Here is a 110,691-nt window from a genome sequence, read left to right on the forward strand (position 1 = left end):
CCGCGAAAGGGTCTGCGCTCCAACGCGCGACGTCGCCGGCGGGCACCACATCGGTGTGGCCGGCGAAGACCAAATGCGGGGCGCCGGCGCCTATTTTTGCGAAGAGATTATCGACGTCCGGCGTGCCGGGCTCGGTGAAGCGCAGCCGATGCGTCTCGAAACCGGCCGTTTTCAATTCGCGCGCCACTATATCGAGCGCGCCGGCGTCGGCGGGCGTGACCGAAGGGCAGCGGATGAGATCGCGGGAGAGGGAAACGGCGCGAGAGAGGGGCATATCAGAAAGCCTTCGGCAGATGTTTCAACTCGAACAGCTCGCCTGGGGGCGTCATTTCCCGGGGGCTGGAGGCCCGACCGGGAAGCCAGAGCCGCGATGGCGCTGATGTTGCTCTGGATTCCCGATCGCTCGCTTCGCGAGCGTCGGGAATGACAAAGTCGTTCGGCGCGCCATCAGCCGCAGGCGAGCGCGAGGCGCGTTTCGGCGCGAAATGTCAGCGCAAGGTCGCCGGAAAAGCCCTCGTTCAGGCCGAGCAGACCCGGCAAAATGACCCGCACGTCGTCGATCATAGCCTGCCAGGTTTCCGCCTCGACGACGAGGCCCGGCGCATCGTCGCTTGTCGCGATCCAGACGCGCGCCTCGTCGTCCCATTCCGCGTCGATTTGGACAGGATTCGGCATGGACAAAAAGGTCGGCCTCTCCCTGCCGGTTGTCAAGAAAGCTCACGCTGCGCGCGCTTCCTTGAACCCCAGCTCATACACGGACCAGGCGATCACCCCAATGAGCACGGCGTCAACGCCCCAGACCCAATAGATCGGCATCACCTCCGCGACGCGCGGCTGCAGCCAACGGGTCGCGCCGTCGATCAGCGCGACGAGCGGCGCGAGGCCCGCGAGCGCGACCGGCGCGGGAAGGCCGAGGTCGCGGAAGCGCTTGGCGGAGAGGTTCACATAGCAGACCGCGACGAGCAGGATCGCAAAGGCGTAGACGATGACAAAGCTGTAAGCCACAGCGGTCATCGGCACGAAGAACGGGTCCTTGGCGAGATCGTGCTCCGTATAGGGCGAGAGCGCGAGCCAGATGAGGAAGAAAGGCGCAATCACCGCCGCCAGCGCGCCCGCGCCCTTGAGCCATGTGGCGCGGTCGAGGCGCCCCTGCTCGGTGCGGTAGAGGAAGCGGATGCGCTCGGCGTCGATGGCCATCAGTCCCTCAGAAGCTCGTTGATGCCGGTCTTGGAGCGCGTCTGGGCGTCGACCGTCTTGACGATGACGGCGCAATAGAGCGAGGGGCCGGGCTCGCCATTCGGCAGCGGCTTGCCGGGCAGGCTCCCCGAAACGACGACCGAGTAAGGCGGCACATAGCCCGTATAGATCTTGCCCGTGGCGCGATCGATGATCTTGGTCGAGGCGCCGATGAAGACGCCCATCGACAAAACCGAGCCCTTCCCGACGACGACGCCCTCGACGACCTCCGAGCGCGCGCCGATGAAGCAGTCGTCCTCGATGATAGTCGGATTTGCCTGCAGCGGCTCCAGCACGCCGCCGATGCCGACGCCGCCGGAGAGATGGACGTTCTTGCCGATCTGCGCGCAGGAGCCGACCGTCACCCAGGTGTCGACCATCGTCCCGGCGTCGACATAGGCGCCGAGATTCACGAAGGACGGCATCAGGATCGCCCCCGGCGCGACATAGGCCGAATGGCGCACGATCGCGCCCGGCACGGAGCGGAAGCCCGCCGCGCTATGCTCGCCCGCGCCCCAGCCGACGAATTTGGAAGGCACCTTGTCCCACCAGGTGGCGCCGCCGGGCCCGCCCGCGATCACCGCCATGTCGTTGAGACGGAAGGAGAGCAACACGGCCTTCTTGAGCCATTGATTGACCTGCCAGGAGTCCGGCCCCTCCTTGCCCTCGATCTTCTCCGCGACGCGCAGCTTGCCGGCGTCGAGCAGGCGCAGCGCGCTGTCGACGGCGCGGCGGATATCGCCCTGGGTCTCGGCGGTGATATTGGCGCGATCCTCGAAGGCGGCGGTGATGAGGGTTTCTAATCCGGTGTGCGGCATGAAGGTCTCATGGGTGGAGAAAGCTGGGCCGGGTTGTAGGCGCATGGCGGGGGGAGTCAACTCTCGCGCCAGTCGCAAAGCCGCGCCTTGCTCTTGACGCGGACGCCGGCGCGCCTTGCAAAGAGGAGGCAGCGAAAAGGCGATTTTGATTCACGAGAAAGGCAAGCCGATGATCGACCCATCCTTTGCGCGAACGATGGCGCGCTACAATCAATGGCAGAACCAAAACCTCTATTCCGCCGCTGACGCCCTATCCGACGAAGAGCGGCGCAAGGACCGGGGCGCTTTCTTCAAATCGATCCATGCGACGCTCAATCATTTGCTCTGGGGGGATCATATGTGGCTCAGCCGCTTCGCGGGGGGGCCGCAGCCGGAGTGTAGCCTGGATGACTCGAACGCGTTTCGCGCCGAATGGGCGGCGTTGAAGGCCGACCGCGAACAAACCGACTTGCGGCTGATCGACTGGGCGGACAGCCTCGACGCTGCGGCGCTCGAGGGAGAGCTCGCCTGGTATTCGGGCCTGCTTCAGCGCACGATCACCAAGCCCAAGCAACTTGCCGTGGTTCACATCTTCAATCACCAGACCCACCATCGCGGGCAGGTTCACGCGATGCTCACCGCCGCAGGCGCGCGCCCGCACGGGACGGATCTGGCGATGATGAACTTCTCCTAGTTTTCTCTGAATCGAGTGGCGTTGACGCCCCTCGCGCTTCGAGACGCCTGCTCCGCAGGCTCCTCAGCATGAGGGGCTTTTTTATTTTACGCCAGACACTTAGGCCTCACCCTGAGGAGGGCGCGAAGCGCCCGTCTCGAAGGGCGCGGCCGCCTCGGAAATAGCCCCATAGACGCAGGCCTATGGGGTTTCTTCAACCTTACTGGCAGCTCGTCAGCGGGTCTTTGCAGAAGGGCACATTCTGCCAGCTGAAGAGATTGGCCGAGCGGGGATCGATCGTCAGCTTCAGCCATTCCGCCGGCGCGACGGTCGAACCCTGCACGGTGACGCGGGTCAGATTCGGCACGGGAATGGTCTTGTGGATCTGGCCCGTGGCGCTCGTCGGATCGGCGAGAGGCTTGTCGACCGTGAAGATATGCGAGTCGCCGTTGAGCAGCAGCACCGGCTTGCCGAAGGCGACGCTGAGGCGCGCCAGCTCATTCACGAAGCCCGTATAGCCGTCGAGTCCGTCGCCGCCGGGCGCCGCCGCGAAGTGGTCCCACATATCGGCCTGAATGCCGATCACGACGCCCCTCATGTGATAGCGCATGGCGAATTGGAAGGCCGTATTGAGCCAGCGAATCGCCGCGGCCGTGCGGTCGGCGATTTCCTGCTGATGCGCGGGGCCTTCGAAACCATTCGTCCAGGCGTTCTTGTCGTTATTCGAGCCTGGCATGTTCAGGGTGAGGAACATCACGCGCGCGTCCGACCACAGCACGTTCTCGACATATTGCGCGTCCTTGGGGAAGTTCGGGTCGAACTTCTCGGCCTGGGTGTAGACGGTCTTGTCGGTGAGCCCGAGCGTGTGGCCGGGACGTGAGAAAAACAGGGTGCGGATCGAGGCGATTTCATTGAGCGGCGCGCTCGTGGCCTCCTTGGTGCGATGGCAGTCGGTCCACTCATTGTCGCCCGGCGTATAGACGACCGGCGACTTGAACTGCTGGAAGAAAGAGAAAATCTTCTGATTGTAGCCCGGATCGGACGCCGGAACCGGCGGCAGGATGCCGGCGCTGGTGCAGGGCATGCTGCCAGAGTGAATGTCGCCGAGATGCATGACGAGGCTGACGTCCTGGTCCTTATTGACCGACTCGATCAGCAGCTTCGCGTTGTCGATCAGCAGCTTGTTGTAAGGCCAGTCGCCGAAGACGGCGATCGTCTTGCGGGCGGAATCTTCGTGCTCGTCGCGCTCTTCGGCGAGCGCGGGCGCCTGCGCGGCGCATAGGGCCGCAAGCAAGGCGGCGGAAAAGAATTTTTTCATTGTGGGCTCTCCATCCATCGGCCCGTACGATCGACGCAGCCGGCGGCTGGAGGCCTAAGCAATGGCCAAGACAGAGCAGTGTCGCCCGGATGACGGTTAAGTGTCAGCGACGAGCGCTTCGAGAAAGCCCACGAGGTCGTCGGTGACGAAATCGACATGAGGCTCGTCGCCGCGCGCGACCTCCCAGGCCTCGCGCTCGACCGCCTCCCCCGCGCCCGGAAGAACAAGCACCGTCGTCATCCCGCGCCTGTGCGGCACGAGGAGATTGCGCGGAATATCCTCGAAAAACACCGCGCGTCTTGGCTCGACCTTCAGCCGCTCGAAGAAACGCTCATAGGCGGCCTCCTCCGGCTTGGCGATGAAATCGGCAGCGATGATGTCGAAAATATCTTCGAAGAGATGGTCGATCCCCAACTGTTTGGCGGTCGCGATCGCATGATGGCGCGAGCCATTCGTCAGGATGAGCTTGCGGCCTGGCAAAGCGGCGACGGCTTCCGCCAGCGAATGATTATGTTCGAGCGACGAACGATCGATGTCGTGGACGAATTCGAGATAGGTTTCGGCCTCGACTTCGTGCTCGATCATCAGGCCGCGCAGCGTCGTGCCGTAGCGCAGATAGTAATGTTTTTGCAAAGCGCGCAGCGAGATGGCGTCGAGGCCGAAGAGGCGCATCATGAATAGCGTGATGCGCGCATCGATCTTGGGCCAGAGGTCGGCCGTCTGCGGATAGAGAGTGTTGTCGAGATCGAACACCCATGTGTCGATGTGGGAGAAGCGATCGCGTAGCCCCCTCTCCCCGCTAGCGGGGAGAGGGTTGGGGTGAGGGGCCGGGGGTTTCGTCACGGGCGCACTCAATTCCCTCACACCGCGATCAGCATCTCAGCTAATCGCCTCGCCCCTCACCTAACCTCTCCCCGCGAGCGGGGAGAGGGACATAACCTCATGGGCCCCTAGCGCGTGATCAGCGTGCCGGCGCCGTGGTCGGTCAGCAGTTCGATCAGCACCGCATGCGGCAGCTTGCCGTCGAGGATCACCACGCCCTCGACGCCGCGCTCGATCGCATACATGCAGGTCTCGACCTTGGGGATCATGCCCCCGGTGATCGTGCCCTCGGCGATGAGGCCTGGGATGTCGGCGACCTTCAGCTCGCGGATGAGCTCCTTGTTTTTATCCAGCACGCCGGGAACGTCGGTCAGGAACAGCAGGCGCTTGGCGCCGAGCGCGCCGGCGATGGCGCCCGCGAATGTATCGGCATTGACATTGAAGCTCGCGCCGCCCGGCCCCTGCGCGACAGGCGCCAGCACGGGGATGAGCTCGCGGCCGAGCACCTGGTCGAGAACCGTGGTGTCGACCTTGTCGGGCTCGCCGACATAGCCGAGATCGACGCCGTCCGAGCGTTCGAGCTTCTTCGCCGTGAGCATGCGGCCGTCCTTGCCGGTCAGGCCGATGGCGCGGCCGCCTTCGGAATTGATGTAGCCGACGATCTGCTTGTTGATCGACCCCGCGAGTACCATTTCGACGATGCCCATCGTCTCGCCGTCGGTGATGCGCAGGCCGTCGGCGAATCGCGATTCGACGCCGAGCCTATTCAGCATGGAGCCGATCTGCGGTCCGCCGCCGTGCACGACGACGGGATTCACGCCGGACTGCTCGAGCAGCACCATGTCGCGGGAGAAATTGCGCGCGACCTCGTCGTCGCCCATGGCGTGGCCGCCATATTTCACGACAACAATTGCCTCGTCGTAGCGCAACATATGCGGCAACGCCTGCATGAGGATGCGGGCCTGTTCGAGCGCGCTTTCAGTGGTCGCGGTCATGGGAATTTCCCCGGTCGTTTGCGCTGTTCCGTCCCTCCCAGTCCCTCCCGTTTCGGAAAGGGGACGCTCACGACCGGCCATCCTGAATTGCCGATGAGGCCCCGAATCTGCTCCCTCTCCCGCAATGCGGGGGAGGGCTGGGGAGGGGGCGCTGCGACCTAGCCCGTTCGATCCTTCATATTCAAGCCCCCCGCTCAGCCAGAAGCTGGGCGACGGCGCCGCGCAGCGCCGGAATCCCCTCCCCCGTTTGCGAGGAGGTGAAGATGATCTCCGGATAGGCCGCCGGGCGCTTGGACAGCGCCTCGGTGGTCGCGGCGACGACGGCGGCGCGCTCCGAGACCTTCAGCTCGTCGTGCTTGGTGAGAACGACCTGATAGGAGACAGCAGATTTATCGAGGAGATCGAACATCTCCTCGTCCACGGGCTTGACGCCGCGCCGCCCGTCGACGAGCACGAAGACGCGCGCGAGCGAGGCGCGGCCTCTCAGATAATCGCGCATCAGCGCGCCCCAGCTCGCAACTTTTTCCTTGCTCACGGCCGCATAGCCATAGCCGGGCATGTCCACGAGCCGCAGCCGCTCGGCGCCGGGCTGCCCGCCAAGCGCAAAGAAATTGAGCTGTTGGGTGCGCCCTGGCGTATGCGAGACGCGCGCGAGCGTCTTGCGATTGGTCAGCGCATTGAGCAGCGAGGATTTGCCGACATTGGAGCGGCCGGCGAAGGCGATCTCGGGCGGCCCAAGCGGCGGCAGATCGCCCGCCTTGGCGCTGGCGAAGATGAAGTCGCAAGGGCCAGCGAACAGAAGGCGGCCGTCTTCGAGAAAGTCAGTCATGGCGTTCGGCGGCCGGCCAGAAGCGATCGGAAGAATTTCCGACCTCTCGAGCCCCCATCTCTCCTTTACGGCACATCGCCGACCTCGTCATGGCCGGGCTTGTCCCGGCCATCCACGCCGGGCGGATGACGGCGAAAGCTGGGCCAGTGTTGGAACACGGCGCGAGGGAAGCCAAGCCTGCGGGCGCTTAACCCTTAGCGATACCCATCCAGCTAGGCCGAGCCCCTCGGCGTGGATGGCCGGGACAAGCCCGGCCATGACGGTCTAGCCTTCAAAAGCCACCGGGAGGGCGCCGAGCGGACCGCGCGCCTTCAGGCTCGCCTCAATGCGCGCCCGACGGCGCGCGGTCCATCCGGTTTAAGCCTGCCCGAAGGTCTTGCGCAGATTGTCCCACAGTTCGAACTTCACGCCGGCGCGCTTCATGATCACGCCCTGCTGAGTGATCGACAGCAGATTGTTCCACGACCAATAGATGACCAGGCCCGAGGCGAAGCCGCCCATGGTGAAGGTGAACATCACCGGCATCCAGGCGAACATGGTCTTCTGGATTTCGTCGGTCGGCTCCGGGTTCATCTTCATCTGCAGCCACATGGTCACGCCCATGACCAGCGGCCAGACGCCGAGCGCCAGATAGGGCCCGAAGAAGGCGATGTGGGTCGGATCGAAGGGCAGCAGGCCGAAGAGATTGAAGATATTGGTCGGGTCCGGCGCCGAGAGGTCCCTGATCCAGCCGAAGAAGGGCGCGTGACGCATCTCGATCGTCACGACGAGCACCTTATAGAGCGAGAAGAACACCGGGATCTGCAGCAGTACGGGCAGACAGCCACTCGCGGGATTGACCTTCTCCCGCTTGTAGAGCTCCATCTGCGCCATGTTGAAGGCGTGCTTGTCGTCGCCGAACTTCTCTTTCAGCTCTTTGATCTTCGGCTGAATTTCCTTCATCTTGGCGATCGACTGATAGCTCTTGTTGGCGAGCGGCAGGAAGGCGAGCTTCACGATGACCGTCACCGCCAGGATCGCGACGCCAAAATTGCCGAACAGCTTGTAGAGGAAGTCGATCAGGCGGAACATTGGTCGCGTGATGAAGTAGAACCAGCCCCAGTCGATCAGCAGATCGAAGCGCTTCAGGCCCGGATTGGCCTTATAGGCGTCGAGCGTGTCGATTTCCTTGGCGCCGGCGAAGACATAGGTCGTCGTCTCGGCGCTGGCGCCGGGCTCGATCGTCTTCGGCTCGCTGACTGTGTCAGCCTGATAGGTCTTGTTGGCGCCGCCCATGGCCATATAGCGGGCCTCGAAAGCGGTGTTCTGGTCCGGCGCGACAACCGCACCCCAATATTTGTCGGTGAAGCCGACCCAGCCGCCGACGCCCTTGAAGGTCTTGGTGTAATTGGGCTCTTTCTCGATCTTGTCGTAGTTGAGCTCTTCCGCCTGATCGCCGATCACCCCGACATAGCCTTCATGCAGGGCGGCGTAGCCGGCGGACGGCGGGCGGCCGACGCGGATGACGCGCGAGAAGGTGTAGAGCGGCGCCGGCTTGGCGGACTTGTTCTCGACGCTGTCCTTGATCGTGAAGAGATACTCGTCGTCGACCGAAATGACGCGCTTGAAGACAAGGCCCTGGCCATTGTCCCAGGTGAGCGTCACCGGCTTGGCGGAGGTGAGCTTATCCGTGTCGGCCGTCCAGACCGTCTCGGTCGTCGGCAGCGCCGGCGCGTTTTCGGTTTCGCCGGTCAGATAGCCGAGCTCGGCGTAATAGGCGCCCGGCGCGTTTTCCGGCGAGAGCAGCGTGATGATCGGGCTCGTCGGATCGACGGTCTGACGATAGTTCTTGAGAGACACGTCGTCGATGCGGCCGCCCTTGAGGGCGATCGAGCCGGAGATCGTGCGCGTGTCGACGGCGATGCGCGGGCTTTCGGCGAGCGCCTCGTCGCGGGTGCGGGCCAGCTTGATCGGCGCAGCGGCGCCGGCCTTATCGGGGGCGCCGAGCTTCGGGATCTTGGCCATCCGCTGCTGCTCGACCTGCGCCTGGCGTTGCCGCTCCATCTCCGGAAAGGCGTAGAAATAGTCCCACAGGCCGATGAAGATCATCGAGAGCGCCGCGGCCACGAGCATGTTTTTGGTGTTTTCCGTCATGACGCGGCAGGCCTGTCTTTCTGTTTAGGCCGGGCCTTCGCGGCGCTGCGCTCATCGAGCCGCGCGAAGCCTTGGGCCATCTGACTGACGATTTCGACGAATGGCGCGTCTAGCGCCCCTCGCCGGGCGACGAACACGTAATCGCGGCCGGGCCGCGCGCCAAGGTCTCCGCTGATCCGGAGCGCCTCCTTGAGACGGCGGCGGATTCGATTGCGCCCGACGGCTCCTGCGACCTTCTTGGTGACAGTGAAGCCGAAACGAGCCTCCGCTGGAGAGACCGTCTCTTCCGGCCCGCCCTGCCCCGCCATCTGAAGCGTGAACAAGCGCGCCGAAAAGCGCGCGCCGGTCTTCGACGCACGCACGAAATCCTGGCGCCGGCGCAGACGCGCCAGCTTTTTCTCGGGCTTTTGCGATTCGACGGGGGCGTCGGTCGTCATTTCAGCCGTCCGCCTGTTCCGTCGATCGCGAGAAGCCCTATCAGGCCGAGAGGCGCTTGCGGCCGCGGGCGCGGCGGGCAGCGATGACGGCGCGGCCGCCAACGGTGGCCATGCGGGCGCGGAAGCCGTGACGGCGCTTGCGCACGATTTTGCTGGGTTGATAGGTTCTTTTCACCGAATATCTCCGCTTGCGAACCGCGGCCCCTCCGGCCTTGGCCCGCCTTCCGATACGCCCTGCCCGCTTTTCCTTCCCGCCGCGCTCGAAAAGCGCAGGGGACCGCCGATCACGGGACGGCAAAACAGATTTGACGCCGCCCCTCTCGGAGCGGCGCCGCGGGTCGCATATAGGAGAAAGGCTCAGCGCAAGTCAATGACGCCGCCGTCCGTTTTCGGACAAATCCAGAGGCGTCACAGGACCGCGAGCCAAGCTTGCTCAGGCCGCTGACAAAGCGGCGCCGGCGCCCCTCGCCCTTCGAGACGCCTGCTGCGCAGGCTCCTCGGCATGAGGGGCTTTTGCATCTGCGCCAAACACTTAGACCCCATCATGAGGAGCGAGCGGCGCTCGCGTCTCGAAGGACGAGGCCGCCTCGGAGGTTTGCCGAGAGACCGCGAGAACATTCAGGCTTGCATTCTTGCTGCGCGCCGAAGGCGCGCAGCCCGGCCATTTGACATTGTAGACGACCGGTCTAATAATCATCACCATGTCAGATCGCAAGAATACCGACGAAACCCGCAAGCGCCTGCTCGACCATGGCGTCGCGCTGATGCTGATGAACGGCTATCGCGGCGCCGGCCTCGCCGACATCCTCAAGGCCGCGCAAGTGCCGAAGGGCTCCTTCTATTATTATTTCGAGAGCAAGGAGGCGTTCGGCACCGAGGCGATCGCGCATTATCTCGCGCCCTTCCTGCGCCGTGTGGGCGAGCGCCTGCGCGAGCCGGGGAAGAACGGGCTCGACGCCCTCGCCGCCTATTTTCGGGAGCTCGCCGGCGAGCTGGAAGCCAATGGCTTCAAGGGCGGCTGTCTGCTCGGCAATCTCATGGGGGAAATCGCAGACGCGAGCCCCGCTTCGCGCGCGGCGTTGAAGCAGGGCGTCGATCACTATCGCGATCTTCTCGCCGAGGGGTTGGCGCGTGCGCAGACAGAGGGGGTCGCGCGCAAGGACCGATCGACCCGCGCCATGGCCGATCTGCTGATCGACGGCTGGCAGGGGGCCATGTTGCGCATGAAGATCGAACAATCCGCTGCGCCGCTCCACGCCTTCATCGAGGAAACGCTCCTCGGTTATTGCGGGGCCTGACCTAGTTTCACAAGGAGGCAGCCACCCGATCTTTTCGTCAACACAAGATAGACGACCGGTCTAATACCAAAGGGAGAGAAACAAATGAAAAGAACAGCCGCCTTTTTCTGCGCGCTGACAGCCTTCGCCGCCGCGCCCGCGCAATCGGAGATCCTGGCTGCGCTCAATTATGAGACGAAACCCGGCGTCTCGCCCCGAAGCGAAGGCGTGGCGATCATCGACATCGACCCCGCGTCGCCGAATTTCAACAAGATCGTCAAGGACGCGCCGCTGCCGCCCGACTTCGTCGCCCATCACATCTATTTCAACAGAGACCGCACCAAAGTTTATGCGACCTCGCTCGGACGCTCGGCGATCGCGGTTTACGACATCAATAAATTTCCGGCTGACCCGGAAATGTTTCCCGTCCCCGACTGCAAGGTCGGCGAAGACATGGTCTTCACCTCGGATCGCAAGCGCTGGTTCTTGAGCTGCATGGGCTCAAGCAATGTCATCATGGGCGACGCGCAAACCAACCGGACGCTCGCCGTCATCGGCGCGCCCAAGCCCGCCGCCGGCGAGCCCCCGCGCCCCTTCATCGAACATCCTCACGGGCTGACGCTGAACGAGAGCCTCGATCTCCTCGTCGTGACGAGCACGGTCGACCCGGCGGACTTCTCTAAAGCGGGCGAAACCATCACGCTCGTGCAGGCGTCGAGCGGAAAGCTCCTCGCCACTCAGAAAGTCTCTCAAAAGCCCTCGCCCGCCGCCGAGGCGCCGGTCGAGACCGCCTTCGCGCCCAAGCGGGCTCCGCAGACGGCCTTTGTCACCAATATGCTCGGCGGGACGCTGTGGAGCGCCGCCTGGAAAGAGGCGGACAAGTCTTTCGACCTCGCCAAGGCCTACGACTTTTCGGCGATCGGCCAGGGCGTGCCGCTCGAAATGGAGTTCAACGAGACGGGCGACCGGCTCTATGTGACGACCGCCAAACCCGGCGCGCTCAATATCTTCGACATTGCCGAGCCCACGCAGCCGAAGCTCCTCGCCTCGATCCCGGCCGCGGCGGGCGCGCATCATTTCGTCTTCTCGCCGGACCGCCGCTACGCCTTCGTCCAGAACAGCCTGCTCAACCTGCCGGACATGAACGACGGCTCGGTGACCGTGATCGATCTCCAGGCCGACAAAGTGGCGGGCAAGATCGACGTCCTGCAGAAGGCGGGCTTCAATCCCAACTGCATCATCCTCATGCCGCAGTGGGACACGGATAACGATTGAGGCGGCGACCCACTTCCAGGCAGGCCAAGGGCCTGACCGGGAAACCGGAGTCAAACTAGCCGCCCTTCGTCATTGCGAGGAGGCGAAGCCGACGAAGCAATCCGGGGCAGCCATTGCGGCCCTGGATTGCTTCGCTTTGTTCGCAATGACGGCGCTGGTGTTGCCCTGGATTGTCGACTTCGCCGCACTGCGAAAAACAGCGCCTCTCCCGACAACGCCGCTCTTCCCCAAGCGGCGCCGGGACAAAAACGCGGGTGTCGTCGAAGCTGGAGCCGGGCGCGACGTTTCGTCGCCGCTCGGGCGCCGCGCAAATCCCATCCAATGCAAACTTTTACCTTTGCGCGCCCGACTCACGGCGGCGTATAGATTGGGAGAGGCGAGTGATTCGCTTCTGTCTCAAAGCCTTCTCTCCAGTTGCGTGGCGCGTTCCCCGTTCAGTGCCCGGATTAAGATTTCGGGCCGCATTGCGGGCGCAAGTGAAGGTTTATTAACCAATTCCGCTTACCGTCAGAACCTAGACGGGAAGAGTCGCAGGACCAGGGGGCTGGTCCGTGACCGACGTGCGCCCATGGGCGCACGCGATCAATTCGATGGAGCTCGGTGGGGAACCAACATGCGCGTTTTATTAATCGAAGACGACAGCGCGACGGCTCAAAGCATCGAGCTCATGCTCAAATCCGAGAATTTCAACGTCTACACGACGGATCTCGGCGAAGAAGGCATCGACCTCGGCAAGCTCTACGATTACGACATCATCCTTCTCGATCTGAACCTCCCCGACATGTCGGGTTATGAGGTCCTGCGCCATCTGCGCGTCGCGAAGGTGAAGACCCCCATCCTCATTCTCTCCGGCCTCGCCGGCATCGAAGACAAGGTAAAGGGTCTCGGCTTCGGCGCCGACGACTATCTGACCAAGCCCTTCCACAAGGACGAGCTCGTCGCCCGCATTCACGCCATCGTCCGCCGCTCCAAGGGCCATGCGCAGTCGGTCATCACCACGGGCGATCTCATCGTCAATCTCGACCAGAAGACCGTCGAAGTGGGCGGCGCTCGCGTGCATCTGACCGGCAAGGAATATCAGATGCTCGAGCTCCTTTCGCTGCGCAAGGGCACAACGCTGACCAAAGAGATGTTCCTCAATCATCTCTACGGCGGCATGGACGAGCCGGAGCTCAAGATCATCGACGTCTTCATCTGCAAGTTGCGCAAGAAGCTCGCCAACGCCAGCGACGGCCGCAATTACATCGAAACGGTCTGGGGCCGCGGCTATGTGCTGCGCGAGCCGAGCGAAGCCGACGAGCGCATCACCGCCTGACGATCATCGAAGCGGCTAAGAAAAAGGCCATGTCCCGGCGGACGTGGCCTTTTCTTTTTGCGCGGCGGCCAGAGCAAAACCGCCCCGTCATTGCGAGCGAAGCGAAGCAATCCAGAGCCACATCGAGGCCCTGGATTGCTTCGTCGCTGCGCTCCTCGCAATGACGACGGTGGCTTATCCTGGATTCCGTGTCAGTCTATCAGACCGCCGCTAATAACAAAGCCCCATCGCAAACCCTTCTCAAGCCAGGCGCAACTGCGGCTGCGCCCGACGGCGCGTTTGCCAAATGCCATCGGGCGTTGTCTGCGAGAAAAAGGCGTTAGCCTCGGCGGCCGTCTCCGAGGCGCCGAGGAACAGGTACCCGCTCTCGTTCAACGCGCCGGCAAGGCGCGCGAGCACGGCGCGCTTCGTTTCCGGCTCGAAATACATCAAAACATTGCGGCAGAAGATGACATCGAAGGCGCCGAGCGCCGCATAATCGGAAAGCAAGCTGAAATCGCGAAAGTCGATGCGCGCGCGTAGATGTTCGTTCACGCGCCAGCTTGCGCCGGCGCGGTGGAAGTGACGCAATAGAAGGTTCGTCGAAAGGCCCCGCTGCACTTCGAATTGGCTGTAGCGTCCATTGCGCGCCGTCTCGACGGCGCGCGTCGAGAGATCGGTGGCGAGAATATCGAGCCTCCAGCCGCGCAGCGCCGCCGCCTCGTTTTCCAGTAGCATCGCGAGCGAATAGGCTTCCTGACCGGTCGAGCAGGCGGCGCACCAGAAACGCAGCCGACGCTCTTTCGCGCGCGAGACAAGCAGGCTCGGAAGAAGCTGCGTCCTGAAATTCTCGAACGGCGTTCGATCGCGGTAAAAGAAGGTTTCATTGGTGGTCAGCGCGTCGATGACGTCGCGCATCAGCGGGTCATTATCACCGCGCTCGAAAGCGTCAACGAGATCGGCGAAGTCGGCAAGGCCATGCGCCCGCATGACAGGCGCCAAGCGGCTTTCGACGAGATACTGCTTGTCCGCGCCGAAAGCGATGCCGGTGGCAAGAGCGATCTGACGGCGAAAGCGCGCAAAGGCGAGACTCATGCGCACGCCCTCCTCGCGAAGGCGGGCAGCAAAACTCCATGGCGCCCACCGCCGTCATTGCGAGGAGCGTAGCGACGAAGCAATCCAGCCCCCCGCGACGGCCCTGGATTGCTTCGCTTCGCTCGCAATGACAGCGTTCTGGATTCGCGATCGCTCGCTTCGCGAGCGCCCAAACAATCAAGCGGATTTCGTGAAGACACAAAAAAATGACGCATCTAACGAACGCCTTTGCACGAGAAACGCCAACACAAGCGCCTACCCAAACCCGTAACTCAGACGAGGCCGATTTCCTCGAATTTAGAACGCACGATATTCTGGTCGAAGGGCTTCATGATATATTCGTCGGCGCCCGCATGCATGGCGCGGGCGATATGTCCCACTTCGTTTTCCGTGGTGCAGAAGACGACCTTCGGCGCCGCGCCGCCCGGCATTTTGCGCAGCGCGCAGAGAAATTCGAAGCCGTCCATCTCCGGCATGTTCCAGTCGAGCAGAATGGCGTCCGGCATGGACTTCTCGCATTCCGCAAGCGCGGTCTTGCCGTCCGGCGCCTCGCTGGTGCGGAAATGCAATCCTTCGAGAATGCGACGCGCGACCTTGCGGATCACGGCGGAGTCGTCCACGACGAGAACTTGTTTCATCTCAGCTTGCTCCTGCATTTGACTTATTGGAATTGCCTTGTCTTCCATCGCGCCGACGCGGCGTCTCGCTCAATTTTGCGACACGCCGCAGCAAAGCTTCGACGTCGAGGACAGACAGAAAGCCGTCGTTCAAGCGATAGCAGCCTGCCACCATCTCCGCGAGACGCGGATCGATATGCGCCGGGCAGGCGATAAGATCGGTTTCACTCGTCGCGACGACGTCTTCCGTCGCCTCGACGAGCAGCGCATATTCCTCGCCATCATGCTCGATCCCGACAGCGAGGCCGTTGGAGCGGTCAATTGCTTCGTCGAGCCACAGACAGCGATCGAGATAAAGGGCCGTCACGATACGGCCGCGCAAATTCGTCAGCCCGGCGACCTCGCGCGGCGCAAGCGGCACAGGCGTGAGATTATCGATGTAGAAAACCGTCTTTACGTGTTCGACCGGGAGGCCCACGGTCTGGCCGCGCACCCTGATCACGAAATGACGGCTTTGCGCCACGGCGGGCGTGGCGCGCTCGCGGCTGTAGCTGAAGTCCGCGACGTCGAAGGTCATGCCGCCGCCTCCGCCATGATGCGCCGCTCGATATGTTCGCCCGAAGCGGCGACGCCGTCGAGCAGCGCCCCGAGCGTTTCGACCAGCGCCCGCCTGTCGAATTTACCGACGAGGGCGCGCACGCCACAGAGAGCCGCGGCCTCCAGGCATTTCGCCGTCTTTTGCGGGGCGAGCGCGACGACGGGCAAATCCACGCGCCCCGGCGCCTGCAACAAGGCGCGCGCCAGCGCATAACCGTCCATGTCGGGCATATCGATGTCGGTCACGGCCGCGTCGATGCGCAGCCCGCCTTCGACGAGGTCGAGCGCCTCATGGCCGGAGGCCGCCGTCGTCACGTCATAGCCGGCCGCGAGCAGGACAGGCGCCAGCATGTCGCGGAAGAATTGCTTGTCATCGACAAGCAGGATTCGCGGCCGCTTATTGATCCCGCGCGTCAGTATGCCCGGATCGGCGGTCTCGATGAAATGCGCGACGTCGAGCACCTCGACGATCTGGCCGTTTATGCTCACCGTGCCGATGATTCTCGGATCGGCGCTTTTCTTCTGGAAGGATAATTCTTCCTCGAGCACGTCGATAACTTCCTCGACGAAGAGCCCGATCGCCTGCCCGGCCCCCGCAAGAACGAGGATGGGATAAGCGCGCGAAGCGTCGAGCTGCATGCCACCCGCCGCCGGAAAGATCGGCAATAGCCGTTTTTCGTAGAGCATCGCGTAGCCATCGCCTGAAGCGACAAAGCAGTCGGCGGTCACTTCCTCGATGCGCATGACGAGCGACAGCGGCAAGGCCTTCAAGGGTCCGCCGCCTGCGCGCAGCAGAATGATCCGTGTCTTCTCGCGCTCGGGCGCGGGTGGCGCGACGAGCGCCGGGCGCGCCGGCGCGGCAAGGTTGTCGAGGCCCACGGTTTCCATGATCGCCGCAGGATCGAGGATCAGCGCGACGCCGCCGTCGCCGAGAATCGTCTGGCCGGAGAAGACCCCGATGCGCGCGAGCGGTCCGGCGAGCGGCTCGATGACGATCTCCTGAACATCCGCGATGGTTTCGACCAGAAGGCCGAACCGCACTCCGCCCACGCGGAGGATGACGGCGTAGCCGTCGCGCCGCGACGCATTGTCCGGCGCATGGAGGTCGAGAACTTCCGCGAGATCGACCAGGGGCAGCGCGTCGCCGCGCAGGCGCAAGACGGGCGCGTTGTGGATCAGTTGAATTTGGTGGTCGAAGCCTTCGCCGACGCCGACAACCTCGATCACCGCCATTTGCAGGACGGCGAAGCGGGAACGGCCGCAAGATAGGATCAGCGCCGGCGCGATGGCGAGCGTCAGCGGAATGCGCAAAATGACGGTCGAGCCCTTGCCCGCCGCCGAATTGATGAAAACCGCGCCGCCGATCGACTGGATATTGGCGCGCACGACATCCATGCCGACGCCGCGGCCCGAGATTTTCGTAATGCTCGGCGCCGTCGAAAAGCCGGGCAGCATCACGAATTCGAAAATGTCGGCGTCGTTCATCCGTGCGAGCGACTCTTTCGTGGCGAGCCCCAGCGCGCTCGCCTTCGCCTTGATGGCGTCGCGATCGAGGCCGCGGCCGTCATCCTTGATTTCGATAGTGATCTGTCCTGCGTCGTAAGTCGCGCTGACGCGAATTCGGCCGGCTTCCGGCTTGCCGAGCGCCAGACGCTCTGCGCCTGTCTCGATCCCATGATCCGCCGCGTTGCGGATGATATGCGTGAGCGGCGCGCGGATGAGCTCGATGACCTGGCGATCCAGCTCCGTGTCGCCGCCGAGCGTGACGAGTTCGATCTTCTTACCGAGCTCGAGGGACAGGTCGCGCACGAGGCGCGGCAGCGTCGCGAAAAGCCGCTCGACCGGCTGCATGCGCACCTGCATCACCGCGTCCTGCAGGTCGCCGGTGACACTCGACAGGCTCTGCACGGCGGCCTTTATGATTTCGTCGTCGCCGGCGCTCGAGAGTTCGAGAAGCTGGTTGCGGGTCAACACCAGCTCCGAGACGATCCCCACCAATCGGTCGAGCACGCCGACCGACACGCGCACCGTATCGCTCAGCCGGGCGACGCCGAGGCCGGAAATATTTTCCGCCGGGCTCGTCCCCTGCGGCGGCGTGGCGGGCAGCTTGGCGTCGTGCGACGCAAGCGTCTCTTTTGGTCGAAGGCTTGCGGCGCCCTGCTCCAGCTGCACCAACAACGCCCTGTCGTCCCCTTCGGGCTCGACCTCGTTGCGGGCGATTTCGAGAAGCAACATCGACAGGCGGTCGACCGCAGCAAGAATCAGCGACACATGAGCGGAGGTCGCCGTCGCGCCGTCGCGAAGCCGCCCGATCAACGTCTCCGTGGCGTGGGTCAGCCGCGCAACGCGCGGCAGGCTCAGAAAGCCGCTCGACCCCTTGATGGTGTGGATGTGGCGGAAAAGGCTGGCGACGAGGGCCGGGTCTGTCTGATCCTTCTCGAAACGCAGCAGCTCCACCGACGTCGCGTCGATGTGCTCTGTCGCCTCCTGAAGAAAATCCTTGAGCAGATCGTCCATGCCGCGCCCCTCGCCGACCATTGCGGCGAATGGGCGCAGTATCGGCAAGAGGGGTTAAAAGAAGCGAAATCCCATCTCGAACCTTGCAGCGCGCTGTTACGCGACCGCGCTCTGCGGCTCCTGCGACGCGGCGCTGACGGCTGCGGGCTTGGCTTCGATCGTCACGAGCTCCGGCTCGGCTGCCACGGTCACATCCAGCCCGCAGGCCTTGGCGACGAGACCCGCGTAATAGGGCTGGATCGCGCGCGCATCGAGCGACCCTTCTTCCGTCTCGCCCGCGAGCAAGGCGGGGATCGTGGCGGCAAGACGGGCGTTCGTCCCCTTGGCCTCGATCTTGAAGGAAACGTTTTCCTCGTCGCCGGACGAGGAAACCGAGATCACGCCGCCGCGCGGGATGGTCGCGTCCGCCATCAAGCATAGATTGAGCAGCAGCTTGACCTTGTTTTTCGACATCAGCGCGCGCGGGACGCTCCAGTTGAGCTGGGTGCGCTCGTCGGCGAGAAGCTGGCGGGTGACAAGCTCGGCGTCGCCCGTATCGATCGACGCGCCCTTGGAGCCGGCGGCGCCGAAGGCGAGGCGGCAGAACTGCAGCCGCGCAGAAGCCTCGCCGGCGCTGGATTTGATGAGCGCCAGCGCATGACTGCGCATCTCGGCGTCCATATCCTTGTCTTCCATCACTTCGAGCCCGTTGACGATCGCGCCGACGGGAGAGATCACGTCATGGCAGACCCGCGAGGACAGCAGGGCCGCGAGATCGAGGGCGTCGAGCGAGAACTGGGTCATTGGGCTATCCCGTTGGCGCGCGGGCGCGCGATGGTTGCGTGATGCGCTGCAGAAGTCCTTTGCCGCGAGTCAGCAAAGAAAAAGCGAACGAATCACCGCATTCAATTTTCTCGAAAGGTAACCGCGGCGGCGCAGATTGCAAATTGCAAGCGTCCGGGTCGTAAACAAAAACTAAAGGATAGTCTTATGACCGATCACTGGACGACGCCGACTTTCTCGCCGACTGACCGCGCTGGACTTGCGCGGCTTTTCGGCGATCTCGTCGTGGGCGCCGGCGCGCTGGCGATGGAGGTGCTGGCGCGCCCCAATGTCGAGTCTCGCCTCAAGGACGACAAATCTCCTGTGACTGAAGCGGACGAGCGGGTCGAGGACTATCTGCTGGCCGCGCTCGCCCGCGATCTTCCCGGCGTGCCGATCATCGCCGAGGAAGCTGCGGCGCGCGGCGAGACCGCGCCGCACGGCGAGGCCTTCCTGCTCATCGACCCAATCGACGGCACGCGCGAGTTCCTTGCGCGCAGCCCGGAATTCACCGTCAATCTCGCGCTCGTCGTCGACGGCGCGCCCGTGGCCGGGGCCATCTCCGCGCCAGCCGGGTCGAAAGTGTGGTTCGGCGGCGTCGACAGCTTTATGGCCGACGCCGCGCCCGGCGGCGCCCTGCCGGCGTCGCAGGATTGGCGGCGCCTGCATACGCGCAAGGCTCCAGCGCAGGGAATGACCGCGCTCGTCTCAAAGTCCCATCTCGATCCGGAAACGGAAGCCTTTGTCGCCCGCCTTCCAGTTGCAGAGCGCATGTCTGTCGGCTCGTCCTTGAAGTTCTGCGCAGTGGCGGAGGGAAGAGCGGATGTCTATCCCCGCTTCGGGCCGACCATGGAATGGGACACGGCCGCCGGCGACGCCATTTTACGCGCCGCCGGCGGCGTGGTGCTCGATCCCTCGGGTACCCCGCTGCGATACAACAAGTCGCGCGAAAAATATCGCAACGGCCCCTTCATCGTCTGGGGCGACCCCGCATCCGCAACGCTTTCTTAACGACGTCGCGCGACTTTTACGCAAGCTGGCGACGCCGCCGCTGGGCTGACGCATTCGCGCCGCGCGACGGCCGCACTCGACGCCGAGGCGTCGAGCATCGGTTATGCGCGTTTTGGAGTCCAAGTAACATGAGCGTTTCGTCTTCCTCCCGCCGCGACCTCATCCGTCTCGCCGCCGCCGCTGCGGCCAGCGCCGCGCTTCCCTCCCTCGCGCGCGCCGTGCAGCGGCCCGAAAGCTATACGAGCGGCGAGATCGTCGAGAACGGCCATCACTTTTTCGGCTCCATCTCGCGCGGCCTCGCCGAAGGGCTGGAGCGCGCCAACAAGCAATGGGGCAAGCCCAACGCCTATATTCTCGGCCAGGAGGCCGGCGGCGCCTTCGTCGGCGGGGTGCGTTACGGCGAAGGCACGATGTTCACGCGCAATGCCGGGCAGAAGCGCGTCTATTGGCAGGGTCCGTCGATCGGCTTCGACGCCGGCGCCGACGGCGACCGCACCATGATGCTGGTCTATAACCTGCCCGACGTCGAGGCGATCTACCGCCGCTACGCGGGCGTCAATGGCTCGGCCTATCTCGTCGGCGGATTAGGCTTCACCGCGCTAAATAACGAGGACGTCGTCGTGATGCCGGTGCGCTCGGGCGTCGGCGCGCGTCTCGGCGTCGCGCTCGGCTATCTGAAGTTCACGCCGGATTCGACCTGGAACCCCTTCTGAGGGCCCCTTGCCCTTCGACGCGTCGGACAAACTTCCCGCGAAAACCGGCGCCCGCTCGCGTCGGGCAAGCCTCGCCGCCGACCGCATCGTCGCGCTTGGCCTCAGGCATAGTTTCTGGCTCGACCTGCATCACCGCGCCGTCACGGCGCGCTGGCCGACCTTTTTCGCGGCCGCGGCGGCTGTCTTCGTTCTCTTCAACCTTGCCTTCACGGGCCTTTACTTGCTGGGCGACGACCCCATCGCCAACGCCCGGCCCGGCAGTTTCATCGACTACTTCTTCTTCAGCGTGGAGACCTTCGCCACCGTCGGCTATGGCGACATGCATCCGCGCACCTATTATGGCCACGCCCTCGCGGCGGCCGGCGCCTTCATCGGCGTCTGCGCGCTGGCGGTGACGACGGGGCTGGTCTTCACCCGCTTCGCCCGGCCCCGCGCGCGCATCCTTTTCGCCCGCACGCCGGTCCTCGCAAATTTCAACGGCGCGCCCACGCTGATGATCCGCTTCGCCAATCAGCGCCATAATATGATCCTCGACGCGAATGCCGAGCTTTGGCTCCTGCGGCTCGAAAGCTCGGCGGAGGGGGCGCTCTATCGCCGCTTCCATCGCCTCGCGCTGACGCGCGACGAGAGCCCAATTTTCTCGCTGAGCTGGACAATCATGCATGTCGTCGACGCGGCAAGTCCGCTACACGGGCTGTCATCGGACGACCTTGCTGAGAGCGAAGCCAGCCTCATCCTGATCTTTGAGGGCCAGGACGAGACATCGAGCCAGACGTTGCGCGCGCGCATGACTTATCCGCTCTGTGAGGTGGCGGTCGGGAAGGAATATGTCGACATCCTCGGCGCCGACGAAAGCGGAGCGGCAATCATCGACTACGCGCTCTTCCATGAGACGCGCGCCAGCGGGCCGGTTTGAGCGAAGCCGGCGATGCTTTGATTTCACACGCGGGACGTGGCACTCTCCCGGTTATCCCGCCCGAAGGTCCCATGGGGGCGCGAGGTTGACGTCTTGATCGAACAGGCGATGTATTTCGCGCTCGGCTTTCTCGTCGCCGGGCTCATTACCCTTCTCTTCCTGCCGGCCTTCTGGCGGCGCGCCATGCGCCTTTCCATGCGTCGGCTGCAAATGCTCGCCCCCATGTCCATGGAGGAGGTCATCGCCGAGCGCGACCTGCTGCGCGCCGATTTCGCCCTGCGCGAGCGCCGGCTGGAGCAGGAGATGGAGGCGGTGAAAGCCTCGAAAGCTGACGACCTCGCCGCCGTCGGCCGCCACGCCGCGCGCGTCGTCGAGGCGGAAACGGCGCGCAAGAAAGCCGAGGCGGATAATCGCGACATGGAATTGCGGCTGCGCGAGTCGCAGAAGATCCTGGCCGAGCGCACCGACCTTTTGCGCTCCACCGAGCTTGCGCTGCATGAGATGACCGAGCGCGCCGATCGTTGGGTCGAGCGCCTGCGGCTGCTCGAATCCGACAAGGAAGAGCTTGGCCGCGAGAAGGAGGCGCAATATAGCCGCGTCGTCGCGCATGAAGCCAAGATCGGCGCGCTGCACGAACAGAACACGCAGCTTCAGCGTGAATTTGACGCGATGAAGGAGGAATTCGCCGGCGTATCCGTCGAGGCTGACCGCGTCCCGGGCCTCGCCGAGGATTTGGAGAAGACGCAGAAAGAACTCGAAGAGACGCGCGCCGAGCGACAGACGCTGCTCCAGGAGCGCGACAAGGCGCGCGCCGAAGGCGCCGCCGAGAAGGAGCGCCGCGAGAACGAGGTCGAGCGCCTTGAAAACGCCCTGCGCGCCGCGCGGGCGGAAGCGCGCGAGGGCGCCGACAAGCTGGAGATCGCGCGCGCCGACAACGCCATGCTGCAGGGCGCCAATGAGGCGCTGCGCGCCGAGCGCGCCCAACAACGCCTCGCCGGCGCCCAGCCCTCCCAGGCCGACATCGCTGCCCTACGAGAAGCACTCGCCGGCTTCGGCAATCGCGTGGTGGATCTTGTCGAGCCCGTCCACGAGCGCGCCGGCTGACGGCGGTCGCTTGAACAGATCGCTTTGGAGTGGCGCCCCGACGCTTTGCTTGATCCAATGCAAAAGGCCCGGCGCAAACCGGGCCTTTCCGCCGCCAAAAAGGCAAGGCCGCAGTCGCATCGGATTAGAACCTGGCGACGACCGGCATGGATCTCCAGTCGAAGTGATAGTTGACGCCGACGCAGGCGATTACGCCCAGATAGTTGAACGTCGTCGTTGCGCCATTGACGATCGCGATCGAATTCGGCGCAGCAGGGTTGATCAGGAGATGGCGTCGCCAGATAGCCGACACGGCCTCTGACCGTGCCAATCCACCCGATGCCCGTAGAAGCGTTCACAACACCGCTTTGCAGATGCAGGAAGTTCTCCGCGGGGTTTGCCGTATTGCCGGAGGCTCCCGCCAAGCCGTACGACGTTCCGCCGCCCGAGATGCTGGTCCCTTGAAAATCCGTCTCGAAGCCGAGCACGACGTGCGGGCTGACCTGATAGTTGTAACCAATCTGCCCACCGCCGACGACACCGGCCTGCCCGACGCTGGCGTTCCCTGCCCGATAGCCGGACGTCCAGCCGAACGGTAGATTATACGCACCTGCCGCCCAGTCGTAGACGGAATAGCCAGTGGTCGTAACAGTTGTGGACGTGCTGACTCCGCCACCCAGGTTCACGCCGGCATAAAATCCTGTCCACATTGGCGGGGGCGGGGGCGGCGGAAGGACCGGCGGCCCCTTATGCCAGGGAAGGTCGGCTGCAAGAGCGGAGCTGGCGATCAGCGCCAGAGTCGTGACCGAAATAGCAATCTTTTCATTATCGGGGTCTCCAGGAATTGGCGATCGCTACGTGCGCTCGACGACTCCTGAGTAGCGGCGTCAAATTGCTCGCGATTTTCAGCAACGTTGCCGCTTTGCAAATGCTAAGACTGTTGGAAAAGCCTGCCTCGCTATCCGCAGCTTGACCGCCCCCGCGCCCTTTGGTTTGAAGGGCGACGTTCAAACTTTCACCGAGGCCCGCCCTTGCTCTTCGTCGCCCTTTGCTTCGACAAGCCCGGTCACGTCGACCTGCGCATGTCCACCCGCGCCGCCCATCTCACCTTTCTCGACGCGCATGCGGCGCAAGTGAAGCTCGGCGGGCCCTTTGTCGAGAACGACAAGCCGGTCGGCTCCATGCTCATCCTCGACTGTCCCGATGAAGCCTCGGCCCGCGCCTTGCTTGCGCAAGATCCTTACGCGCATGCCGGCCTTTTCGAGCGCGTCGAACTGAAGGCCTGGAAGCGCGTCGTGGGCGCGGAGCTATAGATGGCGCATTGGCTTTTGAAAAGCGAACCCTCGAAATGGTCCTGGGACCAGCAGGTCGAGGCGGGAGCGAAAGGCACGTTCTGGAACGGCGTGCGCAACCATCTCGCCAAGAAACATCTGATGGCGATGAAGAAGGGCGAACGCGGCTTCTTCTACCACTCCAACGAAGAGCGGGCGATCGTCGGGATCATCGAGATCATCAAGGAATATTACCCCGATCACACCGACGAGACCGGCAAATTCGGCATGGTCGACGTGAAGGCGGTGAAGCCTTTGAAGAAGCCCGTCACGCTGGCGCAAATCAAGTCCGAGCCGCGGCTCGCCGAGATGGTGCTCGTCAATAATTCGCGGCTCTCTGTCCAGCCGGTGACGGATGAGGAATGGGCGGTCGTGATGGAGCTGGCGGGCTAATGCCGCGCGTCGCTCAGAACCGCTTAACGGACCTCAATTATCCCCCGTTCTTCGTCGTCTCTCCCGCCACCGCCGGCTGATCCTTTAGCCCATTCTTGATCTTGTCCAGGATCTTCGGCAGGTCGTCCGGATCGGGGCTCAGATCGCGGGCATGGTTCCATTGGAACTGCGCCTCGAGCTTGCGGCCCACGCGCCAATAGGCGTCGCCCAGATGGTCGTTGATCACCGGATCAGAGGGCTTCAGGTCGATCGCCTTCTCCAGCTCGCGCACGGCGTCGTCCCACCGGCCGAGGCGGTAATAGGCCCATCCCAGGCTGTCGACAATATAGCCGTCGCGCTGGCGCAGATCGACGGCGCGGCGCAGCATCCGGAACGCCTCGTCGAGATTGATCCCCTGATCCACCCAGCTATAGCCGAGGTAGTTCAGCACCAGCGGCTGATCGGGGTTCAGCTCCAGCGCCTTCTTGAGGTCGGACTCGGCGCCCTTCCAATCCTTGCGGCGCTCATTGGCGATGCCGCGATAGTAGTAGAGCAGCCACTGGCCCTTGTCGGGCTTGGGCTGCAAAGCGATGACGCGCGAATAAGTCGCCGCCGCGTCGGCGAAGAGCTTGCGCGAGCGCTGGAGATTGCCCAGCGCCGTCAGCGCCTCCTGATTTTTCGGATTGGCGCCCACCACCTGGGCGAGATGCTCGCTCGCCTCCTTCGACTTGCCGAGCGTCTCGAGCAGCAGCGCCGCCTGCACGTCGGCGTTGACCCGAAGCGCGCTGTCCTTGGGCACGCTGTCATAGAGGTCGATCGCCGTCTCTTCCTGCTTCATGCGCTCATAGACGTCGCCGAGCGTGATGATGGCGAGGGCGTTCTCGGGCGCGAGATGGAGCGCCAGGCGCAGATAGATGAGCGAGGCCAGCTCGTCGCCCGAGCGGCCGCCGACGGCGCCGAGCCCATAGAGCGCTTCGCCGGCGCCCTCCTCGGGCGTGCGCACGAAAGGCGGCAGCGGCTTACCCTCGTCGAGCGCCGTAAGGCCGGCCGTGATGATCGGATGGCCGGGCGCCACCTCGTCGAAACCTTGATACAGCTTCTTGGCTTCGTCGCGCTGGCCGCGGCTCGCGAGGAAGCGGGCGTAGGCGTCGACGAGACGCAGCGTGTTCCGCTCGGCGCCATAGGCCGATTTGAAGCGCTTCTCGGCCTCCGCCTTGTTGCCGCCCATGTCGGCGATCAGCGCCGCGTGATAGTCGCGGAAAACGATGAAAGCCTCGTCGTTCAGCGAGTCGAGCGTCGCGAGCGCCTTGCGCGTGTCCTTGGCGCCGGCATAGGTCCAGGCGGTCAGCAGCGTCGAGGTGATGTCGTGGCGCCGGTCGCCGCCGCTCTTGGCCAGCTCGGCCCGCGCCGCCGCGTAACGGCGGTTCTTGATGAGATCGACGCCCTTGGTCAGATGCGCGAGGCCATTGGCCTTGTCATGGGCCACGACGCGCGGCGCGAGCGCCACCGCATCGGCCATATTGCCATTGGCGAGCGCCGCGACGAAAGAGCGGTCGACCAAATCCTGATTGTTGGGATCGTCGCGCAGCGCCTCACGGAAGAAGGTCGAGGCGGCGAGCGTGTCGCGCTCGGCGCCGGCGACGATCGCTGCGAGATAATTGCCGGAAATGCTCGACCCGACCTCGAAAGGCCGCGCGACCGAAAGGTTTCCCTCGCGGGCCAGCGCGAAGCTCGCCGTCGGGAAAGCGCACCAGGCGGCGGAAAGGGCGACGAGCGCCACGCCGCCGCGCAGCAACAGGCTCCTGGCGCCGCGGGACGCGGCAGCGAGCGGATCAGCGAAACGAGGCACGGGCGCTTTCCTAGGAAAAGGGCGGCGCGTCCTTGCAGCAAGACATGGCGCATCCGCCCGGACGAGTGGCCGGAGTGGTCAGGTTCGGCCCCAAAGATGGCGGTTTTGCGCCCGCGAAGCAAGGCGGAACGATGCGCCCTCGTGGCAATCCGATTATAGCGACCTGGCCATTGATCCCCATACCTCCCCTTCACGGGAAGGTCGGCGGCCGTAGGCCGCCGGGTGGGGCCGCGCCGCAACAGCAGTGGTGGGGCTTTACCCCACCCGACCCCGCTCACGCGGGGCCACCCTCCCCGTAAAGGGGAGGGATGGGCTCACGCCCAGCATCCACCGCAAAAAGAAAAAGCCCCTCGTCCCTGGAAGGACGAGGGGCCAAACCAGTAAGTCGACGTCAGCTCAGCTGATCGCCTTCACAATCTTCTGCGCGGCGTCATCGAGATCGTCGGCCGGGATCACATTCAGCCCCGACTCGCTGATGATCTTCTTGCCCAGATCGACATTGGTGCCTTCGAGGCGCACGACCAGCGGCACCTTGAGCCCCACTTCCTTCACCGCCGCGATCACGCCTTCCGCGATGGTGTCGCAGCGCATGATGCCGCCGAAGATATTGACCAGAATGCCCTTCACATTCGGGTCGGCGGTGATGATCTTGAAGGCCGCCGTCACCTTCTCGGTCGTGGCCCCGCCGCCGACGTCGAGGAAGTTCGCCGGGAAGGCGCCATAGAGCTTGATGATGTCCATGGTCGCCATCGCGAGGCCGGCGCCATTGACCATGCAGCCGATATTGCCGTCGAGCGAGATATAGGCGAGGTCGTGCTTCGAGGCCTCGATCTCCTTCTCGTCCTCTTCCGAGAGATCGCGCAGCTCGGCCAGCTCCGGATGGCGGTAAAGCGCGTTGTTCTCGAAGCTCACCTTGGCGTCGAGGCAGCGCAGCTTGCCGTCCTTGGTGGTGATCAGCGGATTGATCTCGAGAAGCTCCATGTCCTTGGCGACAAAGGCCGCATAGAGCTTCGCGACGAGATCGCCCGCCTGCTTGGCGAGATCGCCCTTGAGGCCGAGCGCGTCGGCGACGCGGCGGCCGTGGTGCGGCATCAGGCCGGTGGCCGGATCGACCGAGAAGGTGATGATCTTCTCAGGCGTGTCGTGCGCGACCTTCTCGATGTCCATGCCGCCTTCCGTCGAGACGACGAAGGCGATGCGCGAGGTCGCGCGGTCGATCAGCATGGAGAGATAGAATTCCTTCTCGATCGCGGCGCCGTCCTCGATGTAGAGGCGGTTGACCTGCTTGCCGGGCTCGCCGGTCTGGATCGTGACGAGCGTATTGCCGAGCATCTGCCGGGCGAAGGCTTCCGCCTCTTGAATCGACTTGGCGATGCGCACGCCGCCCTGCGGGCCGGCGGCGTCTTCCTTGAACTTGCCCTTGCCGCGGCCGCCGGCATGGATCTGCGCCTTCACCACATAGACCGGGCCGGGAAGCTTTTTGGCGGCCTCGGCGGCCTCATCGGCCTTCAGGACCGGAAAGCCAGCGGCGACGGGCGCGCCGAACTCGCGCAAAATGGCTTTGGCCTGGTATTCGTGGATATTCATGCCGGAGTCTCTCCTCGAAGCAAAAACGGCGCGCCTTTTGGCCTGGCGCTTAATGGCCATGGCGGGGCGGAGTCGTCAAGCGGGTGAGCGGGCGAGCGAGAGAATGCTGGGCGGGAGCAAATCCCTCCCCGTTGCATAGGAGGGCGGCGCCGAAAGCGGCGTCGGGCAGAGTAAGGCCACAATTGGTAGCCGGCTCAGCACCATGTTCAATTCGGGGAAGGAGCAAACTACCTCCTACCAAAGCCTCGGCTTATGTGAGGCAGGAGCAACTCCACATGAATTCTAGAGACGTCGAAAAATGCCCGCAATGCGATGGCACTGGTGTTGATCCACAGCAACGGCCCAAACCAACTCCTGAGGGACAAGTAAGCGCCGACAAGTGCGTCCAGTGCGGCGGAACAGGTCGAGTTCCAACCGCGCGCAAAAAGCGATCGAATTAAATGCGCAGCCTCAGTAAGGGTTGCAGTGAGCTGATTTTTGAGGTTTGCGCGGCGTTGTCCGCGCTCACGGCGGCCGTCTACTGGTTCCGATCAGCATGGGGCGATCTACCGCAGATGGGAAGTTACTGGGTAGCGTCCCAAAAGATGACCCATTTTTCCAAGCGATGCTGTCCGCAGCAGAAATGAATCAGAAAGGAGCGTGTTTCAGTGGGGTTTCTGCTGTATTTTGGTGCTTAAGAATTTTGGTAAACAGGTTTTGGCCAGAGTCATACCTCCCCTGGGTTAAAGGATGGCGTTTAAGACGAACTCAAAGGAAAGAGTAGGTCTTGGTCTTCATCTAAAATCCTCTCGAATTTACCCTCCGTCCCCCTTCTTATTCCGGCGCGCCGCCAACAGCGGCAAGGCATCGAAATCAGCTCTCATGAACGCCTCTTTCTTGGCGCGGCTCCAGCCCTTGATCCGTCGCTCGGTTGCTATAGCATCCGTCAACTGCTCGAAATGCGCGGACCAAAGCAGCTTCACGGGCCGCCGCCGCGATGTGTATTCGGCGTTGATCCCGGCATTGTGCTCGCCGACGCGAGTTTCGACCTCCTTGCGCGTCAAGCCTGTGTAATAGCTGCCGTCGGCGCAATGGAGGATGTAGACACTCGCGCCTTCGATCCCCATCGCAGTCCTCGTGCTTCAAGACAGCGGCTTCGCCGCTTCCTCAGCATGAGAACTGCTTTGCGTGTCCGCAAGCGCTTTAGAGGCCCCCGAACGGGCGTCACCTTCGATTAAGAGGCGCGGACGCCCCTCGTGCTTCGAGACGCCTGCTGCGCAGGCTCCTCAGCATGAGGGGCTTCTGCATCTACGCCAAACACTTAGGCCTCATCCTGAGGAGCGAGCGAAGCTCGCGTCTCGAAGGACGAGGCCGCCTCGGAGGTTTGTTGACAAACCAGAGAGCGCGAAGCCCTAAATTTATTTTGTCGCCCTCTCCCCGCGCACGCGCGGGGAGAGGGGGCAGAGCGCGGCCCTCCATAGAAAAATTCGCTCCCGAGTTTATCCCCACCCTCCAAAACCGCCTTATCCTTCCCCCGCCTCGCCAACTTGCAGGGGCGTCGTCAGGGTCGGCGGCGCCGGCGGGGTCGGTTAAGCGCGGGACGCGACCCTCGTTCCGCGCGGGAATCCGGCGCCGCCCGCCGGGTCTCTCCTTCGTGGGGAGATTGCGTGGCGCTTGTCACGCAAAGGCTGGGCATAATTTCCGCGCCCGCAACACGCGGCCCGAGTACCGAAAGGGAAAGCGCCGGCGGGCCGGAGGCGGCGCATGTCGAGGCCCTTGCGACGCGCTCGGGTGGCCAGAAACCATCCGGGAAAGAAGCAGTCGCCGTCTGGCGGCTGTGCCCGAAGGGCCAAGGTCACAGGATGACCCCACCCCGGACGGAAAGGTGCGCGCGAATAAAGACCGCAGCCGGACGCCCTGGTTCCGATGCGTTTGCTTCCTTCACGCGACCGGCCGAACGGGGCCGGGGCGTCCCAGCTTCCTGCCATCGCCTTGCGTCGGAAACGGCGGCGGGGGATTCGGCGCTGGGCGGCTCCTGTGGCGACACTCGTGGAGCTGCATCGCCCCCATCCCTGCCCCTCCTGGCCTTCGGCTTAAGCTTTGCCAAATCCCGAGTTTCGAAAAGACTTTCTTGGTCGGGTTGTTGCTTACGTGCAACAGACGCTCGACACTGCAGACAGCTATAAGGGCTCAAGCTGCTCTTGAAAGCTTGGCAACTGAAGGATTAATCCATTGCCATTCATTCTGTCTCAAGTCATTGACGCATGCCGGTGGGTCGGAGCTCTGCTCGTTCTGGCCGTTCACGCGACTAACATGTTTGTGAACCTCGCCGACATCATGAGTGCGCCGCATTCATCTTTCGTCTACGCATGGTGGTTTGTCGTCAGCTTCGAGCTTGGCCATCAGGCGGTCGTTGGCTTCTTTGTAATATCAGGCTATCTCGTCGGCGGCGCCGTCCTGGCTTACCTGAGAAAGCAGCAAGACTTTCTTCGTGAATATCTCATCCACCGGTTCGCGCGGATCTATATTGTCCTTATCCCCGCCCTTCTCCTTACGGTGGTGCTAGACGGCGCCGGGCGCGTTCTGTTTTTGGCGAGCGGCGTTTATGACTTGCCCGTATTCCAGGGCCACTTCGCTCCGCGCCTCTTTGTGACCAACCTTCTGAACCTGCAAAGCATCCTTTCAGAATTTTTCGGCACCAACGGCCCTCTTTGGTCGCTTGCGTGTGAATTTTGGTACTATATCACCTTCCCGCTGTTGTTGCTGCCGCTGGCGCGAAACTATTCGCTCGGCCTTAGGCTTGCCGGCTTTCTCTTCGGCGTGGCCCTGTGCTGGGTGTTCGCGACATCCTCCCACTGGTTCAGGTGGGGTTATTTACTTTGGGCGATGGGAGCGCTCGCGACGCTGGCGCAGCGGCCTCCGATCACATCGCGGTGGCTGGCGCTTGCTCTCTACGCTGGCGTCGTCATCCCCGTTCGCCTGCTCGTGCGCGGGCCGTTACTTGCCGCGTACCCCTGGCTGCAAGACGCCGCCGATCTCATGACAGCCGTGTTCTTGGTGAATTTCGTGCTCGCCCTGCGGTTCAGCCCGGAAGAAGGGTGGGCGCTTTTTCGTCCCAAGCTGCACAAGAAACTCGCCGATTTTTCATTCTCGCTCTACAGCATCCACCTCCCGGTGCTGGTCTTTTTCCGCGCAGCTGTCGCGCAGGCTATGGGAGCGTCCTGGCCGCAACAGCCCGCAACGCCTGCCCATTGGATGACGCTGGCCGCAGCGATGAGCCTCGCCGTTGGCGCGGGCTATCTGTTCTCGCGTTACACAGAGGCGCACACCGGCGCGGCTCGACGTTACCTGCGGCAGATGCTCGCGCGTTTCGAACGCATTGCGCCAAGCCAGTCTGCGCCCGCGCCCTAAAAGAGGTTTCATGTCTGGCTGAGGGCGTCCATGGAACTGCGTCGCCCCCCTACCCCTCCCCGCCACTTCGTGGGGGGAGGGAGAAGAGCGGCACCGTTAGCGCGCTTTCCGCTCGCATGGAATCATGCGAGCGATAAGAAAGCGCGCAGAGTCAAAAAGCTGGAGCGCATTCTTATCGCAAAAGTCTATCAACTTTTGCGGAATGCGCTCTAGCGATCAACGAGACACAATGGCGAATTTGGGCCTGAGCCGCCTCCCTCCCCCGCGAAATCCCTACGCCACCCCCTTCACATCTGGTGGCGTCGCCTCATCGGCCAACTGCCCCAGCGCCTCGTCGATACCGAGCTGCGTCTGCTGCTGCGAGCCGAGGCGGCGGATGGAGATCGTGCGTTCGGCCGCCTCCTTCTTGCCGGCGACGAGAAGCACGGGAACCTTGGCGAGCGAATGTTCGCGTACCTTGTAGGTGATCTTCTCGTTGCGCGCGTCAACATCGACATTGAGACCGAGCTTGCGCGCCGCCGCCGCCACCTCATAAGCGTAGTCGTCGGCCTCCTGCGTGATCGTACAAATGACGATCTGCAACGGCGAGAGCCACAGCGGCAGATGGCCGGCGTAATGCTCGATCAAAATGCCGGTGAAGCGTTCGAGCGAGCCGAACATGGCGCGGTGGATCATCACCGGGACCTTCTTCTCGCTGTCGGCGCCGATGTAGAAAGCGCCGAAGCGCACGGGCAGGTTGAAGTCGACCTGCGTCGTGCCGCATTGCCATTCTCGGCCGATGGCGTCGCGCAGCGTATATTCGAGCTTGGGTCCATAGAAAGCGCCTTCGCCCTCCTGAACGCCGGTCTTCAGCCCGCGCTTGGCGAGTTCATCCAGCACGCGCCACAACGCCGCTTCCGCCTTGTCCCAGGCTTCGTCGGAGCCCACGCGCTTCTGGGGGCGGGTCGACAGCTTCACCACCACATCATCGAAGCCGAAGTCGCGATAGATGGTGAGGATGAGGTCGTTGATCTTCAGCGCCTCGTCCATGATCTGGTCTTCGGAGCAGAAGATATGCGCGTCGTCCTGCGTGAAGGCGCGCACGCGCATCATGCCATGCAGCGCGCCCGAGGGCTCGTAGCGATGCACGACGCCGAACTCGGCGATCTTCACCGGCAGGTCGCGATAGGACTTCAAGCCGTTCTTGAAGATCTGCACATGGCCAGGGCAGTTCATCGGCTTGATCGCGAAGACGCGTTCGTCCTCCGTCTTGGTGACGAACATGTTCTCGCGATAGGTCTGCCAATGGCCGGAGGTTTCCCACAAGGCGCGGTCGAGCACCTGCGGCGTGTTGACCTCGGTGTATCCGGCGGCCTTCTGCTTGCGGCGCATGTAGGAGACGAGCGACTGGAAGAGCGTCCAGCCCTTCGGATGCCAGAAGATCGCGCCCGGTCCCTCCTCCTGGAAATGGAAGAGATCCATCTCGCGGCCCAGGCGCCGATGGTCGCGGCGCTCGGCCTCCTCCAGGCGATGCAGATAGGCGTCCAACTCCTCCTGCGTCGTCCAGGCGGTGCCATAGATGCGCGAGAGCATGGGCTTGGTCGAGTCGCCGCGCCAATAGGCGCCCGCGACCTTCATCAGCTTGAAGGCGTTGCCGATCTTGCCGACCGAGGGCAGATGCGGGCCGCGGCAGAGATCGAGCCAGTGCCCCTGCTTGTAGACCGAGAGCGGCTCGTCCGACTTGATGCTGTCGATCAGCTCGCCCTTGAAGGTCTCGCCCTTGGCGATGAACCATGTCTTGGCGTGATCGCGGTCCCATTCCTCGCGCAAGATCGGCGCGTCGCGGGCGATAATCTCGCGCATCTTCTTCTCGATGACCGGCAGGTCCTCGGGGGTGAAGGGCTCGGCGCGGTGGAAGTCGTAATAGAAGCCGTTCTCGATGACCGGGCCGATCGTCACCTGCGTGCCGGGGTAAAGCTCCTGCACGGCCTCGGCCAGCACATGGGCGGCGTCGTGGCGAATGAGCTCCAGCGCGCGGGGATCGTCGCGCGAGACGAATTCGATCCTGGCGTCCTTCTGGACGGGCTTCATCAGATCGACGAGCGCGCCGTCGAGCGTCATGGCGACGCTGCGCTTGGCCAGAGAGGGGGAGATGCTTTTGGCGATGTCGAAGCCGGTGACGCCGGGCTCGAACTGACGGGACGCCCCGTCGGGGAAAGTAACCGCAACCATATGACGCTCCTGTCGCGCTCATTCGCCGACACGGATCGGCGTGAGTCGCTTAGCGATTTGTGAAGGAGCGCGTTGTAACGCCGCGGGCGCGGCGGCGCAATCGAGGCCGCAGCCAGTCAGCCTCCGCCGCCGGCCTCTGTGTAAAAAAGAATGCCTCCAACACGCGCAATAATGGCTTTCAAAGCAGCCCGCCGACCCCCCTCTGGTCGACGGTCTTGGAGGGGGGAAGCTACTCTTCCTCCCCCTCCTCCCTGTGCGCTTCGGAAACGGCCGAAGCGACGTCGGCGACGGAAAGGAACTCGTCCTTGTCCACGTCCTTGAGAATGTCGCCCAGACTTTCGGAGCTGTCCTTAGTCCAGTTGACCTCCTCCTTGCCGTGTTGGCGGATGAGATCCTCCTTGGAGATCGGGAAGCTTGCGCCATGGAGCGCCTGCGTCACCGATGCGACGCCGAAGGCGAAGCCCTTTGCAGGTCCCTTGTGGCCGCTGCCGCGACCCTCGCCCGTGTTTCCGGTCGTTCGAGGCATCATGTCCTCCTGGTCCGGCTTGCGCTAGTGCTTCTTGCCGCCCTTCGCGGGGCCGCCGCCTTCCGAGCGCTTGCCTTCCTCGATGAGCTCCTTCACGCGCTGCCCACCCTTGTGGCCGAGCTCGGAGTAGCCCTCGGGCCCAAGCTCTTCCTTGCGGATTTCGCCGCCCATCTTGCCGGCTTCCTTGACCGTCATCGGCTTGGCTGGCGATTTCCCGCCGCCCTGCGTTCCACTCTGTTTCTGCGGCATCTTCTGTTCCTTTCGCCGTTACGGCGAAACCCAAGGATCAGGCTTCGCCGTCCTCTTCATCGTCTTGCTCGGTAGTCTTGATCTCTTCGCCGCCTTCCTCACGCTCCAGGCGCTTGCCTTCCTCGACAAGCTGCTTCACGCGCTGGCCGCCCTTGTGGCCGCCGAGGCGTCCTGCCTCTTCGACCGTCATCTGCCCAGGTCGAACCGGCGGCTTCTGGGGCTCTGTGTGCTTCTGCGGCATATTGGCCTCCTTCTCCTTTGGTGGCCACTCAGTGGCGCGGCTTGGTCTCGCCGCCCTTGCCCTTCGTCTGTTCCTTCTCCTTGCCTTCCTCGATCAGCTCCTTCACGCGCTGACCGCCCTTATGGCCGCCCTTCTCGCCGCCGAGGTGGCCGGCTTCCTGGACGGTCATCTTTCCCTTGCCGGTCTTCCCCGGCTCCTGGCCAGACTGTCGCTGCGCCATCTTCCTTCTCCTTCAGGCGTCGAGGTTAGTGACGCGGTTTGCCGCGACGGCTCGCCTCATCTTCCTGCTCGTTCATCTCGCCGCCCTCGCCTTCGGCGCGCTTACCTTCCTCGATCAGCTGCTTGACGCGCTGCCCGCCCTTGTGGCCGAGCTCAGAGTAGCCCTCAGGACCCAGCTGCTCCTTGCGCGCTTCGCCGCCCATCTTGCCGAGCTCGGAATAGCCTTCCGGGCCGAGCTGCTCCTTGCGCGCCTCGCCGCCCTTCTTGCCCATTTCCGAGTAACCCTCGTGGCCGAGCTGCTCCTTGCGGACTTCGCCGCCCATCTTGCCGATCTCGGAATAGCCTTCCGGGCCGAGCTCTTCCTTGCGGATTTCGCCGCCCATCTTGCCGGCTTCCTGAACCGTCATCGTGCCCTTGGACTTCTCTGTGCCTTTTCCGTGTTCCGTGCCGTGACTGCGTGGCATTGTGACCTCCCGTTCAACTGCTGCGCTGGAAGTTCGAGGGCTTTTTTCATCCCCCTGCCGTAGCCGGCCAGCGCATCCTTCCAGCCGAGCAGCCCCTCGTCCGGTTGCCAGAGCGCCGGCGCTTCAGGGACTGAAACGCCGGTCGCTATCGCCAGACGATCGAAGCGATCAGCGCTAGATCGTTTGCGCGTGGAGCATGGGAAGTAAGTACGAATACGTATTCGAACGTTCACGCCGGGAAAGCATCCGCCACGCTCGGGCCGAACAGCGTTTTTTCTTATTTGCCAGCATGTTTGAGCGGCGCGCGAGCGCGACCTTTTTGCCTTGCGACGCGTTGAAGGGAGCATGAATTCGACAGACGAGCGACTTCGCGCCGGCGCCAAACGCACGGTCTACGAACGCGCCTTCTCTTATTTTTCACCCGACCGGCCCTGGATCGCGACGCTGGTCGTCCTCATCGGCGTTTCCGTGGGCGTTGGATTGCTGGAAGCCTGGCCGCTTGCAGTGCTCGTCGACTCGGTGCTGACAACGGAGCCTAAGGGCGGCTGGCTGCACGGTTATTTTCTGGCCGTTTTGCCGAAGGACAAGCCGGGACAAATTCTCGGCCTCGTCCTCATCGGCCTTGTTCTGCAAATCATCGGCTATTCGGCCTGGATGGCCCGCATGATGATCAATTATTACCTGAACTATTGGGGCACCACGCGCGTGCGCGCGGATCTCTTCGGCAAGCTGCAACGGCTCGATCTGGCTTATCACCAATCGCGGCCGCTGGGCGACTCCATCTACCGCCTGACCACCGACGCCTTCGGCCCCTGGGGCGTCGTCGATATCATGATCGGCACCTCCGTCGCGGCTGTAACTCTTGTCGTCATGACGGCGATCCTGCTGTCGCGCAGCGCCCCGCTAACTTTCGCCGCCTATGCAGTGGCGCCGCTGATTTTGTGGAGCAACTGGCGCTTCGGCATGCGGATACATCAGCGTGCGCTGGAGTCGAAGCAGATCGACGCCGATCTCACCGCACATATTCAGCAAGCAATGTCGCGCGTGCCACTGTCGCAGGCCTTCCGACGCGAGCCCTTCGAGTTCCGCCGCTTCGAGGAAGCCGTCGCGCGCAGCGTGAAGGCGCTGCTGCAATTGAACTGGCAGGAGCAGCTCTATCCGCTCGCGCGCGACATTATCCTCTCCCTCGGCGGCGCGATTATACTCGGCTATGGCGGCTGGCTCGTCTATCGGGACCAGTTCCTTTCGCCGGCGCCGGGCGGCATGACGGTGGGGGCTCTGATCATTTTCATGGATTATCTGCGCAAGCTTTGGGACCCTCTCAAATGGCTCGCCGAGTTTTTCTCTAAGATTCGAACCTTTGAAGCCGCCACGCGGCGCGTGTTTTTCATTCTCGACGAGCCTGAGACGATCAAGGACAAGCCGGATGCACAGGCGCTGCCGCCGCGCCCGCGGCTTTTGTCTCTCGACCACATTTCCTTCGCCTACCAACCCGAGCGGCCTGTGCTGTCGAATGTCTCGGCGACAATCGCGCCGGGGGAAATGGTCGCTTTTGTCGGCCCGAGCGGGGTCGGCAAAAGCTCACTCCTGAAGCTGATGCTGCGGTTTCACGATCCCTCGCGCGGCGCTTTGCGGCTCGACGGGATCGACGTCCGTCGTGCGCGTCTTGTCGACCTGCGCGCGCATTTTGCTTTCGTGACGCAGGACAATCTCGTGCTTCCGACAAGCGTCGCGGAGAACATTGCCTATGGCCGCCCGTCGGCGAGCCGCGAGGACATAGAAGATGCGGCGGCGCTCGCGGGCGCGGCGGAGTTCATCGACGCTCTCCCGGATGGCTATGACACGGCGCTCAACGAAGGCGGCGCCAATCTTTCCGGCGGCCAACGCCAGCGCCTCGCCATTGCAAGAGCGCTTCTGAGCGACGCGCCCTTCCTGGTCCTCGACGAACCAACGAGCGCGCTCGATCCGGAAAACGAGCAGCGGCTGATCGAAACCCTCCACCGCCTCAAAAGGCGCCGGACAATCCTGCTCGTCACCCACCGGCTCAATTCCGTGATCGACTGCGACCGTGTTTTCATGATGGACGCGGGGCGCATTATCGAACGCGGGACACATGTGCAGCTTCTCGCGCGCGGCGGCGCCTATGCGCGGCTATGGCGACGGCAAACTCAAGAAACGGCTGCGAGCCCGTCAAAGGCCGGCACGACTGCTGGGCGCAAGGGCCTGGGCGCCCGGGCGGCGACAGAACCAGAAGGAGTCTCACTTAAAATCTATAGAACTAGTTGACTAAAAGCCGAATGGGCGGTAGCACTTGGAGAACATCGCTTTCAGAACGCGGTTTGCGTGCTGGCCAGAAGGGGCGCGCCCAATATGACGCTTCAGGATCTCACCCATTTGCCGAAGCAACAGAGAACAGCCAGAAGCTCGACGTCGAGACCGCATGCCGACGTCATCCAGGCGCTTATCCCCAAGGCCGAAGAGGCCGAGCAGTTTTTGAAGGCGATCGCCAATGCGCATCGCCTCATGGTTCTATGCGAGCTGCATAAGGGCGAAATTTGCGTCACCGATTTGCAGAACGCAGTTGGGCTGAGCCAATCCGCGCTCTCGCAGCATCTCGCGAGACTGCGGCAGGACGGCCTGGTGAAGACGAGGCGTGACTCCCGCACGATCTATTATTCGCTCGCCGACGAGCGCGTACAGCGCGTGATCTCGCTGCTGCACGAGGTCTTTTGCGGGAGGTGACGCGCGGCGACAAAACGCGCCGCCGCAGCTTATTATTCCTTCTGCATCTCGCAGGGCCTTGTCGTTCCCGGTCAGGCCAAAGGCCTGACCGGGAATCCAGAGCCAAGGAACCAATCAATCGGATTTCGTATCAGTGGAGAACAGGCGCTTTCAGCGCTTCTAATTGCGCGAGCGACAACCGGAAGAGTCCACGCGCGCCGCAGCGCGCCTGGAACTTGTCTCCCGCGCGGGCGCAAAGCCGCTTGAACCATTCGTCCTTATCCATGAAGTCGGGGCATTCGGCGATTTCCCAAACATTGCCGTCGGGCCGGAAGCGCACATGGATCAGCACGGTCGCGTCTTGAAGAGCGACGCCACTCGAAAAAGCGTTGGGTTGCTCTTCGGCCGGGGCGGCGCCGGGAAGCGTTTGCGTGGACTTCAAGGCGCGTTGTTCAACCAGATCGGTCATGGATGCGTTCCGTCATCAAGGTTGCGCGCCGATGGTTTGGAGAGCAGCGTCCGATCTTCTCTCCCGGCCCATGCATTTGAGGCCGCCCGCCAGCGCTATATAGACACGACACATAGTGACGCATGTCCTAGATTTAGCCAAGCGGGCGGAGCGCTCAAATATTGAGCTTTTTATAATAGTTCCAAGAAGAAGCCGCGCCGATCAATTGTGCAACCCGGGCGCTTCGTAGCCTGCGCGCGCAACATATTCCGTATAGCCGCCGTCATATTTATGAACGCCCTCCGGCGTCAGCTCGAGAACGCGATTTGAGAGCGCCCCCAGGAAGCGGCGATCATGCGATACGAAGAGCATCGCGCCCTCATATTCGGCGAGCGCGGCGATGAGCATTTCTTTCGTCGCCAAATCGAGATGGTTGGTCGGCTCGTCGAGCACGAGGAAATTCGGCGGATCATAGAGCATCTTGGCCATTACGAGCCGCGCTTTCTCCCCGCCGGAAAGAAAACTGCACTTCTTCTCCGCGTCGTCGCCGGAAAAGCCGAAGCAACCCGCCAGCGTGCGCAGCGACCCCTGCCCCGCCTGCGGAAAAGTGTATTCCAGCTCCTCGAAAACCGTCCGATCGCCGTCGAGAAGCTCCATGGCGTGCTGGGCGAAATAGCCCATCTTGACGCTCGCGCCGATGGTCACCGAGCCGTCGTCCGGCTGCGCCGCGCCTGCGATGAGCTTCAACAGCGTCGACTTTCCGGCCCCATTGACGCCCATCACGCACCAGCGCTCCTTGCGACGCACCGCGAAATCGAGCCCTTCATAGATGCGCCGGCTTCCGTAGCTCTTGTGGACGTTCTTGAGCGCCGCGACGTCCTCGCCCGAGCGTGGCGCGGGCCTGAATTCGAAAAGAATGGTCTGGCGGCGCTTCGGCGGCTCAACTTTCTCGATCTTTTCGAGCTTTTTTACACGGCTCTGCACCTGCGAGGCATGCGAGGCGCGCGCCTTGAAGCGCTCGATGAACTTTATCTCCTTGGCGAGCATCGCCTGCTGGCGTTCGAATTGCGCCTGCTGCTGCTTTTCGTTGAGCGCGCGTTGCTGCTCATAGAACTCGTAATCGCCGGAATAGGCGTTCAGCGCGCCGCCGTCGATTTCGATGACCTTGGAGACGATGCGATTCATGAATTCGCGATCGTGCGAGGTCATGAGCAGCGCGCCCTCGTAGCCTTTCAGAAACGCCTCGAGCCAGATGAGGCTTTCGATGTCGAGATGGTTGCTCGGCTCGTCGAGCAGCATGGCGTCCGGGCGCATGAGCAGGATGCGGGCGAGCGCAACGCGCATCTTCCATCCGCCCGACAGCGCGCCGACGTCGCCGTCCATCATCTCCTGGCTGAAATTGAGGCCGGCGAGAACCTCGCGCGCGCGCCCGTCCAACGCATAGCCGTCGAGTTCCTCGAAGCGGCCCTGCACTTCGCCGTAGCGTTCGATGATCGCGTCCATATCGTCGGCGTGGTCGGGGTCGGCCATGGCGGCCTCGAGCTCCCGCAGCTCCGCGGCCACGGCGCTGACGGGCCCCGCCCCGTCCATGACCTCGGCCACGGCGCTGCGGCCCGACATTTCGCCGACATCCTGGTTGAAATAGCCGATGGTGACCCCGCGATCGACCGAGACCTGGCCTTCGTCTGGGAGCTCCTGCCCCGAGATCATCCGAAAGAGCGTCGTCTTGCCGGCGCCGTTGGGGCCGACAAGGCCGGCTTTCTCCCCTTTCAGGAGCGTCGCCGAGGTCTCGACAAAGAGAATCTGGGAGCCGTTCTGCTTGCTGATATTTTCCAGGCGAATCATAGGGGCCCTTGTTACGGAGGGAGCTGTGTGACTTACGACGCCACAGCCTTTCCGAATGAAAGTGGGCCCGTCAGAAGCTCGGAGCGCGGTTTTAGCTTAAAACCGCCGCCCCGGCGGCGCGGGATGGCAGGTCAGCACGGCGATCTCGTCGCCGTTATCGTATTTCATTTCGCCGCGAGCGACGTCAAGTGTGTTGCGCAAATGCTGCTCGCGGCATTTCTTGGCGCCGTCCTCCATGCAGAGCCGGTCCGTGCCGAAAGTGACGAGGCTCTTGTCGAGGCCCATCACATAGACGACCTTTTCCTTGCGCCCATATTTGTCCGGCCCCGAAATATAGGAGTCGCCCTGCTTATATTCCTCGGCGACGCCCTCACCCCACATGATCTGCAAGAATTGTCGATCGGTGTCGATGTCGACCATTGCTGTCTGGTTCGACCGCGCGCAATCGAGATGAATTTCGGCGGCTCCAGCCGCTGCCGGAAGCAGCGCAAGGCAAATGACCCATGCCAGCGTTCTGCCCATCGCGATCTCCCCTCGCCGACCTATTTGCCTTCCAGATTTTGCTTCTGCTCCAGGCAGGCGTCGAGCTGCGCGCGGCTCAGCTCCCAATAGGAGGCGCCGCACAAGGCCTGATAGCGGCTGCTGTTGAAGAAGGACCAGATATTATAGGCCCCGAGAAGCAGCGCGAGAACGGCCGCGACTCTCCAAATCATGTTGAAGCGCGTGATCGGGTCGGCTTCTGGCTTCGTCATGGCTGCCTCCATCGGTTCAATGTTATGCCGCGGCGGCCATCCGTCAATCCAGCGTCTGGCGGAAGCGCATCACCGCAATGCTCATTGCGACAAGCGCGAAGAGCGCCAGCGCGCCGGCGTCCGCCGCGAGGTCGGCGAATCCTGAGCCTTTCAGCATCACCGCGCGCACGATGCGCAGATAATGGGTGAGCGGCAACGCCTCGCCGATATATTGCGCCCAGACCGGCATGCCATAGAACGGAAAGAGAAAGCCCGAGAGCAACATGCTCGGCAGAAAGAAAAAGAAGGTCATCTGGATCGCCTGGAGCTGGTTCTCGGCGATGGTCGAAAGCGTATAGCCCATCGACAGATTGGCGACGATGAAAAGCAGCGTCAGCGGCACGAGCACGAAGAGCGAGCCGACGATTGGGACTTGAAAGAGAAAGCGCGCGACGGTCAGGATCGTCGCCATTTGCACGGCGCCGACCAGGACATAGGGCGTGATCTTGCCGAGCATGATCTCGACGGGCTTTACCGGCATGGCGAGGAGCGCTTCCATCGTGCCGCGCTCCGTCTCACGCGTGACCGACAGCGCCGTATAAATCAGCATCGTCATGGTGAGGATGGTGCCGATGAGCCCCGGCACGATGTTGCGACGCGCCTCGCCTGCCGGATTGTAGCGGCGCTGCACCTGCAAATCGAAGGGCGGCGCGTTCTGGGCGAGCGACGCGAGCGGTCCGGTGAGCTCGCGATCGAGCGCTTGATTAGCCGCGCCGAGCGCAGCCGCGACGGCGCCGGCGGTTGCCGTAGGGTCCGTCGCGTCAGCGATGAGGAGCAGCCCAGGACGCTCGCCGCGCACCAGCCGGCGCGAGAAATCCGGCGGGATTTGGATGACGAACTGGACCCGGTTGGAAAGGATCAACGCATCGGCGTCCGCCTCTCCCTTCGCGACATATTTGACATCAAAATAGTCCGTTGCGCTTAACGCGCCGAGCAGCGCACGCGCAATGGGACTGTCGTCGCTCACCAAAACAGCCGTAGGCAAATGCTTGGGATCGGTGTTGATGGCGTAACCGAAGAGCAGCAATTGCATCAGGGGAATGCCGACGATCATGGCGAGGGTCGGCCGGTCGCGCCGGAGCTGGATGAACTCCTTCACGAACATGGCGACAAGCCGCTGCCAGGATTGCGCGAGGCGGCCCCGCCGCGCCGGCTGCGCGTCCATGTGTCTCGGCGCCTGCGTCATTGGCCGTTCCGATGGTTGCGCGTCATCAGATCGATGAAAACATCCTCCAGCGTCGCCACGTCATGCGTCCAGCGATGCGTGGCGTTGGCGTAGCGCGCCGCGATCGCCTCCATAGCGCGCGCGTCGCGTCCGCCGACATGCAGGGCCGCACCGAAACGCGCCACCATGTCGACGCCCGGCGCATGTTTCAGTTCGGCCGCGAGCGCGTCGAGCCCCTCGCCGCTCACGACGTAAGTCGTCAACCCGGCGTTGCGAAGGATTTCCTCGATCGAGCCCGAGACCAGCAGCTTGCCATCGAGAATATAAGCAATCTCGTGACAGCGCTCGGCCTCGTCCATGTAATGCGTCGAGACGAGCACGGTGAGGCCTTCATTGGCGAGATGATGGATTTCGTCCCAGAAATCGCGGCGCGCTTTTGGATCGACGCCGGCAGTCGGCTCGTCCAGCAAAAGCAGCGAAGGCCCCGGCAAAATGCAGGCTCCGAGCGCAAGCCGCTGCTTCCAGCCGCCGGAGAGCTCGCCCGCGAGCTGGCCCGCGCGCGCCGTCAATCCGAGCCGCTCCAGCGCCGCCTGCGCCATGTCCTCCGGCGCCTCGAGACCATAGATGCGCGCGACGAATTCCAGGTTTTCGCGGATCGTGAGATCACGATAGAGCGAGAAGCCCTGGGTCATATAGCCGACCTGGCGCTTGATCTCGTCCTGCTGTGTGCGAATGTCGAGGCCGAGGCACCGACCCTCGCCGCTGTCGGGGGTCAACAGGCCGCAGAGCATACGGATCGTCGTCGTTTTGCCGCTGCCGTTGGGTCCGAGGAATCCCTGTATATGGCCGCGTCGGACACGCAGCGTGAAATTATCGACGACCTTCTTCTCCCCAAAGATTTTGGTGAGGCCCGAGACGTCGATCGCAATGTCGGGCGACGCTGTTTCTGTCATTGCCCGCCCGCCTGTCAGCCGTCATGGCCGGGCTTGTCCCGGCCATCCACGCCTCGAAGCTGCGAAGACCTTGATGACATGGCGACCGCGCCGCGGCTCCCCTGCGTGGATGCCCGGCACAAGGCCGGGCATGACGCCGAGAGGTTTCCGGCAATAAACAAAGACAGTTGCAGCTTTCTCACTTCCCCGCCTCCGTCGCTTCCATCAGCGGCGTCACTGAAACCGGCATCCCCAAAGGCAGTTCCCGCGCCTTCCCTTCGAGCCGCGCCTCCACCTTGAAAACGAGTTTCGCCCGCTCGACATCGCTGAAAATCACTGGCGGGGTATATTCCTGCCGGCTCGCGACGAAGGAAATGCGGCCGTAGAGATCGGCCGGACATCCGTCGCATTGCACCCGCGCGCGCGCGCCGAGCCTGACGCCGGCGAGACGCGGCTCCGGCACGTAGAACCGCACCTTGCGGTTTTCCGGCGGCAGCAGCGCCACCACGGGCTGGCCGGCGTTCACCACTTCGCCGGGGCGGAAAAACACGTCCTGCACCACCCCGCCGGCCGGCGCGACGACATTCTGGCGGCCGATACGTATGTCGATCGCCTGCAATTGCGCATGCGCCTGATTGAGCGACGCCTGCGCCGCCTCGATTTCCTGCGAGCGGCCCGGAATGCGCGCCGCCTCCACCTGCCGCCGCGCCTCCTTCACGCTGGCGTCGTCGCGCCTCAGCGCCATTTCGGCGCGGTCGAGCGTCGACTTCGAAATGTCGCCGGTGGCGAAGAGCTTGCGCTGGCGGTCGTAGTCGTTGCGCGACAAGGTGAGCGACGCCTCGGCGCGCTCCAGCGCGGCTTGCAGCACCGCGATCTGCTGCGGACGGTTGATGGCCGCCTGCAGGTTCTGCACCTGCGCCTCGAGCTGGCCGATGCGCGCGACAGCCTCCGCCCGGCTACGATCGAGAAGCGTCGTCGACATGTTGAAAAGCCGATCGCCGGGTTTCACGACGGAGCCGGCCGCAACGAAGAGCTGCGCCAGCCGCTCGCCTTCATTCGGACCGATATAGAGAGTTTCGCCCTCGACATAGCCGAGGAAGGCGGTCGGCTGCGACGAATTGTTGCGCGTGAGGCCCCACCAAACGGCGGCTAGGACGAGAATGACGAAAATTAGGCCGAGAAGCCGCTTCATGCCCCCGCCCTTTCGAGCGGATCCAGCAGCCAGATAGCCTCCGGCGGATTGTGCAATGCAGTGGCTGCGATAAACAACCAAACTGCGACAGGCCAGGAGAGGCTGGAAAACATCGATTGATGGCTCCGAGCCGCCCAATCCGGCGGCTCCGGGCGTAGTTTTGGCGCGCCGCGAAGAAAAAGGCTAGAGTGCCGCCGACGCTGCGCGAAAGGGACGCGAAAAGGGATCGGAAATGTCTGAAGAGATTACGGAATTGCCCGAGCGCGAGGGCATGGACTACGATGTGGCGATCGTCGGCGCCGGACCGGCCGGCCTCGCCGCCGCGATTCGGCTCAAGCAGGTCGCGCCCGATCTCTCCGTCGTCGTCATCGAAAAGGGCTCCGAGCCCGGCGCGCATATTCTCTCGGGCGCCGTCATCGATCCCATCGGCCTCGATCGCCTCCTCCCCTCCTGGCGGTCGCATGACGAAGCGCCGTTGAAGACGCAGGTGCATGACGATCAATTCCTGCTGCTTTCCGAGAAGGGCGGCTTCCGCATCCCCAATATTCTGATGCCGAAGCTGATGAACAACCACGGCAATTTCATCGGCTCGCTCGGCAATGTCGTGCGCTTCCTGGCCTCCGAGGCCGAGGCGCTGGGCGTGGAGATCTATCCCGGCTTCGCCGGCGCCGAGATTCTCTACGGCGATAACGGCGAGGTGCTCGGCGTCGCCACCGGCGACATGGGCGTCGACCGCGACGGAACGCCGAAAGACAGTTTCACCCGCGGCATGGAGCTGCGCGCCAAATATACGCTCTTCGCGGAAGGCGCGCGCGGCTCGCTGTCGAAGCAAGTGCTCGCCAAATACGATCTCTGCAAGAACAGCGACGTGCAGAAATTCGGCATCGGCTTCAAGGAGCTGTGGCGCATCCCGAAAGAGAAGCACCACCCCGGCCGCGTGCAGCACTCCTTCGGCTGGCCGCTGCAGGCCGACACGGGCGGCGGCTCCTTCCTCTATCATTTCGAGGATGGGCTGGTGTCCGTTGGCTTTGTTGTCCACCTGAACTATTCGAACCCGACGCTTTCGCCCTTCGATGAATTCCAGCGCTTCAAGTGCCATCCGATGGTCGCGCCGACGCTGGAAGGCGGCGAGCGTCTCGCCTATGGCGCGCGCGCGCTCACCGAAGGCGGCTGGCAGAGCGTGCCCAAGCTCGTTTTCCCCGGCGGCGCGCTTATCGGCTGCGCGGCAGGCTTCATGAATGTGCCGCGCATCAAGGGCTCTCACAACGCCATTCTTTCAGGGATGCTTGCGGCTGAGCATGTGGCGGCGGCGATCGCGGAAGGCCGCGCGCATGACGAAGTGACGGCTTACGACGCCGCCTGGCGCGCGTCCGACATCGGCCGCGACCTGAAGCCGGTGCGCAACGTCAAGCCAATCTGGTCCAAGCTCGGCACCTATCTCGGCGCGCCGCTCTTTGGCCTCGACATGTGGACGAATGAGCTCTTCGGCTTTTCGTTTTTTGGCACGTTGAAGCACGGCAAGCCGGACTACGCCTGCCTGAAGCCGCTCTCGGAGGTAACGCCGATCGTCTATCAGAAGCTCACGCAAAAGCCGGCTTTCGACAAGCTCTCCTCGGTCTTCGTCTCGAACACCAATCACGAGGAAGACCAGCCGGTGCATCTCAAGCTGGCCGACCCCTCGATTCCGATCGAGCAAAATCTGCCGATCTATGGCGAGCCGGCGCGGCTCTATTGCCCGGCGGGCGTCTATGAAGTCGTCTATGGCGATGAGGAGGCGAAGGCCGATCCGCGCTTCGTGATCAACGCCCAAAACTGCGTGCACTGCAAAACCTGCGACATCAAGGACCCGGCGCAGAACATCACCTGGGTGCCGCCGGAAGGCGGCGGCGGGCCAAACTATCCGAATATGTAAGGCCCGTTTGAAAGCGTTGGGCTTGTCATTCCCGGCGGGCTGAAAGCCCGACCGGGAATCCAGAACCACAAGAATTGTTGTTGCGCTCTGGATTCTCGATCGTTCGCGTCGCGAGCGTTGGGACTGACAAAGAACCAATCGAGCGGAATCCAAATGAGACCTTCCGCTCTCTTGCTGAGGAGGCGCCGTAGGGCGTCATCTCGACGCAAGAGGGCGGGGTGATCCGAACTGCATGGCTTCCTCTCCCTACTAGGCGCCAACCTGGCGGCTGCCTCAGGGAGAGGAGAATCTATCTTGCCTATTGGGACCTCATGTTCTTCATCTTTTCCAAGATTTTCGAAGTTCTCGCCGCACCGACGCATTTGGCGCTCTTCATCGGCGCCTTAGGCGTCGCGCTTTCTTTCACCCGGCATAAAAGAACCGGCTGCGCGCTCTCCGGCGGCGCGATCGCGCTTCTGCTCGTCATGGGCTTTTCGCCGCTCCCCGGTCTCGTCGCGATCCCACTCGAAGCCCGTTTTCCGCCGCCGCCGGACGATATGCCGGCGCCCGATGGCGTTATCGTGCTCGGCGGCTCGGTCGACGAGAATTTGAGTGGGGTGCGCAACCGCGTCACCTTCGCCGAAGCGGCCGAGCGCCTGACCGCGCCGATTGCCTTGAAGCGGAAATATCCGACGGCGCGCGTCGTCTTCACCGGCGGCACGTCAGCCTTGCGGGGGTCGGCCTATACGGAAGCTGGGACCGTGCAGCGTTTCTGGCGAGAGGTCGGCCTCGACCAGGGTGACGTGCTTTATGAAGACAAGTCACGCAACACGTTCGAGAACGCCGTCTTTACGCGCGACCTCGTGCAGCCAAAGCCCGGCGAGCGCTGGCTGCTCGTTACTTCGGCCATGCATATGCCCCGCTCTATCGGCATATTTCGCAAGGCCGGCTTTCCGGTGATCGCCTATCCGGTCGATTACCGCACGGCCGGCGAGATGGGTGGCTGGAGCGTGCCGCGCCACGCATCGCGAAGCTTCGCCCTCCTCGAATTTGCGATGCACGAATGGGTCGGCCTCGCCGCCTATCGGCTGACGGGAAAGACCGACGCGCTCTTTCCGGCGCCTTAGCGCGCCTTCCGCTCAGACGAAATCATGCGGCAGGCGCGCCTATTCGGCGCGACGCCGCCCGCGCGTGGTTGTCGTCGGCTCCATGCTGCGTCCGCCGGAGCCGCCCGGCCAGCTGCCGTGCTTCATTTCGAGAAACAAGGCGATCGCCTGAGCGCGGTTGCGCACATCGAGCTTCTCGAAAAGATTGCGCAAATGGAATTTGATCGTGTTGATCGAGACGCCGAAATCCTTGGCCAGCTGGCTATTGGTGTGGCCCGACCCCAAAGCCGACAACAGGCTTCTCTCGCGCAGCGTCAGATTCTCGAGAGGATCGCTGCGCATCTTGCGGATATCAACGAAGGGAAACACCATATCCCCCGCCGCCACCGCCGCCAGCACGTCGAGAAGACGCTCCGGCGGGGCGCGTTTGGAGACGAAGCCCGCGCCCCCGAGCTGCAAGGTCTCCGCAGGCGCCGCGGGATCGTTGGTGCCGCTATAGACGACGATTTTGGGCGCTGAGACCTGGCGGGAGAGGGCGCGCAAAACGTCGCGCGCATGCAGCGTGGGCAATTGCCAGCCGATGACCGCGATGGCGAATTTCTGCTGCCGGGCGGCCTCCAGAAACTCTTCGCCATCCGTCACTTTCAGCACGAGATTGAAACGCTTGTCGTCGGAGAGAAGCTTGTCGAGCCCCGCTAGAATCAGCGGGCTCTTGTCGGCGATGGCGACGTCGATGCTGCCCGCCTGTTGCGATGGCGCGCCGTCGTCATTTTCTGGGCGCGGGGCCGCCCTGGCAAGGTCCGTATTGTCCCCGCTCGCCCGGATACTGTCCATCCGCTCCTCCAGCCCTAATCGAAGAGGTAGGCGCCATCGTCTCGTCCCGCTTCGCATGGCGGCGCCACGAGAGCGGAAATAACGCCTCACATGCGTCGCGACAGTACTTGCTGTTTGGCGGACTGTCCTCGAAGCGACGCTAGACCCATACCTGCCCACTCGAGTTGGGAGGCGGGGCAAGAATACTCAGGATGCGGGAAGACGCAAGCATTCTCCTTGGGCGCAACGCGCAAAAGAAAATCACCAAAAAATTAAGGCGCGGCGCATCGGCGAATGCCGACGCGCCGCGCCTTGATATAGGCGTGCTGGAAGCGCTGAATTAGTCCGTGAAGACCCAGCGCGCAGCGAAATAGGCAGCCGCGCCGATCACGATGATCGCGATCATGCCGACCGGGGTCGACGCATAGCTGGTGAGTTCGAGAATAGCGCCCATTATCTCCTCCTTCTGTCACACTTAACTGTCGGTTCTAACCATTAGCCGACATGCTGTCATCTGATCCGGCGTCGCCGCCGGAGTTGTCAGATACCAAGTTTTAGGATCGCATCGCGGACATGTTCCCATCGCGCGTTTAACGCGAACCTCGAAAGGGCGGGCGCATATCTGTTCTGCCCTGTCCGCGCTCGGTGAGCGATTGCTTCCACAGCTCATCGACCGGTTCCGAAATGCGGTGCTCAAACGAACTATTGCAGTCGCTGATCCTTGTCAAGCGACCTCATCGCCCGCGTCCAGTGTGCTCACACGACCAATCTTATCCAGCCCGCGCAGCGGAGATTGCGCTTGCCCCCGTATACGGCCGACGACTAATGTCTGAACCGTGAACCAAGCGAGCAGACATGGCTAACAGCCCTTTGAAATTAATCGTCATCCTTGTCGCGCTGGCCGCCGCCGGCTTCTCGTTTTTCTACGCCCGCCGCACGGCGCCGGCATGCGCGGAAGACGGGAAATACATGTCCTCTATGAGCGATTGTCAGGCCTGGGGGTTCACCTCCGCGCTCTGCAAGCAAGCGGTCGACAAAGCCCAGGCCGTCGCGGCGCACGCAGCGCCGAAAACCGAGACCATGTTCCAGTGCGAGCTGCGTTTCTCCGACTGTTTCGAAAACCCCGCTGGCGGCTTTACGCCTCGCCCGGCGTTCTGCCTGCGCACGGACGGCGAGCCGAAAGAAATCCGCTATCTCGAATATGAGTCCGATCGCCGCAACCGCAAAAAGACTAAGGAAGTGCGCATCGATTAACGCCAGATGCGGCGTTACCCGAAACCGCACGACCAAGCTCTCGCTTTTTACCGGGACCGGTCGGCCTGCCGCGACGCGATCTGGAATTCCGAAGCGTCGATCACGAGCTGGCCCGCGCCGGTGCGAATATCGATATGGATCGGCACGACGACATGCGCATCCGGCATGGGCGCGAGCCACACGTTCATATCCCGGTTTTCAGCCATGTAGCGCGTCGACTTGCTATCAGGACGATGCCCGGCAATCGGCGTGTAGCGCGCCGAACAAACCGCGACGGGGCCTGAATAGCCGTGCGCCTGCGCGGTGTGTGCGCCAGAATAAGAGAGCTGGACGTCGAAGCGGGTGACGCCGTCGAACACAGAGATTGTGCGATTGCAGGCGGCGGGCCCGACGAGCTCCTGGCCCTGGGGAACGCTCATGATCAGCGCGCTGACTGGATCGACGATGCGCCTCTTGGCGCCCTCATTGAGGGGGATGCGCATCTCCGCGTCCCAGGGCTCCGGCTTCACCTCGACCGCACGCACGGCGTTGCTCGCGAGCGACATTCGGACAGTGCGCGTCTCGTCGTTGTTGGATGTGGTGTTGGCGTAGGCCGAAGGCGACGGGCCGGCGGCGGTCAGGCCGCCGCTCGCCGTCGCGGCCCCCTTGGTGCTGTTCACGAGATTGGCGAGCCCCGTCGTGCGCATGGAAACATCGACGCGGTAGCTTTCCGGCTCCACCACGCCGGAGGCGGAAGCGCTGCCAATGGAGAGCCCCATGAGGCTCAACACATAATGCGCCCTGATCGTCTCGGCGGCCGCCGGCGCGGCTCCGATGCAGGCGAGCGCCACCATCGGTAATACTGCGGAAGGCAGGTGAAACTTCAAAATCCGGCTCATTTTGGCTCGATGCTCGAGAAGTCCGCGCGCAGGGAACGAAGCCTCACGCCGACTCCTGCCAATGACCGTCCGCGTAAATACGCCAGGCGCGCAGCCCCGCTTTGGCGACGACAATCCTGCCGGCTTTCGCCTCCGAGACGAGATGTCTGAATATGAGAGGATTGCGCCAGGAAAAGGGCTTCTCCGGGTCGCAGACCGCATGGTACTCGTCGCTGTCCGGATCGTCCATGAGGAGCGTCCCGACCCTGTCTGGCCGCATGGTCGCGGGCAGACCGCGGTCCTCTTTCCATTGGCAGTGATAGTCACGACAGACATCGGGGCGCGTGGCGTAAACGCCGCAGCCTCCCGCGCCCACGCAATGTTCGCAGAGCTTGCCCGCGGTCTTCTTCATCTCCTCGATTTCGAGGACCTTACAGCAGAAATGGCAGGGGCCGCAGACCTTGCCGGGGATGTCGAGCATGATAACCGCGCCAGGGAGACAGTGAGAATCGAATCGGCTTATTGTCCCCCGGACGGCGCTGGATGCAAGCAGCGCCGGCGCCGATGGGGCGGCGAGGATGACCGAAGGGCGAACCAGAATCGTGTCGATATGTGGGAGTCTGCGCGCGGGCTCAATCAATGGGGCGGTGCTTGCGGCCGCAGCGAGTGCCTCGGGGCCGGACGTCGAGATGACGCCCTTTCACGGGCTCGCGGAATTGCCGCATTTCAATCCTGATCACGACCACGACGCGCCGCCTCCCGCCGTGCAGGAAATGAGAGACAAGCTTGCGCGCGCGGGCGCCATATTGTTTTCGACGCCAGAATATGCGGGCTCATTGCCCGGAAGCTTCAAGAACCTGCTCGATTGGACGATCGGCGCAAGCAGCCTCTACCGCCGACCCGTCGGATGGATCAATCCATCCGCCCACGGCGGCGCAGGCGACGCATTTCATGCGCTTCGGCTTGTGCTTGACAAGGCGGGCGCGAATGTCGTCGAAGCCGCCTGCGCGAACATCCCAGTCGGCCGCAACGATCTCGACGCCGAGGGGCGGATTCAGGACGAAGCGCTTCTGCGAAAAATCGCCGCCGTCACAAGCGCGCTGGCCGTCGCCGCGCGTGAAGGCCACTGAAGAGGGAATAAACACGATATGGCGCCTGTCACCGACCCCTCGACGCTTTTCGTTTCGACGCAATGGCTCGCGGAGAATCTCACCTCGCCTGACGTCGTCGTTTTCGACGCCTCCTGGCATATGCCGGCGGCGAACCGCGACCCGCGGGCGGAGTATTTGGCCGGCCGTATTCCTGGAGCCGTCTTCTTCGACATAGAAGCGATCGCCGACCACGCGACCGACCTGCCGCATATGCTCCCTTCGCCCGAGGTCTTTGCGGCTGAGATGGGCCGATTGGGCTTCGGCGACGGCATGCGCGCCATCATCTACGACAGCGTCGGCCTCTTCTCCGCCCCCCGCCTCTGGTGGACGATGAAAGTCTTCGGAGTCGAGAAGGTCTCGATCCTTTCCGGGGGATTGCCCAGGTGGAAGGCTGAGGGCCGGCTGCTCGAGACCGGCGATTTCGCCCGCGAGCCGCGCAATTTCACGGCCAGGTTCAACCCGCAGCTCGTCGCAGACTGGGAGAAGGTGAATGCTGCGCTTTCGAGCGGCGGCGCGCAGGTCGTCGACGCGCGCTCGTCGGAGCGTTTCATGGGCCGCGCCCCCGAGCCGCGCCCGGGGCTGCGCTCCGGCCATATGCCCGGCGCTTATAATCTGCCTTTCCCCGAAGTGATCGAGAGCGGGCGCATGAAGGACAAGGCCGGTCTCGAAGCCGCCTTCGCCGCGGCGGGCCTCGATCCCGCCAAGCCGACAATCGCCAGCTGCGGATCGGGCATGACCGCCTGCATCCTCAGCCTCGCCTTCGCCGCCGCGGAGCGGCCGATTGCGACCGTCTACGACGGCTCTTGGTCGGAATGGGGCGCCCGCGCTGATCTACCGGTCGTTTCCTACTCGGATTAACGCCCATGAATTGAACAACATCAGCACAGAAATTAATCAAATAGCCTAAATATGATGCATTTTTGCGGGATCGGGCGCCGACCGATTGGCCATGGCGCGGAAATCGCTCAGATGGTAGAAGCTCGGCGGCGTCGGCAAAGGCGAAGCGCGGGTGCGGGCGGGAGCTTCAGGCGCAGCGGGGATAAGCGATGAAAAAAGTCGAGGCGATCATTAAGCCTTTCAAGCTCGATGAAGTGAAAGAGGCGCTGCAGGCTGCGGGTCTGCAAGGCATCACCGTCACCGAGGCGAAGGGTTTCGGCCGCCAGAAGGGGCACACCGAGCTTTATCGGGGAGCCGAATATGTCGTTGACTTCCTGCCGAAAGTAAAAATCGAGATCGTTCTTGCGGACGAGGCCGTCGATCGCGCCGTCGAGGCCATTCGCACGGCCGCCCAGACGGGTCGCATCGGCGATGGCAAGATTTTTGTTTCGAATATCGAAGGCGCGATCAGAATCCGCACGGGGGAAACCGGCGTGGACGCGATTTAAGCTTCGAGCCTGTCAGTGAGCTTCCTCGAAAAACTGTTTCGCCGCTCCGCTGCGCCGCAAACGCAAGCAACTAAACCCAAGGAAGAGGCAAGGATCGACATGACAACTGCCAAAGACGTAATCAAGCAGATCAAGGACAACGACGTTAAATACGTCGACTTCCGCTTCACCGATCCGCGCGGCAAGTGGCAGCACGTGACCTTCGACGTGTCGATCGTCGATGAAGAGGCGCTGAACGAAGGCATCATGTTCGACGGCTCCTCGATCGCCGGCTGGAAGGCGATCAACGAGTCGGACATGACGCTCCTGCCCGACCTCTCGACCGTCACCATGGACCCCTTCTTCGCAGCCTCGACCATGTCGATCGTCTGCGACGTCGTGGAGCCCGCGACCGGCCAGCCCTACAACCGCGACCCGCGCTCGATCGCCAAGAAGGCGATGGCGCATGTGAAGTCGATCGGCGTCGGCGACACCGCCTTCTTCGGCCCCGAGGCCGAATTCTTCGTCTTCGACGACGTCCGTTTCTCGGCCGACCCTTACAACACGGGCTTCCAGCTCGATTCGGTCGAGCTGCCGACGAACTCCGACACCGCCTATGAGGGCGGCAACCTCGGCCACCGCGTCCGCACCAAGGGCGGCTACTTCCCGGTTCCGCCGGTCGACTCGGCCCAGGACATGCGCTCCGAGATGCTCGCCGCCATGGCGGCGATGGGCGTCAAGGTCGAGAAGCACCACCACGAAGTCGCCTCCGCCCAGCACGAGCTCGGCCTGAAGTTCGAGACGCTCGTCACCGTCGCCGACCACCTGCAGATCTATAAGTATGCGATCCATCAGGTGGCGCATTCCTACGGCAAATCGGCGACCTTCATGCCGAAGCCGGTCTATGGCGACAATGGCTCGGGCATGCACGTCCACCAGTCGATCTGGAAGGAAGGCAAGCCGGTGTTCGCTGGCGACAAATACGCCGGCCTCTCCCAGGAGTGCCTGTGGTACATCGGCGGCATCATCAAGCACGCCAAGTCGCTGAACGCCTTCACCAACCCCTCGACCAATTCCTATAAGCGTCTGGTCCCGGGCTTCGAGGCGCCGGTGCTGCTCGCCTATTCCTCGCGCAACCGTTCGGCCTCCTGCCGCATCCCCTTCGGCTCCAACCCGAAGGCCAAGCGCATCGAGGTTCGCTTCCCCGATCCGACGGCGAACCCCTATCTCGCCTTCGCGGCCATGCTGATGGCGGGCCTCGACGGCATCGCCAACAAGATCGACCCGGGCGCGCCGTCGGACAAGGACCTCTACGACCTGCCGCCGGAAGAGCTGAAGGCGATCCCGACGGTTTGCGGCTCGCTGCGTGAAGCGCTCGACAGCCTCAAAGCCGACTACGCCTATCTGACGGCCGGCGGCGTGTTCAACGAGGACTTCATCAACGCCTACATCGATCTCAAGATGCAGGACGTCTATCGTTTCGAAATGACGCCCCATCCGGTCGAGTTCGACATGTACTACAGCTACTGATCAAGGAGCTGATCTCGCCGAGAGATCGGTGGAATCAGAAACTTGAAGCGAGCTTTCTGTGGGTCGCCCTCCGGGCGACCCATTTCTTTTGCGGCAGGTTCGCGCGGTGACAACGAACATCAGCGAAGGTGAAGATCGGTGAGATTGCTATCCTTTCGCGAGATCGTCCACGAGCTTATCAACCAGCGCTTTCGTGACGTGATCCATCGCATAGATATGCGCATAGGCGCGCTTCTCTCCGTCGACATTCAAATTCATCACTGCCAGGCTATAGCGTTTCACGATCGCGTCGCTCGGCGCACGGAAGCGAACGGCAAGTGATAAAGGCGTCCGCTCGACCCATAATGCGCCCTGCATCCGCTGATCCAACGCGGAGAGTTTCTCGAATGCGTAACCCGCGACGTCTTCGCAGCTGATCGCCTTGCGCATCAAGTCTTCGTGCGAGGCCTGGGCGAGACACAGCCAAAGGATAGCGGGCGCCAGCGCGCTGCGTGAGCCGGCCAGAGTCGTGTCATGTGCGCCAATGTATTCCGGGTCGTCTGGCGGGAGAAGCTGATCTTTGCGCCACATCATATAGACGCCGCAAGGCGTCGGAGCGCCGAGCCACTTGTGACCGCTCATGACAATCGAATGGACGTGAGGGAGCGCGAAATCGAAATCGGGCCCCGCGTCGCTGATCAATCCTTTTGCCTGCGCCATTTTCAAAAACGGCATGTAGGCGCCCCCGAGCGCCGCATCGACATGAATCCAGTAGCCTCTGCGAAGATCGCAATGTCCCGACTCGTATTCCACCGGCCGTTCGATGAGCCCGAACCGTTCCAGGATCGGCTCCAGCGCTTTCCCGACCGCCGCGACGTCATCATAGGCGCCCTTGAAAGTTGACCCATAATTCAGCACGACGATGATCGGGTGGCCCTTCTCCGCAAAGAAGGCGACCAAAGCCGCAAGCTTTTCGATATCGATTGCGCCGGGTCCACGGTCGCCCCCTTGAGAGGGCGCGGACAATGGCCAGCGCCCGCCATTGAATGGGCACTGCCCCGGATAACGGGACTCGCCGAGTTCGTGAAAGCTGTCGATGGCCAGCGTGTGCAGCGCCTTCACGACCGAATAATGCGTATCTTCGGAAAAAAAGGCGACCGGTCGGTAGGCATTCGGTTGCGCCTCCGGCGCGTGCGCCGCTTTGCAGGCAATCCGTCCGTCCGACTCTCTGAACAAGCGGCGTCCCGCCAGATAATCGCGCGCCGCGCACAGCCCGAAGAGATTCCCCTCGGTGCTTCCCATACTCAAGACATAGCCCCAATAAGGCGGAAGCGCGCCAGCATCGCTGGCGGATGCCTGCGGCATACGCCATAGCGCCGCGAAGTAATCCAACACCGCGCGCTCCATCGCTTTCGTGTTGAGCGCCATGTTGGAATTTTCGAAAGGATCTCCGATGTTGTTGGCGTGCATATCGAGCAAAAACGAAAGGTCGTGCGCATAGGACAGGGATTGATTGGCCTGGTAACCAAGAAAGTCCGCCTTTTGTCGCGCTAGATAGGCCTGCATCGCCTGGAGAGCGTCACGACGCTGCGCCTCGGCGAGGCGCTCGCCCTGCAACGCAAAGAGCCGGCAATCGAAGGCGCCGATTTTAGGATAAAGGTCACAGGCGCTGGATGATGGCGGCGCGCCAGGCGCCGGCGACGACGCCCCCTCTTGGAAAGCTAGAGAGGAAAGACCCATTGCAGAAGCGAGCCGAAGAATTTGCCGCCTCGAAAAGGCGCTCAACATCGTCATGTCGCCCCCTTTGATGCTTGTCAGAAAATTGATTGACCCTTCGGCATGCGCTACTGGCGCATAGCTTGCCAACGCAGCTCCGCCGTCTTGCAACGTAATTCCGCAAGCCTGGCTGTATTTAGGCGCCGGGTCGCCAAAATGAAACGTCCAAGATTCAATGCCCTTCGTTCGCCCATTGGAACAGCGAAGCGCAGCAGCAGCTTAGCCGGACAGAGGCGCGACGCTTTCCTTTAGGTACGCCAGCGCCTACATCAGCGTCCGGGAGAGACGCCATGGCGAACACCATTACGATCACCGTGCCGCACGATCTCGGAGTGGAGACCGCCAAGAAGCGTCTCGCCGAGCGGATACAAATGCTGCAGCGCGAATATGTCGATAAGGTCGCGCAATCGGAAGTTAGCTGGACCGGGGACGTCGCCACGGTTCGCGTCGCCGCGCTGGGTCAAAGCGCGACGGCCCAAATGACGGTTCTGCCTGAATTGGTTCGGATAGAGGTGCAACTGCCTTGGTTGCTCGCCAAGCTCTCCGGGGGCCTCCAGGATTTTATCTCCCGCAACGCGAACGACGTCCTGCGTATCGGGCCCGGCGGAAAGACATCTTAAAATCAGCGCAGGGCGTCGCTTCCCTCGCTCTCCGCCGGCTCGAGACGCATATTTTCAGACGGCACCAACCGCAGGCTCGGGGGCTGCATGGCGTTCGCGTTCTTGCCCACCGTGTAATGCGCGCGCGGGGCTCCACGCCAGCGCTGGAGCGCAATGGCGTCGTGATGGCGCCTTTTCGTAAGCGACATGCGCCGCTCGTTACGAGCCGCCTCTCTCATGAAGAGCGCCAAGACGATCAAAGTATCCGTTGCGCGCTCGAGCGCGCCGAGATCGAGAAAGCTGCGAAGATCGCTCAGAATCAAATCGCGAGCCGACTTCTCGCCACGATGCGCATTCATCCGATAACTTGCGAGAAGCGTCCGATGCATGGGGGTGACGGATGCTGTAAGTGTGATTTCGTTCAACGCCAATGCAACGCCGAATTTGCCGAGTTCGGTCATTTCTACTCCCCGCACGAAACGCTGGAAAAAGCCGCAGCGGACACCGAAGCTGGCCCGAAACCTAGCCGCGACAGGCGCGGCGCTCAATTTGGGGAATATACCTAATTCTCTGCGAAACAGCGTTTTCGCAAGTATTTCACATGACGGCCGAGTGACACTCGATGGCCATATTCAGCACATGTTCCCGTCCGTGAGATCGAGCCAGATGCGCACGAGCTCGGGCAAGGATCGCGCCCCAAGTTTGGTCATTGCATTCGAGCGGTGAATCTCGACGGTGCGCGGCCGAATGCCGAGCTGCGAAGCGACTTCCCGGTTCGCCCGTCCATCGAGGACTGCGCCGACCACGTCCTTTTCGCGCGCGCTGAGCGTTTGATAGCGCGCGAGCAGCTCGTTTTTGCGCCGCGTCTGCTCCATTCGCGCCCTGCTGATATCGAGCCCACGCTGGACGGCGGAAACGAGCCTTTCCTTTTCGAGCGGCTTGGCGAGGAAATCAGCGGCCCCCTGCTTCATCGCCTGCACGGCTCGCGCGACGACCGCGCTCGGCGAGACGATGATGATCGGCAGCGGCTCGAGGAACTCTCGCATTCGCCGAATTGAAGAGGATGCCGGCTCTTTGAGCTCCAGAATGACGCATCCGGGCTCGCTCGGGTCCTTATGGGCGAGAAAGGCCGACACGTCTCTGAAAACTTCGACGGAGCGACACTCCTGGCAAACAAGCGCGGCAATAGCCGCACGTTCGTCCTGCTCTTGCGCAACGACATAGATAGTCGGCATGTCGACGTCCTTGAACGTCTTAGAGCGCCACCCGCAAAAGCTGACAAGCTTCTGCGATAAGCGCGCTTCATTCTTGAAAAATGCGCGATTTCTTGCGCCTGTATGTTTCCATTCGGGCGGGAATCGCACTACTAGAATAGTGGTATTCTAGCACAATCTATGCTCCAGGCGAAGCCAAATTCGTTAAGTTGTGTTTGCAATTCAGTTATCGCCTGCCGAAATCCGGCGCGGAAGTGTCCTGTCCCTGCTCGACGATCGAACGGCGAATGGCGCGCGTGCGGCTGAAGAAGTCGAAGAGCCCTTCCCCGTCGCCGCGGCGAATCATGCGTTGAAGCGCGCTCAAATCCTCGTTGAAGCGCCCGAGCATTTCGAGAACCGCCTCGCGGTTGTTGAGAAAAATATCGCGCCACATGGTGGGATCGGATGCGGCGATGCGGGTGAAATCACGAAAGCCGGACGCCGAAAATTTGATCACTTCCGAGCGCGTCTGCTCGCCGAAATCATCCGCCGTGCCGACGATGTTATAAGCGATGAGATGCGGCAGATGGCTTGTGAGCGCCAGCACCTTGTCGTGATGCTCGGGGCTCATCGTTTCGACTTTCGCGCCGATTCGCGCCCAGAAATCGGCAAGCCTTTCAACCGCGCCCACGTCCGCGCCTTCGAGCGGCGTGAGAATGGACCAGCGATTCTGGAACAGCGTCGCAAAGCCCGCGTCAGGGCCGGAGAATTCAGTGCCCGCAAGGGGATGCGCGGGGATGAAATGAACGCCTGCGGGCAAATGGGGCGCAATCTGCGCGACGACCGCGCCTTTCACAGACCCGACGTCCGAGAGAATCGCGCCTTTTTCGAGGTAGGGCGCAATGGCTTCGGCGACGGCACCGCAGACGCCGACCGGCGTGCAGATAATGATGAGATCTGCGCCCTTCAGCGCTTGCGCCGCGTCGCCGCCGGCCTCGTCCGCAAGGCCCAATTCGCGTACGCGCGCCATGACCTGCTCGGAGGCGTCGAGCATCGCGATCTTGCGCGCGGCGCCAAAATCTCGCGCCGCCCGGGCGATCGACGAACCGATGAGGCCCGCGCCGACAATCGCCAGCCTGTCGAAGATCGGCTCAGCCATTGGCCGCCGCTTTCCTGTCGGACATGAAATCGCCGAGCGCGGCGACCACCGCTTCATTGGCCTCCTGCGAGCCGATTGTCAGGCGCAGGAACTCGCCCATGCCATAGGCGCCGATGGCGCGCAGCACGAGGCCCCGCGCGGTCAGAAACCGGTCGGCGTCCGCGGCCGTGCGGCCCGGCGTTTGCGGAAAGCGGATGGCGACGAAATTGGCGACGCTCGGCAACACCTCCAGCCCCAGACCAGAGATTTCGCGCGTCAGCCAGGGCAGCCATTTCTCGTTATGGGCGACGGCCGCCGCGACATGCGCCGTGTCCTGAACGGCGGCGACGCCCGCGACCGAGGCCGCGCTCGACACGTTGAACGGCGAACGGATGCGGTTGAGCGTGTCGATCACATGCGCCGGCCCATAGCCCCAGCCGAGCCGCACCCCCGCAAGGCCGTAGATCTTCGAGAAAGTGCGGGTCATCACGACGTTCTCGTGGGCGTCGACGAGCGCGGTCCCCGCTTCGTAATCGGCGCGCATCACATATTCTGCATAGGCCGCGTCGAGGACGAGAAGCGTGCGCGCCGGTAGGCCCTTGGCAAGCCGCTCGACCTCCGCGGCCGGGAGATAGCTGCCGGTCGGATTGTTCGGATTGGCCAGGAAGACGATCTTTGTCTTCTGGGTCACGCGCTCCAATATGGCGTCGACATTCGCCGTATAATTGGTCTCGGGCGCGACGACGGGGACGCCGCCGGCGGCGAGCGTCACGATCTTATACTCCAGGAAGCCATATTGGCTGTAGAGGCCCTCGTCGCCCGGCCCGATATAGGCGATCGCCAGCAGCTCCAGAATATTGTCCGAGCCTGCTCCCATGATGAGGCGTGCGGGATCGAGCCCGTAGCGCGCGCCGATCGCCTCGCGCAAGGCGCTCGACGAGCCTTCGGGATAGATGGCGATCTCATGCGCCATGTCTCGCAGCGCCTGCACGGCCGCGGGCGACGGGCCGAGCGGCGTTTCATTGGCCGAGAGCTTGAAGACCCGACCGGCGCCGGGCGCGCCGGCCTTGCCGGGCACATAGGCGTCGATGTCGAGGACGCCGGGGCGGGGAATGGGACGCGTCATAACTTAGCTCCTGGGCGCAAAGACGCCGCTGCGCGCTTCGCTGAGTTCGTATCGTTCGGCATGGCTGCCGATGGGCTCCACGACGGCGTCGACCACGCCGGCTCCCGCCAGTTCCTGCGCGAAGCGCGCGGCTTCGACGCGGCCTGGCGCGGCGACCATGAGCGACAAACCACCGCCAGCGTGCGGCGCGCTGGCGAGAATCTCGCCCTCGAGCGCCGAGACGACGGCGGGAATGGCGTGCGCCCAATGCGGCAGATTGATCGCGTGCAGTACGATGTCGCGCGACGCCGCATCCGCGGCGAGCCGGGCCACGATGAAGACCGGCAGGCCGGCCGGATGATCGGGGCGCTCGACGAAGGGCAGTCGCGCAATGATCTTGGGCGCGCTCTCGCCGATGAGCCGCTCCCACCAGGCGCCCTCCTCGAGAGCGCCGGCGGCGCGCAGCATGCCGAGGTCGCCGCGCGAGGCCGCAACCGCGTCGATGACCGCGCGGGCGCCATGGTGGGCCACATAGGGCACGGTGAAGCCGAAGTGGAAGCGGGCGCTGTCGCGCATCTGCGCATCGCCGCCCGAGTCGTCGGCATGCACGGAATAATTCGCCTGCACATAAGTGAAGGTCGAGACGATGACCCGCCAGATGCCCTCGACCGCGTCGAGCGGCAATAGGCCATGATGGCGCTCGACAAGCGCACGCATCATCTGCGCCTCGCGATCGGGCCGGAAGGCGCAGCCGCCGCCTTGAGCGCGCTTGGCTGCAATCAGCCGGTCGATGATCTCGCCGCGGGCCATCAGCAGCCGATGCATATCGAGATCGATGCGGTCGATCTCGCCGCGCAAATCGGCAAGCATGTCGGCGGCGGAGGTGAGCTCGGGCGTGTCGCGCATGGCGCTTCTCTTAGGCCAGCAGGCCGCGAGAGTGAAGGGGGGCGGCGGACGCCTCTCCAGTTGCGGGAGTAGAGCGACAAGGTCGCTTGCCGGGCGCCCGGGCTCCGATAGACTGGCGCGCCAGGAACAAAGGAAGCGCCATGTCCAATAAGCTTGCAGCCTGCCTCGCCCTGCTCTGCCTCTCTTTCACCGGGGCCGCCCGCGCCGATGGCGTCGATCTCAAGGGCTTCCACGCCAAGTCCCTGGCGGAGCTCTCGGACCTCGGCCATCTCGCCGAGCTCACCGGCAAATACAAGATCCGCGTGACGCAAGTGACCATGGACGAAGCCGGCTATATGCACGCCCATCACCATGTCGGGCCGGGCATACGTTGCATGGTCTCTGGAGAAATGGCCTACGCCATCGGCGGCAAAACCACCGTCTATAAAGCGGGCGACTGCTTCACCGAGACCGGCGCCCAGACCCATGAGTCGTCGAATGTCGGCAAGACGCCAGTGGTGCTGCTGAATTTCGAGCTGCTGCCCGCGAACCTCCCGGACGGCAAAGGCTCGTTGATCCCCGAGCCCAAGGAGGGCGAAGGCCATTCGCATCCGGCGCCCTGAGGCGCGCAAGCTTCAGACAATTCGCCTTATTCGGCCGGCCTGATCGTCGCCGGGTCGATCCCGTTCCAAACGCAGAGCTGGCCTTCTCGGCGCGCCTGCAAAATCGAGGCGAGGAGCGCCACGCCGCTCGCCGTCTCGATCGCTTCCCGGCGGGGCGCGACGACATCGGCAGTGGTGAAGCGAATGGCGCGCCCGTTATCGGCGGCGGCTTGATTACAGGCTTCAACCAATTCGGTCTTGGCGCGGCCCTCGATGCGCTGGCCCGCCTCCTCCTGCCTCGGCGCGAACAGCCAAAGCAGGAGCAGAGCGATCGCGAGCGCCACGATGAGGAGAGCCGTCCGTCTCATCTAAAGCGTCTTCCCCAGCCGCCCGGCAAGGTCGGTGACAAATTGCCAGGCGACGCGGCCCGAGCGCGCGCCACGCGTCATCGCCCATTCCAGCGCCTGGGCGCGTATATCGGCCTCCGGCGCCTCCAGGCCATAATGGCGGGCGTAGCCGAAGACCATGGCGAGGTAATCATCCTGGCTGCAATTGTGGAAGCCGATCCACAGCCCGAAACGGTCGGAGAGCGAGACCTTCTCCTCAACGGCCTCCTTGCCATGGATGGCGTTGGCGCTCTCATTTTCCATCATGTCGCGCGGCATGAGGTGGCGCCGGTTTGAGGTCGCGTAGAAGAGGACATTGCTAGGGCGCCCTTCGACGCCACCCTCCAACGCGCTTTTCAGCGCCTTGTAGCTCGTCTCCGGCCCGTCGAAGGAGAGATCGTCGCAGAAGACGATGAACTGGTAGGGCGCGCCGGCGAGGGCGCCAAGGAGATCGGGCAAGGCCTCGATGTCCTCGCGATGGATTTCGACGAGCTTGAGCCGCCCCTCCCCCGCCAGCGCGCCATGCACTGCCTTGACGAGCGAGGATTTGCCCATGCCGCGCGCGCCCCAGAGCAGCGCGTTATTGGCCGGCAGGCCCCGGGCGAAGCGGGCGGTGTTGGAGAAGAGGATGTCGCGCTGGAGGTTGATCCCCTCCAGGAGCCCCAGGCTCACGCGGTTGACGCGTTCGACCGGATGGAAGACCGAGCCCGCCGCGCGCCAGACGAAGGCCTCGGCGGCTGAAAAATCCGGCGCCGGCGGCGCGGGCGGCGCGAGGCGCTCGAGAGCGTCAGCGATACGGGAAAGATGCGCGGCGATATGCTTTTTCGACATGAGGCGTCCTAGCGGGCGGGGCAAACCTAAATCTCTGCACCTTCTTTACCGCAAAGTTTATCGCCTTTCGTGGAAACATACGCATCTGAATCGCCGGGCTTGTCGCAAATCCGTGGCGAGGTAGCAGCGTTTGGCGGTCAGCAAAAATCGACAGGAACACCGCGCTTGTCGATGGCGCGGTACAGATGGCGCCACTCCACGCGGATTTTTACATAGGTTTCGTCGACACGGATCGAACCGCAATGCAGACGCCGAAACTGGCGCAGGCGCTTCTCGATCTCGGGCGCATAAGCGAGAACCCAGCGGTTGATCGTGCTGTGGTCGACCTCGAAACCGCGCTCAGCGAACAAGCTCTCGACGTCGCGGCAGCTCAGGGGATAGCGGAGAAACCAGGAGACTGCCTGGATAATGAGCCAGGGCTCAAAGTGACGCCCCTTGAAGTCGTCTTTCGCTCGGCGCTTCAGCTTCTCGGCAACGGCGGTCAAGAGCATTGGCGGTCCCTCCTGTCGGAGAGCCTTTTGCCCAGCCCTGCCTCAAAACTCGGTTAACCCGCAAAATTTGCGACAGCCCCGTCCCGAGTGCATCGCGTGGCAACGACCCCTCTCGAGTCTTTGGCTCGGGTGAACGACCTCCTTATACGCCACATCTAGACTCACGACCAATAGCTGACAGCCGCTGCGATGCAGACGGCTGCGAGGAAGTTGGTCGCGCTCCGATTGTAGCGTGTCGCGATGCGCCTGCTGGAACGCAAAACAGGCGGATTCTTGGTCAACGCCGCGAAATTTTGGCGAACGCCTCCACCGCGACGTGTGAGTACTGGAAAGTTATGTCGGCCATCAGCGCCTCGGACTGCGAGACACGCAAGGGCTGCGCGCGTATAGCGTTTCCTGTGCCAAAGGGCGGATGGGGATCGTACTCGATAATCCACTCGGCAAATTCAGCGCTAGATCGCCCGAAAATGCGCTCGACTGCGAGCAGGGCGGCCTCGAAGCTGCCGACGCCAGGGCCCGCGGTGTAAAGATTGCCATCGACGACAACGCCAGCGCCCCCCTGCACCACCTCTGCCGCCCCGAGATGGGATAGAATCGGCAACGCATTATGGCTGGAGGTCACTCGCCTGTTCCTGAGAAGACCTGCGGCGCCCAGCATAAGAACGCCATAGCAAATGCCGATGACGCAGCGAGCCCTGCGTCCCTGCGCAGCGACGAATTCAACCGCCTCGGCATCGTTCAGGATTTCCGGAGGCAGCATCGGGACAGCGATGACGTCAAGATCTGGGCAATCTGCGAAGGTCGTCGTCGGCTTCGTCCACCAGGACGGGAAACCTTCGACGAGGTCCAGAGATTTCCAGACCAGATGAATTTCAGTGCCCGGCATTAGCCCGAAAACTGTCTGGATGCCGACCATGTCCATGGGAACGAAGCCGGGCCCGATGACGATGCCGACATGGAGTGGCGCCACTCCCTCCGGCGATATCATGGCGCGGAATTTCTCGATCGAAGGCACACTGAATTTCTCGTCTAAAATGGGCATGCGCGTTACTCCCTGACCGTGATTATCGGTGACACCATAACCAACGCAGATGATGTCAGAAATGACATATAAACCTCAAAATCAGTCATTGACGGCGCCAGCAAAATGGAAGCAGTCTATGGCTCAAGGTTGATCAACGATGGCTCACAATGTCGAACGATCCATAGCGATCGTTGTTTACCCCGGCTTCGAATTGCTCGATCTCAGCGGCCCGCTGTGCGCCTTCAATGTCGCCGCGTGCATGCATGAGACGCCGTACGCGCTCACCGTCATCTCGGCGCGAGGTGGTTCGGTCGTCAGCTGTTCCGGGGTGTCGGTAGGTTCATCCAAGGCGATACGCGACCGCAGCATCGACACACTCCTGGTGGTCGGCGGTCCCGAAGGTGCGGTTCTTGAGTGCGATCGCGGAACGGTCGCGCTGCTCGAGGACCTAGCGCCAAGAACGCGGCGGGTTGCGAGCGTCTGCACAGGCGCATTCCTACTGGCGGCAGCGGGGCTGCTTGATGGTCGCAAGGCAACGACACATTGGCGATATGCCACTGCGCTTCAAAGGCGCTTTCCAAAACTTCGCGTCGACGCGGACCGGATCTTCATCAAGGATGGCAACGTCTGGACCGCGGCGGGGATCACATCCGGCATAGATTTGGCGCTTGCGCTAATCGAGGAGGATTTTGGCGCTGGGCTGTCCAAAGCCGTCGCGAAAGACTTGGTGGTCTATCACCGCAGGCCGGGAGCCCAGTCCCAGTTCTCTACCATTCTCGAGCTCGAGCCCGCGTCGGGCCGGATCAAGGACGCGCTTTCCTTCGCGCGTGAACATTTGCACGAGCCGCTCACGGTCGAAAGGCTCGCTGGAACGGTGTGCATCGGCGTGCGTCAGTTTGCTCGAGCGTTTGTTAACGAGACAGGAGAAACGCCTGCAAAGGCCATCGAGCGCCTGCGCGCCGAGGCCGCAATCCCACTGATTGAAAAGGGGACCGAACCGATCGAATCAGTCGCCCGAAGCGTCGGCTTTGGCGACGTGGAGAGAATGCGCAGGGCATTCGTGAGGATCTACGGCCAGTCACCGCAAGCGCTACGACGCGTCAGTCGGCTGAACTCGCGATCTGGGTCCCCGGCAATGGGTGACGCGGATCGAGCATGAAGCTGGCGCCGTGCGTAATAACGAACTCTGCCGAACCTTGCGATGGCGATGTGTATCAGGACTCGCCGCACGACGAACCGTCGTAAATCGGCCCGTCCCATCCGTCGAGGTACTTTAGCAGTTCGTCATCTATGTCGATAATCCGATGTCGATAGAACAGATGCATCGTCGCCTGCATTTCTTCGGGCAGTTCGCCGCCTGCGGCTCGGGCGACGAAGCTGTTGAGAAGGACTCGCATGCCGAGCCGGTTCGTGCCAAACACTGTTTCGCCACAACGGGCGCAAAACGCACGCGACAGTCGCTTTGCAATCGAGATCGCTCAGGAGGCGCGCCCTCATCCGCCCCTCGCTGACGCGAGGGCCACCTTCTCCCGCATGCGGGAGAAGGGGAGAACCCCTGGACCCCGCTTTCGCGTGTTAAGAGGAGGTACCGGCGCGGCGGGCGATCGCCGCGTTGATCGAAACATTAGAGGACAGCCTTGACGCTCGACGCCGACGCCCTGCTCTCCCGCGCCAAAATCATCATCTCGGGCGCCGAGCCCGAAAAAGCGCAAAAGGCGCTCGACCGCGTCCTCGAGAAGGACAAGGGCGCACTCGCGTCCTTCCTCGCTGCGCAGCCAAAGGCGCGCGACCTGCTCCTCGGCGTCTTGGGCTCCTCCTCCTATCTCACCGATCTCGCGGCGCGCGATCCGGCGCGTCTGGCGGCGGCGCTCGCGGCCGATCCACAGACACGCATCGGCGCGTTGATCGACGACACCAAGGCGCTGGAAACCGACGACGAAGCCGAGATCATGCGCCGGCTGCGGCTCATCAAGCAGGAGGCGGCGCTCGTCATCGCGCTCGCCGATCTCTCCAAGGCGTGGGACACGCTGCAGGCAACGGAGGCGCTCACCCGCATTGCCGACGCCATGCTTTCCGCCGCCATTCGTTTCACGCTGCGCCAAGCCCAGCGCGCAGGCAAGCTGGAGCTCGCGGACCAGCGCGACCCCGAACGCGCCTCGGGGTGGATTTTCCTCGGCATGGGCAAGGGCGGCGCCTATGAGCTGAACTACTCCTCGGACATCGACCTCATCGTCTTTTTCGACCGTTCCCGCGCCCGCCTCACCGACCCTTCCGAAGACGTCGATCTCTTCGTGAAGCTCACCAAGCGCATCGTGAAGATCATGAGCGAGCGCACGAGCGACGGCTATGTCTTCCGCACCGATCTGCGCTTGCGCCCGGACCCCGGCGCCACGCCCATCGCCATTCCGCTGGAGGCCGCGCTCTCTTACTACGAAAGCATGGGCCAGAATTGGGAGCGCGCGGCCTATATCAAGGCGCGGCCTGTCGCCGGAGACATTTACGCGGGCGAACAATTTTTGCAGGAGCTGTCGCCCTTCGTCTGGCGCAAATATTTCGACTTCGCCGCGATCGCCGACGTGCATTCGATCAAGCGGCAGATTCACGCGCACAAGGGCCACGGCAAGATCGCCGTCATCGGCCACAATATCAAATTGGGGCGCGGCGGCATTCGCGAGATCGAGTTCTTCACGCAGACCCAGCAGCTCATCACCGGCGGACGCGACAAGAGATTGCGCGGCCGCGCGACGCTGCCCATGCTCGACCAGCTCGTCGAGAGCGGATGGGTCGAGGCGCAGGCGCGCGACGATTTGCGTGAAGCCTACCTGTTCCTGCGCGATGTCGAGCATCGCATTCAGATGGTCGCCGACGAGCAGAAACATACGCTGCCCGACACGAGAGACGGAGTGGAAAATATTGCCCGCATGATGGGCTTTGCCGGCTATGACGACTTTGCCGAGGCGCTCATGAAGCGGCTCGACATCGTGCAGGGGCATTATGCGCGGCTTTTCGAGACGGCGCCCGAGCTTTCTTCGGCAGGCGGCAATCTCGTCTTCACCGGCGACGAGGACGATCCCGAGACGATCGAGACGCTCGCGGGCATGGGCTACAAAGACCCCAAAATGGTGACCGCCACTATTCGCGGCTGGCACTTCGGCCGCTACGCCGCGACGCGCTCGACCGTCGCCCGCGAACGCCTCACTGAGCTCACGCCGAAATTGCTCGAAGCCCTCGCCGCGACCGACAACGCCGACCAAGCCTTTCTCGCTTTCGACAAGCTCATCCAGAAGCTTCCCGCCGGCGTGCAGCTCTTCTCCCTGCTCGTCTCACAGCCGCGCCTGCTCACGCTGCTCGCCGCCATCACCGGCGCGGCGCCGAAGCTCTCCGCCACCATTTCGAAACGCCCGCGCGTGCTCGACGCGCTGATGGAGCCGGCGTTCTTCCACACTTTGCCGAGCGACGCCGATCTGCGCGAGCGCCTTGCGGCGCAATTCGCCGAGGCGCGCTCTTATGAAGACGCGCTCGACCGCGCCCGCATCTTCGGCCAGGAGCAGAAGTTTCTGATCGGCGTGCGCGTGCTGACGGGCTCGATCTCGGTCGCGGACGTCGGCGCCGCCTATACGCGCCTTGCCGAGACGCTGATTGCTTGCCTCTTCGAGGAGATCTGCAAGGAATTCGAAAAAGCGCATGGCCGCATAGAGAAGGGCGCGGCGGCGGTCGTCGCCATGGGCAAGCTCGGGGGCCGCGAGATGACGGCCGCTTCCGATCTCGACCTCATGCTGCTCTACGACGCCGATCCGCACGCAGAGTCGGTCGGGGGCGAGCGTTCGCTCTCGACGGCGCAATATTACGCCCGCCTCACCCAGCGTCTGATCACCGCGATTTCGGCGCCGACGGCCGAAGGCACGCTCTACGAAACGGATTTTCGCCTCCGCCCCTCCGGCAATATGGGGCCGATCGCGGTGAGCCTTAAATCCTTCGAGGCTTACCAGGCGGAAGAGGCTTGGACATGGGAGCATATGGCGCTGACGCGCGCCCGCGTCGTCGCCGGGCCGGCGGAATTCGCCGCCCGCGTCGAGGCGGCGATCCGCGCCGCGCTGGTCCGGCCGCGCGATCCGCATAAGCTGAAGATCGACGTCCTCGCCATGCGCAAGCGGATCGAGCAAGCAAAGGGTTCGAACAACCCCTGGGAGGTGAAGCAGGCTCCGGGCGGGCTCATCGACATCGAATTCATCGCCCAATATCTGATGCTCCTGCATGGCGCGGCGCATCCAGAGGTTTTCTCGACGACGACGCCTGTGGCGCTGCGCATGCTGCGCGACGCCAGCCTCCTCGACGCCGGCGCAGCGGAGACGCTTCACGCCGCCTCGAGCCTTTACCAAGGGCTCACGCAAGTCCTGCGCCTTGCCGTCGACGGTCCTTTCCGGCCGACCGACGCGCCCCGCGGGCTGACCGAGCTTCTCCTGCGGGTTGGCGACTCGCCAGATCTCTCCCATCTGGAGGCGCTGCTTGCTGATTCTCAGAAGCGGACTCGGGAAATTTTCACCTTTGTCATCGGACCGTTTTCTGGGCCGATTACCGGCTCTGGGGAGTTGTCAGAGGCGCCGCCTCCGGCATAGATACGCCCCATTCGTCACGCAGGAACCTTCCGCGCCGACCGTGGCGGCGGCTTTTCTGGGGCTCTTCTGCCTCGATTTCTGGAGCATATCATGTCAAATGCCCGCTATAACGCGCGTTCCCTGGCCCGCGCCGCCTTCGGGACGCTCGGCGTCGTCGCCCTGATGGCCGCCGCCGCGCCCGCGCAGGCCAAGGTGCTGGCCAAGGTGAATGGCGTCGAGATCACCGACGACGACCTGAAGATCGCCATGGAAGATCTCGGCCCGGGCATTCCGCGTCAGCTCGAAGGCAAGGCGCGCGACAGCTATATCATCGACTTCCTCATCGACGAGCAGCTCGTCGTGCAGAAGGCGCAGGCCGACAAGCTCGCCGAAACCCCGGATTTCGCCAAGAAGATGGCCTATCTGCGCGACAAGGCGCTGATGGAGACCTTGCTCGGCAATGTCGCCAAGAACGCCGCGACGGACGCCGCCATCAAGGCGACCTATGACGAGGCGGCGAAGGCCCAGAAGCCCGAGACCGAATACCACGCCCATCACATCCTCGTGCCCACCGAGGAAGAGGCCAAGAAGGCGCTCGCGCGCGTGAAGGGCGGCGAGGATTTCTCCAAGGTCGCCGGCGAAGTCTCGAAGGACCCCGGCTCCAAGGGCGGCGATCTCGGCTGGTTCACCAAGGACCGCATGGTTCCGGAATTCGGCGAGGCGGCGTCGAAGATGAAGCCGGGCGAGATCTCCGAGCCGGTGAAGACCCAGTTCGGCTGGCATATCATCAAGCTCGACGAGTCCCGCCCGAAGACCTTCCCGCCGATGGAGCAGGTCAAGGAGCAGGTCGCCCGCTATGTCGTGCAGAAGGCGCAAAGCGAGCTGGTAATGAAGCTGCGCGAGGGCGCCAAGATCGAGCGCACCGACCAGCCGGCCGACGCCGCCAAGGGTGGCGCGGCTCCGGCGGCGGCGGCGAAGCCGGAAGAGAAGAAGAAGTAAGACGAAATCCGCTTGGTTGGCTCGTTGTCATTCCCGACGCTCGCAAAGCGAGCGATCGGGAAGCGACCATTGCTGTTTTGACTCTGGATTCCCGGTCGAGCTTTCTGCCCGCCGGGAATGACAGCAGATTCTCCCACTTCAGAATTTCGTTTCGAAAAACGCGTTTCTGACGCTGTCGATCGCGCCGCCGTCGCCGAAAATGGCGTCATTGGCTTTCGCGACCACCATATCCTTTCCAAAATGTCGGGCGCCGAGACGCTTGAAATAGCCGAGCGGTCCCGAGGTGAAGGCTTTGAGGTCGTTCTCCACCAAAGCGGTGACGACCGTAACGGCGCGCTTCTCGATCGCGGTCTGCAGATCGCCTCTGACCACCGGATCGTCAAAGGCTTGAGGATGCGGCAGGTCGCTCTCGCCAATGGCGATTTCCTTCATCATATCGGGCGTGACCCCCGGTATCTCGGGGGTGAGCGGGATGATCGGCAAGCCCGGCTCCTTGCCGCGTTCGGTGTCGTGCATATGCAATTCGCCGCTATCTATGTCGCGCACGAGCCATTTTTCGCGCAAAGCCTCGGGGAATCCGTCAAACAGCGGATTGCTGACGGGGAGCGAGAAATTGGCGCGGAAGAACGCCTGCGCATTGCGCCGCCCGAGCAAATAATCGTGGTGACGGAAGGATTGGTGCAGGAAGCCGCCGAAACCGCCGAGAACGCCGCAGGCGATCGGATAACGCTTGGAATCCGGATGCGCATTGGGCGCCCGCTCCGGCTCGATCATGTAGCGCGAGTAGACGCGCTCGTCCTGCGCCAGCGCCAGCTCGTCCGGCTTGAAGCGCGCTTGATCGATGAGCGTCGAGAATAATCTGGGCAGGACGTCGAGGAGCCTCTCGCCCCGGCCCTCGAGGGTCGTCTTCTGCAGGTTGGGAAAGGGCGAAATCAGGATGATCGATCGGCTCGCCCTGTCTCCGCTGCGCTCGTTGCTCCCGCCTGTCCCCGCAAGGTAACGTCGTACGAGCTCGAGCGGTTCGTTGTCGATCGTCCCGCCGTCGACCGCGACGAATGAATAGGGCTGGACCGATTTCACCCAGTCGTCCGGATAGACAGGCGTGAACCCGCCATTGGTTTCGAAGCCGACCCGCTCGCTATGCCAGTAATCCTGCTCGTTCCTTTGGATGAACCGCGGCGCGAGGCCGACGGGAAAGGCGCCTGTCGCCTTCGCGGCCGTGCGGAAAAGCTCCCAACCGTCGGTCTGCGTGCTCTCGATGTCCAGCGCCAGCGCGCCATCGGCCTGCGCTGGTTCGACGCCGATGTTGAAATCGAGGTAATCGCCGTGATTGAGCATGCCGTATCGGCGCGGATCGTCCGAGCCGAAAAGCTGGAAGGAATAGGGCACGCCGCGCAGATTGGTGAGCGTGAGAAAGACGCGCAGATCGCGTGAGGCGCCGCGTCCCACCCAGTTCGGCTGCCGCATTTTGCCCGAGAGTTTGAAGGCGTTGGCGACGATCTCGTCGATGACGTCGCAGCATAAAGCCGATTTCACGCCCTGCGCCGCCTTGGCGCCGTCGAGATCGGTGGTCTCGAGAAGCCGGATGATATCGATGTCGTGAACCCAGCTCGAATAGAGCCGGTTGGCGGACGGAGACGGCAGCGGCTTGCCGGGCCACACATGCTCGGGCTGGCGAAAGGCGTGGAGCGCGGAAATCGCCGCGGTCATGCCGCCCGCCGAGGCGCCGGCCATGATCGGGATACGCACGTCATGGGTGGGGCCGTCCCAGGCGGGATGCGCCTTGGCGCTCTCATAGGCGTCGAGCGCCTCGATGAGAAAGTCCATGACGCCGGCCGAATAGGCGCCCGCCGAGATGGCGCCGGATAATACCACTCCGATTTCGTAGAAAGGCTTTGACACATTATCCTCCTTAAAAAGTGCTTTGCGGCGAAGGGCCAGAAAAGCAGGCCGCCGTGACGACAATATAAACTTTTTCACGCAGCAGCGAATGCCTGCGCAAAATGCTCACGCCGCGCGCGTCACGGCTTGACGGCGGAGCTCCATGCCGCCAAACCCCATGTGCCAACACATTCTCGCGCCGCCCTCCCCGAGCGGCCGCATTGATAAACGCAGGGTTTTCACCATGGCCCACGACGCTCCCCTCTCCCCGCTCGCGCCCGCAACCATTCCCGAGATCGCGCCGCTCGACGGGGTGCGCTTTGCCGCCGGCGCGGCGAACATTCGCTACGCCGGCCGCACCGACGTGATGCTCGCCATCATGGACGAGGGCGCCGCCGTCGCAGGCGTCTTCACCAAATCGAAGTGCCCGTCGGGGCCAGTCGACTGGTGCCGCGCGAAATTGAAGGGCGGCAAGGCGAAGGCGCTGCTCGTCAATTCCGGCAACGCCAACGCCTTCACCGGCAAGGTCGGCGCCGAAGCGGTGAAGCTCTCCGCCAAGATCGCCGCCGCCGCGACGGGCGCGAGCGACCGGCAGATTTTCATCGCCTCCACGGGCGTGATCGGCGAGCCGCTCGACGCGACGAAATTCGAGGGCGTGCTGGAGAAGCTCGCGGCCGAGGCGCGGCCCGACGCCTGGCAAGAGGCGGCGCGCGCCATCATGACCACCGACACCTTCCCCAAGCTCGCAACGCGCACCGCGATCATCGGCGGCGTGGAAGTGACGATCAGCGGCATGGCCAAAGGCGCCGGCATGATCGCCCCGGACATGGCGACCATGCTCTCCTTCGTCTTCACCGACGCGCCCATCGCCGCCGAGGCGTTGCAGACGATGCTTGCCAAATCCGTGCAGGGCTCGTTCAACGCGATCACGGTCGACAGCGACACCTCGACGTCGGACACGCTGCTGCTGTTCGCCACCGGCGCAGCGAAGAAACGCGGCGCGCCGAAGATCGAAAAGGCCAACGACCGGCGTCTCGTCGAATTCAAGAAGGCGCTCGACGCCGTGCTGCTCGACCTCGCCCATCAGGTGGTGAAGGATGGCGAGGGCGCGCGCAAATTCGTGGAAGTGACGGTGACCGGCGCCGAAAGCGCGAAGGCCGCGAAGCGGGTTGCGCTTTCCATCGCCAATTCACCGCTGGTGAAGACGGCGATCGCGGGCGAAGACGCCAATTGGGGCCGCATCGTGATGGCGGTCGGCAAGGCTGGCGAATATGCCGAGCGTGACAAGCTCGCCATCTGGTTCGGCGGCGTGCGCGTCGCCTTCAAGGGCCTGCGCGACCCGGATTACAATGAGCAGGAAGTCTCGGAGATCATGAAGCGGCAGGAGATCGTCATCAATGTCGACCTCGGCCTCGGCGACGGCGCTGCGACCGTGTGGACGTGTGATCTGACGAAGGAATATGTCGCGATCAACGGAGATTATCGGAGCTGAGTGTCCTGCGCGAAGCGTGCTCGGGAACCCGGAAGGCTCGCAAAGAGTGTCGTCGTTGCTCTGGATTCCCGGTCAGGCCTTCGGCCTGCCGGGAATGACGGAGGCGAGCTGGCCATGCAAAACGCTCCCACCGTCATTGCGAGGAGCGTAAGCAACGAAGCAATCCAGCGGCGTCGCTGCGGCTCTGGATTGCTTCCGCTCCGCTCGCAATGACGGCGCTCGCTGCGTCAATGTAATGCGTGAGGAGCGCATCGCCGCCCCCTTGCTTTCCTCCCGCCAAGCTGAAACTCTGCATCGGTTACAGTAGATCGTTTCCGAGGCGTTGCGCATGTTTTTCCCGCGTCTGTTATTGCTTTTCCTTCCTCTCCCCCTCCTCGCCTGCAATTCGACGTCCTCCCCCCCGCCGCAGGCGCGCTTCGAGGCCGCCGAGGCCGCCTTTCTCGACAAGCCCGGCAAGACCACGATTCAAGGCCAGGCTTTCCTGCCGGATAAGACCGGCGCACATGTTCACTACGCGATGGGCGAAGTCGTGCGGCTTATCCCAGTGACAAGCTACGCTCAGGCGCGGCTCGACTATTATTTCCACGGCGCCAAATTCGCGCCCGCGTCGTCGATCCCGAAAAATGACCCTGATCCGGATTATCTCGCCCACACGCGCACGACCAAGGCCGGGTCGACCGGGCGCTTCGCTTTCGAAAACGTGCCGCCGGGCCGCTACTATCTCTCCACGCAGGTGATCTGGAGGCCGGAGCAGTCCTTTGTGACGGAAGGCGGCCTGATATATGAGGAAGCGACAGTGACCGGCGCCGAGACCAAGCCGGTCGAGGTCGTCGTCTCCGGTAAATAGGGCTTGGCATGAAACTCCTCCTCGTCGTCGCCTGCGCGCTTGTCGACGCCGACAATCGCGTGCTCATCGCGCAGCGTCCCGAGGGCAAACAGCTTGCGGGATTGTGGGAGTTTCCCGGCGGCAAGATCGATCCCGGCGAGCGGCCCGAGGAGGCGCTGATCCGCGAGCTTGCGGAGGAGCTCGGCATCGCCGTGAAAGCCCCCTGCCTCGCGCCGCTCACTTTCGCGAGCCACGCCTATGAGGAATTTCATCTTCTCATGCCGCTCTATGTCTGCCGTAAATGGGAAGGCTTCGTGACGCCTGCGGAGGGGCAAGCGGTGAAATGGGCGCGCGCGCGGGATTTGCGCAATTACGCCATGCCGCCCGCCGACGCGCCGCTCATCGCGCCGCTGATCGATCTCCTCGGCTAGAACGCCGACTTGGTATCGCCATGCGGGCGGGCTAACATCCGCTCATGACGGAAATCGATTGGCAAGACCTCGGACATCGCGACGCAGCCGGCCTTGACCGGCGCGACTGCTACAAGCTTGGAAAACGCTTGCGCGAAGCGGTCCCGCGCGAGGCCCTGGCGGAATTCGCGCCCCCTGAAATTCGCGATCCAATCGCGATCATCGCCGAGACGGAACGCCCACGTCTGCAATCCCTGCTGCCCATGCGGCGCGAGGCGATGACGGAATTGGCCTTCGCGTTCCTGCGCGGCGCGGCCGATGTCATGGCCTTCGATCTCGCAAGCCAGCTCACGCCCGGCGTGACCGCGCAGGCTTGCGGCGATTGCCATTTGATGAACTTCGGCGCTTTCTCGTCGCCGGAAGGTAATGTCCTCTTCGACGTCAATGACTTCGACGAGACTCTGCCGCATGTCGACATCATCTTCGACCTGCGCCGCTTGGCGACGAGCGTCGCAGTCGCGGCGCTCGACATGAATTTCTCCAAGAGCGAAGCGCGCCAATTTGCGCGCCGCACGGTCAAGACCTATCGCATTCGCATGCTGGAGCTCGCGGCCATGTCGCCGATCGAGGTCTGGAACGTGCGCGTTCATTTGCGCGACATTGTCAAAGCCCTGCGCGACCGCGTGCTGCACGACAAGCTCAGCGCGGCGATCTATGAGGGAAAAGGCGCGCAGGACCGCATCGACGGCCTGCCGAAAATCGAAAAGGTCGGCGACGGCTGGCGCTTCGTCGAAAAGCCGCCGAAGCTTCAACATCTCGAGTCGATGCGCGACCCCGGCGCGGATGTGGATTTGCCGAAGCTCTTCGAGCGTCTTGTCCAAGATGGTCTACAGGCGCCCTTCGCCACGCTTTTCGAGCGCTATCGGCTGTGCGACACGGCCTTCAAGGCCGTGGGGGTCGGCAGCGTCGGCACTTTCTGCGCGATCGGCCTCTATATGTCGGAGGACGAACAGCCCCTCGCTTTACAGATCAAGGAAGCGCGGCCTTCCGTGCTGGAGCGTTTCGGCCAGGGAGGCTGGAAAGAGTCGCAAGGAAAGCGCGTGACCACGGGACAGCGGGTCATGCAGGCGGCCTCGGATATTTTCCTCGCCCATGCGGAGGAGCCGGAAACCGGCCGGCGCTTCTATATGCGCCATCTCAAGACGCGCCGTCTCGGCTCGATCTCTGAACTGCTGAAGGACGAAGCCTTCCCGCGTTACGCGGAGCTCTGCGGCAGCACGTTGGCGCGCGCCCATGCGCGCTCGTCACGCCCCGCCGTGCTCGCGGGCTATATGGGCAAGGGAGAGGCCTTTGAGGACGCGCTGGCCTCTTTCGCCATGCTCTACGCGAAGCAGACGAAAGACGATTTTGACGCTTATTGCGCCGCGCAGTCCACGTAATCGACTTCCCCTGACAACCACCCGCCGTCATTTGCGAGGAGCAAAGCGACGAAGTAATCCAGGGCCGCCGTAGCTGCCCTGGATTGCTTAGCTTCGCTCGCAATGACGGCCGGGTCTTAATGGTCGCTTCGCCGCAAGAGGAAAACGCTGGCGCTATTCCCGCCGCATCGCGAAGCTCGCGGGGATCGACAGCGTCCAGATCAGCCCGTCCGGCGGGAAGCTCAATGTGCATTCGCCATCGAGCGCCTGCGCGACAAGTTTCTTGACTACCTTATGCCCGAAGCCTTCCTTCGGCGGCGCGACGAGCGGCGGTCCGCCGCTCTCGCGCCATTCGATGTTGAGCCGGTCGCCGTCGAAGTCCCATGTCAGCGAGACGCTTCCCTCCGGCACAGAGAGCGCGCCATAGCTCAGCGCATTGGTGGCAAGTTCATGCAACGCCAGGCCGATGTTCTGCGCAGCCTCCGGCTTGAGATTGATCTTTGGCCCCTCGATCCGCGCATGCTCAGGAAGGTCGTCCTTGGGAACGTCCATGCAATAGGCGAGCTGCGCGTCCACCAATTCGCGCATGGAAGCGCCGCGCCAATCCTGCGAGACGAGAAGGTCATGCGCCATGGAGAGCGCCTGAAGGCGCGCGCTGAACTTGCGCTGGAACTCTTCCACGGATGGAGCGCCCGCCGCCGTCTGCCGCGACATGGCCTGCACGACCGCCAATAAGTTCTTCGAGCGATGCACCAATTCACGCAGCAGCACGCGCACATGCTGCTCGCGCGTCTTACGCTCGGTGATGTCGCGCGCCGTGCCGAGGATGCGCACCGGCCGCCCATTCTCGAAGAAGGTGCGACCGCGGATCGACACCCAGCGCTCGATCTTGTCCTTCACGCCAACGACGCGATATTCGATCTCATAATCGCCTTCGAAGGTGGGATCGAGCGCGAGGCCGACCGCCTCCTTGCTGCGGCGCCTATCCTGCGGATGCAGCGCGTTGCGGAAGACGTCGAAGCTCGGTTCGGTGTCGTCGTGGAGGCCCCAGAGCTGGCGCACGCGGGCGTCGAGATGCACCGCGCCGGTCACGAGATTCCAGTCCCAGACGCCCGTGCGGCCGGCGTCGAGCGCGAGCTGCATGCGCTCGAGCGCATAGGCCTGATCCTTGATCGCGCCGCAGTCCGAAGCCGCGCCGCGCGCCTCGCCGGCGTCCGGGAATGTGTCCGTATCGCTCACGCATCACCTTTCGGAGATGCGGCATTATAGAGGCAGACGGGCGCGGGCGCGAGAGCTTGGGAGGCGGGCGACTGTCATCGCGAGGAGGCGCCGCCCGCTATGAAGTCACATCCGTCATTGCGAGGAGCGCAGCGACGAAGCAATCCCGGGGCGACACCGCGGCCCTGGATTGCTTCGCTTCGCTCGCAATGACGCGCGGCTTTTGAGGTAGGCGTCAAATATCCAACAATTCCGTAGCAAAAGCCGCCTTCTCCTGGATGAAGGCAAAGCGGGCCTCGGGCTTGTTGCCCATCAGCCGTTCGACGCAATCGGCCACCTCCTCGCGCTCCTCGCCGACCAGGATCACCTTGAGCAGCGTGCGCTTGGTCGGGTCCATGGTCGTCTCCTTGAGCTGGGCGGCGCTCATCTCGCCCAAGCCTTTGAAGCGGTTGGTCTCAACCTTGCCCTTGCCGGTGAGCACGGTGCGGATCAGCTCGTCGCGATGGGCGTCGTCGCGCGCATAGACCGTTTTCGCCCCTTGCGTGAGCTTATAGAGCGGCGGCTGCGCCAAATAGAGATGGCCGTTCTCGATGAGCCGCGGCATCTGCCGGTAGAAAAAGGTGATGAGCAGCGAGGCGATATGGGCGCCGTCGACGTCGGCGTCGGTCATCACAATGACCTTCTCGTAGCGAAGCTCCTCCTCGCGATAATGCGCGCCGAGACCACAGCCCAGCGCCTGCGTCAAATCGGCGAGCTGCTGATTGGCGAGAAGCTTGTCCTTCGTCGCCGAAGCGACGTTGAGGATTTTGCCGCGCAGAGGGAGAATGGCCTGCATGACGCGATTGCGGCCCTCTTTCGCCGAGCCGCCGGCCGAGTCGCCTTCGACGATGAAGAGCTCGGAGCCTTCCGCCGAATTATTGGTGCAGTCGACGAGCTTGCCCGGCAGGCGCAATTTGCGCGTTGCGGTCTTGCGGGCGACGTCCTTCTCGGCCTTGCGGCGTAGCCGTTCCTCGGCGCGCGTCACCGCGAAGTCGAGGAGCTTATTGGCCTGCGTCGGCGCGGCGGCGAGCCAATGGTCGAAGGCGTCGCGCAGCGTTCCCTCGACGATGCGCGCGCCATCGGCGCTCATCAGCCGGTTCTTGGTCTGGCCCTGAAACTGCGGGTCGCGGATGAAGATCGAGATCATCGCCGCGGCCTGGCCCATCAGATCGTCGGCGGTCACGTCCTTGAAGCGCTTCGCCTGATTGGTGCGGTCCGCGTGATCTTTCAGCGCCTTCAACAGCGCATTTCGCAGCCCCGCCTCATGCGTGCCGCCGTCCGGCGTCCACACCGTGTTGCAGTAGGAATGGATGAAGCCGTCGTCCTCGGCGAACCAGGCGACCGCCCATTCGAGCGAGCCATGCCCCCCTTCGCGCGTCACCTTGCCGGAGAAGGGCTGGTCGGTGACGAGCTCCTTGTCATGCGTCTCGCGGGCGAGATAGTCCTTCAACCCGCCGGGGAAGCACAGCACCGTCTCGGGGGGAACATCCGAGCCCGGCTCGATCAGCGAGGGATCGCAGCGCCAGCGGATTTCCACGCCGCCGTAGAGATAGGCCTTGGAGCGCGCCATGCGGAAGAGCCGCGCCGGCTTCCAATGGGCGCTGGCGTCGAAAATCTGGGCGTCCGGCTTGAAGCGCACGCGCGTGCCGCGGCGATTGTTGATCTTGCCGACATTGACGAGCTTGCCCAGCGGCAGACCGCGCGAGAACTCCATGCGGTAGAGCTGCTGCTCGCGCGCGACCTCGACTTCGACCTTCTCGGACAGCGCGTTCACCACCGACACGCCGACGCCGTGCAGACCGCCGGAGGTCTGATAGGCGCCGGAATCGAATTTGCCGCCCGCATGGAGGACGGTCATGACGACCTCCAGCGCGGATTTGTCCTTCATCTTAGGATGCGGGCCGATCGGAATGCCACGGCCATTGTCGTTGACCGTCAGCCAGCCATCGGGCTCCAGCGTCACCTCGATAAAGGTGGCGTAGCCGGCGACGGCCTCGTCCATGGCGTTGTCGAGCACCTCGGCGAAGAGGTGGTGCAGCGCGGTCTCGTCCGTGCCGCCGATATACATGCCGGGGCGCCGGCGGACGGGCTCCAGCCCCTCGAGCACCTCGATGGAGCCGGCGTCATATTCCGCGGGGGTCGGTTTCGCGGCGGGTTTGGGCGCGGGCGCCTTGCGCGGCGCGCCGCCGAAAAGATCAGGTTTCGTGGCCATGCCGCCATCTTAGCGCGATTCGGAAGGCGATGCGCGAGGCTCCAGCCAAAGGCCGTCGGTCAACAGCCGCGCTTACGCCGATTTGGCGGGGCGTGAGCCGCCAACAGCCAGTTCCTCCAGATTCGGGAAGGCGCCGAGCGGCTTGGGGCGGCTGACGAGATAACCTTGGATCTCGTCGCAGCCCAGGCTCTTGAGCGTGCGCAACTGCGCCTCAGTCTCGATTCCCTCGGCCGTCGTCCTGACACCGAGCTCCCGCGCCAGCCCGGTAATGGCGCGGATGATCGACGCTGTTTCTGGATTTTTGTCGGCCTCCTGAACGAAGGACCTGTCGATCTTGATCCGGTCGACGGGAAAAACCCGTAAATGCGACAAGGCGGAAAATCCTGTGCCGAAGTCGTCGAGGGCGATCGATATGCCAAGGCGCCGCAAGTCGTTCAGGCAGGCGAGCGTAGCGCTGTTCTCCAGAAAAAGCGCCGACTCGGTGATTTCGAGCTCGAGCCGGCGCGGGGAGAATTGACTTTCGCCAACGATCTTGGCGACCTCCAACGCAAAGCCGGGCTTGAGCAATTGCGTCGGCGAGAGATTGACGGCGATGCGAAGCGGGTAAGGAAGCGATGCGCCGCGTGTGCAGGCCTCCTTCAAAACCCAGGCGCCGATGTCGCCGATCAGCCCCATCCGTTCGGCAATATCGAGAAACAGCGGCGGGCTCAGCAATCCGTGGCCTGGCCGACGCCAGCGCAGCAGCGCCTCGAAGCCGGCGAGCTCGGCCCCGGCAAGATCGACGATCGGCTGGAAATAAAGTTCGAATTCCTGACGGGCGAGCGCCAGCTTGAGATCTTGCTCCAACTGCCAGCGAGAAGCGAAACGGGCTTCGATCTCGGCGTCGAAAAAGCAGAATCGCCTGCGGCCGGCCAGCTTTGCCTCATAGAGCGCGAGGTCGGCCTTTTTCATCAGATCAGGAAGAGCCAGGCCGTCCTGCGGCGCGCGCGCGACGCCGATGCTGGCGCCGATGGAGGTGAAGACCCCGAAGCCGAAATCGACCGGCTCGCTAGCCGCCGCGATCAGCCGGCGGGCGAGCGCCTCTACATCCTGCTGCTTTGAGGCGGCTTGCTGGAGCACCACGAATTCATCGCCGCCAATTCTGGCGAGATACTCTCCGGAGCGCAGCACGCCCGAAATCCGCTTGGCGATGATTTGCAGCGCCGTGTCGCCGGCTTGATGACCGAGCGTGTCGTTGATGTTTTTAAAGCCGTCGAGATCGATCCAATGGATCGCGAGGCAGGAGTCGTTCTTGACGGCCGCCGACACCGCCTCGCGCCCGCGCTTTTCGAACGCCGCGCGATTGGCGACCCCCGTCAGGCCGTCGAAATAAGCCAGGCGATGGATGCTCGCCTTGCGCTCCTCCTGCTCCAGAGCGATGGCGCAGAGATTGATGCAGGCCTCCACAATCGTGCGTTCGATCGCGCTCGGGCCACGGCAGGTGCGGTAATAGAAAGCAAAAGCGCCGATGACCCGGCCATCAGAAGCGCGGATGGGCGACGACCAGCAGGCGCGCAGCCCGATCGGCAGGGCCAGGTCCTTGAAGTCGGCCCAGAGCGGATCAGTGGCGATGTCCGTCACCTCGACGGATTTCCCGAAATAGGCGGCCGTGCCGCAGGACCCGACCGACGGACCGATGAGCAGGCCGTTGATCGCGGCGGAGTAATCCGCCGGAAGGCTGGGCGCAGCCTGCACATGGAGCCTTCCCAGAGAGTCCACGGAAAGAATGGAACAGATGACGCCCGGCGCCAGCTGCTCGGCCTGAAGGCAGAGCCGGCTCATGATCGTCTTCACGGGCAAGTCGCGCGCGACACCTTCCAGCGCCGCGTGCTGAATCGCTTTCAGCCCGAGCATGGAAGGCTTCTTGCACCCGCTGCAATCCATGTCCGCCACATCCATGAAGCGCGTCCCGTGCCAGTCTGAAATCAGATGAATTGTCCCTCGTTCGCGATGCGTCTTGCGACAAAACACTTGATAGTTGCGCTGTTATCGAGATTGCGCGGAAAAGATTAATAAAGCTTAGCCGTAAATCTATGAATACATTGGGGGCGTCGCCCATTTACGCCCCCGCAAGCTCGCCTCGGTAGGGTTCCAGCTCCTTTTCCCTGGAGACGCCATGTCCCCGTTCACCATCGTCATCTGCGTCGATCACGCCTTTGTCAGCGGCGGCCAATCCAAGGTCGCGATCGAAAGCGCGTTAGGTCTCAAGGCCGCCGGCGCCCGGGTGATTTTCTTTTCCGCCTGCGGCCCGGTCGATCCGCGCCTAGAGGCGGCGGGCGTCGAAACCGTCTGCCTCAGCCAGCATGACATTCTCGGCAACCCCTCCCGCCTCGACGCGGCCCGGCAGGGGATCTGGAATTTCAAAGCCTCGAAGGCGCTCGCCGAGACATTGAGCGCGCTTTCGGGGGACCGGGCGATCGTTCATGTGCATGGCTGGGCGAAGGCGCTGTCGCCGTCGATCGCCAAGCCCATACAAGCGAGCGGCTTGCCGGCCGTCTATACGATGCACGAGTTCTTTCTGAACTGCCCCAATGGCGGCTTCTATAATTTCCAGAAAAACGAAGTCTGCCCCCTGCACCCCATGTCCTTGGCCTGCTTGAGGACAAATTGCGACTCGCGCAACTATCCGTTCAAACTCTGGCGCAGCGCCCGCCAGTTCGTCGCCGAGCATGTTGCGCATCTTGCGCAAACCTTCTCGGACATTCTGCTGCTCTCCGACCTGCAGGAGAAAGTGCTCGCCTCCTGTCTGCCGCCTGGCGCGGCCATCCATCGCGTGACCAATCCGGTGGAAGCCGAGCCGCTCGGCCATAAGGCGGACCAGACAGAAGGCGACTTCCTTTTCGTCGGCCGGCTTTCAGCCGAAAAAGGAGCGTTTCTCTTCGCCGAAGCGGCCCGGCGCGCGGGCGTGACGCCGATTTTCATCGGAGACGGGCCAATCACCGACGAGCTTGCCGCGCGCTATCCGCAGGCCCGACTCCTGGGCTGGCGCCCTCCGGCGGAAGCGCGCGCGGCGATGCGTGCGGCACGCGTCCTGGTTTTCCCGTCGCTCTGGTACGAGACCTTCGGTCTCACCGCGCTGGAAGCCAAGGCCATGGGCACGCCGACGATCGTCGCCGATGGCTGCGCGGCGCGAGAGGCGGTGGAGCATGGCGTGACGGGATTGTGGTTCAAGAGCGGCGATGTGCAGTCTCTTGCGTCCGCCATTCGGGAATTGGGAAACGATGCGGTGGTCGCGCAAATGTCGGACAACGCCTATGACGCTTATTGGTCGTCGCCGGCGACGCTGGAGCGCCATGTCGCGGAAACCCTTGCGGTCTATGACCGGATGCTTGCGCGCGAGACCGAATAGCGCATCGACGCAGGCCCCTTCCTGCGGTAAGACCGTTTTCCGCTCGAACAGCTCGCATAGGGCTTTTGTCATTCCCCGCGGGCGAATAGTCCGAGCGGGAATCCTTAAGCCAAAATAGCGCGGGCTGCTCTGGATTCCCGATCGCTCGCTTCGCGAACGTCGGGAATGACACAGGGAACCACATGAAGCGCCGCCTCGCCTTTCTCGCCGCCGCCATTCTTCTCGCGGCGCCCGCACACGCGGAAAAACTGCGCCTCGCCTTGCAGAAGACCGGCACGAGCGGCTGGGAGATGGCGGTCGTGAAGGCTTTCGGCCTCGACAAGGCGGCAGGACTAGAGCTCGAGGTGACGGAGCTGGCCTCGCCGGAGGCCGGCAAGATCGCCATCCAAGGCGGAAGCGCGGATATCATCGTCTCGGACTGGCTCTGGGTCGCGCGCGAGCGCGCCCAAGGCGCGAAGCTCACGCTTTACCCTTACTCCTCCGGGGTCGGCGCGGTAATGACGCGGGACGCGTCGATCAAAAGTGTGAAAGACCTTATCGGCAAAAAAATCGGCGTCGCCGGCGGGCCTTTGGATAAAAGCTGGCTGATGCTCGAAGCCTTCGCGCTGAAACAAGGCGTCGATCTCGCGAAAAGCGCCACCATCCTTTATGGCGCGCCGCCGCTCATCGCCGAAAAGGCGCTGCAGGGCGAAATCGACGCGGCGCTGGAGTTTTGGAATTTCGCCGCCGATCTCGAAGGCAAGGGTTTGGCGCGCGCGATCGACATCGTCGATGTGGAGAAGGCGCTCGGCGCCAAAGGCAATGTCGTCATCACCGGCTATGTGTTCGACGAGGCGTTCGCGTCGAAGAACAAAGGCGCGCTGACCCGATTTTTCGCGATGGCGGGCAAAGCCAAAGCGCTCATCGCCACGGACGACAAAGCCTGGGCGGCGGCGGCAAGCCGCATCGGCCAGAAGGACGCCGCGACGCTCGACATCTACCGCAAGCGCTATGTCGCGGGAATCCCCAAGCGACCGATCGCGGAGGAGGAGAAGGACGCCGCCGCGCTCTACAAAGTGCTGGCCGAAACCGGGGGCGAGAAGCTCGTCGGCCCCGGCAAGACCCTCGCGCCGGGAACCTTCTACAAAGGCCTCGAGGCCGCCGCGCGTTGATCCGCCTCATATCGCTCGCGACGCTTCTCGGCCTCTGGCAGATCGGCGCATGGCTCTCGGAGCCGCGCCGCTTGCCCGGGCCGGCGCTCGTATTCGAGACGATCATGGAGGAAGCGCGTTCGGGCGCGCTGTTTTCCAATCTCGCCATCACGCTCGCGCGCGTGATCTCGGCCTTCGTTCTCGCCATGAGCCTCGGCGCGGCGATCGGTTATCTGATGGGCCGCAACAGGATCGCCGACCGTCTGCTCGACCCGTGGCTCGTCGCGCTGCTCAATCTGCCGGCGCTGGTCGTAATCGTATTGGCCTATGTCTGGGCGGGGTTGACGGAGGCCGCCGCCATCGGCGCCGTGGCGCTGAACAAGCTGCCGAACGCCGTCGTCGTGATCCGCGAAGGCGCCCGCGCGCTCGATCCGCAGCTCGAGGAAATGGCGCAGGCCTTCAAGTTTTCGCCGCCCACGCGATTGCGGCATGTCGTCCTGCCGCAGCTTGCGCCCTATTTCGCCGCCGCGACGCGCTCGGGCCTCTCGCTCGTTTGGAAAATCGTGCTCGTCGTCGAACTGCTGGGGCGCTCCAACGGCGTGGGTTTCGAGATCAATATGGCGTTTCAGCAATTCGACATGAAGCTGCTGTTCGCCTACGCTCTTCCCTTCGTCGGCCTCATGCTCGCCGTCGAAACCTTTCTGGTGCAGCCTCTTGAACGACATGTCGCCCGCTGGCGGCGCGGCGGCGCTCGACGTCGCGATCGCGCATAAGGATCATAGGAGCGCCGACGGGCGGCCGCTGCGCGCGCTCGACGATCTGCGCCTGACGCTGCCGATCGGACAGGCGGGCGCCCTCGTCGGGCCGTCCGGCTGCGGCAAGACGACCCTGCTGCGGCTGATCGCCGGGCTCGACCATGATTATGCCGGCCATATTCACCTGCCCGCCCATGGCCGGCTCGGCATGGTGTTTCAGGAACCTCGCCTGCTGCCCTGGCGCAGCGTCGCCGACAATATCCGCATCGCCGCGCCGGAGGCGACGGAGGACGCGATCGCCGCGCTGCTCGACGAACTTTCGCTCGCCGAACATGCGACGCATTATCCGGGCGAATTGTCGCTTGGCCTGGCGCGGCGCGTGGCGCTCGCGCGAGCGCTCGCCCTGGAACCCGACCTTCTCATCCTCGACGAGCCGCTCGTGTCGCTCGACGCCGCGCTCGCGCGGGCGCTTCGCGACAAGATCGCGGCGCTGATCGACGAGAAGCGCATCACGACGCTGATCGTCACCCATGACCTCGCGGAGGCGATCGCGCTCGCGGACCGGATTTTCCTGCTCTCGCCACGCCCGGCCCGCGTCGTCGCGACGCTCGATATTGCGACGCCGCGCGGGCGGCTTAGCAAGGAAGCGGCCGAGACGCTGGAGGCGCAGGCGCGCGAGGCCTTGGCCGCGACGCGACGCAAGACTTCATAGCCTGCGAAAGTGGAGGTGATACGCCCCCTCCCTGCCCCTCCCCCGGGACGGCTATCGTTACGCCGTCCACTCTTTACGCAGGATGGCGTACTGCATCGTGTTCTCGAATATTGCTGCGCCTTCGTCATCGGTCACGAAGGATACGAACTCTTTAAACAACCCCTCCCTCCGCATCCCCAATCTTTCGCACAAGCGCTGCGAGGCGAGGTTATCTTCTTCCACATAGGCGTAGAGACGCCGGGCTCGCTTCACCGTGAACAAGTAATCGAAGAGCGCCCGCGCGGCTTCGGAGGCGTAACCGGCGCCGCCGAAATCCGCGTTGAAATTCCACCCCACTGAATATGTGTCGGGAGGCTCGTGGACACAGAACAGGTCGCCGATCAGCCTGTCGACGCTCCGCAAGCACACAGCGATATGCTCATCACTGCGACTGCGGGCCTCCATTTCCACTTGCGCAGCGTCGAGATCTGCGAGTCTGAGAGAGGCGAAACAATTCGACCTTGGTTGGCGCAAATAGGTAAACAGATCGGCGGCGTCGCCCTGCCTGAAATTTCTCAAAATCAGTCGGTCGGTTTCGATAACGTCCATTCGAACTTCCTGTCAGGTTTCATTCTTCCTTCCCCCATAAACGGCGTCGACCGCGGCAATAGCGTCGGCGCCCGCTTTTGGCCGTTCACCCAGGCATCGACCATGTCGGCCCACTCCTGGAGCATATTCACGATTAGCACTGTGGATGAAGGCCGCGATCAACCCCCTCTCACGCGAAGCGGGGGAGGGTCGGGGAGGGGGCCTCTCAGCCCTGAACGACCGGCGACATTGCGGATTGGTTTAGACCGGGGACATCCCTGAATTAGTGTCACGGTTCCATCGCGGAGCGCAGCCGAGCACGCGGCGGAGCGAAGCGGTGGAACGACGCGCGGTCGAGTACGCCGAGATCTCGGCCGCAGAAACGAACTTATATAGCCGCCATTTTCGGCGACGCCGACCAGCTCTCCCGTCAGCGCCTCGCCGACGAACACGGTCTCGCCGCGCCACTTGATCGCGCCCGCCGATCGGACCCGGCGCACCTCATGGTCCGCGCCATGCCAAGGCTCCCCGATCCTCGCGGCGGCAGGGCGCGATGCGGTAGCGCGGGCGGCTTTTGCCCGAGCGCCTCGTGCGGGCGCTCCTCGTTATAGACGCGACGGAACAGGTCGAAGCGCGCCTGCTGCTCGATCCAGTTGCCCGCCGGAGGCTCTCGCGGCGCCGCCGCCAAACGTAAAACGTCTCGCGACTGACGCCGTAGCGGCGACACAGATCCGAAACCGCATATGCGCCCGTATCAAAATCCCGGAACAACGAAATCCGTTCTTCCACGACCCCATCAGCTATCTCGCCGGTTCATACCGCCTGCTTCCCTGTTTACCGTTGACTTCGCCTTCCGAAACATCGGAGGTAGAAGCCGGTTGGTAAGCAGGGAGACGCCATGACGCTCGTTCAGAGCCGACGCAGGGAGGCGGTCCGGACAGAAGCGCCCGGCCCCGTGCTCGTCGTCACCGGCATGAAGCGTGAGGCGGCCTGCGCGATGGGGGACGGCGTCGTCGTCCTTTGCAGCGGCGCCAGCGTCACGCGCCTGCGCGTCGAGCTCGACGGGCTAAATGGACAGCGCTTCTCGGCGATTGTGAGCTTCGGTCTCGCCGGCGGGCTCGATTACGCGCTGCGCCCGGGCGATATCGTCGTCGCGGACACTGTCGTTTCCGGCGCGGCGCGCCATGAGACGCATGGCCACCTCTCCAGCGCATTGTCGGAAGCCGTCGCCGCCGCGGGCTGCAAAGCCGTTCCGGGCGCGATCGTGGGCGTCGATGTACCGGCCATGGATAGGATGAGCAAGGCGTCGCTGCGCGAATCAACGCGCGCCCATGCCGTCGACATGGAATCCCACCTCGCCGCCGAATACGCCCGCGACTGGAGAATCCCCTTTGTCGCGCTGCGCGCCATCAGCGATCCGGCTTCCCGCGCCCTGCCGCCGCTCGCCGCCAAGGCGCTGACGCCCGAGGGCGACGTCGACGGAAAAATTGTGGCGCGCGAACTGCTCCGCGCGCCACGTCAAATCGGCGAATTGATCCTCGCGGGCCTCGATTCCCGCGCGGCCTTCGGCTCCTTAGGCCGCTGTGGACCGCTTCTCGGACCGCTCGCGCGCCTCATGCTCGCGGATCTCTGAGAGCCGGGCGATATTCTCGTCATAGACATATTCGGCCGGGCGCTGGTTCTCGAGCGAGATATCCGCCGCCATCGGTCCCTCGGTGCGCACGCCGAAGAGCGCAACGGCCGCCGCCTTCCACGGGCGCTTCACCGTGTCGGCCACAGCGCTGGGCTCGAAGCCGCAGTGGACCATGCAGTCGGCGCATTTCTCGTAATTGCCGACGCCATAGGCGTCCCAATTGGTCTCTTCCATCAACTGCTTGAAGGTCGGCACATAGCCTTCGCCGAGCAGATAGCAGGGGCGCTGCCAGCCGAAGACCGTGCGCAGCGGATTGCCCCAGGGCGTGCAGGCGTAGCTCTCGTTGCCGGCGAGGAAGTTCATGAACAGGCCGGACTGCTGAAACGCCCAGGCGCGCCCGCCGCGGCCGCGGCGCAGGATGTCGCGGAACAGCTCTTTGGTCTTCTGGCGGTTCAGGAAGTGGGTCTGGTCGGGCGCGCGCTCATAGGCGTAGCCGGGCGAAACCGTCATGCCGTCGATGCCCAGCGCCGTGGCGTCGTCGAGGAACTTGGCGACCTTCGCCGGATCGGCGTCGGCGAAGAAGGTGCTGTTCGTGGTGACGCGGAAGCCCTTTGACTTGGCGAGCTTGATTGCCTCGACGGCGCGCTCATAGACGCCTTCCTGGCTCACGGCGCGGTCGTGCATCTCCTTGTCGCCGTCGAGATGGATCGACCAGGTGAAATAAGGCGAGGGCTTGTACTGGTCGATTTTCTTGCCCAGCAGCAGCGCATTGGTGCAGACGATCGCGAATTTGCCGCGTTTTGTGATGCCCTCGACGATCTGCGGCAGATCCTTGTGCAGCAGCGGCTCGCCGCCGGCGATGACGATAACCGGCGCGCCGCATTCGTCGACCGAGGCGAGGCAATCTTCGACCGACAGCCGTTTGTTCAGAATATGATCGGGATAATCGATCTTGCCGCAGCCGGAACAGGCCAGGTTGCAACGAAAGAGCGGCTCCAGCATCAAAACGAGCGGATAACGTTTCCTGCCCAGAAGATGCTGCTTGACGATATAGGCGCCGATTTTCGCGACGTAACGGAAAGGTATGGACACTGCTTGTTCCTGCTGTGGTGCGCGAACCGTCAAGGGGCCGCGAGACAAGAGGTGCCGGCGCGCGTCCTGCTGCGACCATCGCGCCGGTTCGGCCGTCTAACACGAAAAAGCTAGGGAGGAAAACCCGCCCAGCCAAGGGCCTGCCAGCTATTCGGACCGCGAGCCTTCAGGCGCGCATTTCGGCGGCGCGCCTGAAGGCTCGCGGCGCCAAGAGCCGGGTCCTTCCCCGACGGCTTGCGAAACGGCAAAAATAGGTCTCATTTCCATCGCATCAACCGCGACGGTTAGCGAGCTGGCAAGCGCTGCCTCCCCGGCGGCCTGCGGCCGCCGCCCTCCCCGTGAAGCGGAGGTATGGGGACCACGCTAGCTGGAATGCTATTCGCCCGAGCCCATGATGCGGGGCTGTTTGGAGGAGCGCTATTCAATGACTGCCGCGAGCCCGCCCGCCCGTCCCGCCGTGAGTGCGGCCCCGCGCCGCCTTGCCGCGCTTTTCACGCCGCTCAAGCGCTTCTGGGCGGGGGACATCGACCTCGGCCGCATCGGCATGGCCGTGACCCTGCCCGTCCTGGCCTGGGTTTTCTACACGACCTCCTCCGGCATGATCGACATCATGCAAAAGGAGCAGGGCGACGTGGTCGGGATCGCCGGCACTTTCGTCGCGACCACGGCGGTGCTGGTGATGCTCGCCTCGACCTCCTGGTCGCTCGGCGCCGATCTCGCGGCGCTGATCGCGCGCCGTCGCATGGCCCGCGAGCGCATGGTGGTGAAGACGGGCGTGACGGCGGCCGTGTTTCTGTTCGTCTTCTCGATCTCGGCCTTTTTCTCTTTCACTTATTATTACAACAACATCTTCAAGCTCTCCTCGCGCAAGATCGTCGCCGAGCTGCAGCCCATGGAGCTGGCCGCCGACGTCGTCCTGCCGGCGACGAAGCAGATCAACGCCGCCTATGAAGCCGCCTCGGCCAAGATCGTCGCCGACCCCGCCTTCAAGACCTACCTCGACGCTCTCGACGCGCTGATCGACACGGCGCGGACCGCCGGCCCGGCCCTGCGCGACACGATTCGCAAGAGCCAGGAGGCCCAGCAGGCCGTGCTGGCGAAGGCGGCGCAACAGGCGGCCGCGGAGCTCGAAAGCGCCAACGCGGCACGCCGCCAATATGACGAAGGCCGCGCCGAGATCGCGGCGCTCGAGAAAAGCGTCGAGAATCTCGACGCCACCATCAAAGCCAAGCAGGAAGAGATCGCCGCTCTCAGCCTCACCGCGCGACAGGAGGAGCAGCTCGCGGTCGACGCGGAGCACGGCCTCGACAATCGCGGCGCGGCCTGCGGGGTGAACTGCCGGACCCATCGGCTCAAGGCCGAGGAAGCCAATCGCCGCATTGCAGCCATCCGCCAGACCCTCGCCGGGCCGACCGCCGAGCGGGCTAGCGCCCTGAAGAAACGCGACGCGCTGGCCGCCCAGTCGATCTCGTTCAAGCAGAAGGCCGAGCTTGCCGGCGACGCCGCCAGGCGGCCCATGCCCAAGGCGGAAGCCAGCCTCGATCTCGACGCCACGCTGCGCGATCTCACGGCGCTGCGCGACCAGCTTCGCGTCGAGCCGACATGGGCGCGCGTCCATGAGGCCAAGCCGCTCTGCGAGCCGATCCTCGCCGCCGCGCGCCAGTCCAACGCTTCTCCCACGGCGGTCGCCCACGATTTTGCCTGCGAGCCGCAGGGCGCGGCGCGCGACCTCCTCTCGGCGCGCGAGGAAGCCATCGCCGCCCGCGCCGCCTTCGACAAAAAATGCGGGCTGGAGACGGGGCTGCGGGACGAGCTGACAGCCGTCGTGGCCAAAATTCGGGCGGCCCCGGCCGCCGACAGGACCGCCGCCGCCAATGGCTTCAACGAGGCGAAGGGCCTCGTCGACGCCTGCGTCATGGCCGGCAAGGCGGTGGGCCTCCCGGAAGACGATGTGCGGGAGCTGTTGAAGAAAAGCGACGCCTACCTTCGGGCGCATTCCACCGAGCGCAACAAGTTCGAGCTCGCCCGCGAGGCCTTCTGGAGCTTCACCCCCGATTCGACCATGGCGATTTGCGTCGCCATGGCGCAGGACGCCTTTCTCTTCATCATGAAATTCCTGTCGGAAATCTTCAAACGCGGCTTCGAGCCGCGCGAGCGGCGTCAGTTCATGACGCCCATGGATTTGACCGACGACGAGGAGGAACCCACTGAAATCCGCGCCATGAAGGCCCTCTTGCGCGTCGCCAAGCCCATGCGCGGCGATATGAGCGCGATCGACCCCAAGGACCCCGCGCTGCAGCTCCTTGCGCAAAATGTGCAGGAAAATCTCGTCGCCATCCTCAACCGGCTGGTGCGCGACGAGATCGCCCATGTCGACCGCAAGGGCGCCTATGTGGTGGACAACATCACGATTTCCCAGGTCGAGTCGCGCCTCTTCGCCGCGACCAAGCCCAGGTCCCGCGCCGCGCGCTATGGGTTCGACGGCTTCGGCGCGAACGGCGGCCCACGGGCCTATTACAGCGATCCCATCCTGGCGCAGGCGCGCCGGCGCCGGCCCGCGGCCTTGGAGCGCTATCTGGCGCGGGAAGCGGAACCTGCGCATCAACCGGGCGCCCCGCCAGCCTAATTCGTGCGGCAGGATTGGACGGCGCGGCTTGGCGGCGCATATTTAATCAGACGCCCAAGCGGCGGGCAGCCTCTCGCCCGCCCAGGCGCCCGGAGTTCTCCTATGCGCTACTGGCCTTTGCTCCTCGCGCTGCCCCTGGCCCTCGTCGCTGGCGGGACGGCGCAGGCCGTCGTGCGCGTGCACATCAATCTGTCGACCCAGCGGATGTATGTCGCTTCATCGTCGGGGAGTTACATCTGGCGGGTCTCGACGGCGCGCCGGGGCTATCGGACGCCGCGCGGAAGCTTTGCCGCGAAATCGCTGGAGCCCATCCATTACTCCAGCAAATATGAAAACGCCCCCATGCCGCATTCGATCTTCTTTTCGGGCGGCTACGCCATCCATGGCACTTATGAGACCCGCTCGCTGGGCCGCCCCGTCTCGCACGGCTGCGTGCGCCTCTCCCCAGGGCATGCGGCGATGCTCTACGACATGGTGCGGCGGGAGGGCGCGCGTATTTCGATCAGCGGGAGACGATAGCTCCGCCTCCCAGTCTTCCCAGCGCAGCGCCCCTGCTTGCCTCGCCGCTAGAACGGTCCTCAAATGCGCCAACAAAAAAGGAAGAGGGAGGACATCATGAACAAATTGGCTTTCACGGCGGCTGCTGCCGCCCTGGCGATCAGCGGGCCCGCGTCGGCAGCCGGGACGACATGGCTCGTCACCGAAGAGAATGTCGCCGGCGTCCAGGGCGCTCAGGGTTCCTGGAACGTCAAGAAGGACGGCGACAAGCTGAGCGGCGACGCCTCGATGCAAATGGGCAATGGCGCGCCGCTGACCTACAAAGTCGACGGCTCGGTCGAGGGCGGCGTCTACACCATCAAGATCAGCGACCGCACGGACGGCAAGAAGAACTGCGTCTGGACCGGACATGCGCCGACCGGCGCCGGCGCGCAGAGTAGCGGGCTGCTCGGCTATGTCGAATGTGAAGGGGCGAAGCTGATTATCCGCGCGAGCATCGTGCAGTAAGAGAAGGAATTCTTTCAGAGAGTGTCATTCCCGGCGGGCTGAAAGCCCGACCGGGGATCCAGAGCCGCAAGAGCGCTGGTTTTGCTCTGGATTCCCGATCGCTCGCTCCGCGAGCGTCGGGAGTGACTTCACCATATAACAGGCGCTTGGGCCGTAGCTCTGCAGCTTCTCGGCGAGCCTCTCGCTGGAAGCTGCTGCAAATCCCATCTCGCGCCAGAATCCGCTCGTTTCATAGACAGACGCCAACGCAATGAAACCGACTCCCTCTCGACCGGCGAGGACGCCGAGCCGATCAATCAGTTGCGAGGCTACTCGGCGCCCGCGTGCTGCGGGCGTCACCGCGATATCGTGCAGATAGAGACAGTCGGGCGACGAAAGTAGCCTCTCGAGAAAAGCGTCTAACGGGGGGATTTCAAACAGCCTCCAGGGGTGGGAAATGCCGTAGCCGACGAGCGATCCGCCAAGCTCCAAAGCAAAACAGCCGGCGGGAAACAGCCGGAATTTTTCTTCGAAGACCTCCCGTCGCTCCGGCAATTCTGAATGGACGTCGCCGGCGATGCGGCAGACCCCTTCGAGATCGCCTGCTCCCATCGCGCGCCATAAGGGCTTCAGGGCGTCTGAGCTCACACGATCAGCCCTTCCAACACGCTCATCGGCGCCCGCGAGCCCTTCACCCCCGTCACCAAAATCCGCGTCGCGGGCGCGCCGGGGCGGGAGTAAACCGGCTGCACTGTCACGCCCCCGATCCGCCCGGCCGCCGCCGCGAGGCATTCGTATAAAGCGTCGGCGCGGTGGATCATGGCGAAGACGCCGCCCGGCGCGAGCAAGGCGAGACAGCCGCGCACCCATTCGGAAAGCGGGACGGCGGCGACATGGGCGCGGGCCTTGTCCGGGTCGGGCGTCACGCGCACGCGGCCGGCTTCATAGAAGGGCGGGTTGGTGAGCACGAGCGTCGCCGTCTCATCTACGAGCCCCGCGGCGCGGCGGGATTTGGCCAAGGTGGCGTCGCAGCAGTGGATGCGAACGCGCGTCGAAAGCGCGTTCAGAGCGACATTCTCCTGCGCCAACGCGCAGCTCTCGGGATCGATCTCCACGAGGCCGACCGTCGCGCCGGGCGCAAGCGTGGCGGCCATCAACCCCACAGCCCCCGCCCCCGCGCCAATGTCTAGAATGAGCCCAGCCTGATTCGGAGGCGTCAGGGAAGCGAGCAGCACCGCGTCATGGCCGGCGCGATGGCCGCGCCCCTGCTTCAGCCGCAGCCTGCCGTCGAGAAATCCGTCCGCCGCCTCAATGCTCATCGCCGGGACAGTTCCACGCGCGTCCTTCGCCCACAAGCATGATGTCGGTTGAGTGAAGCATATTTAACCTTCCGGCCACAGCCAGGGCATCCTCATGAAATCCAGTGGCTTACGTCTTTGAGCAGTCGCAGGTTCACGCCTTGAATAGAATTTTAGCCATTCGATTAAGATTACGCTCGCGCCCCCGTGGCAGAACGACGCATCCCCTGCAGCCAATCTCACGAAAGTCACGGCTTTCCCATGACCATCCGCCTCTACGGCAACGTTAAGAATCAGGGTCTCGTCGCCCACCCAGAGCTCGGCGCCCGGCTCAACCAATTAGCCATATGCTGCCGCGGGCTGGAATGGGCCATCGAGGATTTCTGCGCCGGAGAGGAAAATGACTCGGGCCGTCGCCTCTCTGGAATAGCGTCGCGCCTCGCGGAGCAAAGCGAGCGGCTGGCCCGGGCGCTGGCCGCGGAGATCGGGGAGCCGCTCGACTAAGCCTGCGGCGCCAAAACGTTAAGCCGCAAACAGGCGGCCGCGCCCTCGACTTGCCGGTAAGGACACAAGGACGTAAATTCCCCCCAAGCTAGGTCGTTTCGTCCGCAGGGGGGTCCGTGGGTATCGTTATTCCGCTCGAAGAGAAGAAAAGCGCGGGCCTTGAGAGCCTTCTCGAACTGATCCGCCCGGACCTCGAGCGCACCAATCAACTCATCATCCAGCGCATGGGGTCCGATGTCACGACGATCCCGGAGGTCGCGAACCATCTGATTTCGGCTGGCGGCAAGCGCCTGCGGCCGATGCTGGTGCTCGCAACGGCCAATATGTGCGGCTACAAGGGCGACGGGCATCTGAAATTCGCCGCCGGCATCGAGTTCATGCACACGGCGACGCTGCTGCACGACGACGTGGTCGACGAATCGGACATGCGCCGGGGCAAGATCGCCGCGCGCATGCTCTGGGGCAACCAGACCTGCGTGCTCGTCGGCGACTTCCTGCTGGGCCACGCCTTCAAAATGATGGTCGAGCCCGGCATGATCCCGCCGCTCACCATCGTCTCCCAGGCCGCCGCCGTCATCGCCGAGGGCGAAATCCTGCAGCTCAACGCCGCCAAGGACACGACGACGACCGAGGACGCCTATATGGGCGTCATCCGCCGCAAAACGGCGGAGCTCTTCGCCGCCGCGGCCGAGGTGGGCGTGATGCTTTCCGGCAAGCCCAAGGCGGACGAAGCCGCGGCGCGCAGCTATGGCATGAATCTCGGCATCGCCTTCCAGCTCATCGACGACGCGCTGGATTACGGCGGCTCCTCCGCCAAGCTCGGCAAAAATGTCGGCGACGACTTCCGCGAGGGCAAGATCACCTTGCCGGTCGTGCTCGCCTTCCGCCGCGGCAGCGAGAAAGAACGCGAGTTCTGGCGGCGCACGCTGGAAAAGGGCGAGATCAACGACGGTGACGTCGAGACCGCCTGCGGCCTCATGAAAAAGCACAAGGCGCTCGACGACACGATCGAGCGGGCCGCCCATTACGGCGCGATCGCACGCGACGCCATGGAGATCTTCCCGGCCTCGCCGTGGAAGGACGCACTGCTCGAAGTGGTCGATTTCTGCATCGAGCGCGTCTACTGAGCGCATTCCACAAAAGTTGATAGACTTTTGTGATAAGAATGCGCTCCAGCTTTTTGAATTTGCGCGCTTTCTCATCGCTCGCATGATTCCATGCGAGCGATGAGAAAGCGCGCTGAGCGACGCGCCACGCAAGCATTCAAGACGCCGGCCGCGAGCCCCTCGCGGCCGGCCTATTTTTTAGGACTTGGCACATTCGGCCTTGAATTGGCGCTTCGCCTTGCCCTTGAGGCCCTTGGCGACGGCCTGATCGGCGCAGCTCTTTTCCTTCTCGGCCTTGGACACGGGCGCGGCGGCCGGAGCGGGCGCAGCCGGGGCGGCGGCGGCCGGAGCGGCCGGCGCGGCGACAGTTTCACTAGCCTTCTGGGCGATCTCCGCCGGCGGCTTCCAAACGGTCTCGGCATGGGCCGAAACGGCGAGCAGCGCGGCGCAGGCGCCGGCGGCGGAAAGAATCTTGATGCTCTTGTACATGACGTCTCTTTTGTTGTTATTGAAGCCCGCGCGGCTTCGTGACTCCCTCGACCACACGCTTACGCGAGCGTGGCCGGGCGAAGATTATGACATTTCTGAGAAAATGTCTCGGCAGCGCCAGGACGCCTTGAAGACTGCCGAGGAAACATGATCGAGATCAAGAAAAGAGACTCAGCACAATTCGATCTGACCTCGACGCCGCCAATCGCCGAACGACGCCCCTGTCGAAAAGCCACTCATGACCGGGTTTTGGACGATCCCTACGGCTGGTTCGCCGCCGAGAATTGGCGGGATGTGCTGCGCGATCCGAAGACTCTGCCAAAAGACATCGCCGCGCTGGTGAAAGCCGAGAATGCTTATTGCGCCAAGGTCGTCGCGCCGCTGAAGGAGCTGCGCAAGACGCTGGTGAAGGAAATGCGCGGCCGCATCAAGGAGGATGACGCGGACGTTCCCGACAAGGACGGCCCCTACGCCTATTACGGCCGTTTCCGCGACGGCGCGGAGCATCCGCTCTATTGCCGCACGCCGCGCGACGGCGGGCCGGAGACCGTGCTGCTCGACGGCGAGGCGCTGGCGGAGGGTCACGACTTCTTCGACATCGGCGACACCGCCCAATCGCCCGACCATGCGCAGCTCGCCTGGAGCGTCGACGACAAGGGCTCCGAGCTTTACGCCATCCGCACGCGCGCGCTCTGCGACGGCAAGGATCGCGACGACGTCGTCAACGACACGGACGGCGCTGTCGTTTGGAGCGCCGACTCGACGGCGTTCTATTATGTGCGCATCGATGAAAACCATCGCACAGCGCAAGTCTTCCGCCATGTCGTTGGCGCCGATCCGAAGGCTGACCGTCTCATTGTCGAAGAGAAGGACGGCGCGTGGTTCGTGGGGCTGGACGAAAGCCGCTGCCGACGCTTCGCCATCGTCACGATCCGAGGCCATGACGCTTCCGAATGCTGGCTTATCGATCTGCGCGACGCCGAGGCGCGCCCGCGACTCGTCGCGAAGCGCGAGCCGAAGTTACGCTACGACATCGAGCCGCACGGCGATCTTCTCTATATCCACAACAATGCCAACGGCTGCGACGATTTCCGCATTTCCGTCGCGCCGCTCGACGCGCCGCAGCGCGCCAATTGGCGCGATGTGGCTCCGCACCGCGCCGGCGCCATGATCGTCACCTTTACGGTCTTCAAGCGCTATCTGGTGTGGATGCTGCGCGAGAATTCATTGCCGCGCATTGTGGTGCGCGATCTCGAAACCAATGAAGAGCACGCCATCGCCTTCGAGGAAGAAGCCTATGCGCTGGAGCTCGACGCCGGGCTCGAGTTCGATACGGCGCAATTGCGTTTCGTCTACGCCTCGATGACCACGCCGGAAGAAACCTACGACTACGACATGGGCGCGCGCACGCGCGTCCTTCGCAAGCGGCAGGAAATTCCTTCCAGGCACGATCCGAAGAATTACGTGACGCGCCGCATCTTTGCGCCGGCGCAGGATGGCGAAAGCATCCCGGTCACGTTGCTGCATCGCGCGGATTTCACGCCCGGCGGAAACGGCGCGCCGCTGCTGCTTTACGGCTACGGCGCCTATGGCCATTCGCTCGCGGCGGATTTCGACGAGGATGCGCTCTCGCTCGTCGATCGCGGCTTCGTCTATGCCCTCGCGCATACGCGCGGCGGAACCGACAAAGGCTGGGGCTGGTACGAGAACGGCAAGCTCGATAAAAAGACGAACACTTTCTCCGACTTCATCGCCTGCGCCCGTCATCTCATCGCTTGCGGCTATACGCGCGAGGGCGCCATCGTCGCGCAAGGTGCCTCGGCGGCCGGCATGCTGATGGGCGCGATCGTCAATGAGGCGCCGCAGCTTTTCGCGGGCGTTATCGCAGGCGTGCCCTTCGTGGACGTGCTCAACACAATGCTGCGCGACGACCTGCCGCTGACGCCGCCGGAATGGCTCGAATGGGGCAATCCGATCGCCGACCCTGAGGTCTATGACCGGATCGCCTCTTATTCCCCCTATGACAATATTCGCGCGCAGAATTATCCGCCGATCCTCTCCATCGCGGGACTGACCGATCCGCGCGTGACCTATTGGGAGCCATTGAAGTGGGTCGCGAAACTGCGCGCCACAATGACAGGCGGCGGGCCCGTGCTGCTCCATACGCATATGGGCGCGGGCCACGCCGGCGCGTCAGGCCGTTTCGAGGCGCTGGAGGATACGGCGCTGGAATACGCCTTCGCCATCGCCTGCGCGGCGCGCCTTACATAGAGGGGCGCTTGCGCTGGATTTCCTCCGGCGGCAGCCACTCCCGTCCGGCCTGCGTGCCGCGCTTGGCTTCGATGCCGGGCGAACCCGCCGCCGTTCCGCTGGGGCCCGCGACGCCGGCAGGCGAAGCGTATTTCTGCGCCTCAGGATTTTCCTTCTGCACCACAGTCGGCGGCTGAACATTCGTGCCTGCGGCGGGGCCGGAAGTGTCGCCCGCTCCCGACGAGCCGCCGGCCGCAGCGGGACTCGCCGTGTCGCCGGTTTGCTGCGAGACGACGGCGGGCTTCGCCGCGCCCTCGTTCATCGCGGGTTTTTTCTGCGGCCCGGGGATGACGGGCGGATTGGGATCTCCCTGATCCTGCGCGAGCGCCGGCGCGAAGGCGCCCGCCGCGAGAAGGGCGGAGATCACGACAAACTTCTTCATGGCGTCCACTCCTGCCGCCGCCCCCCGAGGCGGACCGGGCAAGCCCCAAGAGCCTAGATGGGAGAGCGGCTAAAGCCGGCAAGAAAAGATCGCCTTGCGCTGCATTTTTCGTTTAATTGAGCTTTGCAGGAGGAAATTGCCATGGCCATCGAATCAAAACATCCTGAAACCCTTGCGCTTCATGCAGGCTGGCGCGCGGATAAGTCTACCGGCGCCGTCGCCGTCCCGATTTATCAGACGACGTCCTACCAGTTCCGCGACGCCGAGCACGCCGCCAATCTTTTCGCGTTGAAGGAGCTCGGGCCGATCTATACGCGCATCGGCAATCCGACGACCGACGTTCTGGAAGCGCGCCTCGCCGCGCTCGAAGGCGGCGTCGCCGCGCTGGCGCTTTCCTCCGGACAGGCGGCCTCGGCCTTCGCGATCCAGAACATCGCGCGTGTCGGCGACAATGTGGTCTCCTCCACCGGTCTTTACGGCGGCACCTGGAATCTCTTCGCCAATACCCTGAAGGACCAGGGGATCGAGGTGCGCTTCGTCGATCCGACCGACCCCGAGAATTTCCGCCGCGCGACGGACGAGCGCACCCGCGCCTATTACGCCGAGACGCTCCCCAATCCGAAGCTCGAAGTGTTTCCGATCGCGGAAGTGGCGGCGATCGGTCGCGAATATGGCATCCCGCTCATCATGGACAATACGGCGGCGCCGCTTCTCGCACGCCCCTTCGATCACGGCGCGGCGATCGTCGTCTATTCCACGACGAAATATCTCGGCGGGCACGGCACGTCGATCGGCGGCGCCATCATCGACGGCGGCAATTTCGATTGGGAGAAGTTCCCGGCGCGCCAGCCGGCGCTCAACACGCCTGATCCGAGCTATCACGGCGCTGTGTGGGTCGAGGCGGTGAAGCCACTCGGCCCCATCGCCTATATCATCAAGGCGCGCACGACGCTGCTGCGCGATCTCGGCTCCGCGCCCTCGCCCTTCAACGCGTTTCTTACACTGCAGGGAATCGAGACCCTCACGCTGCGCATGGAGCGCCATGTGAGCAATGCGCAAAAGGTCGCCGATTTTCTCGGCCAGCGCGGCGAAGTCACGAAAGTCATCTACCCCTCGCATCAGAGCGGCGAAACGCGCGCCCGCGCCGATAAATATCTCAAGGGCGGCTATGGCGCGCTCATCGGCTTCGAGCTCAAGGGCGGCGCGGACGCAGGGCGGCGTTTCATCGACGCGCTGGAGATGTTCTATCACGTCGCCAACATCGGCGACGCGCGCAGCCTCGCGATCCATCCCGCAACGACTACGCATTCGCAGCTCGGCGAAGAAGCGCAGCTCGCGAGCGGCGTGACGCCCGGCTATGTGCGGCTCTCGATCGGTCTCGAGCATATCAACGATATTCTCGCCGATCTGGACAAGGGGCTGAAAGCGGCGGGCGTTTGACCCCCTCCCCAACTTCCGTGCCCCCTCCCCAACCCTCCCCCGCTAAAGCGGGAGAGGGAGCAGATCGTGGCCTTCAACGAGAATGCTGATCTTGAGCGTCCCCTCTCCCGCTTTAGCGGGGGAGGGACAGGGAGGGGGATTTCACTTCACCTTCACCGGATAGCCAGCCACGATCAGCGCCACATGCGTGGCGATCCTCGCGACCTCCTGATGCAGCAGGCCAGCGGCGTCGCGGAAGGCGCGGGCGAGCGCGTTTTCAGGCACGATCGACAGTCCGACCTCCGGTGACACCACGACCGTCGGCGCCTCGCGCAACGACAAAGCGGCAACCAAGGCGGCGCGATCCGCGACGAGATCGGCTTCTACAAACATTCTGTTGGAGAGCCAGATCGCGAGGCAATCGATCAAGAGCGGCAAATCCGCGGACGCGGCGCTGATGGCCTCGGGCAAATGCTGCGGCGCCTCGACCGTGCGCCATTCGCCGCCGCGGCGCGCTTGATGCGCCGCGATGCGCGCGCGCATTTCATCGTCAAGGGCCTCAGCCGTCGCAATATAGGTCCACGGCCCGGGATGCGCCATTACGAGGCTCTCCGCATAGGCGCTCTTGCCCGAACGCGCGCCGCCGAGGACGAAGGTGAGATGCGGGTTTTCACTCATCGCGGCCACCCGTCATTGCGAGCGAAGCGAAGCAATCCAGCAGCCGCGCGGAGGCTCTGGATTGCTTCGTCGCCTCCCGCTCCTCGCAATGACGGGCCCTTGCGGTCATGCCATCCGTCATTCTTGGCGGGCTGAAAGCCCGACCGGAATCCAGAGCCATGAGAGCGCTGGCTCGGCTCTGGATTCCCGATCGCTCGCTTTGCGAGCGTCGGGAATGACAGCAAGCCGGCCGGAAGTCGCTATTACACATTCTCGACTCTTCTGAATCCGGTGCGCGCCAATGGGCCGCCCTCGCGATCGAAGACGATGACTTCGACCTCCGTCTCGCTATTGCCCAGCGTCTGCGCCGCCGTCGCGTAGGCGAGCCTGGCGATTGCCGCCGCGAGATCGACATGCGCATGCTGCGCGATCTGCAACACCTCCAGTGCGCTGTTCGCTTCTTCGATCTTGCGCGCAATCTCGTCGGTCGCGCCGACCTCGCGCGCGCGCTGCGCGAGCCGTGCGAAATCCACGCTCGACCTGCCGGAATGCAAATCCAGCCGGCCCTGCGCGAGCTTGGTCATCTTCGCAAATCCGCCGCCGATCGTTACGCGGGCGACCGGATGCGCGCGCAGATATTTCAAGAAACCGCCGACGAAATCGCCCATTTCGATGAGCGCTGCATCGGGAAGATCATAGAGCTTCTTCACCGCGGCTTCCGACGTCGAACCCGTCGTTCCCGCAATATGCGTAAGCCCGCTCGCGCGCGCGACGTCGACGCCGCGATGAATGCTGTCGATCCAGGCCGCGCATGAGAAAGGCGTGACGATGCCCGTCGTGCCGAGAATGGACAGGCCGCCGATAATGCCTAGGCGCCCGTTGAGCGTGTGTTTCGCCATTTCCGCGCCGCCGGGAATCGAGATTTCGATCTCGGCGTCGGCGCCAACGCCGAGCAACAAAGCCGCTTCCTCGATCGTCTGGCGCATCATCCGACGTGGCACGGGATTGATCGCGGGTTCGCCCGGCGGCAGCGGCAGGCCGGGACGCGTGATGACGCCCACGCCCTCCCCTTCTTTGAAAGACACCCCCGCGCCCGGCGCCGCGCGGCGCACCATGGCGCGGATCAACGCGCCATGGGTGACGTCGGGGTCGTCGCCGGCGTCCTTCACGACGCCGGCGCGCGCAAAATCATCGCCGCGCGTAAACTCCGCGAGCGCGAAAGCGACGCGTTTGCCGGAGGGCAAAGCGATCTCGACAGGGTCCGGCGGCGGCGCTCCCGTCACAAGCGCTTGAAATGCCGCGCGCGCAGCCGCCGTGGCGCAGGCGCCGGTGGTCCAGCCCCGGCGCAGCGGGCGATCTTTTGGCGCGTCTGTCATGCGCTCATCTTTAGCAATTAGCGGCGCAACGCGACACCGGCCGAACGATCCGCTAAAAGGGGCGCCGGTTTCATTCGACAGGGAGCTTGGGCCATGAGACGCAGCCTTTCGTCCTTCTTCGCCTTTGCGGCGCTTGCGGCGGCGGACGCCGGCGGCGCGCAGGCCTTCGAGCTGAAAAGCCCGGACATCGCCGAGGGCAAGACCATCGACATGAAGCATGTCTACAACTCCTTCGGCTGCACGGGGGGCAATCTCTCGCCCGCGCTCAACTGGACCGATCCGCCGGCCGGCACGAAGAGCTTCGCCGTGCTCGTCCACGACCCCGACGCGCCGACGGGCGGCGCCGGCTTCTGGCACTGGCTCGTTGTCGATATTCCGCCGGACGTGCGCGGCCTCGAGCTGGGCGCCGGCGACGTTTCCGGCAAGAAGCTGCCGCCCGGCGCGCATCAGCTCGAAACCGACTTCGGCGAGAAGGCTTATGGCGGCCCCTGCCCGCCGCCCGGCAAGCCGCATCGCTACATCTTCACCGTCTATGCGCTCAAGCTCGACAAGCTCGGCGACGCGGCGCATGGCCGCACGGCGGTCGCCGGCTTCACCATCAACGGCAATGCGCTGGCCAAGGCGTCCATCACCGCGCTGTTCGGGCGGTAACGGACGTGGCGCGTCCGTCATTGCGGGGAGCGAAAGCGACGAAGCAATCCAGCGACCGTGATGCGGCCCTGGATTGCTTCGCTTCGCTCGCAATGATGGCGCTGGCATTCCCGGCAGGCCGAAGGCCTGACCGGGAATCCAGAGCAACCGCGCGCGCCTTCGGCTCTGGATTCCCGATCGCCCGCTTCGCGCGCGTCGGGAATGACAGGGTCGTCGTCGCGGGCTGTCTCTGACGACCGCATGACCACCGCAACGGCCCTCCTCGCGCTCGCCATCGAAGCAAGCGCCGGCTATCCCGACCCGCTGTTCCGGCGCGTGGGCCATCCTGTCACATGGGCCGGCGCGCTTATCTCGGCGCTCGACAAGCGCCTCAATCTCGAAGGCGACTCTTTCGCCCTGCGCCGCGCCAAAGGCATTGCCGCGCTCGTCGCGCTCGCCGCGACGGCGCTCGTCGCGGGCTCTCTCATCGACAGCGTCGCCCTCTCGCTGCCTTACGGCTGGATCGCGCTTGCTGTCCTCTCATCGAGCCTCCTCGCGCAAAGGAGCCTTTACGCCCATGTGGCGGATGTCGCGCGCGGGCTCTCACGCTCGCTCGACGACGGCCGCCAAGAGGTCGGCAAAATTGTCGGCCGCGATGTCTCTTTGCTCGACGAGGCCGGCGTCGCCCGCGCGGCCATCGAAAGTCTCGCCGAGAATTTCTCCGACGGCGTCGTGGCGCCCGCGCTGTTTCTCGCGCTCTTTGGCCTGCCAGGCGCGCTGCTCTACAAGGCGGTCAACACCGCCGACAGCATGATCGGCCACAGGTCGCCACGCTATCTCGCTTTTGGCTGGGCGGCGGCGCGCTGCGACGATGTTTTCAACCTGATCCCCGCCCGCATGGCGGCGGGGCTAATCGTCGCAGCCGCATGGGCGACCGGCGCGTCGGCGCAAGGCGCCTATGAGACAGCCTTGCGCGACGCTTCCAAGCACGCTTCGCCCAATGCCGGCTGGCCGGAAGCGGCGATGGCCGGCGCCTTGGGACTTTCGCTCGGCGGTCCGCGCAGCTATCACGAACTTGAAATCTCCGGCGCCACCCTGGGGACAGGACGGCGCGAGGCGACAGCCGACGATATTTTTCGCGGCCTGACGATTTACAAGGCGGCGCTTGCCGTGCTTTGGCTTATAATAGTCGTCGGCGCCCTCGCGGGCGCTAGATAGTCTGTTTTTCAAGGACAATCGCGAGATCCTTTCCCCCGGACGACCAGGTAGAGCTCGCCCTTTCATTTTCCCAGAATTCGAATATGTTAAGGGAGATTGTGCAGCGCAACATAACGGAGGCGTAGAAGCGCCAGGAGACGCGTGATTATGGACCGTATGTCGTACCAGGTTTATGAGATGCTGCATCTGGCCTTCGCGCCTGCGCGCGCGGCGACCGACGCCCTGCTCCATACGATCAAGAGCCCTTTAAACCCATTTTCGCATACGTCCTTCGGGCGCAGCATCGCCGCTTCCGCCGAACTCTTCGAGCGTATGACGCGCCGCTACGGCAAGCCCCTCTTCGGACTCGATACGACGACCATCGATGGCGTCGAGGTCTCGATCGTCGAAGAGCATGTCTGGATGAAGCCCTTCTGCAGCCTGCTGCATTTCAAGCGGGCCTTCGAGGGCGAGGAGCCGAGCCAGTCAAAGCTGCTGATCGTGGCGCCCATGTCGGGCCATTACGCCACGCTGCTGCGCGGCACCGTCGAAGCCTTTCTGCCGACCCACGACGTCTACATCACCGACTGGGCCGACGCGCGCACCGTGCCGCTGATCGACGGCAGTTTCGATCTAGACGATTACATCGACTATCTCGAAGACATGCTGCGCCATCTGGCGCAGGACGGCAGGCCGGTTCATACGCTCGGCGTCTGCCAAGCGTCTGTCCCGCTGATCTGCGCCATCGCCGCGATGGAAGCGGCGAATGATCCCGCCGCGCCGGACTCGATGGTCCTGATGGGCGGCCCGATCGATCCGCGCGTGAATCCGACGGCCGTGAACCAGCTCGCGGAAAAGCGCGGGATCGACTGGTTCCGTCGTCACTGCATTCATACCGTGCCCTTCCCGCACGCCGGCATGGGCCGCGAGGTCTATCCCGGCTTCCTGCAGCTTTCGGGCTTCATGGCGATGAACATCGAGCGCCATGTCTCGGCGCATGTCGAAATGTTCAACCATCTCGTCGAGGGCGATGGCGACTCCGCGGAAAAGCATCGCGACTTCTACGACGAATATCTCGCCGTGATGGATCTCACTGCTGAATTCTATTTGCAGACGGTGGAGCATGTCTTCATCCGGCACGAGGTGCCGCTCGGCCTGTTGCGCCATCGCGGCGAACTCGTCGACCTCGCGGCGATCCGCCGCACCGCGCTGCTGACCGTCGAGGGCGAGAAGGACGATATTTCAGGCGTCGGCCAGACATTTGCGGCGCAGGCGCTCTGCCCCAGCATCCCCGATGCGCGCAAGGCGCACCATCTGCAACTGGGCGTCGGTCATTACGGCGTCTTCAACGGCTCGCGCTTCCGCCGCGACATTGCGCCGCGCATTTGCGCCTTCACCGGCGAGATCGAGAAAGTCGAAGCTTGACGCGCCAGGACCGCGCGCCTTCAGGCGCGCTCAAGGAAGGGGAGCGAGCCTGAAGGCTCGCGGGTCCCCGCTTGCGGCTCACAACGTCGGCGTCAACCCAGCTTTGAGGTTTTCGCGGGCGAGACCAAGGAGCAGATTTTTCGTGTTCTCATCCGCGATCCACGCGTCGACGCGCGGATTGGAGAGCCGCTCGGGGCCCGTCTTTTCATAGGTCTTGAACGACGCCGCGAGATATTGTGGCAGGTTGAGAAAATCGCCGACCGAATTGGCGAGATGATGGTTCTGCAGCTTGAACAGATAGCCGCCCTGTGCGCCGAACACTTTCGCGATCCCCGGATAGACCGGGAAGATTTCCGCGCGCGCGAGATCGTGGATTTCGTAATAGTTGAAATCCGTCGACGGCGGCTTCAGGCCGACTTTCTCCCACATCCGCCGCGCAATATCGAAGAGCACGAAGCTCTTGGGATGCAAGATGCTGTACATGAAGACGCCGCGGCGCGCCCATTTCATGAGGTCTTCCGAGAGATCGACGCCGAAACGCGCTTTCGACGTCTCGAGGAGCTCCCGCGCAGCGTCGTTCCAGACATCGAAATAGCCCAGGGCCTGAAAGACGTTCTCATTGAACAGCGCCCGTGCTTCCTCCACCGAAAGCCCTGCGCGGTAGGCGAAAAGGGCGAGCGCCGAATGATAGGGCCCGACCGGGCCGAAGATGAAGCCGTGCAGCGGCTGCGATTTGTCCTCGATATAGATGAGGTCGGGATGAAACGCCGCGAAACTGATCGCGGGCGTCAGCGTCGTCTTCGGCAGGCGGCTCCGCAGCTCCTCCGAATCTCCGCCGCCGCGCACATGGCCGGCGAGAAAATCATGCGTGAAGATGTAATCGTACGTGTCCAGCGTCCTGACCAGAAGGTCCATCGTGGCCTTGGCGCGGCCGATCGCGGAGAAGTGATCGACCACGGCGCTCGGATTCATGACCTTCATCGCATAGGCGATCCCGAAGGCCTGGCAATTGCCGATAACGGCGATTCGCGGCCCCGAGGTTCGGATAACGCGGCCCGTCAGCTTGGCGATGTGCGGCTCGACCGCATATTGGCGCCAGGTGCGGAAAATCTGCTTGTCGATTTGGGATAACATACGGTCATTCACCAGTTTCGCCGGGGCGCGTCCAGTCTTCCGGCCTTGGGCTGGTGACAAGAGGCGGCGCCGCGTCTATGGTCCGCTCACACGCAACGGCGCGCCATATGCGCAACGAAGACGAGCGCTACGAGGTCCGTTTGCGAAGATCGATTCGAATCGACGAGGAGTTTGCCCTTGGCAGACAACCCCTATAGCTCCCTACCCGACCATCGCTTCTGGCGCAAGGCTGTGACCGGACTGCCGCCCTTCGCCATCGATCCGGTGATTTCCATGCCCTTCAAGATCGCCCGCGAAGACCGCGTGGCGACCGCGGGAAGCTGCTTCGCGCAGGAAATCGCCCATCGCCTGCAGACGAGCGGCTACACCTACTATCTCGCCGAAAAGCCGCCGCAGGGGATGTCGGCCGAGGAAGCGCTGCGGCGCAATTACTCGATGTATTCCTGCCGCTACGGCAATCTCTACACGACCGCGCAATTGCGGCAGCTGATCGAGCGCGTCTACGGGCATTTCACGCCGTCGCTCGATTACTGGAATCGCCCGGAGGACGGCCGCTTTGTCGACCCCTTCCGCCCGCGCATCGAGCCGGACGCCTATGAGACGGTGGAGGCGATGCGCGCCGATCGCGAAAGCCATTTCGCCGCCGTGCGTCACATGCTGGAGACGATGGACGTTTTCGTCTTCACCTTCGGCCACACCGAAACTTGGCGCCACAAGGCGGATGGCGCAATCTTGCAGCTCGCGCCCGGCGTCGCCGGCGGGACATGGGACGAGAACGTTTACGAATTCTACAATATGACGGTCAGCGAAGTCGTGCGCGACTTCCTCGCCGCCGTGGATCGCATTCGCGAAGTCAATCCGAAAGTCCGCATCATCCTGAGCGTGTCGCCGGTCGGGATCATCGCGACCTACGAAGACCGGCACGTCGCCGTCTCCAACGTGGCCGTCAAATCTATTTTGCGGGCGGCGGCGGACGAGGTCGTGCGGGCGCGGCCGAACATCGCCTATTTCCCGTCCTTCGATCTCGTCAACATCTCTCCCAACACGGGACGCTTCTATCGCGACGATACGAGGCGCATCAATGCGCATGGCATCGACCGCACGATGAAGATGTTCTTCGATCACTTCACCGACAAGGCGCGCGAAGAGGAGGCGATTCGTTCGCTCAAATTCGACGTCGCGGCCGAAGCCGAAGCCAGCGCCCGCGTCGTCTGCGACGAGGAGGCAATCGAGTCCGCTTGAGACGGCGTTCGGCGGATCGACAATCGGCAGTCGATCCGCTGGCTTTTGAACTGCCGAAGCCAGACTGTCGATTGCCGGAGGATCGAAGATGATTATTGGCTCACTCGCGCTCGCCGCGGCGGGCGCCTTTACCGGAGCCTCTCTTTACGTGAATTACGTCGAGCAGCCGGCGCGTCTCGCCTTGACCGACGACGCGCTCATCAAGGAATGGGAGCCCTCCGACCATCGCGGCTTCATCGTGCTCGCGGGATTGGCGGCAATTGCCGCATTGTTCGGCTTCATTGCCTATCGGGAGCTCGATGACATCCGCTGGCTGTTCGGCGCGCTCGTCATTCTGGCGTCATGGCCCTACACCTATTGGGCGATCGTGCCGCTCAACAACCGCATCCTCGGCCTCATCGGCGCCGAGGCCGCGCATGAGGCGCGCAAGGTGATCGATCTTTGGGGCAAGCTGGAAATCGGCCAGACCGCAATCGGCGTCCTGGCTGTCGTCATCTTCCTCTGGGCGGCGGGCTAGAGCGCGTTCCACTCGCTTTGGGACGGTGCGAGCGCATTCGCTCCGAGCTTTCGGCGCCAATCTTGAAGAGCGGCATTCATGACTTATGACCTCGTCGTGATCGGGTCCGGGCCGGGCGGCTATGTCTGCGCGATCCGGGCCGCGCAACTTGGCCTGAAAACGGCCGTCGTCGAAAAAGACCCGACCTATGGCGGAACCTGCCTCAACGTCGGCTGCATCCCCTCGAAAGCGCTGCTGCACGCTTCCCATATGTTCGAGGAGGCCGGCCACGGCCTTGCGCCACTCGGCGTGATCGTCGATCCGCCGAAGCTCGATCTCGCGGCGATGATGAGGCACAAGAACGAAACAGTCGGCGCAAATGTCAACGGCGTTGCCTTTTTGTTCAAGAAGAACAAGGTCGTCGCCTATCGCGGCGTCGGCCGACTTGCCGGCGCTGGCAAAGTGGAAGTGACCGGCGCCGATGGCGCGTCGCAGACCATCGAAACGAAGAATATCGTGATCGCGACGGGCTCTGCGGTCGCGCCTTTGCGCGACGCTTCCGGCGCGGAAATCCAGATCGACGAAAAGGTCGTCGTCTCCTCCACCGGCGCGCTGTCGCTGGAAAAGGTCCCGCAGCGCCTCATCGTCATCGGCGCCGGCGTCATCGGGCTGGAGCTCGGCTCGGTCTGGCGGCGGCTTGGCGCACAAGTGACGGCAATCGAATATCTCGACCGCGTGCTGCCGGGCTTCGATTTCGAAGTAGCCAGCCGCTTTCAGAAGCTCCTCGAAAAGCAGGGCTTCGCCTTCAAGCTCTCCTCCAAGGTCACGGGCGTCGCGCGCGAGGGCGAGGGCGAGGGCGTCGTCGTTTCCTACTCCTCCGTCGATGGCGCAACTTCCGATAAGGTCACGGCGGACGTCGTTTTGGTGGCGACGGGCCGCACCCCTTATACGCAGGCGCTCGGGCTCGAAGAGGCGGGCGTCGCCCTGGAGCGCGGGCGCGTCATCATCGACGACCATTTCGCCACCAATATTCCGGGCGTCTACGCCATCGGCGACGTCGTGCGCGGGCCGATGCTCGCCCATAAGGCGGAGGATGAGGGCGTCGCCGTCGCCGAAATCCTCGCGGGCCAGGCCGGCCATGTGAATTACAACGTCATTCCGAGCGTCGTTTACACGATGCCCGAGGTCGCCTCGGTGGGCGTCACGGAGGAAGACGCCAAGGCGAAGGGCCTCAACGTCGCCATCGGCAAATTCCCCTTCTCGGCCAATGGCCGCGCCCGCTCCATGCGCGAGACCGACGGCTTCGTGAAATTCATCGCCGACGCCGCCACCGACCGGGTCGTGGGCGTGCATATTCTCGGCGCCGGCGCCGGCGAGCTGATCGCGGAAGCGGCCGTGCTCATGGAATTCTCAGGCTCTTCCGAGGACCTCGCGCGAACCTGCCACGCCCATCCGACCATGTCAGAGGCAATGAAGGAGGCCGCGCTAGCGGTCGCCAAGCGGGCGATCCATATCTGAGCCATTCCGGCGAGGCCTTGGCGCTTCGGATCGGGCGCTTACATTCTTGCGGGACTGTTGCTGGGAGTGGAGCGCCCGATGGAACAAGTGAATGAATTTCTACGCCGGCTGAAGCCGCGCCTGACGCGGGCCCTTTGGTTCGCGCTGGCGCTTCTTTTCCTGATTGAGAGCTGGTTGTGGGACCATCTCAGGGATGGACTGCGCGCGCTCGAGCGCTGGCTCGGCGTCGAGCGGCTCGAAGCCTGGCTGGAAGGGCTTGTGGCGCGGCTCTCGCCGCCCATGGCGCTCGTCCTTTTCGTCGGGCCGATCATAGCCATATTGCCGCTCAAGATCGCGGCCCTCGCGCTTCTGGCGCATGGCCATATTCTGACGGGCGTCGCCGTCATTCTGCTCGCAAAAATGCTGGCGCTGGGCGTCGAGGCCTTCCTGTTCGACATCTGCCGCGACAAGCTCTTACAGATGCAATGGTTCGCACGTTTCTATTCGATTGTCCTCGACGTGCGCGCCTGGGCGTCGGCGCTCGTGAAGCCCTATAAAGAACGCCTGCTCGAAGGACTCGGCAGGCTGCGCGCCTATGCCGCGTCCTTCCTCGGCGGGAATAGCGAAATCTTGAGAAAACAGATCGCCCGCCTGCGCGCGCTCGTGAAATCGAGGCGCGCGGCGTGAGCGCATTAGGATTTGTCACTCCCGTTCGGGCTGCAGCCCGAACGGGAGTGCAGAGTCACAAGAGCGCGGATTTTGCTCTGGATTTCCGATCGCTCGCTTCGCGAGCGCCGGAATGACGACGAACCGATCGAACGGATATCACTCGCAGATGGCGTAGCCGAAGCAGAAATCCGCTTCCGCCTCCGCGGGGGATTTGAACAAGGCCCCCGCGCTGGCGAAGCTTGCCGCGACCATCAGCAATATGAGACCGAATAGAAGTGATTTTCTCATAAGCCCCTCCCCCAAAATTTCTTGCGCCGCAATATTGGGGGCAGCCCTGCCTCTCAATCGACGCTCATGCGGCCCCTTGGCCGACTAACGCCGATCCTACGGCTCCGGTTCCTCGCAATCATTCGCGCACGCAAGCGTATTTAACGGCGGAGCGCATAGCCGAAGGAGAAGGGCGCACTGGCCGAACGGCAATGCGGACGAAAAAGCCTCCTCGCGCGGGAGGAGGCTTTTGGAAGAAAGGGTTCCAGCTAATTAAGCTGTATCAGATCACGACGACTTTGGTGCCGACCTTCACACGGCCGTACAGGTCGATCGCGTCGATATCGCGCATGCGGATGCAGCCCGAGGAAACGCCCTGGCCGATCTTCTCCGGCTCATTGGTGCCGTGGATGCGGTAAAGCGTGTCCTTGCCTTCCTGATAGAGATAAAGGGCGCGCGAGCCGAGCGGATTATCGGGGCCGCCCGGCAGGCCGCCGGCGTCGGCGGTCGGCTGCAGATGCGGCCAGCGCTGGAGCATGTCCTTGGGCGGAATCCACCGGGGCCATTCCTGCATCGCGCCGACATAGGCGCGGCCGCTCCAACCCATCGCGTCCTGCCCTGTCGCCACGCCGTAACGAACGGCCTTGCCGCCGGGCATGACGTAATAGAGGA

110 protein-coding genes and 2 pseudogenes (2 of these 112 running past the window's edge) are annotated in these 110,691 nt (G+C 63.5%); 48 read left to right on the forward strand and 64 right to left on the reverse strand.

Features of this window, described 5'->3' with window-relative positions:
• The 4 genes from dapE to dapD all read right to left on the reverse strand — a co-directional run.
• Positions 1-274, reverse strand: the beginning of a protein-coding gene (dapE, locus tag OGR47_RS14215) for a succinyl-diaminopimelate desuccinylase (RefSeq protein WP_165052871.1). It extends 884 nt beyond the left edge of the window; the window shows 274 of its 1,158 coding nt (coding positions 1-274); it begins with the start codon at positions 272-274; the stop codon falls past the left edge of the window.
• Between the two features lie 173 nt (positions 275-447).
• Positions 448-675, reverse strand: coding sequence for a DUF1902 domain-containing protein (locus tag OGR47_RS14220; RefSeq protein ID WP_165053266.1), 228 nt, complete (start codon positions 673-675; stop codon positions 448-450).
• 42 nt (positions 676-717) lie between these two features.
• Positions 718-1,197 carry a hypothetical protein gene (locus OGR47_RS14225; protein WP_165052873.1) on the reverse strand — a complete coding sequence of 160 codons (480 nt, stop codon included), beginning with the start codon at positions 1,195-1,197 and terminating at the stop codon, positions 718-720.
• Entirely contained in the window at positions 1,197-2,054 is an 858-nt protein-coding gene (gene dapD / locus OGR47_RS14230) for a 2,3,4,5-tetrahydropyridine-2,6-dicarboxylate N-succinyltransferase (protein ID WP_165053269.1), read from the reverse strand. Before dapD ends, OGR47_RS14225 begins: the two co-directional genes overlap by 1 nt.
• A gap of 169 nt (positions 2,055-2,223) precedes the next feature.
• On the opposite strand from dapD, the gene OGR47_RS14235 reads away from it, so the two are divergent.
• Positions 2,224-2,727 (forward strand): DinB family protein, encoded by a 504-nt coding sequence (locus tag OGR47_RS14235; protein WP_165053272.1) that lies wholly within the window; start codon positions 2,224-2,226, stop codon positions 2,725-2,727.
• Positions 2,728-2,926: 199 nt separating this feature from the next.
• Here the strand turns inward: OGR47_RS14235 and OGR47_RS14240 are convergent, their stop codons facing one another.
• The 7 genes from OGR47_RS14240 to rpmH form a co-directional block, all read right to left on the reverse strand.
• A complete protein-coding gene (locus OGR47_RS14240; RefSeq protein WP_165052875.1) occupies positions 2,927-4,024 on the reverse strand; it encodes a metallophosphoesterase in 1,098 nt (365 codons plus the stop codon).
• A gap of 96 nt (positions 4,025-4,120) precedes the next feature.
• A complete protein-coding gene (locus tag OGR47_RS14245; RefSeq protein ID WP_371824429.1) occupies positions 4,121-4,867 on the reverse strand; it encodes a pyrimidine 5'-nucleotidase in 747 nt (248 codons plus the stop codon).
• 107 nt (positions 4,868-4,974) lie between these two features.
• Complete coding sequence (gene argB / locus OGR47_RS14250) at positions 4,975-5,841, reverse strand: acetylglutamate kinase (protein ID WP_165052878.1); 867 nt, start codon at positions 5,839-5,841, stop codon at positions 4,975-4,977.
• A 181-nt stretch (positions 5,842-6,022) separates the two neighbouring features.
• A complete protein-coding gene (yihA, locus tag OGR47_RS14255; RefSeq protein WP_165052880.1) occupies positions 6,023-6,670 on the reverse strand; it encodes a ribosome biogenesis GTP-binding protein YihA/YsxC in 648 nt (215 codons plus the stop codon).
• A gap of 357 nt (positions 6,671-7,027) precedes the next feature.
• On the reverse strand, positions 7,028-8,803 hold the full coding sequence (yidC, locus tag OGR47_RS14260) for a membrane protein insertase YidC (protein ID WP_165052882.1): 1,776 nt from the start codon (positions 8,801-8,803) through the stop codon (positions 7,028-7,030).
• A complete protein-coding gene (gene rnpA / locus OGR47_RS14265) occupies positions 8,800-9,240 on the reverse strand; it encodes a ribonuclease P protein component (protein WP_165052884.1) in 441 nt (146 codons plus the stop codon). Before rnpA ends, yidC begins: the two co-directional genes overlap by 4 nt.
• A 40-nt stretch (positions 9,241-9,280) precedes the next feature.
• A complete protein-coding gene (gene rpmH, locus OGR47_RS14270; RefSeq protein ID WP_165052887.1) occupies positions 9,281-9,415 on the reverse strand; it encodes a 50S ribosomal protein L34 in 135 nt (44 codons plus the stop codon).
• A 526-nt stretch (positions 9,416-9,941) separates the two neighbouring features.
• Here rpmH and OGR47_RS14275 point away from each other — a divergent pair.
• The 3 genes from OGR47_RS14275 (at position 9,942) to ctrA (ending at position 13,107) form a co-directional block, all read left to right on the forward strand.
• The gene (locus tag OGR47_RS14275) at positions 9,942-10,538 is read left to right on the forward strand and encodes a TetR/AcrR family transcriptional regulator (RefSeq protein ID WP_165052889.1); all 597 of its coding nucleotides are present in this window, start codon (positions 9,942-9,944) and stop codon (positions 10,536-10,538) included.
• 84 nt (positions 10,539-10,622) lie between these two features.
• Positions 10,623-11,792, forward strand: a complete 1,170-nt coding sequence (locus OGR47_RS14280) for a YncE family protein (RefSeq protein WP_165052891.1) — start codon at positions 10,623-10,625, stop codon at positions 11,790-11,792.
• A gap of 613 nt (positions 11,793-12,405) precedes the next feature.
• Entirely contained in the window at positions 12,406-13,107 is a 702-nt protein-coding gene (ctrA, locus tag OGR47_RS14285; protein WP_165052893.1) for a response regulator transcription factor CtrA, read from the forward strand.
• Between the two features lie 240 nt (positions 13,108-13,347).
• On the opposite strand, the gene OGR47_RS14290 is transcribed toward ctrA, so the two are convergent.
• The 5 genes from OGR47_RS14290 to chpT form a co-directional block, all read right to left on the reverse strand.
• Positions 13,348-14,181, reverse strand: a complete 834-nt coding sequence (locus OGR47_RS14290; RefSeq protein ID WP_165052895.1) for a CheR family methyltransferase — start codon at positions 14,179-14,181, stop codon at positions 13,348-13,350.
• Positions 14,182-14,453: 272 nt separating this feature from the next.
• Positions 14,454-14,819, reverse strand: a complete 366-nt coding sequence (locus OGR47_RS14295; RefSeq protein ID WP_165052898.1) for a response regulator — start codon at positions 14,817-14,819, stop codon at positions 14,454-14,456.
• Position 14,820: 1 nt separating this feature from the next.
• A complete protein-coding gene (locus OGR47_RS14300; RefSeq protein WP_165052900.1) occupies positions 14,821-15,375 on the reverse strand; it encodes a chemotaxis protein CheW in 555 nt (184 codons plus the stop codon).
• A complete protein-coding gene (locus OGR47_RS14305; protein ID WP_165052902.1) occupies positions 15,372-17,912 on the reverse strand; it encodes a hybrid sensor histidine kinase/response regulator in 2,541 nt (846 codons plus the stop codon). The genes OGR47_RS14300 and OGR47_RS14305 overlap by 4 nt, the downstream gene beginning before the upstream one ends.
• A 96-nt stretch (positions 17,913-18,008) precedes the next feature.
• Positions 18,009-18,695 (reverse strand): histidine phosphotransferase ChpT, encoded by a 687-nt coding sequence (gene chpT, locus OGR47_RS14310; RefSeq protein WP_165052904.1) that lies wholly within the window; start codon positions 18,693-18,695, stop codon positions 18,009-18,011.
• Between the two features lie 186 nt (positions 18,696-18,881).
• On the opposite strand from chpT, the gene cysQ reads away from it, so the two are divergent.
• The 4 genes from cysQ (at position 18,882) to OGR47_RS14330 (ending at position 22,457) form a co-directional block, all read left to right on the forward strand.
• Entirely contained in the window at positions 18,882-19,724 is an 843-nt protein-coding gene (gene cysQ / locus OGR47_RS14315) for a 3'(2'),5'-bisphosphate nucleotidase CysQ (protein ID WP_165052906.1), read from the forward strand.
• Positions 19,725-19,852: 128 nt separating this feature from the next.
• Entirely contained in the window at positions 19,853-20,437 is a 585-nt protein-coding gene (locus OGR47_RS14320) for a DUF1134 domain-containing protein (protein WP_165052908.1), read from the forward strand.
• A 7-nt stretch (positions 20,438-20,444) separates the two neighbouring features.
• On the forward strand, positions 20,445-21,353 hold the full coding sequence (locus OGR47_RS14325) for an ion channel (protein ID WP_165052910.1): 909 nt from the start codon (positions 20,445-20,447) through the stop codon (positions 21,351-21,353).
• Positions 21,354-21,446: 93 nt separating this feature from the next.
• Positions 21,447-22,457, forward strand: coding sequence for a hypothetical protein (locus OGR47_RS14330; protein WP_246729715.1), 1,011 nt, complete (start codon positions 21,447-21,449; stop codon positions 22,455-22,457).
• A 124-nt stretch (positions 22,458-22,581) separates the two neighbouring features.
• Here the strand turns inward: OGR47_RS14330 and OGR47_RS14335 are convergent, their stop codons facing one another.
• Positions 22,582-22,749, reverse strand: coding sequence for a hypothetical protein (locus OGR47_RS14335; RefSeq protein ID WP_165052912.1), 168 nt, complete (start codon positions 22,747-22,749; stop codon positions 22,582-22,584).
• Between the two features lie 718 nt (positions 22,750-23,467).
• Here OGR47_RS14335 and OGR47_RS14340 point away from each other — a divergent pair.
• The gene (locus tag OGR47_RS14340; RefSeq protein WP_165052914.1) at positions 23,468-23,749 is read left to right on the forward strand and encodes a YciI family protein; all 282 of its coding nucleotides are present in this window, start codon (positions 23,468-23,470) and stop codon (positions 23,747-23,749) included.
• On the forward strand, positions 23,750-24,160 hold the full coding sequence (locus OGR47_RS14345; RefSeq protein ID WP_165052917.1) for an EVE domain-containing protein: 411 nt from the start codon (positions 23,750-23,752) through the stop codon (positions 24,158-24,160).
• A 37-nt stretch (positions 24,161-24,197) separates the two neighbouring features.
• On the opposite strand, the gene OGR47_RS14350 is transcribed toward OGR47_RS14345, so the two are convergent.
• The 3 genes from OGR47_RS14350 to OGR47_RS14360 all read right to left on the reverse strand — a co-directional run bounded on the left by OGR47_RS14350 (position 24,198) and on the right by OGR47_RS14360 (position 28,681).
• Positions 24,198-25,988, reverse strand: a complete 1,791-nt coding sequence (locus tag OGR47_RS14350; protein WP_371824430.1) for a tetratricopeptide repeat protein — start codon at positions 25,986-25,988, stop codon at positions 24,198-24,200.
• 396 nt (positions 25,989-26,384) lie between these two features.
• Positions 26,385-27,575 (reverse strand): ADP-forming succinate--CoA ligase subunit beta, encoded by a 1,191-nt coding sequence (gene sucC, locus OGR47_RS14355; protein ID WP_165052920.1) that lies wholly within the window; start codon positions 27,573-27,575, stop codon positions 26,385-26,387.
• A 794-nt stretch (positions 27,576-28,369) separates the two neighbouring features.
• Entirely contained in the window at positions 28,370-28,681 is a 312-nt protein-coding gene (locus OGR47_RS14360; RefSeq protein WP_165052923.1) for a GIY-YIG nuclease family protein, read from the reverse strand.
• A 1,186-nt stretch (positions 28,682-29,867) separates the two neighbouring features.
• Here OGR47_RS14360 and OGR47_RS14365 point away from each other — a divergent pair.
• Positions 29,868-30,965, forward strand: a complete 1,098-nt coding sequence (locus tag OGR47_RS14365) for an acyltransferase family protein (RefSeq protein ID WP_246729716.1) — start codon at positions 29,868-29,870, stop codon at positions 30,963-30,965.
• Between the two features lie 273 nt (positions 30,966-31,238).
• Here OGR47_RS14365 and thrS read toward each other — a convergent pair whose 3' ends face one another.
• The 6 genes from thrS to OGR47_RS14395 all read right to left on the reverse strand — a co-directional run bounded on the left by thrS (position 31,239) and on the right by OGR47_RS14395 (position 34,875).
• Positions 31,239-33,176: a threonine--tRNA ligase gene (gene thrS / locus OGR47_RS14370; protein ID WP_165052929.1), complete on the reverse strand. Its 1,938-nt coding sequence runs from the start codon at positions 33,174-33,176 to the stop codon at positions 31,239-31,241.
• Between the two features lie 229 nt (positions 33,177-33,405).
• Positions 33,406-33,705: a DUF5785 family protein gene (locus tag OGR47_RS14375; protein ID WP_165052934.1), complete on the reverse strand. Its 300-nt coding sequence runs from the start codon at positions 33,703-33,705 to the stop codon at positions 33,406-33,408.
• 21 nt (positions 33,706-33,726) lie between these two features.
• Positions 33,727-33,951: an Em GEA1 (EM1) gene (locus OGR47_RS14380; protein WP_165052937.1), complete on the reverse strand. Its 225-nt coding sequence runs from the start codon at positions 33,949-33,951 to the stop codon at positions 33,727-33,729.
• Positions 33,952-33,988: 37 nt separating this feature from the next.
• Entirely contained in the window at positions 33,989-34,192 is a 204-nt protein-coding gene (locus OGR47_RS14385; RefSeq protein WP_165052940.1) for an Em GEA1 (EM1), read from the reverse strand.
• 28 nt (positions 34,193-34,220) lie between these two features.
• The gene (locus OGR47_RS14390; protein ID WP_165052943.1) at positions 34,221-34,412 is read right to left on the reverse strand and encodes an Em GEA1 (EM1); all 192 of its coding nucleotides are present in this window, start codon (positions 34,410-34,412) and stop codon (positions 34,221-34,223) included.
• Positions 34,413-34,437: 25 nt separating this feature from the next.
• A complete protein-coding gene (locus OGR47_RS14395) occupies positions 34,438-34,875 on the reverse strand; it encodes a KGG domain-containing protein (RefSeq protein WP_165052945.1) in 438 nt (145 codons plus the stop codon).
• 345 nt (positions 34,876-35,220) lie between these two features.
• Here OGR47_RS14395 and OGR47_RS14400 point away from each other — a divergent pair, with 345 nt between their 5' ends.
• Positions 35,221-37,161 carry an ABC transporter ATP-binding protein gene (locus OGR47_RS14400; protein ID WP_165052948.1) on the forward strand — a complete coding sequence of 647 codons (1,941 nt, stop codon included), beginning with the start codon at positions 35,221-35,223 and terminating at the stop codon, positions 37,159-37,161.
• 84 nt (positions 37,162-37,245) lie between these two features.
• Positions 37,246-37,617 (forward strand): ArsR/SmtB family transcription factor, encoded by a 372-nt coding sequence (locus OGR47_RS14405; protein ID WP_165053284.1) that lies wholly within the window; start codon positions 37,246-37,248, stop codon positions 37,615-37,617.
• Between the two features lie 130 nt (positions 37,618-37,747).
• On the opposite strand, the gene OGR47_RS14410 is transcribed toward OGR47_RS14405, so the two are convergent.
• From OGR47_RS14410 to OGR47_RS14440, 7 genes are all read right to left on the reverse strand, one after another.
• Positions 37,748-38,065, reverse strand: a complete 318-nt coding sequence (locus tag OGR47_RS14410) for a hypothetical protein (RefSeq protein ID WP_246729717.1) — start codon at positions 38,063-38,065, stop codon at positions 37,748-37,750.
• A 201-nt stretch (positions 38,066-38,266) separates the two neighbouring features.
• Complete coding sequence (locus OGR47_RS14415) at positions 38,267-39,889, reverse strand: ABC-F family ATP-binding cassette domain-containing protein (RefSeq protein WP_165052951.1); 1,623 nt, start codon at positions 39,887-39,889, stop codon at positions 38,267-38,269.
• A gap of 96 nt (positions 39,890-39,985) precedes the next feature.
• Positions 39,986-40,411 carry a hypothetical protein gene (locus OGR47_RS14420; protein ID WP_165052954.1) on the reverse strand — a complete coding sequence of 142 codons (426 nt, stop codon included), beginning with the start codon at positions 40,409-40,411 and terminating at the stop codon, positions 39,986-39,988.
• A gap of 20 nt (positions 40,412-40,431) precedes the next feature.
• Positions 40,432-40,641 (reverse strand): hypothetical protein, encoded by a 210-nt coding sequence (locus OGR47_RS14425; RefSeq protein ID WP_165052957.1) that lies wholly within the window; start codon positions 40,639-40,641, stop codon positions 40,432-40,434.
• 43 nt (positions 40,642-40,684) lie between these two features.
• Entirely contained in the window at positions 40,685-41,845 is a 1,161-nt protein-coding gene (locus tag OGR47_RS14430) for an ABC transporter permease (protein ID WP_165053293.1), read from the reverse strand.
• Positions 41,846-41,862: 17 nt separating this feature from the next.
• Entirely contained in the window at positions 41,863-42,798 is a 936-nt protein-coding gene (locus OGR47_RS14435; protein ID WP_165052960.1) for an ABC transporter ATP-binding protein, read from the reverse strand.
• Positions 42,799-42,976: 178 nt separating this feature from the next.
• The gene (locus OGR47_RS14440) at positions 42,977-43,969 is read right to left on the reverse strand and encodes an HlyD family secretion protein (RefSeq protein WP_165052964.1); all 993 of its coding nucleotides are present in this window, start codon (positions 43,967-43,969) and stop codon (positions 42,977-42,979) included.
• Between the two features lie 232 nt (positions 43,970-44,201).
• Here OGR47_RS14440 and OGR47_RS14445 point away from each other — a divergent pair, with 232 nt between their 5' ends.
• Both OGR47_RS14445 and OGR47_RS14450 read left to right on the forward strand, forming a co-directional pair.
• Complete coding sequence (locus tag OGR47_RS14445) at positions 44,202-45,881, forward strand: electron transfer flavoprotein-ubiquinone oxidoreductase (protein ID WP_165052966.1); 1,680 nt, start codon at positions 44,202-44,204, stop codon at positions 45,879-45,881.
• 311 nt (positions 45,882-46,192) lie between these two features.
• Positions 46,193-46,987 carry a YdcF family protein gene (locus tag OGR47_RS14450; protein WP_165052968.1) on the forward strand — a complete coding sequence of 265 codons (795 nt, stop codon included), beginning with the start codon at positions 46,193-46,195 and terminating at the stop codon, positions 46,985-46,987.
• A gap of 39 nt (positions 46,988-47,026) precedes the next feature.
• Here the strand turns inward: OGR47_RS14450 and OGR47_RS14455 are convergent, their stop codons facing one another.
• Positions 47,027-47,800: a response regulator transcription factor gene (locus tag OGR47_RS14455; protein ID WP_165052970.1), complete on the reverse strand. Its 774-nt coding sequence runs from the start codon at positions 47,798-47,800 to the stop codon at positions 47,027-47,029.
• An 834-nt stretch (positions 47,801-48,634) separates the two neighbouring features.
• Here OGR47_RS14455 and OGR47_RS14460 point away from each other — a divergent pair.
• The gene (locus OGR47_RS14460) at positions 48,635-49,033 is read left to right on the forward strand and encodes a DUF1190 domain-containing protein (protein ID WP_165052972.1); all 399 of its coding nucleotides are present in this window, start codon (positions 48,635-48,637) and stop codon (positions 49,031-49,033) included.
• 47 nt (positions 49,034-49,080) lie between these two features.
• On the opposite strand, the gene OGR47_RS14465 is transcribed toward OGR47_RS14460, so the two are convergent.
• Entirely contained in the window at positions 49,081-49,911 is an 831-nt protein-coding gene (locus OGR47_RS14465) for a DUF3108 domain-containing protein (protein ID WP_165052974.1), read from the reverse strand.
• A 43-nt stretch (positions 49,912-49,954) separates the two neighbouring features.
• Positions 49,955-50,371 (reverse strand): hypothetical protein, encoded by a 417-nt coding sequence (locus OGR47_RS14470; protein WP_165052976.1) that lies wholly within the window; start codon positions 50,369-50,371, stop codon positions 49,955-49,957.
• 97 nt (positions 50,372-50,468) lie between these two features.
• Here OGR47_RS14470 and OGR47_RS14475 point away from each other — a divergent pair, with 97 nt between their 5' ends.
• From OGR47_RS14475 to glnA, 4 genes are all read left to right on the forward strand, one after another.
• Positions 50,469-51,020 carry an NADPH-dependent FMN reductase gene (locus OGR47_RS14475; protein WP_165052978.1) on the forward strand — a complete coding sequence of 184 codons (552 nt, stop codon included), beginning with the start codon at positions 50,469-50,471 and terminating at the stop codon, positions 51,018-51,020.
• Between the two features lie 18 nt (positions 51,021-51,038).
• Positions 51,039-51,899, forward strand: a complete 861-nt coding sequence (gene sseA / locus OGR47_RS14480) for a 3-mercaptopyruvate sulfurtransferase (RefSeq protein WP_165052980.1) — start codon at positions 51,039-51,041, stop codon at positions 51,897-51,899.
• A 188-nt stretch (positions 51,900-52,087) separates the two neighbouring features.
• Entirely contained in the window at positions 52,088-52,426 is a 339-nt protein-coding gene (locus tag OGR47_RS14485; RefSeq protein WP_165052984.1) for a P-II family nitrogen regulator, read from the forward strand.
• A 99-nt stretch (positions 52,427-52,525) separates the two neighbouring features.
• On the forward strand, positions 52,526-53,935 hold the full coding sequence (glnA, locus tag OGR47_RS14490) for a type I glutamate--ammonia ligase (protein ID WP_165052987.1): 1,410 nt from the start codon (positions 52,526-52,528) through the stop codon (positions 53,933-53,935).
• Between the two features lie 147 nt (positions 53,936-54,082).
• Here glnA and OGR47_RS14495 read toward each other — a convergent pair whose 3' ends face one another.
• Complete coding sequence (locus OGR47_RS14495; RefSeq protein ID WP_165052990.1) at positions 54,083-55,708, reverse strand: pyridoxal-dependent decarboxylase; 1,626 nt, start codon at positions 55,706-55,708, stop codon at positions 54,083-54,085.
• Positions 55,709-55,980: 272 nt separating this feature from the next.
• Between OGR47_RS14495 and OGR47_RS14500 the strand changes: the two genes are divergently transcribed.
• Positions 55,981-56,310 carry a polyhydroxyalkanoic acid system family protein gene (locus tag OGR47_RS14500; RefSeq protein WP_165052993.1) on the forward strand — a complete coding sequence of 110 codons (330 nt, stop codon included), beginning with the start codon at positions 55,981-55,983 and terminating at the stop codon, positions 56,308-56,310.
• Between the two features lie 2 nt (positions 56,311-56,312).
• Here the strand turns inward: OGR47_RS14500 and OGR47_RS14505 are convergent, their stop codons facing one another.
• From OGR47_RS14505 to OGR47_RS14525, 5 genes are all read right to left on the reverse strand, one after another.
• Positions 56,313-56,750 (reverse strand): hypothetical protein, encoded by a 438-nt coding sequence (locus OGR47_RS14505; protein WP_165052996.1) that lies wholly within the window; start codon positions 56,748-56,750, stop codon positions 56,313-56,315.
• 171 nt (positions 56,751-56,921) lie between these two features.
• Positions 56,922-57,524, reverse strand: a complete 603-nt coding sequence (locus tag OGR47_RS14510; protein ID WP_165052998.1) for a response regulator transcription factor — start codon at positions 57,522-57,524, stop codon at positions 56,922-56,924.
• A 205-nt stretch (positions 57,525-57,729) separates the two neighbouring features.
• A complete protein-coding gene (locus OGR47_RS14515) occupies positions 57,730-58,641 on the reverse strand; it encodes a prephenate/arogenate dehydrogenase family protein (RefSeq protein WP_165053001.1) in 912 nt (303 codons plus the stop codon).
• Complete coding sequence (gene hisC / locus OGR47_RS14520; RefSeq protein WP_165053004.1) at positions 58,634-59,746, reverse strand: histidinol-phosphate transaminase; 1,113 nt, start codon at positions 59,744-59,746, stop codon at positions 58,634-58,636. Before hisC ends, OGR47_RS14515 begins: the two co-directional genes overlap by 8 nt.
• 3 nt (positions 59,747-59,749) lie before the next feature.
• Positions 59,750-60,631 (reverse strand): chorismate mutase, encoded by an 882-nt coding sequence (locus OGR47_RS14525; protein WP_165053007.1) that lies wholly within the window; start codon positions 60,629-60,631, stop codon positions 59,750-59,752.
• A 140-nt stretch (positions 60,632-60,771) separates the two neighbouring features.
• Between OGR47_RS14525 and OGR47_RS14530 the strand changes: the two genes are divergently transcribed.
• Positions 60,772-61,233 (forward strand): cupin domain-containing protein, encoded by a 462-nt coding sequence (locus OGR47_RS14530; RefSeq protein WP_165053010.1) that lies wholly within the window; start codon positions 60,772-60,774, stop codon positions 61,231-61,233.
• A gap of 26 nt (positions 61,234-61,259) precedes the next feature.
• On the opposite strand, the gene OGR47_RS14535 is transcribed toward OGR47_RS14530, so the two are convergent.
• From OGR47_RS14535 to OGR47_RS14555, 5 genes and pseudogenes are all read right to left on the reverse strand, one after another.
• Positions 61,260-61,580 (reverse strand): hypothetical protein, encoded by a 321-nt coding sequence (locus tag OGR47_RS14535; RefSeq protein ID WP_165053013.1) that lies wholly within the window; start codon positions 61,578-61,580, stop codon positions 61,260-61,262.
• A complete protein-coding gene (locus tag OGR47_RS14540) occupies positions 61,581-62,429 on the reverse strand; it encodes an ATP-binding protein (protein ID WP_165053016.1) in 849 nt (282 codons plus the stop codon).
• Positions 62,430-62,516: 87 nt separating this feature from the next.
• Positions 62,517-62,920: pseudogene (locus OGR47_RS14545) on the reverse strand (IS6 family transposase); the annotation flags it as partial.
• A 161-nt stretch (positions 62,921-63,081) separates the two neighbouring features.
• Positions 63,082-63,180 (reverse strand): annotated as a pseudogene (locus OGR47_RS14550) (IS5/IS1182 family transposase); the annotation flags it as partial.
• A 17-nt stretch (positions 63,181-63,197) separates the two neighbouring features.
• Positions 63,198-63,962 (reverse strand): DJ-1/PfpI family protein, encoded by a 765-nt coding sequence (locus OGR47_RS14555; protein WP_165053019.1) that lies wholly within the window; start codon positions 63,960-63,962, stop codon positions 63,198-63,200.
• A 139-nt stretch (positions 63,963-64,101) separates the two neighbouring features.
• Between OGR47_RS14555 and OGR47_RS14560 the strand changes: the two genes are divergently transcribed.
• Positions 64,102-65,103 carry a GlxA family transcriptional regulator gene (locus OGR47_RS14560; RefSeq protein ID WP_165053023.1) on the forward strand — a complete coding sequence of 334 codons (1,002 nt, stop codon included), beginning with the start codon at positions 64,102-64,104 and terminating at the stop codon, positions 65,101-65,103.
• Between the two features lie 55 nt (positions 65,104-65,158).
• Here OGR47_RS14560 and OGR47_RS14565 read toward each other — a convergent pair whose 3' ends face one another.
• A complete protein-coding gene (locus OGR47_RS14565; protein ID WP_206527454.1) occupies positions 65,159-65,341 on the reverse strand; it encodes a hypothetical protein in 183 nt (60 codons plus the stop codon).
• Between the two features lie 240 nt (positions 65,342-65,581).
• Here OGR47_RS14565 and OGR47_RS14570 point away from each other — a divergent pair, with 240 nt between their 5' ends.
• Complete coding sequence (locus OGR47_RS14570) at positions 65,582-68,560, forward strand: bifunctional [glutamine synthetase] adenylyltransferase/[glutamine synthetase]-adenylyl-L-tyrosine phosphorylase (protein ID WP_165053026.1); 2,979 nt, start codon at positions 65,582-65,584, stop codon at positions 68,558-68,560.
• Between the two features lie 90 nt (positions 68,561-68,650).
• The gene (locus OGR47_RS14575; RefSeq protein ID WP_165053029.1) at positions 68,651-69,538 is read left to right on the forward strand and encodes a peptidylprolyl isomerase; all 888 of its coding nucleotides are present in this window, start codon (positions 68,651-68,653) and stop codon (positions 69,536-69,538) included.
• A gap of 138 nt (positions 69,539-69,676) precedes the next feature.
• On the opposite strand, the gene OGR47_RS14580 is transcribed toward OGR47_RS14575, so the two are convergent.
• Positions 69,677-71,440 carry a patatin-like phospholipase family protein gene (locus OGR47_RS14580; RefSeq protein WP_165053032.1) on the reverse strand — a complete coding sequence of 588 codons (1,764 nt, stop codon included), beginning with the start codon at positions 71,438-71,440 and terminating at the stop codon, positions 69,677-69,679.
• Between the two features lie 223 nt (positions 71,441-71,663).
• Between OGR47_RS14580 and argJ the strand changes: the two genes are divergently transcribed.
• From argJ to OGR47_RS14600, 4 genes are all read left to right on the forward strand, one after another.
• On the forward strand, positions 71,664-72,911 hold the full coding sequence (argJ, locus tag OGR47_RS14585; RefSeq protein ID WP_165053035.1) for a bifunctional glutamate N-acetyltransferase/amino-acid acetyltransferase ArgJ: 1,248 nt from the start codon (positions 71,664-71,666) through the stop codon (positions 72,909-72,911).
• 328 nt (positions 72,912-73,239) lie between these two features.
• Positions 73,240-73,758 (forward strand): carboxypeptidase regulatory-like domain-containing protein, encoded by a 519-nt coding sequence (locus OGR47_RS14590; protein ID WP_165053038.1) that lies wholly within the window; start codon positions 73,240-73,242, stop codon positions 73,756-73,758.
• Positions 73,759-73,766: 8 nt separating this feature from the next.
• Positions 73,767-74,168, forward strand: a complete 402-nt coding sequence (locus OGR47_RS14595) for a (deoxy)nucleoside triphosphate pyrophosphohydrolase (protein WP_165053041.1) — start codon at positions 73,767-73,769, stop codon at positions 74,166-74,168.
• A gap of 44 nt (positions 74,169-74,212) precedes the next feature.
• Entirely contained in the window at positions 74,213-75,586 is a 1,374-nt protein-coding gene (locus OGR47_RS14600; protein WP_165053044.1) for a DUF2252 domain-containing protein, read from the forward strand.
• Positions 75,587-75,739: 153 nt separating this feature from the next.
• Here the strand turns inward: OGR47_RS14600 and OGR47_RS14605 are convergent, their stop codons facing one another.
• The 3 genes from OGR47_RS14605 to OGR47_RS14615 form a co-directional block, all read right to left on the reverse strand.
• Positions 75,740-76,804, reverse strand: coding sequence for a sensor histidine kinase (locus tag OGR47_RS14605; RefSeq protein WP_246729718.1), 1,065 nt, complete (start codon positions 76,802-76,804; stop codon positions 75,740-75,742).
• A gap of 214 nt (positions 76,805-77,018) precedes the next feature.
• Complete coding sequence (gene parE, locus OGR47_RS14610; protein WP_165053047.1) at positions 77,019-79,034, reverse strand: DNA topoisomerase IV subunit B; 2,016 nt, start codon at positions 79,032-79,034, stop codon at positions 77,019-77,021.
• Between the two features lie 72 nt (positions 79,035-79,106).
• The gene (locus tag OGR47_RS14615) at positions 79,107-80,927 is read right to left on the reverse strand and encodes a putative bifunctional diguanylate cyclase/phosphodiesterase (RefSeq protein WP_165053050.1); all 1,821 of its coding nucleotides are present in this window, start codon (positions 80,925-80,927) and stop codon (positions 79,107-79,109) included.
• A gap of 262 nt (positions 80,928-81,189) precedes the next feature.
• On the opposite strand from OGR47_RS14615, the gene OGR47_RS14620 reads away from it, so the two are divergent.
• From OGR47_RS14620 to OGR47_RS14635, 4 genes are all read left to right on the forward strand, one after another.
• Positions 81,190-82,422 carry a glycosyltransferase family 4 protein gene (locus OGR47_RS14620; protein ID WP_165053053.1) on the forward strand — a complete coding sequence of 411 codons (1,233 nt, stop codon included), beginning with the start codon at positions 81,190-81,192 and terminating at the stop codon, positions 82,420-82,422.
• 182 nt (positions 82,423-82,604) lie between these two features.
• Positions 82,605-83,573, forward strand: coding sequence for an ABC transporter substrate-binding protein (locus tag OGR47_RS14625; protein ID WP_165053056.1), 969 nt, complete (start codon positions 82,605-82,607; stop codon positions 83,571-83,573).
• Positions 83,570-84,325 carry an ABC transporter permease gene (locus tag OGR47_RS14630; RefSeq protein ID WP_165053059.1) on the forward strand — a complete coding sequence of 252 codons (756 nt, stop codon included), beginning with the start codon at positions 83,570-83,572 and terminating at the stop codon, positions 84,323-84,325. Before OGR47_RS14625 ends, OGR47_RS14630 begins: the two co-directional genes overlap by 4 nt.
• On the forward strand, positions 84,276-85,019 hold the full coding sequence (locus OGR47_RS14635) for an ABC transporter ATP-binding protein (protein WP_165053299.1): 744 nt from the start codon (positions 84,276-84,278) through the stop codon (positions 85,017-85,019). Before OGR47_RS14630 ends, OGR47_RS14635 begins: the two co-directional genes overlap by 50 nt.
• Positions 85,020-85,076: 57 nt before the next feature.
• Here OGR47_RS14635 and OGR47_RS14640 read toward each other — a convergent pair whose 3' ends face one another.
• Positions 85,077-85,607: a GNAT family N-acetyltransferase gene (locus OGR47_RS14640; RefSeq protein ID WP_165053062.1), complete on the reverse strand. Its 531-nt coding sequence runs from the start codon at positions 85,605-85,607 to the stop codon at positions 85,077-85,079.
• 480 nt (positions 85,608-86,087) lie between these two features.
• Positions 86,088-86,375 (reverse strand): transposase, encoded by a 288-nt coding sequence (locus OGR47_RS21925; protein ID WP_368856437.1) that lies wholly within the window; start codon positions 86,373-86,375, stop codon positions 86,088-86,090.
• A gap of 109 nt (positions 86,376-86,484) precedes the next feature.
• On the opposite strand from OGR47_RS21925, the gene OGR47_RS14645 reads away from it, so the two are divergent.
• Complete coding sequence (locus OGR47_RS14645; RefSeq protein WP_165053065.1) at positions 86,485-87,219, forward strand: phosphorylase; 735 nt, start codon at positions 86,485-86,487, stop codon at positions 87,217-87,219.
• Here the strand turns inward: OGR47_RS14645 and hpnH are convergent.
• The gene (gene hpnH / locus OGR47_RS14650) at positions 87,160-88,311 is read right to left on the reverse strand and encodes an adenosyl-hopene transferase HpnH (protein ID WP_165053068.1); all 1,152 of its coding nucleotides are present in this window, start codon (positions 88,309-88,311) and stop codon (positions 87,160-87,162) included. The two genes, OGR47_RS14645 and hpnH, sit on opposite strands and share 60 nt — an antisense overlap.
• Positions 88,312-88,735: 424 nt before the next feature.
• On the opposite strand from hpnH, the gene OGR47_RS14655 reads away from it, so the two are divergent.
• The 3 genes from OGR47_RS14655 to OGR47_RS14665 all read left to right on the forward strand — a co-directional run bounded on the left by OGR47_RS14655 (position 88,736) and on the right by OGR47_RS14665 (position 91,942).
• Positions 88,736-90,937, forward strand: coding sequence for a hypothetical protein (locus OGR47_RS14655; RefSeq protein WP_165053071.1), 2,202 nt, complete (start codon positions 88,736-88,738; stop codon positions 90,935-90,937).
• Between the two features lie 102 nt (positions 90,938-91,039).
• Positions 91,040-91,456: a L,D-transpeptidase gene (locus OGR47_RS14660; RefSeq protein WP_165053074.1), complete on the forward strand. Its 417-nt coding sequence runs from the start codon at positions 91,040-91,042 to the stop codon at positions 91,454-91,456.
• A 96-nt stretch (positions 91,457-91,552) separates the two neighbouring features.
• Positions 91,553-91,942, forward strand: coding sequence for a hypothetical protein (locus tag OGR47_RS14665; RefSeq protein WP_165053077.1), 390 nt, complete (start codon positions 91,553-91,555; stop codon positions 91,940-91,942).
• Positions 91,943-91,966: 24 nt separating this feature from the next.
• On the opposite strand, the gene OGR47_RS14670 is transcribed toward OGR47_RS14665, so the two are convergent.
• A complete protein-coding gene (locus OGR47_RS14670; RefSeq protein ID WP_165053080.1) occupies positions 91,967-92,569 on the reverse strand; it encodes a GNAT family N-acetyltransferase in 603 nt (200 codons plus the stop codon).
• Positions 92,566-93,240, reverse strand: a complete 675-nt coding sequence (locus OGR47_RS14675; RefSeq protein WP_165053083.1) for a tRNA1(Val) (adenine(37)-N6)-methyltransferase — start codon at positions 93,238-93,240, stop codon at positions 92,566-92,568. Before OGR47_RS14675 ends, OGR47_RS14670 begins: the two co-directional genes overlap by 4 nt.
• Positions 93,241-93,480: 240 nt before the next feature.
• Here OGR47_RS14675 and OGR47_RS14680 point away from each other — a divergent pair, with 240 nt between their 5' ends.
• Both OGR47_RS14680 and OGR47_RS14685 read left to right on the forward strand, forming a co-directional pair.
• On the forward strand, positions 93,481-93,723 hold the full coding sequence (locus OGR47_RS14680) for a hypothetical protein (protein WP_165053086.1): 243 nt from the start codon (positions 93,481-93,483) through the stop codon (positions 93,721-93,723).
• Positions 93,724-93,839: 116 nt separating this feature from the next.
• Positions 93,840-94,850, forward strand: coding sequence for a polyprenyl synthetase family protein (locus OGR47_RS14685; RefSeq protein ID WP_165053089.1), 1,011 nt, complete (start codon positions 93,840-93,842; stop codon positions 94,848-94,850).
• Positions 94,851-95,027: 177 nt separating this feature from the next.
• Here OGR47_RS14685 and OGR47_RS14690 read toward each other — a convergent pair whose 3' ends face one another.
• Positions 95,028-95,318: a hypothetical protein gene (locus OGR47_RS14690; protein WP_206527456.1), complete on the reverse strand. Its 291-nt coding sequence runs from the start codon at positions 95,316-95,318 to the stop codon at positions 95,028-95,030.
• Between the two features lie 147 nt (positions 95,319-95,465).
• Between OGR47_RS14690 and OGR47_RS14695 the strand changes: the two genes are divergently transcribed.
• On the forward strand, positions 95,466-97,589 hold the full coding sequence (locus tag OGR47_RS14695) for a S9 family peptidase (RefSeq protein ID WP_165053092.1): 2,124 nt from the start codon (positions 95,466-95,468) through the stop codon (positions 97,587-97,589).
• Here the strand turns inward: OGR47_RS14695 and OGR47_RS14700 are convergent.
• On the reverse strand, positions 97,582-98,010 hold the full coding sequence (locus tag OGR47_RS14700) for a hypothetical protein (RefSeq protein ID WP_165053095.1): 429 nt from the start codon (positions 98,008-98,010) through the stop codon (positions 97,582-97,584). The genes OGR47_RS14695 and OGR47_RS14700 overlap by 8 nt on opposite strands.
• A 141-nt stretch (positions 98,011-98,151) precedes the next feature.
• Here OGR47_RS14700 and OGR47_RS14705 point away from each other — a divergent pair, with 141 nt between their 5' ends.
• Complete coding sequence (locus OGR47_RS14705) at positions 98,152-99,450, forward strand: O-acetylhomoserine aminocarboxypropyltransferase/cysteine synthase family protein (protein ID WP_165053098.1); 1,299 nt, start codon at positions 98,152-98,154, stop codon at positions 99,448-99,450.
• Between the two features lie 141 nt (positions 99,451-99,591).
• On the opposite strand, the gene cobU is transcribed toward OGR47_RS14705, so the two are convergent.
• Together cobU and OGR47_RS14715 are read right to left on the reverse strand one after the other, a co-directional pair.
• The gene (gene cobU, locus OGR47_RS14710; RefSeq protein WP_165053102.1) at positions 99,592-100,107 is read right to left on the reverse strand and encodes a bifunctional adenosylcobinamide kinase/adenosylcobinamide-phosphate guanylyltransferase; all 516 of its coding nucleotides are present in this window, start codon (positions 100,105-100,107) and stop codon (positions 99,592-99,594) included.
• Positions 100,108-100,349: 242 nt separating this feature from the next.
• Positions 100,350-101,462 carry a cobalt-precorrin-5B (C(1))-methyltransferase gene (locus OGR47_RS14715; protein WP_165053104.1) on the reverse strand — a complete coding sequence of 371 codons (1,113 nt, stop codon included), beginning with the start codon at positions 101,460-101,462 and terminating at the stop codon, positions 100,350-100,352.
• Between the two features lie 93 nt (positions 101,463-101,555).
• Here OGR47_RS14715 and OGR47_RS14720 point away from each other — a divergent pair, with 93 nt between their 5' ends.
• The 3 genes from OGR47_RS14720 to OGR47_RS14730 all read left to right on the forward strand — a co-directional run bounded on the left by OGR47_RS14720 (position 101,556) and on the right by OGR47_RS14730 (position 104,714).
• Positions 101,556-102,113, forward strand: a complete 558-nt coding sequence (locus OGR47_RS14720; protein ID WP_165053106.1) for a YbhB/YbcL family Raf kinase inhibitor-like protein — start codon at positions 101,556-101,558, stop codon at positions 102,111-102,113.
• A gap of 240 nt (positions 102,114-102,353) precedes the next feature.
• A complete protein-coding gene (cbiB, locus tag OGR47_RS14725) occupies positions 102,354-103,310 on the forward strand; it encodes an adenosylcobinamide-phosphate synthase CbiB (protein WP_165053108.1) in 957 nt (318 codons plus the stop codon).
• Between the two features lie 147 nt (positions 103,311-103,457).
• A complete protein-coding gene (locus tag OGR47_RS14730) occupies positions 103,458-104,714 on the forward strand; it encodes a polyhydroxyalkanoate depolymerase (RefSeq protein WP_165053110.1) in 1,257 nt (418 codons plus the stop codon).
• A gap of 78 nt (positions 104,715-104,792) precedes the next feature.
• On the opposite strand, the gene OGR47_RS14735 is transcribed toward OGR47_RS14730, so the two are convergent.
• A complete protein-coding gene (locus OGR47_RS14735) occupies positions 104,793-105,848 on the reverse strand; it encodes a WcbI family polysaccharide biosynthesis putative acetyltransferase (protein ID WP_165053112.1) in 1,056 nt (351 codons plus the stop codon).
• A 177-nt stretch (positions 105,849-106,025) separates the two neighbouring features.
• Between OGR47_RS14735 and OGR47_RS14740 the strand changes: the two genes are divergently transcribed.
• The 4 genes from OGR47_RS14740 (at position 106,026) to OGR47_RS14755 (ending at position 109,770) form a co-directional block, all read left to right on the forward strand.
• Positions 106,026-107,090, forward strand: a complete 1,065-nt coding sequence (locus OGR47_RS14740; protein WP_165053114.1) for a GSCFA domain-containing protein — start codon at positions 106,026-106,028, stop codon at positions 107,088-107,090.
• 88 nt (positions 107,091-107,178) lie between these two features.
• Positions 107,179-107,607 (forward strand): anthrone oxygenase family protein, encoded by a 429-nt coding sequence (locus OGR47_RS14745; protein ID WP_165053116.1) that lies wholly within the window; start codon positions 107,179-107,181, stop codon positions 107,605-107,607.
• 78 nt (positions 107,608-107,685) lie between these two features.
• Complete coding sequence (gene lpdA / locus OGR47_RS14750; RefSeq protein WP_165053119.1) at positions 107,686-109,104, forward strand: dihydrolipoyl dehydrogenase; 1,419 nt, start codon at positions 107,686-107,688, stop codon at positions 109,102-109,104.
• A gap of 78 nt (positions 109,105-109,182) precedes the next feature.
• A complete protein-coding gene (locus OGR47_RS14755; protein WP_165053123.1) occupies positions 109,183-109,770 on the forward strand; it encodes a hypothetical protein in 588 nt (195 codons plus the stop codon).
• 138 nt (positions 109,771-109,908) lie between these two features.
• On the opposite strand, the gene OGR47_RS14760 is transcribed toward OGR47_RS14755, so the two are convergent.
• Positions 109,909-110,040 (reverse strand): hypothetical protein, encoded by a 132-nt coding sequence (locus OGR47_RS14760; protein WP_256367639.1) that lies wholly within the window; start codon positions 110,038-110,040, stop codon positions 109,909-109,911.
• 262 nt (positions 110,041-110,302) lie between these two features.
• Positions 110,303-110,691, reverse strand: partial view of a L,D-transpeptidase gene (locus tag OGR47_RS14765; RefSeq protein ID WP_165053126.1) — the 3' portion only. 220 nt of this gene lie beyond the right edge of the window; the window shows 389 of its 609 coding nt (coding positions 221-609); the start codon falls outside the window, past its right edge; its stop codon occupies positions 110,303-110,305.

Origin of the sequence: Methylocystis sp. MJC1, assembly GCF_026427715.1 — a bacterium.
Classification (GTDB): domain Bacteria; phylum Pseudomonadota; class Alphaproteobacteria; order Rhizobiales; family Beijerinckiaceae; genus Methylocystis.

Bases quoted from the DNA above. Each gene is read 5' to 3' on its own strand.
- OGR47_RS14470 (WP_165052976.1), bottom strand. From the start codon at position 50,371: ATGCTCGACATCCCCGGCAAGGTCTGCGGCCCCTGCCATTTCTGCTGT.
- OGR47_RS14510 (WP_165052998.1), bottom strand. From the start codon at position 57,524: ATGCCGACTATCTATGTCGTTGCGCAAGAGCAGGACGAACGTGCGGCT.
- OGR47_RS14640 (WP_165053062.1), bottom strand. From the start codon at position 85,607: ATGGACGTTATCGAAACCGACCGACTGATTTTGAGAAATTTCAGGCAG.
- OGR47_RS14600 (WP_165053044.1), top strand. From the start codon at position 74,213: ATGACGGAAATCGATTGGCAAGACCTCGGACATCGCGACGCAGCCGGC.
- OGR47_RS14375 (WP_165052934.1), bottom strand. From the start codon at position 33,705: ATGATGCCTCGAACGACCGGAAACACGGGCGAGGGTCGCGGCAGCGGC.
- OGR47_RS14405 (WP_165053284.1), top strand. From the start codon at position 37,246: ATGACGCTTCAGGATCTCACCCATTTGCCGAAGCAACAGAGAACAGCC.
- OGR47_RS14730 (WP_165053110.1), top strand. From the start codon at position 103,458: ATGGACCGTATGTCGTACCAGGTTTATGAGATGCTGCATCTGGCCTTC.
- ctrA (WP_165052893.1), top strand. From the start codon at position 12,406: ATGCGCGTTTTATTAATCGAAGACGACAGCGCGACGGCTCAAAGCATC.
- OGR47_RS14695 (WP_165053092.1), top strand. From the start codon at position 95,466: ATGATCGAGATCAAGAAAAGAGACTCAGCACAATTCGATCTGACCTCG.
- OGR47_RS14410 (WP_246729717.1), bottom strand. From the start codon at position 38,065: ATGACCGATCTGGTTGAACAACGCGCCTTGAAGTCCACGCAAACGCTT.
- OGR47_RS14560 (WP_165053023.1), top strand. From the start codon at position 64,102: ATGGCTCACAATGTCGAACGATCCATAGCGATCGTTGTTTACCCCGGC.
- OGR47_RS14680 (WP_165053086.1), top strand. From the start codon at position 93,481: ATGACCATCCGCCTCTACGGCAACGTTAAGAATCAGGGTCTCGTCGCC.
- OGR47_RS14760 (WP_256367639.1), bottom strand. From the start codon at position 110,040: ATGAGAAAATCACTTCTATTCGGTCTCATATTGCTGATGGTCGCGGCA.
- OGR47_RS14590 (WP_165053038.1), top strand. From the start codon at position 73,240: ATGTTTTTCCCGCGTCTGTTATTGCTTTTCCTTCCTCTCCCCCTCCTC.
- OGR47_RS14450 (WP_165052968.1), top strand. From the start codon at position 46,193: ATGTTCTTCATCTTTTCCAAGATTTTCGAAGTTCTCGCCGCACCGACG.
- OGR47_RS14460 (WP_165052972.1), top strand. From the start codon at position 48,635: ATGGCTAACAGCCCTTTGAAATTAATCGTCATCCTTGTCGCGCTGGCC.
- OGR47_RS14755 (WP_165053123.1), top strand. From the start codon at position 109,183: ATGGAACAAGTGAATGAATTTCTACGCCGGCTGAAGCCGCGCCTGACG.
- OGR47_RS14475 (WP_165052978.1), top strand. From the start codon at position 50,469: ATGACCGAAGGGCGAACCAGAATCGTGTCGATATGTGGGAGTCTGCGC.
- OGR47_RS14705 (WP_165053098.1), top strand. From the start codon at position 98,152: ATGGCCATCGAATCAAAACATCCTGAAACCCTTGCGCTTCATGCAGGC.
- OGR47_RS14595 (WP_165053041.1), top strand. From the start codon at position 73,767: ATGAAACTCCTCCTCGTCGTCGCCTGCGCGCTTGTCGACGCCGACAAT.
- cbiB (WP_165053108.1), top strand. From the start codon at position 102,354: ATGACCACCGCAACGGCCCTCCTCGCGCTCGCCATCGAAGCAAGCGCC.
- OGR47_RS14745 (WP_165053116.1), top strand. From the start codon at position 107,179: ATGATTATTGGCTCACTCGCGCTCGCCGCGGCGGGCGCCTTTACCGGA.
- OGR47_RS14525 (WP_165053007.1), bottom strand. From the start codon at position 60,631: ATGCGCGACACGCCCGAGCTCACCTCCGCCGCCGACATGCTTGCCGAT.
- OGR47_RS14385 (WP_165052940.1), bottom strand. From the start codon at position 34,192: ATGCCGCAGAAGCACACAGAGCCCCAGAAGCCGCCGGTTCGACCTGGG.
- OGR47_RS14290 (WP_165052895.1), bottom strand. From the start codon at position 14,181: ATGAGTCTCGCCTTTGCGCGCTTTCGCCGTCAGATCGCTCTTGCCACC.
- OGR47_RS14660 (WP_165053074.1), top strand. From the start codon at position 91,040: ATGCGCTACTGGCCTTTGCTCCTCGCGCTGCCCCTGGCCCTCGTCGCT.
- OGR47_RS14225 (WP_165052873.1), bottom strand. From the start codon at position 1,197: ATGGCCATCGACGCCGAGCGCATCCGCTTCCTCTACCGCACCGAGCAG.
- OGR47_RS14360 (WP_165052923.1), bottom strand. From the start codon at position 28,681: ATGGGGATCGAAGGCGCGAGTGTCTACATCCTCCATTGCGCCGACGGC.
- OGR47_RS14620 (WP_165053053.1), top strand. From the start codon at position 81,190: ATGTCCCCGTTCACCATCGTCATCTGCGTCGATCACGCCTTTGTCAGC.
- cysQ (WP_165052906.1), top strand. From the start codon at position 18,882: ATGACCGATCACTGGACGACGCCGACTTTCTCGCCGACTGACCGCGCT.
- OGR47_RS14575 (WP_165053029.1), top strand. From the start codon at position 68,651: ATGTCAAATGCCCGCTATAACGCGCGTTCCCTGGCCCGCGCCGCCTTC.
- OGR47_RS14515 (WP_165053001.1), bottom strand. From the start codon at position 58,641: ATGGCTGAGCCGATCTTCGACAGGCTGGCGATTGTCGGCGCGGGCCTC.
- cobU (WP_165053102.1), bottom strand. From the start codon at position 100,107: ATGAGTGAAAACCCGCATCTCACCTTCGTCCTCGGCGGCGCGCGTTCG.
- OGR47_RS14345 (WP_165052917.1), top strand. From the start codon at position 23,750: ATGGCGCATTGGCTTTTGAAAAGCGAACCCTCGAAATGGTCCTGGGAC.
- OGR47_RS14675 (WP_165053083.1), bottom strand. From the start codon at position 93,240: ATGAGCATTGAGGCGGCGGACGGATTTCTCGACGGCAGGCTGCGGCTG.
- OGR47_RS14465 (WP_165052974.1), bottom strand. From the start codon at position 49,911: ATGAGCCGGATTTTGAAGTTTCACCTGCCTTCCGCAGTATTACCGATG.
- OGR47_RS14625 (WP_165053056.1), top strand. From the start codon at position 82,605: ATGAAGCGCCGCCTCGCCTTTCTCGCCGCCGCCATTCTTCTCGCGGCG.
- OGR47_RS14455 (WP_165052970.1), bottom strand. From the start codon at position 47,800: ATGGACAGTATCCGGGCGAGCGGGGACAATACGGACCTTGCCAGGGCG.
- parE (WP_165053047.1), bottom strand. From the start codon at position 79,034: ATGGCCACGAAACCTGATCTTTTCGGCGGCGCGCCGCGCAAGGCGCCC.
- OGR47_RS14635 (WP_165053299.1), top strand. From the start codon at position 84,276: ATGTCGCCCGCTGGCGGCGCGGCGGCGCTCGACGTCGCGATCGCGCAT.
- OGR47_RS14700 (WP_165053095.1), bottom strand. From the start codon at position 98,010: ATGAAGAAGTTTGTCGTGATCTCCGCCCTTCTCGCGGCGGGCGCCTTC.
- OGR47_RS14415 (WP_165052951.1), bottom strand. From the start codon at position 39,889: ATGATTCGCCTGGAAAATATCAGCAAGCAGAACGGCTCCCAGATTCTC.
- OGR47_RS14240 (WP_165052875.1), bottom strand. From the start codon at position 4,024: ATGAAAAAATTCTTTTCCGCCGCCTTGCTTGCGGCCCTATGCGCCGCG.
- OGR47_RS14565 (WP_206527454.1), bottom strand. From the start codon at position 65,341: ATGCGAGTCCTTCTCAACAGCTTCGTCGCCCGAGCCGCAGGCGGCGAA.
- OGR47_RS14390 (WP_165052943.1), bottom strand. From the start codon at position 34,412: ATGGCGCAGCGACAGTCTGGCCAGGAGCCGGGGAAGACCGGCAAGGGA.
- dapD (WP_165053269.1), bottom strand. From the start codon at position 2,054: ATGCCGCACACCGGATTAGAAACCCTCATCACCGCCGCCTTCGAGGAT.
- yihA (WP_165052880.1), bottom strand. From the start codon at position 6,670: ATGACTGACTTTCTCGAAGACGGCCGCCTTCTGTTCGCTGGCCCTTGC.
- argB (WP_165052878.1), bottom strand. From the start codon at position 5,841: ATGACCGCGACCACTGAAAGCGCGCTCGAACAGGCCCGCATCCTCATG.
- thrS (WP_165052929.1), bottom strand. From the start codon at position 33,176: ATGGTTGCGGTTACTTTCCCCGACGGGGCGTCCCGTCAGTTCGAGCCC.
- sucC (WP_165052920.1), bottom strand. From the start codon at position 27,575: ATGAATATCCACGAATACCAGGCCAAAGCCATTTTGCGCGAGTTCGGC.
- OGR47_RS14720 (WP_165053106.1), top strand. From the start codon at position 101,556: ATGAGACGCAGCCTTTCGTCCTTCTTCGCCTTTGCGGCGCTTGCGGCG.
- chpT (WP_165052904.1), bottom strand. From the start codon at position 18,695: ATGACCCAGTTCTCGCTCGACGCCCTCGATCTCGCGGCCCTGCTGTCC.
- OGR47_RS14400 (WP_165052948.1), top strand. From the start codon at position 35,221: ATGAATTCGACAGACGAGCGACTTCGCGCCGGCGCCAAACGCACGGTC.
- OGR47_RS14435 (WP_165052960.1), bottom strand. From the start codon at position 42,798: ATGACAGAAACAGCGTCGCCCGACATTGCGATCGACGTCTCGGGCCTC.
- OGR47_RS14690 (WP_206527456.1), bottom strand. From the start codon at position 95,318: ATGTACAAGAGCATCAAGATTCTTTCCGCCGCCGGCGCCTGCGCCGCG.
- argJ (WP_165053035.1), top strand. From the start codon at position 71,664: ATGGCCCACGACGCTCCCCTCTCCCCGCTCGCGCCCGCAACCATTCCC.
- OGR47_RS14735 (WP_165053112.1), bottom strand. From the start codon at position 105,848: ATGTTATCCCAAATCGACAAGCAGATTTTCCGCACCTGGCGCCAATAT.
- sseA (WP_165052980.1), top strand. From the start codon at position 51,039: ATGGCGCCTGTCACCGACCCCTCGACGCTTTTCGTTTCGACGCAATGG.
- OGR47_RS14380 (WP_165052937.1), bottom strand. From the start codon at position 33,951: ATGCCGCAGAAACAGAGTGGAACGCAGGGCGGCGGGAAATCGCCAGCC.
- OGR47_RS14535 (WP_165053013.1), bottom strand. From the start codon at position 61,580: ATGAGACGGACGGCTCTCCTCATCGTGGCGCTCGCGATCGCTCTGCTC.
- OGR47_RS14235 (WP_165053272.1), top strand. From the start codon at position 2,224: ATGATCGACCCATCCTTTGCGCGAACGATGGCGCGCTACAATCAATGG.
- OGR47_RS14555 (WP_165053019.1), bottom strand. From the start codon at position 63,962: ATGCCCATTTTAGACGAGAAATTCAGTGTGCCTTCGATCGAGAAATTC.
- OGR47_RS14275 (WP_165052889.1), top strand. From the start codon at position 9,942: ATGTCAGATCGCAAGAATACCGACGAAACCCGCAAGCGCCTGCTCGAC.
- OGR47_RS14430 (WP_165053293.1), bottom strand. From the start codon at position 41,845: ATGGACGCGCAGCCGGCGCGGCGGGGCCGCCTCGCGCAATCCTGGCAG.
- OGR47_RS14395 (WP_165052945.1), bottom strand. From the start codon at position 34,875: ATGCCACGCAGTCACGGCACGGAACACGGAAAAGGCACAGAGAAGTCC.
- OGR47_RS14280 (WP_165052891.1), top strand. From the start codon at position 10,623: ATGAAAAGAACAGCCGCCTTTTTCTGCGCGCTGACAGCCTTCGCCGCC.
- rnpA (WP_165052884.1), bottom strand. From the start codon at position 9,240: ATGACGACCGACGCCCCCGTCGAATCGCAAAAGCCCGAGAAAAAGCTG.
- OGR47_RS14505 (WP_165052996.1), bottom strand. From the start codon at position 56,750: ATGACCGAACTCGGCAAATTCGGCGTTGCATTGGCGTTGAACGAAATC.
- OGR47_RS14665 (WP_165053077.1), top strand. From the start codon at position 91,553: ATGAACAAATTGGCTTTCACGGCGGCTGCTGCCGCCCTGGCGATCAGC.
- hisC (WP_165053004.1), bottom strand. From the start codon at position 59,746: ATGACGCGTCCCATTCCCCGCCCCGGCGTCCTCGACATCGACGCCTAT.
- OGR47_RS14440 (WP_165052964.1), bottom strand. From the start codon at position 43,969: ATGAAGCGGCTTCTCGGCCTAATTTTCGTCATTCTCGTCCTAGCCGCC.
- yidC (WP_165052882.1), bottom strand. From the start codon at position 8,803: ATGACGGAAAACACCAAAAACATGCTCGTGGCCGCGGCGCTCTCGATG.
- OGR47_RS14320 (WP_165052908.1), top strand. From the start codon at position 19,853: ATGAGCGTTTCGTCTTCCTCCCGCCGCGACCTCATCCGTCTCGCCGCC.
- OGR47_RS14645 (WP_165053065.1), top strand. From the start codon at position 86,485: ATGACGCTCGTTCAGAGCCGACGCAGGGAGGCGGTCCGGACAGAAGCG.
- OGR47_RS14295 (WP_165052898.1), bottom strand. From the start codon at position 14,819: ATGAAACAAGTTCTCGTCGTGGACGACTCCGCCGTGATCCGCAAGGTC.
- OGR47_RS14615 (WP_165053050.1), bottom strand. From the start codon at position 80,927: ATGCTCGGGCTGAAAGCGATTCAGCACGCGGCGCTGGAAGGTGTCGCG.
- OGR47_RS14220 (WP_165053266.1), bottom strand. From the start codon at position 675: ATGCCGAATCCTGTCCAAATCGACGCGGAATGGGACGACGAGGCGCGC.
- OGR47_RS14495 (WP_165052990.1), bottom strand. From the start codon at position 55,708: ATGACGATGTTGAGCGCCTTTTCGAGGCGGCAAATTCTTCGGCTCGCT.
- lpdA (WP_165053119.1), top strand. From the start codon at position 107,686: ATGACTTATGACCTCGTCGTGATCGGGTCCGGGCCGGGCGGCTATGTC.
- glnA (WP_165052987.1), top strand. From the start codon at position 52,526: ATGACAACTGCCAAAGACGTAATCAAGCAGATCAAGGACAACGACGTT.
- OGR47_RS14420 (WP_165052954.1), bottom strand. From the start codon at position 40,411: ATGGGCAGAACGCTGGCATGGGTCATTTGCCTTGCGCTGCTTCCGGCA.
- OGR47_RS14425 (WP_165052957.1), bottom strand. From the start codon at position 40,641: ATGACGAAGCCAGAAGCCGACCCGATCACGCGCTTCAACATGATTTGG.
- OGR47_RS14655 (WP_165053071.1), top strand. From the start codon at position 88,736: ATGACTGCCGCGAGCCCGCCCGCCCGTCCCGCCGTGAGTGCGGCCCCG.
- OGR47_RS14715 (WP_165053104.1), bottom strand. From the start codon at position 101,462: ATGACAGACGCGCCAAAAGATCGCCCGCTGCGCCGGGGCTGGACCACC.
- OGR47_RS14300 (WP_165052900.1), bottom strand. From the start codon at position 15,375: ATGACCTTCGACGTCGCGGACTTCAGCTACAGCCGCGAGCGCGCCACG.
- OGR47_RS14530 (WP_165053010.1), top strand. From the start codon at position 60,772: ATGTCCAATAAGCTTGCAGCCTGCCTCGCCCTGCTCTGCCTCTCTTTC.
- OGR47_RS14500 (WP_165052993.1), top strand. From the start codon at position 55,981: ATGGCGAACACCATTACGATCACCGTGCCGCACGATCTCGGAGTGGAG.
- OGR47_RS14540 (WP_165053016.1), bottom strand. From the start codon at position 62,429: ATGTCGAAAAAGCATATCGCCGCGCATCTTTCCCGTATCGCTGACGCT.
- OGR47_RS14305 (WP_165052902.1), bottom strand. From the start codon at position 17,912: ATGGACGATCTGCTCAAGGATTTTCTTCAGGAGGCGACAGAGCACATC.
- OGR47_RS14445 (WP_165052966.1), top strand. From the start codon at position 44,202: ATGTCTGAAGAGATTACGGAATTGCCCGAGCGCGAGGGCATGGACTAC.
- OGR47_RS14485 (WP_165052984.1), top strand. From the start codon at position 52,088: ATGAAAAAAGTCGAGGCGATCATTAAGCCTTTCAAGCTCGATGAAGTG.
- OGR47_RS14365 (WP_246729716.1), top strand. From the start codon at position 29,868: ATGTTTGTGAACCTCGCCGACATCATGAGTGCGCCGCATTCATCTTTC.